The sequence below is a fragment of the Vibrio splendidus 12E03 genome (genome assembly GCF_000272105.2).
In the GTDB taxonomy this organism is placed as follows: domain Bacteria; phylum Pseudomonadota; class Gammaproteobacteria; order Enterobacterales; family Vibrionaceae; genus Vibrio; species Vibrio splendidus_I.
Window position 1 is genome coordinate 1 of record NZ_AJZD02000062.1, and the last position, 92,655, is coordinate 92,655.

Sequence of the window (92,655 nt, forward strand, 5' to 3'; positions counted from 1 at the left end):
CGGTTGATTCAACCGCCGAAACGACTTCGAGCGTCCAAACCATTTTAACCGTGGAAACGATGGCCTTGGCGCAATCTTCCTCTTATGCGGTACAGCGTGAATATGTTGGTGTGGTAAAAGCAGGGCAACAGGCGAATCTTGGTTTTGAATTGGCGGGTAAAGTAAACGAGATTCTAGTGGATGTCGGTGACACAGTAACCGAAGGTCAGCCGTTGATCCGATTGGATACTCAGTTATTGGAAACAGAGTCTAGCCAACTGAAAGCACAGGCTGAAGAAGTCAAAGCACAACTGAGCCTTGTGGCGGCAAACTTGAAGCGTCAACGTTCACTGAAAGCAAAGGGCTTCAGTGCCGAGGCTGAGATTGATTCGTTAACCAGTGAACAGCGCGTGTTGCAGGCGAACTTACTGCGTATTGATGCCTCGGTAAAAGGCAATCAATTGAAGTTGGTTAAGTCGACGGTTCGTGCGCCTTATTCGGGAACGATCGCAACGCGTTTTGTATCGCTAGGTGATGTGGTGAATGTCGGCAATCCGACTCTGACGCTGCTTGCTTCAGAAGGCAAAGAAGCCTTTATCGGCATTCCTGCTCATCAAATGCAAAAAGTGACCTCACTTTCTACACCAAGTATTCGTGTCGGGCGAGACGATTTCGCTGTGAGCCTGCTTAACCCGGGGGCGATGGTGGATACTCAATCTCGCAGTGTTGGCCTACGTTACCTGTTTCCGGAGCAAGCTTCTGTTTTAGAAGGGCAACTTGCGTATCTTAAGTTTGATGAGCAAATTGATGACCAAGGTTACTGGGTTCCACTCACGGGTTTGATCGATGGTTTACGTGGTGTGTGGAATATCTTCGTTATTGGTGAAGACAATAAGGTTGAACGTCGAAGCGTACAGGTGTTGTTTGCCAACAACCAACAAGCCTACGTGAGCGGTGCAATCAGCGAGGGCGAGCAGGTGATATCCAGTGGTTTACATCGTTTGGTTCCCGGCCAAACCGTGAAGCCAGCCAGCGTTACTGTTGAATAGGAAATAGTATGAAAATCATAGAGACTATTTCTAACACTCGATTGCTTATCTTAATGACCGCACTGCTCATGGTGAGTGGCATTTCGGCGTTTATGACTCTGCCTCGTGCAGAAGACCCGGTCATCATCAACCGCTACGCGAACATCACAACCAGCTTCCCCGGCGCCAGTGCCGAGCGTGTTGAAACCTTGGTTACTGAGGTTATTGAGAATAAGCTGCGTGAACTGAGTGAAGTTAAACTCGTCAGCTCGACGTCAAGACCGGGTGTGTCGATTGTTACTTTGGAACTCAATGATGTGATTACCGAGCCTGAGCCGGTTTGGTCTCAAGCTCGTGACAAGCTGTCTGACATCGAATCCATTTTGCCTGCGGGCTCTCATTCTCCCGATTTCGATAGCGACCATACCTATGCTTTCACAACTATCGCATCTCTAACTTGGGCTGGTGCAGGTGAGCCTGACCGATTAACGCTGGGTCGTTATGCCAAAGAACTCGCTAAGCGATTGCGAACCTTGTCGGGCACCGAATTCGTTGATGAATACGGGATGCCACAAGAAGAGATTCAAATCAGTTTACGCACTGCCGATGCTGCCGCGCTTGGTCGTTCAAGTGCCAATATCGCAGAATCTTTGGAAGGGGCGGATGCGAAAAACTCTGCCGGAGAATTAGTCAGTGTTTATTCTCGCTTTGGCTTAGAGATTAAGTCTGAGCTTGATTCCATTGAACGTATTAAACAAGTGCCGATAGCCACCGACAGCAATGGTCACATCATCCGTATGGAAGACATTGCTTCTGTGAAACGTGGTGAGAAAACCCCACAAGACCAGATTGCCATTATTGATGGTGAGCCGGGTGTGATTGTCGCAGCGAGAATGCACCCTGATCTCCGAGTCGATAACTGGACGTCGCGAGCCAACGCGCTCATCAGTCGATTTGAGCAAGAGTTGCCGAGCAATATTCAGGTCAACGTGCTTTTCAATCAACAAGGGTATACCGAAACTCGCTTAGACGATTTAGGCAAAAGCTTGATGATCGGTTTCGGCTTGATCTTAATTGTGCTGTTTGTCACCTTGGGCGTTCGCGCCGCGATCTTAGTGGCAATTTCTCTGCCGTTAACCTCATTATTGACCCTGTCGATCATGAAAATGACCGGTGTGCCGATTAACCAAATGTCGGTGACGGGCCTAATTGTGGCGCTCGGAATCATGGTAGATAACGCGGTGGTGATGGTCGATACCATTCAAGCTTACCGCCTGAAAGGACAACATCGAGCCGAAGCAACCATGAATGCGTTGAAACATTTATGGGTGCCGCTACTGGGGTCAACATTAACCACGGTATTGGCGTTTGCCCCGATCATTCTGATGCCGGGCGCATCGGGTGAGTTTGTGGGAGGAATTGCGATTACCGTTTCTTTCTCGTTGATCGGTTCTTACATTATTTCGCACACCTTGATTGCGGGCTTGGCGACCAAGTTATTGCCGAAACAACTCAGTGATGTCGACAAGAAAGGGCAGCACCATTGGTATATGACGGGTTTGAGAATTCCTGCTTTGACGCGCTGGTTCTCGTCTTCTGTCCGTTTTGGTGTCACGCATCCAATTATCACGATTGCTTTGGTGTTGTTGGTTCCGTTTACTGGTTACTGGAGTATGTCTCAGCTGACTGAGCAATTCTTCCCGCCATCAGACCGAGACATGTTTGAGATTCAGGTTTATATGCCACCTCAAGCGAGCATTTATGCGACCAAGAATACCTCTGAGAAAATCGACGACATTATTCATCGTTACCCCGAAGTCGAGCGTATTGACTGGCTAGTAGGAGCGAACTTCCCATCGTTCTATTACAACCTGCAAGCAAGGCAAAATAACGCGCCGTACTTCTCGCAAGCAATGGTGAAAACAGAAAATTTTGATCAAGCCAATGCGCTAATTCCTGAACTTCAAAAGGTGCTAGATAAAGAAGTACCACAGGCGCAGATCTTGGTGAGAAAGCTTAACCAAGGGCCTCCATTTACCGCGCCAGTAGAACTGCGTGTGTATGGTGAAAACCTCGATACCTTAAAAGCGATTGGTGAGGATGTGCGCTTGATTCTGGCAGGAGTTCCTCATGTGACTCACACAAGGGAAACACTGCAACCGGGTACACCTAAGGTGTGGTTGAAGGTCGATGAAGACACCGCGAAACTTAACGGTATTTCATTGAACCAGTTTGCTGGCATGCTGCAAACCACGCTGACAGGTCGCGAAAGTGGCTCGGTAATTGAGGGCAGTGAATCGGTGCCAATTCGTGTTCGTGTTGCGGATGACGCACGTGAAAACTTAGCGCACTTAAGTAATATTCGCTTGCCAATCAGTTCTGAGGTGTATTCAACTGGCATCAATGTGTCGACTCTGGCTGAGCTTGAATTGACGACCAGTCGTGGTGCGATTACTCGTCGTAACGGGCAGCGTGTGAATACCATCGAGGGTTACATTGAAGCGGGTGTCTTACCTCAAACCGTACTTAATGAATTCCAAAAACGCCTAGCAGACTATGAGATGCCATCGGGCTACACGATTGGCTTTGGTGGCGAATCCGCTGAACGAGACAATTCAGTCAATAGCCTGATCTCGAATGTCGCCGTTGTGGTGGTATTGATGGTGTTGGTGGTGGTGATGTCGTTCAACTCGTTCCGAATGAGTAGCATCATCTTCATGGTCGCAGGATTGGCAGGTGGGCTAGGGCTGTTGTCGGTATGGATCTTCGGTTATCCGTTTGGCTTTACCGTGATCATCGCCATGCTCGGGATTGCGGGCTTAGCGATTAACGCCGCCATCGTGATTCTGACGGAATTGAAACTCGATAAGCAAGCTTCATCAGGCAATGTGGATGCGGTAGTTGAGGCAGTGATGTCGTGTACTCGTCATATCAGCTCGACCACGATTACAACCGTTGGCGGCTTTATGCCGTTGATTATTGCTGGTGGCGGTTTCTGGCCTCCTTTTGCGGTCGCGATTGTCGGCGGTACAGTATTAACCACTCTTATCTCGTTCTACTTTGTGCCTGTGGTTTATCATTTGATGACTAAAAATCAGCGCAAAACCGTCGTCGAACCAACAGCATAATCTCTTCTTTGGTAACCCTTACTCCTCTCTATTGAGGGGAGTAACACCCACTTAAAACCCATCAAAATACTCATGAAATCGGCTTTTTATCCCCATTTCTGTCCGTTTTCTGCTGCGTATAACTGACATGATTATCATAAAAAGCAGGGTGTTATTTGAATACCTGATGGGTTGCTGTCTGAAGTGATGTCTTTTCTAAATACCTTTAAAATCTTATGTGAATTCATAAATTTGACAGTAATCACACTTTGCTTAATTCGCTCTTTCTAATGTAATCAATCATTATTGTTTTTACTGCGTGTTTACTTTTCTCTCTCCCGTTTCGCTTTAATCCTTTTCCGCACATGGCTCGACTCGTGTGGCACGTTCATGTTGTGCGTCTGAATTGCATCAATTTCCTACATCTTACTTTCATAACTGGAAGGTTAGTTTCCAAGTTTGTTTGGTGAGCTTTCAATTTCAACTCCTCATAATGTGCCAAATGTAACAATGTATTTCAAAGTGTAACAATTAAGTCATATTTTTTGTGTGGTTTTAACCGTGCGGCAATGTTTCGGCTACGCAGCACTGTCGTTTTAACTTGGCAGTTCAACTGTTCAACTGTCGACTGTTCAAGATAGTGGCTAATTCCGTTTCGCTTTGAGATGCGTCGTTTCACATGCTCAACACATAAATATTCTAATGACCATGACAACCAGTACTCGGGCGTTCGTTCTGAGGCTGGATAACCATCGAGAAAGTTAATGGAAGCTTCAAGATATAAACACATTTTATCGAGAGCAAATCTGTCGAGGATTGGTTTGGTGGGAACCGTCCTGATGCTCGAAGGATGTAACTCCGCATTGCTCGACCCAAAAGGTAGCGTTGGCGTTCAGGAAAAGGAGCTGATTATTACGGCTCTGTTACTGATGCTGATTGTCGTCATCCCCGTGATTCTGATGACCATCTACTTTGCCTATAGATACCGCGAAAGTAATACCACAGAAGAGTATGCACCTGACTGGGCGCACTCAACCAAGATCGAAGTGGTGGTATGGACGATTCCAATAATCATTATTGCGATTCTGGCCACCATCACTTGGCGAACAACACACGAACTAGAGCCTTCCAAGCCTCTGGAGAGTGACGTTAAGCCTATGGTGATCGAAGTAGTCTCTCTGGACTGGAAGTGGCTGTTCATCTATCCGGAGCAAAACATTGCGACGGTTAACTATGTTGCGTTCCCGAAAGATGTACCGGTGACGTTTAAGCTGACTTCAGACAACATCATGAACGCGTTCTTTATCCCACGTCTTGGTTCGCAGATCTACGCGATGCCGGGAATGGTGACCAAGCTGAACTTGATTGCTAACCATGAAGGTGACTTCAAAGGTTTTGCGTCTAACTACAGTGGTAAAGGGTTCTCTCAAATGAAATTCACCGCATCAGCCATGCCTGATCAAGTGGCGTTTCTAAACTGGGTGGAAAAAGTGAAAGCAAGCCCGGACCGTATTGAAGATTGGGAGCAATTCCGTTCTTTGGCTGCGCCGAGTGTGGCTGAACCTGTGACCCTGTTCTCCAGTATCCCACCATTTTTATTCACTGATGTTGTGACCCAGCACCCTGGTTCAATGAACTGTTTGCCGGAAACCCAAGGATAATCGTCATGTTTGGAAGATTAACTCTAGACTCAATTCCCTACCACGAACCCATTATTTTGTTCACGTTAACCATGATCGCTTTAGTGGGTGGTTTAGTGGTGTATGCGGTAACCAAAGCCGGTAAGTGGCAATACCTTTGGAATGAATGGTTTACTTCTGTAGACCACAAAAAATTGGGCTTCATGTACATTGCGGTCGCGATGGTGATGTTAGTTCGTGGCTTTGCCGATGCCGTCATGATGCGTAGTCAGCAATTGCTATCCGCAGCGGGTGAGACAGGCTATTTACCGCCACATCACTATGACCAGATCTTCACGGCTCACGGCGTGATCATGATTTTCTTCGTCGCGATGCCTTTGGTTATCGGTTTGATGAACATCATTGTGCCGCTGCAAATTGGTGCTCGTGATGTTGCGTTCCCTTATCTGAATAACTTGAGCTTCTGGCTGTTTGTAGTGGGTATCATCCTAACCAACATGTCACTGGGCTTAGGTGAATTTGGCCGTACGGGTTGGTTGGCGTATCCGCCGTTGTCTGGCATTGAGGCAAGTCCGGGAGTCGGGGTCGATTATTGGATATGGGCGCTGCAAATATCCGGTGTGGGTACCACGTTAACGGGTGTGAACTTCTTCGCGACTATTTTGCGCATGCGTACTCCGTCTATGCCAATGATGAAGATGCCTGTATTCACGTGGGCATCTTTGTGTGCCAACATCCTGATCATCATCTCTTTCCCAATCCTAACGGTAACCATCGCGTTACTGACTTTGGATAGATACATCGGCACGCACTTTTTCACCAACGACCTTGGTGGCAACGTGATGATGTATGTGAACCTGATTTGGGCATGGGGACACCCTGAGGTGTACATCCTAATTTTGCCTATCTTCGGCGTGTTCTCTGAAGTGACTGCAACCTTCTCTCGCAAAAAACTGTTTGGTTATACCTCACTGGTATGGGCAACGGTGGCGATCACTATTTTAGCGTTTGTGGTTTGGCTGCATCACTTCTTCACTATGGGTTCTGGCGCTAACGTGAATGCCTTCTTCGGCATCGCGACCATGATTATCTCTATCCCAACCGGGGTTAAGATCTTCAACTGGCTATTCACCATGTACAAAGGTCGTATCCGCTTCACCACGCCAATGATGTGGACAGTGGGCTTCCTAATCACCTTTACCGTGGGTGGTATGACGGGCGTATTGATGGCAGTACCGGGCGCAGATTTCATTCTGCATAACTCAGTATTCCTGATTGCTCACTTCCACAACGTAATCATCGGTGGTGTTGTCTTCGGTTGTTTTGCTGCGATTGGTTACTGGTTCCCGAAAGCGACTGGTTTCACTCTGAACGAGCTGTGGGGCAAACGCGCATTCTACTGCTGGATCATCGGTTTCTTGATGGCGTTCTTGCCACTTTACGCTCTGGGCTTTATGGGCATGACGCGTCGTTTGAGCCAAGACATTAACCCTGAGTTCTTCCCTCTACTGGCGGTTGCGGCTGCTGGTACGGGCGTGATTGCGATGGGTGTGGTGTGTCAGTTCGTTCAGATTTACGTGAGTGTTCGTGACCGCGACCAAAACCGAGATCTAACCGGTGACCCATGGGGTGGACGTACCTTTGAATGGGCAACGTCTTCACCACCGCCGTTCTACAACTTTGCAAAACTGCCCAAGGGCGATGAGATCGATTCGTTCTGGTATCAAAAGCAAAGTGGTGAGTTTGACCCGACTCAGGAAGAAGAATACGAACGTATTCACATGCCGAAGAATACACCGACAGGTATCTATGTGTCTGCATGGGCATTGGCATTTGGCTTCGCGATGATCTGGTACATCTGGTGGCTAGCGGCTGCAAGCTTAGTGGGCATCGTGGTGACGTGTATTCAACACAGCTACAACGACGATGTGGACTACTACGTGGAAGTTGAAGAGATCAAAGCGATTGAAGCGGCTCGACGTGCACAGCTTGAAGAAGCAAAGAAACAGTCAGTGAAAGGCGACAACTCTGGTCGTGGTAACAGCGCTGACAGTGATGCTGATAGTGGTAATAACGACAATAAAGATGATTTGGAGACGACGTATGCAAGCTAATACTCCGTCACACACTTATGATCTTGCACACTCGCATGATCATCACCACGAAGCTGCGGGCAATAAGTTGTTTGGCTTCTGGGTTTACCTGATGAGTGACTGTGTCCTGTTTGCCACGCTTTTCGCGACTTATGCCGTGCTTGAGAGTGGATCAATAGCAGGGCCGACAGGTAAAGACATCTTTGAACTGCCGTTCGTGTTTGTCGAAACCATGATGCTGCTGTTCAGTAGTATCACCTTCGGTTTTGGCATGATTGCGATGAAGCGCAAAGATGTGACCGGATTGAAGCGATGGATAAAAGTCACTTTTGTATTGGGTTTAGCCTTTATCTGTATGGAAGTGTATGAATTTCATCACTTGATTGCAGAAGGCTATGGTCCTCAAGAGAGTGCATTTCTTTCTGCGTTCTTTACCTTGGTTGGCACACACGGTTTGCACGTAACGTTCGGTCTGATTTGGATGGCGGTGGCGTATCACCAGCTTTCAAGCAAAGGCTTGAACGACAACATGTCGGTGCGTTTCCAGTGCTTAAGCCTGTTCTGGCATTTCCTTGATATCGTTTGGATTTGCGTATTTACCATCGTGTACTTAATGGGGGTGATGTAATGGAACAGCATCTAGACAGCGGTGCAACGGATTATGTGAAAGGCTTTATTGCGTCACTAATTCTGACCATTATTCCGTTCTACATTGTGTGGGCACATGCGCTACCAAGCACGGAAACTTACGTGATCTTGTTCGGTTGTGCGCTGGTGCAAATCTTTGTCCACTTTAAGTACTTCTTGCATATGGAAGCGAAATCTTCCGATGGGCGTTGGAACTTAGTGTCACTGATGTTTACTGCCATTGTTGTATTGATTCTTATCGCAGGCTCGGTATGGATCATCTACAACATGAACGTCAACATGAAGTTGTAGGCCAAGGTATGCTGAAAAAATATTTGTCTATTACCAAACCGGGCATCATTTTCGGCAACCTGATTTCTGTTGCGGCGGGGTTCTTTCTCGCCGCAAAAACAGAACCAGCCAGTGCGATGTTGTTACTGACGACATTAGCGGGTGTAGGGCTTGTGATTGCATCAGGTTGTGTGGTGAATAACATCTTTGACCGCGATATCGACCAGAAAATGAAACGTACCCAGAACCGTGAGTTGGTTCAGGGTAATATCAATACAGATGTCGCATTTATCTATGCGTTAGTCATGTTGTTGGCAGGCACGGCGTTGCTGTTTCAATTCGTTAATCCGATGTCTGCGGTGGTGGTGTTGCTTGGTTATGTGTTCTACGTCTTTTTCTACACCATGTGGTACAAGCGTAATTCCGTTTACGGCACCTTAGTGGGCAGTATTTCTGGCGCGGTTCCGCCATTAGTTGGTTACCTTGGTGTGACGAATTACTTGAGCTTAGAAGCGGTTTTGCTGTTCATCATGTTCTGCTTATGGCAAATGCCACACTCGTATGCGATTGCGATGTTCCGCATTCAAGATTACCGCGATGCAGGCATTCCAGTACTACCGGTAAAAGAGGGGGTCGATAAGGCCCACAAACATATGAAAGCGTACGTGGTTGCTTTTGGCGCGGTTGCTCTTGGGCTGTTCTTGCTCGGAGAAGCGGGCTACGAATACTTAGCGGTGTCGGCGGCCGTTTGCTTTATGTGGACCAAAGTGACATTCCGCAAAGTCGATTGCCTCAACTACATTCAGTGGTCAAAGACCGTCTTCAAGGTCTCTCTGCTGGTGGTAATGAGCATCAGTGGCGTACTCGGGCTAGAACTGATTCCGTTGCCTTTTTCATAAGGTAAATCGCGAGTATGACAAAAGCCGAGCTATATTGAATAGCTCGGTTTTTCTTTATCAGCTTATTGCTTGTTGATCAGCGCTAATCGCTTGGTGTGTACTTAATATCTGCGCTTTCTAACATGTTCTTTGGAAAGGCGAGTAGCTCTCGACCATGGTTAAGGAGCAGTTGAACTTGCGATTTCCATTGGCAACATTGAGTAGAACTTTGTTATAGACACCATTAACGCTATTTATATCGACATAACCAAAGCTCTCATTGGTTGAGTCGTATGAGTAGTCTCGATTGTCGCCAAGAACAAATAGCTTTCCTTCTGGTACATGCCAAGAAATATTGTCTTCAAGTATGTTTGAATCTTCTTTTAGATACCTGACATTATATTTGCTATTACCTATTTTTTCTTTTATATAGACAAATCCATCTTCTTTTTTGGTCACTCCATGTGACATCTTATTATCATTGATATAAAGGTAGCCATTCTTTAACGTGACTGTATCGCCTGGAATACCAATTACCCGCTTTCTAAAGGTTATATTTTCACTTCGGTGCTTAGGTGGGTGTCGGAATCTAATGACATCACCATGTTCTGGAGTATATCGCCCGGGTCGAACTCCATTTACTGTTGTCCAGTACTTACCTTCAAAAGTAGGAGCCATACTTAGCCCCGTATTGGTATTAATCGAGCTTGAGAAGAAATAAAATAGCGCAAATATCCAAAATGCAAGCGAAGTGGATACCGAGAGAAGGAACTTAAAGCTCTTCATAGCGGTTTCTCCGACTACAGTATTTTTCAGCAAGCATGGTTATACTGTAGTTTGCGGCAATGAATGAGCAGTAAAAAAGCCCCAAAACTACAATGATCTCAATGATGTCATTGAATCCTCCAGAGAATAGATTTTTACAGAGTGAGTAGTAGAGGAATAAGCTTAAACCTAAGAATGTTGCAGCTATGGCCAGCAGAATCCATTCTACCTTTGATAAATTACGGTTCATTACTTTTACACCATGAAAAATAAGATAACAGGCAATGCGAGTAGTCGACTGAATACCTTTAAAGGTCTATACCAATAAAAAGGAAGACGATGTACTAAACTGTTTGATTTATAATTAAGGTGATAAAGTTCATCAATAAATGATTTTTTTATTTTGTATATCACAGCTAAGCCTAATTTTATTGTTGTGAGAATAGTATTGTGACAATAAAATCTGACATTTTCTGTCTAAAATAGGAAATAACTAAAAATAATACCGTTAATTTTATTTTAGTTGAATGCTACTTTATTAATTACTTTTGTTTATTGTTTAACTTATTACAATGTTGAATGGTTATTGATATTGGAGGATCCAATGTTGAACTTCATATATGATGATTTTTAAATTTAATGTGCATATACGCTCATAGCGTGTTTAATGTCTTGTATTACATCAGTACGTAGTTGTAGTGGTTTTAAAATTTCAACGCAATCGGCGTTGTTAATGAGCCAGCTTTTGAAAACCACGCTATCACGAGCTTGAGCTCTTACAATGTAATGGCTGTCAGCGACCTCTTCTATTTTTTGACATTCACTTAGTTTGTATTCATCTACAAACTTGTTGTAGCCATCAGTGTCTCTTTTCATCTTTAAGACTACTTCACAGGTTTCGCCACCATTAACCATTTTACCATTGCTTGATGAGAGGAAATCATGGAGGCAAAAGTCTTTTTGATTACCCATTGAAAAACTCTGAGTAGAGTGAATCTCAAGATTGTTAATATTATGGACCTTGTAAGCACGATAGTCGCCGAGCATCAAACTACTTTCAGTGCTTTTTCTATAGCGCTCTAGACCGACAAGGTAGAAAGCCTTTTGGTAAACAAATGAAGCATATGGATCGACTTCGCAACGACTTCCTTCGTAATCAAATGAAACCACAAGACGGTTTTCTAGTGCGTTCTCGAGTTTACTCAGCACTGTGTAATCTGCTTTAGGGGCTATGAGGTCATAATTGCCAATGTGTATCTTGAAGGGCGCAGCATTTGACACATTCTTGGACCTAGAAAGCAGTGTTAATGCTTTGCTGAGTTTAGACCCTGCCGCGGGTAGAACTCGTTCAAGTAATTGGCTACCGATGGTGTTGAGTATTGCTATTGATTCATGTAATCCCGGGTTAACATCGAATTCAGCGCCTTCTCTTATTTTGTAGCGGGCTTTTGATGCGATACCTTCTCGTATCAAGAGATCATTATGTCCGTTTGGACCGTCGCCTTGAATACCGTGATATTTGTAGATCGACTCCAAGATTCGCTCCGCCCACTTTTGTTGCGCTTCTTTGGAGGTGCCTCCACGATAATAAAAAGGCTCTTTGCGCACATCATCCAGGTACTCTTTTGGTGTTATCCCTTGTTCTTTGATTGAAAGTAAATTGAGGCAATGTAAGTAACAGTAAAAGTCGCCGAATGCTTTTGCAGACATGTTATCCCTTCACCTTTAATTGAAATTTGTCGTATTTAAGCATAAAAATATTTCAAATAATGGTAGAGAATCACATTTTTGTTTGGGATTGGATTAAACAGGTGGTTTTAACATCACTTTTATAACGTATTTTGTAACTGATTGTAACGAGAGTGTTTTCTGAGCGGAAATTACAATCTTATAGTTAAAATTAATGCATTGCTCCCATAAATAAGTGCCTAGTTTGATTGCTACTTTTATCTGGTTGTGGTTGGTTTTTTGAGTTGTTGAGGTTGGGCGTGAAAACCACTTGATTGAGAGTACATTTTTAGGGCAAAGAGCCGATTAACTGTGTATTTTTGAGGGAGAGGTATGCTGTTTCTCAGTTTGTTTAATTTTGAGAGCCATGCACCGCTGTAATAAAAATACCCCGACGAGCGGGGTATTTTTGTTTATCTTCTATCCAACTCTTACGCGTAACTTGTTTACCAAGCACCTAAGTATGACTTGTAAGATTGTAGGCGAACGGTGGCTGCGCCAATCACGTCAATGAAGCCCCAGAATGGGTGTGGCTTCTCAGCCGAGATCCAAGCCGCGCCAGTTGAACCAATCGGGATGTTGTAACCTTCTGGTTCAATGATCTCAAGCACGATAGTACGACCTAAACCATTGCCGTTTCTTACCACGTGTTGACCGACGCTTTGTGGTCCCTGAAGTGGAGAAATACTCGACTCACCGGTACCTGCATTAAAGCTGTGTACTTTTGCTCGGAACACGTGACCTGGGTATGCATCAACGAAGAACTCAGCGAAGTCTCCTACTTGAACATAGCCATAAGTTTGGTCTGAAATACGCATCTCAAGGAATTTTTTGCTGGTGTTGTAGAGGTGCATGTTACCCATGACAGAACCTTCAGCAATATTCACTATCGAAACCTGACCGTCAAACTCAGCTCTAATGGTCTTCTTCTCTTGCGCCCAATTTACTTTTTGTAGATCGGCTTTTAACGACACAAGTTCAGCGTGCAGCACTCGAAGATCGGATTCGTACTTTTCTACGTCACGCATATTGAAGATTTCAGGTGACGTTTCAGCGCGCTCTAAGTCGCGATTCATTTGCTTGATCTCTTCTTCTTTCTGAACAATTGAAGATTCGATCTTTGCTTTGTCTGCGGCTGAGTCAATGTCGACGAGTGTGTAAATTACGTCGCCTTCTTTAACCATTTGGTTGTGCTCAACAAGCACTTGATCGATCTGCTGGCCAAAGATAGGTGACATTACCGCGTGTGGTGCTTTCACTGTGGTTGAGTTGGTTAAATCAACGGGTGCCCACAAGCGAGAGATTACCGCTAATACCGCAAGAATCATTACGCCACCAATGGCTGCCCATGTGTAGTTCTTGAAGTTCTTCTTAAGTGCGCCTGTCGCAAACAGTGACCATACAATTAGGATGTATGGAATCATCATCTCTTTCATTATGCGACCTCTTTTTCTGTAGCGGATGGTGTTGTTGGAGTCTTTTCTTCTGAAGCCTGCTCTTTTGAAGATTGCTCTACTGAAGACGGCTCTGTTACCGGTTGTTCAGGTGATACGTGGACTGCGGCAGTCTCTGTATTGGTCGCGTCTTGTTTAGGCTGTACACCACGGCGAATCACATCACTCAGTGATTGACCAATATGTTTCCAGTTCGCTAATGCGATAACCAAAGCGATAACCCAGAATGTTTTGCTGATGAATAGTCCGCAAAGTGACAGTGCAAACACGATCTGAACGTGAGCGCTTTTGTGCTCTTTTGCTTTATGCACACCCAGTTCATGCAACTGCCACATGCCGTAAACACCGGCTAAAACCACAGCAATGGTCACTGAGAACAAGTAACCAGAGAAGGACTCCATCTGGAAGAAGTTCATCATCATTTCATTGGGATGATTGTTGAATTGAGACATGTCGATGTCTTTCGAATGGATTGTGCCTAATGGTGCAAGAGCCCATGCACCAGCAAACATCACCGCCATAAACAGGCAGAATTTAATCAAGACCATCACAACGGCCCAGATTTTCTGGAAAACGATTTTAATAAAGTTCATATCTCAACCTAAATAAGGAGAGAGAAAGTGCAGCCTTGGTACAAGACTTTTAGAAGACATCTGAAAGAGGTGTTGAACTCACGTAACCGTATAGACCTACTGAGTCAAAAGTACTAGATGACAATTAAAAATCGCTTTGACCACGTAGACAACGCATTCTCGCGAATAGAGTGTTAAAAACACCTGGCGAAATCATTCTTAAGTAACGTCTACCATTGATAGGTTCGTTTGCTGCATTGGGTTTTAAGGCCGTCGTCCGTGATGTGTGCAACACCATCATCTACACATTTTTAGGTTTTCTGTTTAGGTTAAGAATTGATTTGTTGGCGAAATAATAGGAAGTGTAACTGGTGCTATCTACGCATTATTGCGATATTAAATTATCGTAATTACGATGAATTGAGTGGTTGTGTAAACTGGAGGTGGGTTTATTTGAACAGGCTCAAACTCGGCTTATAAAATATGTCTATTTAATTAGCCTGGATCATAGAAGTGGCTATAAAAGTATCAATAAGGCAGGGCGGAAATATTGAATACTCCGACCAGTCTAGGGAGGATTAAGCGTTACTGGCACAGCGAAGAGATTTAGATTCCAATCTGGCGAATGTGGCAGCTATTCGAAAGAGTGAGTTGTTCTGACATTTTTGCTCTTTACCATATGATGCTTCCTTCTCAGTTTTGTTTTCTCAATGAGCATCCGTTGTTTCATTCTATCGCTTTTACGATAAGATAATTAAATCTATCGCCAAATGAGCACTGAATCATGAGTAATGACATTCCGAATTTTAACTTATTGGCTGTGTTTTCAGCGGTGATGGAGCAGGGCAGTTTGAGTAAGGCTGCCGATCATTTGAATACCAATCAATCGACGATCAGCACTGCGCTCGGCCGACTGAAAAATGAAATTGGCCAAGAGTTGTTTGTGCGCAGTGGGCGAGGGGTTGTGCCTACGGCTTACTCGCAAAGCTTGTATGAGCAAATCAAAGCGCCAATACACGAGCTCAACGGCGTGTTTCAAGGTATGGCTGGGTTTGATGAAGCGAGTACGGAGCGCAGGTTTGTGGCTTCGGTTCCCGAACATTTAAAGTGGATGTTGCTCGATCGATTTTCTCAGTTACCCAATCAAGGCTTATCTCTTGAGGTGTATGACCAACCAGATAGTGATGATCAAGTCCATGAGGATCTATTAACTCAGAAGTTTGATTTGATGATCGACATTGTGTTGCCTGAGCATTCAAGCATGATGAGCGAAAAGCTCTACGACAGTGAGTTTGTGATTGTTTGCCGAAATGGGCACCCTAGGATCAAAGGTGAGATCACCGAGGCGCAATATCTCAGTGAGCAACATGCGGTTTTAGCCAGAACACGTCGCCAAGTAAGAAGTTTGACTCACTACACTTCGTTAGACTTATCCTCGCGTAAAATTGTAATTCACGGCAGCTCTATGGCCAGTAACCTAATGCTGTGTAGCCAGACTGATTACATCACTGTTGTGCCGCTTTCTATGGCGATCCAGTTTCAGGAACGTCTTGGGTTACAGTTGTTCAAACCGCCTTTCGATTATCAGCCTATCTCTCATTACCTCATTTGGTTGAAAAAACAGAACACCGATCCGGCACATAAGTGGTTCAGAGAGCAGATCATCAATACGACTAATGACATGTCTAAATCGCTAAACAGTTGGCGCTCCGCTTTCTGATTGTCGCCCTATCTTTTGTTTGCCGAATATCTCCATAACAAATCGTCTGTATTAAGCGCTTCATAACAAAAAATTATCATAATGAGAATTTTTGATAATTTCATTTATTTGCTGTTAGCTCGTATATTAACCCTAACAAAGAAGTGGGTAACCTCCACTCACGATTATATTGGCTCAGGTTGCTGGGCTAAAAAGGGCGAAATATGAAATTCCTACACACTATGATCCGAGTTACTGATTTAGACAAGTCTATCGAGTTCTACACCAAGGTATTGGGAATGAAGGAACTTGAACGCCACGAAAACAAAGACTATCGCTATACATTGGTTTTTGTTGGCTACGAGCAAGGCGGCACGACTATCGAGCTAACGTACAACTGGGATACTAACGAGTACGAGATGGGCAGCGCGTTTGGTCATCTGGCATTGGGTGTAGAAGATATTTACGCAGCATGTGACAAAATCAAATCGCTAGGTGGCAACGTCACTCGCGAGGCGGGTCCAGTGAAAGGCGGCTCAACTCATATCGCTTTTATTACTGACCCAGACGGCTACCAAATCGAACTGATTCAACTAGGTTAATCGAGGATATAACAATGACAAACGCACTATTTCAACCAATTCAACTTGGTAATATCGAGCTTAAAAACCGTATTGTTATGCCACCGATGACGCGTTCTCGTGCAACGCAACCTGGTAATTCAGCAAACGACATGATGGCGGCTTACTACGCTCAACGCGCTTCTGCGGGTTTGATTATCGCTGAAGGCACACAAATTTCACCTATGGGTCAAGGCTATGCTTGGACTCCGGGTATCTATTCTGATGAGCAGATTGCGGGTTGGAAAAAAGTGACTGATGCCGTACATGAAAAAGAGGGCGTTATCTTCGCTCAACTTTGGCATGTAGGCCGTGTAACACACCCAGACAACATTGGTGGTGAACAACCAATTTCGTCTTCTGCACTTAAAGCAGAAAACGTAAAAGTATTCATCGATAACGGCACTGATGAACCGGGCTTTGTTGACGTGGTTGAACCTCGTGAGATGACGAAACAAGACATTAAAGAAGTGGTTGAACAGTATCGCCAAGCGGCTTTGAATGCGGTTGAAGCAGGCTTTGATGGTATCGAACTTCACGCAGCGAATGGTTACTTAATCAACCAATTCATCGATTCTGAAGCAAACAACCGTACTGACGAATACGGTGGTTCAATTGAAAACCGTTTACGTTTCCTAGGCGAAGTGGTTGAAGCTATGGTTGAAGCGATCGGTGCTGACCGTGTTGGTGTACGCCTTGCTCCGTTCACATCGTTGAATGGTACGGTTGACGCTACACCAGTAGAGACTTACACAGCTGCGGCAGCACTACTTAACCTATACAAAATTGTTTACCTACACATTGCAGAAGTTGATTGGGACGATGCACCTGAAACGCCAAAAGCATTTAAAGCGGCAGTTCGTGAAGCCTACGAGGGTGTCCTTATTTATGCGGGTAAATACGATAGCGAGCGTGGCGAAAAAGCCGTTGCTGAAGGCGTAACTGACATGGTTGGTTTTGGTCGTCCATTCGTTGCGAACCCAGATTTACCAGCTCGTATTCAAAATGGTTACCCACTTGCAGCGCACGATCCAAACACATTGTTCGGTGGTGCTGAAAAAGGTTTAACGGATTACCCAGAATACGCAGGCTAAAAACAGCTGCCTGAAGCAGAGTATTGAGATAGTATCTCGATACTGTTGAATGTTTATAAAAAGCAACCTTGCAGAGTCGGGTTGCTTTTTTTGTTATTGGACTAAGTAAAATGATGAACGTGAAAGCGATGCGCGGAGAGCTTTACCTTCTATTTGCCACCCTGCTAGCTGGGGTGGGGTGGATTGCATCTAAGCTGGTGGTATTAGAAATGCCTGGGCCAGTGTTCATTGGTGTGCGATTCCTCGTCGCGAGTCTTATTCTTCTGCCATTTTGTATTCACCATATTCGTAAGCTTTCGCTTAAGCAGATTCTGTCTCTTTGCGGCGTGGGTTTGTTGTTGTCTGCCTCATTACAGGTATGGGTGTTTGCGGTTTCAGTGACGGAAAGCCTGTCGGAAGGGGCATTCATCATGAGCTTAGCTATGATCATTGCCCCCTTTGTGTCTTGGATTTTGTTCCGAGTTAAGCCTAATCGTGCGTTTTGGATGTCTTTCCCTATCGCGATTATCGGCATGCTATTGCTGACTCTGGGCAACGGCTGGCATGTTGAGCAGAGTCAGATTTACTTCTTACTAGCATCGATGTTGTTGTCCGTTCACTTTGTGATGAACAAGCGTGTGATTACCAATATCAAGCCTATCGCATCAATCTGTGTGCAACTGTTTGTGGTGGGTGTGAGTGGTTTAGCCTTTGCTTCTATGACTGCTCAGCCGGAGTTCGAAATCACCAAAACCTTAGTCTTCTGGTTTATTGTCTCTGCGGTGATCGCAACGTCTATTCGTTACTTGCTGCAAACGGTCGGTCAGCACTCCGTGAACATGGAAGTGGCGGCATTGATCATGATTCTTGAGCCAGTGTGGACGCTGCTGTTAAGTGTGAGTGTGCTTGGCGAAAGTGTAGAGATGCAGAAGCTGCTCGGTGGGGCGGTGATCATTGCTTCACTGTTTTGCTATATCAAATGGTCGAGACGAAAATAAAACACTCGGCGCAAGGCCGAGTGTGGGTTGTTTTTCAATACACGTTCAGAGTGTAATAATTTCTAAGCACTAAGCTTGGTAAGCAGTGAACGCGGTAAGATCAGATTGCCGCGACTACTTTCTGAAGTAGCTTGAGCATTTCTTGCTGTTCTTCAGCATCTAACTCGTTCATCAACTCTTTGTTTAAACGAACGGGGATAGGAACGAGTTGTTCTTCAAGTGCTTGTCTGAGCTTTATCAGGCGAGTGTTGAACAAGACTTGTCGAGTGCAGAGCAAGGGTTAAATTCTGCGAATAAGACGTGCAAAGGGTGTCACCGTACTTATCGTTCTCGTTGGTAACGATTTTAACAACGAGCTTTGAATATAGGTGGTAAAGTCGAACCCTTACCACCATAGTCCTATCGCACAGCCTTCTTTTCTTTGTGCTATCAATTCGAATGCACTAGGGGCGGGAAAGGACGTGAATGAATTACTCGTTGATGGTGACTTTAGTAATCACAATATCTTCGCAAGGCACATCTTCGTGTCCCCAACGAATGGTTGTTGGTGCGACAGCGATTTTGTTTACCACATCCATACCCGCTGAAACCTTACCGAATACCGCGTAACCCCAGCCAGCGTTGGTTGTTGAGGTGTGATCGAGGAAATCGTTGTCATCTAGGTTGATGAAGAACTGCGCCGTTGCAGAATGTGGTGCATCAGTACGAGCCATTGCCAGAGAACCAATCACATTCTTCAATCCACGGTTTGCTTCGTTGACGATTGGGGCACGAGTTGGTTTTTCTGTCATGTCGATAGTGTGACCACCACCTTGAATCATGAAACCTTCAATAACACGGTGAAATGTCGTGCCTTCGTAGAAACCGTCTTGGCAGTATTTAAGGAAGTTTTTCGACGTTACTGGCGCTTTTTCAAGGTTCAGTTCAATCTCGATATCGCCAAAGTTGGTGGTGAAAGTAATCATAGGGTTACCTAAAGTTGAAGTTTTACTGAGTCGTAATGACGAAAGTGGATTGCAGTATAGGGAAAATAACAGCAGATACTAGTGATGGTTTTATTGTGGTTGAATTCTCATCAACCACCAAAATCACGCCTGATATTGTTTAAGGAACATCTCGACACTTGAAGTAATGATCACTTGTTTGTGCGCAGCATCTGGTGACGGCACATGACCAATGATTTGCGGCCAAAACGCAAAAGACTTAAGCAGACCAATGAACTGCGTGGAGGCGAATTGTGGGTCTAGTTCTACTAAACGACCGTCTGCCAACGCGGCTTTAATCCAGGTTGTAAGTCCACTTTCTGCTTGGGAATATTTTTCCATCGCTTGATGCGCCAGTTCGGCGTTATGGAAATACTCTGAGAACAACACGCGTGACAGGTCGATGAAGCCTTCAGACTCAAGTAACTCAAGTTCTTGATTGGCTATCGACGAAAGCTGTTCTTCAAGTGGCAGTTCTGCTTGATAAGGGAAATGCGTCGCGGCCAGAGTTTTGCTCCAAATGCTGTCCAGAATCTCATCTAAAAGCAGCTCTTTGCTGGCAAAGTGATTGTATACGGTTCGCTTTGATACTTCTGCGCGGCTCGATATTTTATCCATGCTGGTGGCCTTGTAGCCATGCTCAGTAAACTCTGCGATAGCAGCGGCAACGATCGATTCACGTTTTCTTTGGCTCAGCGTTTTTTTTACAGTCATCGGGATACTACTCAATATGTCGCGGTTAGCATTACATCCGCTAATTTTACACCAGTAAGTTTACTTTTAGAACACCAATCCGCGTATTGGTAATTCGGTCGAGAGCAACTGAATCGCTTTGCAATGCACGGTGGGTATCATAGAATCGAAAGTGTATTCGAATTTTATTGATATCAACGGAAGAGAATAAACAATCAATGAGTAGTATTTTAGAGTGTATTCGTACAGTTGGACGAGGAGAAAGAGGGCGTAAGCCTTTATCGTTCGAACAAGCCTACCGCATCATGGATGAGTATTTAAGCGGAGAAGTCGGTGACGACCAAATGGCTATGCTACTGATGTTGATTCGTGTGCAGAATGAAACCAATGAAGAGATCGCTGGCTTTGTAAAAGCGTTTCAATCTCGAGTGCCAGATTTAGGCGCTGATATTGATTGGCCGTGTTATGCAGGTAAGCGTAACGATAACGCCAGTGGCAAGCCTTGGAACTTGTTGGCGGCAAAAATCTTAGCTGACAATGGCTATAAAGTGTTAATGCATGGCTATATGGATAAGCCGAGCGGTAGGACGCACGTTGAAAGCCATTTGCAAGATGTCGGTGTGCAAAGTGCTGAGAGCCCTGAACATGCTAAGTCGATTCTTGAACAAGACGGCATTGCTTATTTACCGCTAGCTAACTTTGCGCCCGAAGCGCAAACCATGATTGGTTGGAAACACCGTTACGGTTTGAGAACACCAATTAACACGGTAGTTCGAGCATTGAATCCGGGTGGTGGCCGTTTAGGTCTGCGTGGCAGTTTCCATCCTGGCTTCCCACAACTTCATGCGGAAGTTGAGCATGTTATTGGCAATAAATCCCACTCGGTGATTTCATTCAAAGGGATGAACGGTGAGTCTGAATATAATCCTAAAGTTAGCCAAACGGTGTGGATGAGCTCTCCTGACAAAGTCGAATCGTTCTACTGGGAAGAGATGATGAACCTAGAGTTGCCATTTCCTAGTCAATGTGTACTTGGCACTTCGGCTGAAGAGATGGCGCTAATGGCGAATACCGTTGTCGACAGCATGACAGCCATTCTGTTTGCGGAAACGCACGATAAAACTGAGGCATACCAGAAAGCGGTGCGTTTGTGGCATGGGTATTGTGCGCGTTAGATGATGGTTTGTAGCCAATGAGAGAAGGTCAGCGAGCGCTGGCCTTTTTTATGCTTAATTTCTAGTAATGGCTTTTCGTGCGTGCCCAAACAATAGAGCTACTTCACTCGCATCAAGCGATGCATTTTGTCTTCGAACTGAATCTCAATCACCTGTGAGATTTTCATCTTATCAACACGATCAAGCATTCTCACTTGGTAATCACGTTTTTTCATCCACTCTAGCGGTTCTTTAAATCCATCTTCATTAATCACAAACGACTGATCGGTAATAGAGTCTTCAAAGATATGAACCACCCAAATGCGTGATTGGAAATCCAATAACTCACTAAAGTAGCTTTTTAACTTAGGTAAGGAATTAGTTAGATACGTTTTAGGTGAGGTTTGAGAAGACATAGTAAACCATATTTGGACAATGAAAATCGGCAAGGACGCCGTCTGATCATTATAGCCTTTACCCGTTAGGCTTGTCAGGTCGAATTCGGCAGCCATTCACGGCGATTACGCTTGCTAATGCTTTGCTATTGCTACTGTGGCTGCCAGTTCGTGATTAACCAAACCGGTGTCGGATTCACTATTTTACGAATAGGCCGAAGTCGATCTCTTGTTCTCTTTGATACTTCACCAGCTTCACTTTTAGGTCGTGTTTTACTGCTAAATCAATGGCTAAGCATGACATGCGTTTTATCTCATCAACGCAGCTTGATATCAGCGGTTTTTCTTGATTATCGATAGTGGCGATGAGTGTGTTTTCTGTGCCGTCGTTACCTGCATAAACATACGCGTACATGTTGTTGTCGTGTTGCATAAACTTCCTAAATCGGGGTTTCTAATTATTAGTGCGGTGAAGATTACAGGGTTTATTTACGCAGGCTAGTTTGGCTAAGTAAGGTTAAGCAAGGGAAAGTAAGGCTTTGTAAGAGCTCTTTTTTTCTTTTTTCTGGCGTTCGAAAACGTGCTCAACCCTTTGTTTGTCTCACTTTTTTGTCTTGTTAGGTTTTGCCTATCAATAAAATTGTTGAAATCCATTTAGTAAAATCAAGATTTTAGACAACAATTAACTTAACAAGATAGAAAAATATATGACGCAAAGTATTTAGGGAGAACGCAATGCATTCAATTAAAGTGAAAGATTACATGACGCAGCAGGTTGTGACATTTACTCCTGATATGCCGTTAAGTCTAGCGTTAGACAAAGTGATGCGTAGCCACCACATGGGTGGACCCGTAATCGATGATAATGAACAAGTGATTGGCTTCCTTTCAGAGCAGGATTTACTCGAGAAACTTGTGAAGGTCAGTTACTTCTGCCAAGACACACACCTTGTAGGTGACTGTATGTACCAAGAAGTACTGTCGGTGTCTCCTGACTTATCCATTATTGAATTGGCGGACATGATGCAGGTTGGAAAACCTAAAGCATACCCTGTGATCGATAATCGAAAACTGGTGGGTATTATCACCAGAACCGATGTTTTGAGAGCAATCGGCAAGAATTTGGAAGAATGCTTCAAACATCAGGTATAGTAGCGTGTTAAGAACGATTATTTTTCTCAATACCCTCAATTGAAAAAAGGCGCACTAGCGCCTTTTTTTTGTATAGCGCTTTTTTTGGTCGATCCTTTCTTTGTGGATCCCTAGTCTGTTGATTGGGCTTTAGCTCTTGGGTATTCCAACTTTTGGAGGTTTCATGTCAAATCAAACGGCAAAGTTTGTTGAAGGTTCAACGATGCGCCACATATTGGTGATGTCGGGGGCTGGCTCTGTCGGTTTGATGGCGTTATTTGTGGTCGACTTACTCGACATGCTGTTTATCAGTATGCTCGGACAGGTCGAATTGGCTGCTGCGGTAGGCTTTGCAGGTACGCTGACTTTCTTTTCTACCTCCGTTTCTATCGGTACTTCCATTGCCATGGGCGCATTAGTGTCCAAAGCCATCGGCTCAAAGAATCAAGAGCACGCTCGAAACCTAAGCACCAGTATCATGATGACTGCGTTTGTTATCAGTTCAACCATAACTGCAATCATGTTCGCTTATATTCCAGAGCTGCTAGCCGCGATAGGCGCTAAAGAGATTGCGGCCGAGCGCGCTCAAGCTTACCTACAGATTTTGCTACCAAGTGGTCCATTTTTGGCGTTAGCGATGGCAGCGGGTGCGGGCTTAAGAGCGGCAGGTGATGCCAAACGTTCGATGTGGGCAACTTTGTCGGGCGGCATTGTTAACGCGATTCTCGATCCTCTGTTTATTTTTGGTTTTGGTTGGAACATCGAAGGGGCGGCTATCGCTTCGGTTGTCGCTCGTTTCTCGGTGCTATTCTTTTCGCTTTATCCTCTTATTCGCAGCCATCAGCTGGTGGCTCCGCCTTCTTTTGTGCAATGGCGTCTTAATATTCGACCAATATTGGCGATTGCGCTGCCTGCGATTATCACTAATACCGCAACGCCTATCGGTAATGCGATTGTGACAACGGGTATCGCACAATATGGTGAGGACTTTGTCGCGGGCTTTGCCGTGATAGGTCGTCTGACGCCAGTTTGTTTTGCGGTTATCTTTGCCTTGTCTGGCGCTGTGGGGCCAATCATTGGTCAGAACTTTGGTGCTGAACGCATGGACAGAGTAAAAGAAACACTCAACAACTCATTATTGGTTACTACGGCATACACCATTGCCGTTTGTATCTTGTTGTACTTCGTTCAAGGTTATGTCATTCAAGGCTTTAGTCTACAAGGTGATGCAGCAATTATTGTGGCAGCTTTCTGTACCTATGTGGCTTTAACCTTCACCTTTAACGGTGCGCTATTTGTTGCCAACACCTCTTTTAATAACTTAGGCAAACCGCTTTACTCGACAGCATTGAATTTGGGCAAAGCGACGTTAGGTACTCTGCCGTTCGTCTATCTAGGTTCGCAGTGGTATGGCGCTTTGGGTGTTCTCTATGGTCAAGCCTTGGGTAATGTTTTGTTCGGGATTTTAGGTATCTTGGTACTTCGACATCATATCGCTGAGCTGATGCAAGGTTCTCAAGTTGATCCAGTGGAAGATGATGTGTCGATTGTCAGTTTGAACACTCAGCCGTTTTGTTCACACGATGCGGTGCTTATCGATGATGTATCGGCAAACCGTGAAGAGTGTGCGGAGCTTAAATCTCAGTAAGCCATCGGCGCTGGCATAATATTTTTGTTTTCTTGAAAACTTCTTCTTGACCTTGGAGTAGCCTCCAAGGTTTATACTTTTGATGAACTTAAGGTTCTGTTGCTCGTGAGTTAGCAACAACCTCAAGGCTTTTGAGTATTAAGGAGATACATTATGTGCGCAAAACATGCAGCGTGCCGCTCAGCAAAAGTGGACGTTCAACCTCAAGCGGCAGGAGCAAGTTGCTCTAGCCCTAAAATTTCAAGCATCACAGCAGCAGGTACTTCATCTGGTTGTTGTAGCTCTTCTGCTGCACCTTCATCGTCTGGAGATGATTGTTGTAGTTCGTCGGACAGTGGAGAAGAAGACAGTCAGTCCTCAACTTTATCTCTCAATGCCAAATTTTCGAAAAGTTGGCTGGTTGCCGGAATGGACTGCCCAGCTTGTGCAAGAAAAATAGAAAACGCGATCAGCAATATTGACGGTGTTATTCAAGCGAAGGTTCTCTTTGCTACCGAAAAGCTGGTTGTGAAATTCGATAATGAAAGCCTTGCTGACACCATTGAACAGGTCTCTATCAAAACGGGTTTCCCTCTTACGGAAGTCGGTTCAAAGAAAGAAAAACAACAACCTGAGACTTTTTGGCAAGCTTATATCCAACCTAATTTACAGATTATCGCGATTGCAGCGGCAATGCTGTTTGCGGCGCTTGTAAAAATCACCTCACCTCAATTAAGTGAAGGCTTGTTTACGGTAACTTGTCTGCTTGGTTTATATCCGGTGGCGAAAAAAGCGGTTCTGTTGGCACGTTCAGGAACACCATTTGCTATTGAAACCTTAATGAGCGTTGCCGCGCTGGGTGCTTTGTACCTTGGTGAAACTGCGGAAGCGGCGATGGTTCTATTGTTGTTCTTGATTGGTGAGCGCTTAGAAGCGTTTGCTTCATCTAGAGCAAGAAGTGGCGTTCAAGCACTAATGGCATTGGTACCAGAAAACGCGACTAAGATCATCAACGGCGAACGTGTAGAAGTTGCCGTCAGTGAACTGGTTCCCGGTGATGTGATTGAAGTGGCTGCGGGCTCTCGTTTACCTGCTGACGGACAATTGATTACAGACGCGGCAAGCTTTGATGAAAGTGCGTTAACCGGTGAATCTGTTCCTGTTGAACATATCGAAGGTAACAGCATCATGGCTGGCGCTGTGGTGGTCGATAAAGTGGTTCGTATCACCATCACGTCAAAACAGGGTGAGAATGCGATCGATCGTATTCTTCATCTGATTGAAGAAGCAGAATCACGTAAAGCACCACTAGAGCGATTCCTCGATAAGTTCAGCCGTTGGTACACACCGTTAATGATGGTAGTGGCTTTGTTGGTCATCATCACGCCACCATTGTTGTTTGCACAGCCATGGGAAACATGGGTATACCGTGGCCTAGCGCTGTTATTGATTGCTTGTCCGTGTGCCTTGGTTATCTCGACTCCTGCAGCGATTACTTCTGGTTTGGCTGCAGCAGCGAAACGTGGCGCGCTCATTAAAGGCGGCGCAGCGCTAGAGCAGCTTGGTAAAATCCAAACCATCGCCTTCGATAAGACAGGCACACTGACCGAAGGTAAGCCTCAGGTTACGGACATTCAACCTCTATCGGGTTGGCAACAAGATGCGATGCTGCGTGTAGTTGGGGCAATTGAAGTTGGCTCTACTCACCCGTTGGCGCAGTCACTGGTCGTTAAAGTAAAAGACCTGAATGTTGAGATCCCAGAATCGCATAATAAGAAAGCATTGATCGGCAGTGGCGTCGAAGGTGATGTCGATGGAATTAAGTATCAGGTTTTATCGCCTTCTAAGGTGACGTTTGATCTTGGTGCTGATGTTGTTTCTCAGATTGAAACATTAGAGGGCGAGGGTAAGACGGTTGTGGTTGCTCTTGAGCTTAAAGATCAAGAAGAATCAACAGAGCAAAATACGACAGTGATTGGTCTGATTGCTTGGCAAGATACGTTACGCAGTGACGCTAAGCTTGCGATTGAACGACTCAATGATTTGGGTATTCAATCTATCATGCTGACTGGCGATAACCCGCGCAGTGCGGCTGCGATCAGCAGTAAGATTGGTATGCAATACAAGGCGAGCCTACTTCCAAGCGACAAGGTATCTTACGTTGAGGAGTTATCTCAACAGTCGCACGTTGCAATGGTTGGTGATGGCATCAATGATGCGCCAGCAATGAAAACGGCGAATGTCGGCATCGCAATGGGCGGAGGGACTGATGTTGCCTTGGAAACGGCGGATTCAGCACTAACTCATAACCGCTTAACAGAATTGCCAGCGATGATTGAGCTATCGCAAGCAACTATGAACAACATCCGTCAAAATGTTGCGCTAGCGCTCGGTTTGAAAGGTGTATTCTTGGTGACGAGCTTATTAGGTATTACTGGCTTATGGGTTGCAGTGTTAGCGGATAGTGGTGCGACAGCTTTGGTGACATTAAATGCTCTACGTCTGCTTCGATTCAAGTCTAAGGCGGATTAAGTTCAGACCTCTGACATAGATTATGTCTTATTCAAAGCGACGAATATAGAAAGCGTCTAATCTAAAAAGCGCCTTTAGCGGTAATACGTTAAAGGCGCTTTTTGTCTCATTAGTATGCAACATAGGTATACGGATTGCTTATTTTTGTGATGCCAATCGGTTTTTTGTGAAACTTGAATTCTTGTTGCGATCATTCGTGTGACATGTATCACTTCATTTTGTAATAAGCTTGGTTAGAGTGTGTTCGTACCCCACGAATTTACTATGAGCTTAAATAAGGGTAAAAAGCCCAATAAGCCAAAAGGAGCGAACTATGTCTCAAGCTGTTTTCCATTTAGGTGTTACTGAAGCAGATCTTAACGGTGCTACTCTTGCGATCATCCCAGGTGATCCTGCTCGTGTACAAAAAATTGCAGAAGAGATGGAGAATCCAGTATTTCTTGCTAGCCATCGTGAATACACACTTTACCGCGCAGAACTAGACGGCAAGCCAGTTGTTGTATGTTCTACAGGTATCGGTGGCCCATCTACTTCTATCGCTGTAGAAGAGCTAGCTCAACTGGGTGTTCGCACTTTCCTTCGTGTTGGTACTACTGGTGCTATCCAACCTCACGTAAACGTGGGTGATATGATTGTTTCTACTGGTTCTGTTCGTCTAGACGGCGCTAGCCTGCACTTTGCTCCAATGGAGTTCCCTGCAGTAGCTGACTTCGAAGTGGCAACAGCAATGAAAGCAGCAGTTGAAGAGTCTGGCGCTGCAGTTCACATGGGCGTAACAGCTTCAAGTGACACTTTCTACCCAGGTCAAGAGCGTTACGACACGTTCTCTGGTCGTGTTGTTAAGCGTTTCCAAGGTTCTATGCAAGAATGGCAAGACATGGGCGTTCTAAACTTCGAGATGGAATCTGCAACGCTGCTAACTATGTGTGCAAGTTCTGGTCTGAAAGCGGGTTGTGTTGCGGGTGTAATCATCAACCGTACTCAAAAAGAGACGCCTGATCACGATACACTAAAAGTAACTGAAGCACGTTCAATCAAAGTGGTTGTAGAAGCTGCTCGTAAAATGCTTTAAGTTGCAAAAAAGATTTAGGTCTTAAACTGACTTCAAATTTTGAAAATGGCCGCATCGAATGATGCGGCCATTTTTTATGTGCTCTTTGAGTGATAGAGAGAAAGTAGACAAGAAAAAGGATCAGATACAAAAAAGGCGAGTGACTTAATGGTCATTCGCCTTTTTTAGATTTGCTTAAGAGCGTTGCGCTCCAAGAGTCTATTGGTTGTTAGTACTCTAGATCTTCATTACCGCCAGCCGCTGTAAACCATGCTGTTAGGTGTGTTTTAAGATCTTTCAGTTCGTCAGGGCCAATCAATGCAAGGCCAAGGTCTTCTGCTCGTGTGATGTCGTTATGGCGAAGCGGGCGGAAGCTCACCAACATTGCACGCGCTTGTAGGCCACCTAGCAGGTCTCTCAGCGATTCCAGTTTGTACAAGGTGTCATCACCATCGTCACGCATACCTTTGGTCTTACATTCGATAATGTGCAGCTTATTGTTCACCACTGATGCTACGTCAAGCTCGTTTCGAACCTCACGCTCACCAAGTTGACGGTATACCTGAACATTCAACGAACGGTCTTGGATAGTCGGCATGTCATCTTGGATTTGCTTCACTGTGCTGTGAACCAGAGTTTCTAACCATTCCCCGTTTGAGAAGCGGCGTGCGTCTTCGTTGGCAAAGGTCAAAATACCGTTGTCGTAAGTCGCGATCTTAGCTTCAACCAAATCACTCAATAGCATGTTCAGTTCACGATAGCCTTGTTGCTTCTCAGATAGGCCTACATCAAGTTTTTGTTCTTTACGGCAGGTCGTTGCTAGGTAGTTCAATGTCGCAAGGCCAGGGCCTAATTCGAGTGCGTTACTCGCCCAACGTTCACCCAGTTCATAAAGTTTCTGATCCAGTTGCGGAGACAGCTGAACATCGCTGAATTCACCGCGAGCACCAAATACCGTTAGGTAGTCGTCGATAGTGATGCGGTCTTGAACTTGTGCGTCTTCTTTGCCATTTGGGTAAAGCCAGCAAAGCTTGTCGCTGTTTGGTTCAACCACGAAGATTGGCCAGTGGTAAGTACGGAATACTTCGTACACAGAAAGTAGGCGGTGACGAAGGCCACAACTTGCGTTGAGCTTCACTTCTTGGCCGCGTGCTTTGAGGTCTTCGGCAAGAGTTTGGATAGATTCTTTAATAACGGACGTGTTTACGATGGTCGGAATTTCGAAAAACTCACTGGTAATGTCGCGCTTGTGCAAAACGCTGTCTAAACGTTTGTACATACTGACTTGATTTTTGTCGCCGATAAACACGATGTGAGTGCTGACCGTTCGGTTATCAAGTAAAGGGGTGAGCAAGCGAATGGGGTCTTGATCGATAATGCCAACATGAACAGCCATATAAATTCCTTAATAGCGGCTCGCTCATAAAGGTGAAAGAAAAAACGGGAAGCAGCAAGCCTTAATAATCATATAATGACAAAGCTCATAAAAAACAAGGGCAACCCTTGATAAAAGTTGCCCTAGCTCAATTAGTTACCACTATTGGGTAAGAAGTCTCAAGAATCTCACTAAATATCTATCGATTCTTCATTTATCTATAGTTTGAATTGATGTACTAAATCACCTTGCTGATTTGCTAGAATCGTTAGGTTTTGGCTTGCCTCCGCAATTGAAGACATCGCTTGGTAACTCTTATCTGCGATGTGGTTGATGTCTTCGATGTTGCGTGCAATATCGCCAGACGTTTCACTCTGCTCAGCGGCTGCTTGAGAGATGTGTGTACTCATGTGGCTAATCTCTAGAATCAAGGCTTGGATCTCTTCCATCGCGCTGTTTGCACTTGAAGCTTGTTGAACCGACATGTCCATATCGCTCATACAGCTTTCAATTACGTTACTTGCAGTTTTCGAGCTTGATTGCAGATTGCTGATCATGGTCTCGATTTCAGAGGTCGATTGAGTGGTCTTTTGCGCTAGCACTCGTACTTCATCGGCAACGACTGCAAAACCACGACCTTGTTCACCTGCACGCGCTGCTTCGATTGCCGCATTAAGTGCAAGTAGGTTGGTCTGTTCAGCAATACCACGAATAACGTCAAGGATTGAACCAATCTGGCTACTCATCTGTTGTAGCTCGCCTACAGCGCCCACTGATTCAGTAAGGCGAACTTCAAGCTGATTAATGGTGCTGATGTTGGTGTTCATGATCTGACGACCAGACTCAGAAGCCGATTCTACTTGTTGAACCATGGTGAGTGAGCTTTGCGCGCTGTTCGCCACTTCTTGTACAGAATGAGACATCTCTGTCATTGCGGTCGCAACAGTCGCGGTTTGCTCACGTTGGCTGTTCAATTGAGCCTGCGTTTCAGATGACGTCTTCTGGTTGACGCTTGCAGTCTTAGTTAAGTCATCTGAAGCATCATTCAACTTCACAAGGATGTTGTGTAGGTTGTCAGCCAAGGTGTTGATGTGACGGCTCACACGGCTGAATTCGTTGTCGTAACGAATGTCGATACGCTGAGTCATATCGCCTTCGGTTAGACCTTCTAACGTACCTAGGATGCGAGTTAATGGCTCTCGTACGCTATGTGCAATGTGGTAACCAATTGCAGCTGCGAACACGGTTACAACAATGCCAATTGCAATCGCGTTGAATAGGCCTTTGTCGTAGATGCTGCTTGCGTCAGCGAGTGATGAGTTGAGTTGCTCTTCAGCGGTCACGTTGAATGAGTCCAAAACAGCCATCGCTTGGTCAACTTCTACGGCTAGGTTGGCGATGTTCACGTACAGCGCTTGCTTGGCTTGCAGGTAGTTGTTGTGTTTGTCTAGTACGCCACCTTTCTGACCAACGTCTTTGGTGAACTTCTGAACTGACTCATCGAAGACATTCTTAAGTGCTGGTAGTTGTGTTGATAGGCCGCGATAAGCGTAGTTAAGATGAGTAACGGCCTTTTTGTTTTGGTTAACGGCTTTCTGAACGAAGGCAACATCAGAGCTAGCAAGTGCATCAGAGGTAATAACTTCTGCATCTTGCAGTTTAATAAAGTAGCTCTTTGCCATCACTTTTACAGAGATGCTTTTTTGATCGGCAACGTATTCTTTCATGCCAACGGTTAATTCTGAATGTAAGCGTTGGAAGTCACGAGAGGCTTTTTGCACTTGTTCTTGTGCTTCGAACATCGCGACGTAGTTGTTCATCGCTTCGTCTGCTTCTGCGAAGTAGCGCTCTTCCATCGCTCTTAACTGCGCGATACGTTCGGTGAGCGAAACATTGTCTTGGCTTGCTGCTTCTAAGTTACCTAGTACTTCAGAAAACGAGTTTTGTGATGCAGCAAACTCTGTACGCATTGCAGACATGCGTTCAGCGTTTTGGGTGGTTAAGAAATCTTTGAATGACTTATCAGCAGAAAGCAATTGAACACTTGTTTGATTTGAAAGCGCGACAAGTGGTAATGAGGTTTCTGAGACACTCTCAAAATTGCTGTGTATCTGATTCATGCTGTTCATCATGATGGTTATCGTGACTGCGAACATGATGATGATCAGTGCGAAACCAGCGTACATACGCTTGATCACAGATCCCTTCATGGCTTTCTCCCTAAATAAAAATGCAGACCTAATGTCAGGTCAAAGTAAAACTAACAAAATTATCAGCATTCTATTGAGCTCGGCTTACGCATTTTATGACGCACACGTCAAAAATAACCCTCAGTTATAACCAACATGCCATTCTTGAGAGCTAAGGCTCGTTTTCTTTGATTTGAACGGTGTTTTTTATTATGCTTTAAAGCAGATTTATTGTGGTTTGATGCGGCATAGCGCATACTCAAAGCATTAAAAAATATATGTTTTATCGGAGAGAAACATGGCTGAAGAAACCATTTTTAGTAAGATCATCAATAAAGAAATCCCAGCAGATCTACTATATCAAGACGATTTAGTAACCGCATTTCGTGATATTAACCCTCGCGCGCCAAGCCATATCCTAATAATCCCTAACAAGTTGATTCCAACAACTAACGATGTTGAAGTCGAAGATGAAGCGATGATGGGCCGCATGTTTACCGTTGCTCGGAAGTTAGCAAAAGAAGAAGGCATTGCAGAAGATGGCTATCGTCTTATCGTGAACTGTAACTCTCACGGTGGCCAAGAGGTTTATCATATTCACATGCACTTGGTTGGTGGCCGTCCACTTGGTCCGCTATTAATGAGCTAATAAAAAGTTAATGAGCTGATGAAAAGCTAACGAGTTAATGAAAGCTAATGGGCTAGTTTAAACGAGCTCATTAGCAGGTTAACACTAGTAGTTAGTTGGAAAATTTGTAGTTTGTATGCCAACTTTAAGTTCTATCTGTTGTCTGAATATTGGCATCGCCTAGGCAGAGGCTAAATCAGTAGGGTTTCAACTGGCTTGAGATCCTTTTTACAACACGTTTCGTTTTGATAATGAGACCACGAAAGGTCAGCAGACCCTAATAAAGTTGGCATTTTAAACATGCACGGAGACGATAAGTGAAGCAACAGTTTAGATTCGCTTCCATTGCCCTGTTATCGGCGTTGACCGTAGGTTGTGCGAGTATGTCTGCAGGAAGCCTGTTCAGTCATTACAGCGCACAAAACAAAGCGATCTACCAAGCCGTTAAATCTGGAGATTATTCAGAGGCTCAGCAAGAGCTACCAGATTACGCGGCAGGCGACATCCTTGATAACTTTGAAAGAGGCAGAATTAATCTGCTGGATCAAAAATACCCTGAGAGTAAGGCTTCGTTTGAAGTGGCTGATCAGGCGGTGACTGAGCAGCAACGCAAAGCCGTGATCTCAATTTCAGACAGTGCAACCAGTGTGGGTGCGTTGGCTGTGAATGACAATATTACCGAGTATGTGCCAGCCGATTACGAGTTGGGCTTTCTTCATCTGTATCTTGGTTTAAATTACCTCAAGAAAAACGATTTGGAAGGTGCGGTGATCGAAATGCGTCGCGCCAACCAAGTTCAAGAGCAAGCGAAGAAGCAACGCGAAGCTGAGTTAGACCGGGCAGCTAACGATGCGAAGAAGCAAGGTTTGTCTGCCAATGTCGGTAGCATCCTTGCCAATTACCCTGATGCGGGTAAAAAGCTGCAGTCAGTACAGAATGCGTATCTGATGTTCTTGTCTGGTCTGCTTTATGAAGCGTCAAATGATTTAAACAGCGCCTACGTTGACTACCGTCGTGCTTTAGCTGTGATGCCAGAGAACCAAGAAATCATCGATAGAACCATGGCGACAGCCGCTCGTTTAGGGATGCGACAAGATTTAGCGACACTAGAAAAACGTTATAAGCAGTCTTCTAAAATTAATGCAGGTGAAGGGAGAGTAATTGTTCTTCAAGAACAGAGCGCTGTACAAGCTATGGACAGTTGGCGACTAGATTTACCTGTTTATGACAGTCGCGATCAGGGAGCGATATACTCTCTTGCGCTGCCATATTACCCGAGCCAAAACGTAGAGCGTTTTTCTGCATTACGAATCAGCGGGCAGCCGCTACAAGAGCACTTGATTACCGATGTAAATGCAATGGCTCAAAACGATTTATCTGAGCGTATGACGAGCATTGTTATTCGCCAAGCGCTACGTGTGGTTGCGAAAGATCGCATTCGTAAAGAAGCCACCAAAGGCGATGATGTCGGTAATATTCTGTTCAACGTGTGGAACACACTGACAGAGCAACCAGACACTCGCAGTTGGCAATCTTTACCTGCAGAGATTAAGAGCAGCACGTTTGTAGCAAACAGTGGTCAATATACGTTGGAGGCTGGCGCTAAAACGTATGACTTTGATATTCGAGAGGGGCAGACCACCTTGGTGTGGATTTCTCGACAAGGAAACAACGCAACAATGTGGCATAAACAGCTAGGGAGGCTGTAATGAAAAAGTGGTTAGTGAGCTTAGCAGCGGTTATGGCTCTGGCTGGTTGTGCTGATAATACAGCTGGTGTAAGGGTCGATAGTCTGACTCAGAACGTTTTCTTTGGTGACAATGTATTGGGCAGCCGCTTACAGGTTGAAGATATCCGCACCGATTTAGTCGACGGTCATACGCGAGGAATCGTTCGTTTAAACAGTAACTATAAAGGCGATCAACATATCCTTTATCGTTTTTACTGGTACGACGATGCCGGCCTTGAGGTCAACCTAAAGCAAGGTCCTTGGAAGCAAGCGATTGTTCGTGGTTTTGAAAGTATTTCGTTGTCGGAAGTGTCGGTAAACCCGAAAGCGACTCAGTTTAGAGTTCAGTTCCGAGAGCAGTAAGTTAGACAAAACGGATCGAATGGTTCGTAAATATAAGAATTTAAGAGTGTGGGTAACCCCACTCAGTGATAAGTTGAGGAAACAAAATGAAAAAGAGTGTCATTGCGCTACTAGGTTTAGCGGTTATTTTAGGCGGTTGTTCGAACAAGGTAAGCTACGGTGATGCACAAGCAGTAGAAACCACGACAATCGATTTCGGTTCAACTGACCTTCAAACGATTGCGGGTGAAATGGTCGATAGCATGATGGCGTCTGGTTCAGTGTCTTACATTACTCGTGAACAGCGTCCAATCGTATTTGTAGAGCGAATCAAGAACAAAACAAGTGAGCACATCGATACTGAGTCAATCACTGACACCATCAGTACGAAGATGTTGAACTCTGGTAAGTTCCGTTTCGTTGATATGGACCGTGTAGAGTCTGTTCGTGACCAATTGAACTTCCAAAACAACGATGAGCTTGTAAACCAAAGTTCAGCAATTCAATTCGGTAAAATGGTTGGTGCTCAGTACATGCTGTACGGCAACCTATCAAGCATCGTTAAGAAAGACGGTAGCGACGAAGACGTTTACTACAAAATGACGATGCGTCTAATGGACCTTGAGTCTGGCTTGATTGAATGGGCTGACGAGACTGAAATCCGTAAGCAACAATCTAAGAGCCTACTAGGCCTTTAATTTTGCTTACTTGCCAACTAAACGCAGCCAGTTTTGACAGCGTCTAGTATTGGTAGCACTTAATTTTGACAGCGTATAGCTTGGTCACACGCCAATGCATTGCATGATGTGCTGTTTATGAAGAGACACTGGCTTTTGGTCAGTGTCTTTTTTGTAGGGAATGAAGACGTTTATAGGGAGTAAATATGGCAATTTTTTCTTGGTCTGAAGCTAAGCTTCTTGATACCAGTTTGAGTTCGCTTGATGGTTACTTTTCTGAGTCACCTGTTAGAGCTCAAACGCTGACCGGCGGGTTGACCAATCGATGTTGGAAGTTGGTGTTAGCCGATGGCACAGCGTATGTTTGGCGGCCAACCACTCCTATCACCAAAGCGTTCTTCATCTCTCGTCATGAAGAGTACCAAGTGCTGTCTACGATTGAACGTCTAGGTATTGGACCAAGTCCAATAGTGGTCAATGAGCAAGGCTTATTGGTTGAATGGATTGCGGGTGAGACGCTTTACGAAGGCTTAGAGCTTGATGATTTGTTGAAGACACTGATCTCAGTGCATCTGGTTAATACTGCGCGATTACCACTGCAACCATTCAGTTTCACGGCGCGAGTCGACCATTACTGGCTGCAGCTTGATGCGATTCATAAGACCGAAGCCTGCACTAAGATTTATCAAGAGTGGCGCGTGGCTCCGAGTATTACCAATGTTGACCTGTCTTTGTGCCATTTTGACTTAGGTGGTTATAACCTAGTGAGAAACAGTGACGGCATTAAGATTATTGATTGGGAATACGCTGCGCTCGCAGACCCTAGGCTCGATTTAACATTAACCATTGCGGTTGCTGGCGTGCCAGTCTCAGAAGCGGTTGAGAAGTATTGTCAGCTGCGAGGTATCCATGATGTTCAGCCTTGGCTCGATGGTGTAGAAGCATGGTTACCAAGAAGCCAGATGATGGCGATGCTATGGTATTTACTTGCTCATCAGCTTTGGGGCGATGAAAGTTATCTGCGTGAAGCAGAGGCTCTGAGTCACACTTTATGTAGCTAGGATCACGTTTAGGAAGTGAAAAATATAATTTCTCAGCTGTTACCTTTAAAACCTTGTTTTTCGTGTTAGATTGATCAAAACGTACCAATATTCAACGGGGGAGGTACAATGATTATCTATCTACATGGCTTCGACTCAACAAGCCCGGGCAATCACGAAAAAATACTGCAGTTGCAATTCATTGATGATGACGTTCGTTTCATCAACTACAGTACTTTGCATCCAAAACACGATATGCAGCATCTGCTAAAAGAAGTGCATAAAGTGATAGAGCAATCCGATGATCCGCATCCCATTATTTGTGGTGTAGGTTTAGGTGGTTTTTGGTCTGAGCGTATTGGTTTCTTATGTGGGATTAAGCAGGTGGTGTTCAACCCTAATCTGCACCCTGAGAACAACATGGTAGGTCGAATTGACCGTCCAGAAGAGTACGAAGACATCGCAACTAAATGTGTTGCTCAGTACCGCATGAAAAACAAAGGACGCTGTTTGGTAGTGTTGTCTCGTGAAGATGAAATCCACGACAATACCAAAACCGCTGCCGCGCTAGAAGATTACTACGACGTAATCTGGGATGAGAAAGAGAGTCATAAATTCAAAAAGATCTCTCAACATCTTCAAGCAATGAAAGCGTTCAAAAACGCTTAATCAATCTGGATGCTTTATAAAAGCAGTGCTCAATGAGTGCTGCTTTTTTACATCTGAACTTTTGCGTTCGTGTTTCATAAAGCGGTTATCGCTGTTTTATCTGTGAGTTTGCGCATTTATAGATCAGTTTACGCAAACGTTAACTAATTAGTCGCGAATCCTCATTAAGGGTAAGGATTTTTTTGTTGCGGTCATCTTTTTGCTATATATAATGTTCCAAAGTAAAATATTTTGACAAATATCAAAAAAAATTGAGAGCGAGTGAAAAACTTGCCCATAATTTGTGTTCTGCCTCTCAGGTAGTCACCTTTTTTATCCATGTGAGCAAAGCAACAAACCAACATTTGTTGTTTGTAATCCCTCTAACTACTCGGTGAGCTGTCGTTATTCTTTTTCGCGGTAATCCAATTTGTAACAGCCTTCGCATTCAAGGCCGAGTAGATACATAGAATTTATCGGTTGGAGTAATCGAGCCGAACCCCATTTATTCATTTTGTAGAGGATTGTCATTGTGACAAAAATTATCGTAGTAGGCGGCGGTGCTGGTGGTTTAGAGCTAGCAACTAAGCTAGGCCGCACTTTAGGTCGTAAGAAACGTGCCCAGATTACTCTGGTAGACCGTAAAGCAAGCCACCTATGGAAACCATTACTTCATGAAGTAGCAACTGGTTCACTGGATGAAGGTGTTGATGCACTAAGCTACCGTGCACACGCAAAAAACCATTACTTCGATTTCCAAATGGGCAGCCTGAACGACATCGATCGTGAGCGTAAAGTGATTGCACTAAGCGAGCTTACAGACGAGCACGGTGAACTGCTGATGCCAAGCCGTGAACTTGAATACGATATTCTTGTGATGGCGCTAGGCTCAACGTCAAACGACTTCAACACTCCAGGCGTTCGTGACAACTGTATTTTCCTTGATAGTCCAGAGCAAGCACACCGTTTCCGTACAGAAATGAACAACCAGTTCTTAAAGCTTCACGCTAAGAACGGTCAAGGCACGGTAGACATCGCGATTGTTGGTGCGGGTGCAACAGGTGTAGAGCTTTCTGCAGAGCTACACAACGCAGTTAAAGAGCTTCGTACTTACGGCTTCGGCGACCTAGATTCAAGCAAGCTGAACGTAAACCTAGTTGAAGCGGGTGAGCGTATTCTTCCAGCTCTACCTCCTCGTATTTCAAGTGCAGCACACTCTGAGCTAACCAAGCTTGGTGTGAACGTTCGTACGAATACGATGGTGACTCAGGCGGATTCTGACGGCTTAACAACTAAAGATGGCGACAAGATCCCAGCTCAAATCATGGTATGGGCAGCAGGTATCAAAGCACCGGATTTCATGAAAGATATCGGTGGTCTTGAGACCAACCGTATCAACCAGTTGGTTGTGAAGAACACGCTGCAAACAACTTTGGATGACAACATCTTTGCTATCGGTGACTTGGCGCAATGTACACAAGCAGATGGTTCATTCGTTCCGCCACGTGCACAAGCGGCTCACCAAATGGCAAGCTGTGCATTCAGCAACATCATTGCTAAGTTGAACGGTCGTGACCTGAAAGATTACATCTACAAAGATAAAGGCTCGCTAGTTTCACTAAGCCGTTTCTCTACGGTAGGTAGCTTGATGGGTAACCTGACGAAAGGCTCGATGATGGTTGAAGGTCGTATTGCTCGTGTGGTTTACATCTCTTTGTATCGCATGCACCAGATGGCGCTTCACGGCTTAATCAAAACATCACTGATGATGTTGGTTGGTCGTATTAACCGCGTACTTCGTCCAAACCTAAAGCTTCACTAAAATCAGGTAAGCCTTTAAGGTCATTATGCTGATAATAAAAAAGAGCTCTTCGGAGCTCTTTTTTTGAGCGTGTCGATTACGTACTATCGCATGTGTTGAACTCATTTCTGCTGTTAAGACGTTGGAGGTAGCACAGAATAAACCACGCCATCTTTCGGCTTACCGTTAAACAGAAATCGATTCTTGGCAATGGTTTCTCGCTCAGCGCCACACTTCTCGATCAACTTTTGGCTTGGTAGGTTCTCGGTATCGCAGACAATCTCCAAACGCGTTAACTTGAGTTGCGCGAAACAAAATTCAAATAGGGCGAGCATCGCTTCTTTGGCGATCCCTCTCTTTTGAAAGTCATCACCCACCCAATAACCTAAACTCGCCATATTGAAGGTGTGATAAAGCTCATTGATCGCCACCATTCCGACCAGTTTATCGGTTTTTCGCTCAAAAATGCCAAAACCAAACGCATCGGCTTTCACCCAGTTCAGGCGAGTTGCCAGAATGAACTTTTCGGCTTCGACGATAGAAAACTCATCATGACACCAGTCTACCCAAGGTAATAAACTCGGAGAAGATTTGATCAGATGAGCGAACTCCTGAGCATCTGAGGCTTCAATGATTTTAAGGCTTAGATTCTGTGTATTGATCTGAAAGTCAGGGCTCATAAGACGCACCAAATAACATGTAATGGCTAATAAAACGCCCTCACAATGGAGGGCGTATTCAATGCTTAATACAACTTCAGTTCTTTATATCAAGTTCCACTCTCTATAAGGATAGTGGAACTCTAGCTGAAGACTGATTACGTGGCTTATTGAGCGACGCGACGTACTTGAATCACCATGCCAAGAAGCGGGTGGTCTAGGTAGTGAGTCTCTGTACTGCGCATGCGACGTTTTTGTTCCATGCGGTAGCTTTTAAGGAACTCTTGCACTTCAACGGTCGGAGAGATCTCGGTAAGGTTACCCACCTGAACATTGCTCTCTGCACCACTTACTGGCGAATCTAGTTCGATTTGCTGTTCTTGCAGAGTCACTTCACGAACGCTTGGCGCTTTTAAATCTAGCGTTGTTTCAGCATATAGATAGTGCTGTACGTAGATTTGTAGCTTGCCATCTAACTCGTAAAGCGGCTTATCAATGGTCTCTTCTTGGAAACCATCCGGATTTGATGCAGTCACAGCACCTTTCTCAGAGCCGTCGGCATTGAACTGTTTAGAGAAGTCTTTACCTGCTTGAATATGGAAAACAGGTGCAGAGCTCTTACCTTGGTCACCTTGACGCCAAGCAGTATGCATCAGAACTTCAAAGCCAGCGTGTTTACGTAGCTTGTCTTTCTGAGGTGTTAACTTGTATTCCGAGTAAGGAAGCATCTGCACGCCTTTCTTCGCTCGGTATTGGGTATCTTGAAATGAACCAACGCGCTCAAGTGAAATCTTAGGCTGTGTGTTTGGCCAAGATTCATTTACTTTTTCTGCATCAACAGCGCGCTTAAAAATGATCACTTCTATATCAAATTGTCTCTGCGCCAAACTTGGCAGTGAGACGAACAATAGTAGCAGTGGGATCAGTCTTTTCATTTTTACTCCGTCTTCCAGCCGAACTACCGGCTGGATAATTTATATGTGCAAGTGGTTTGGGACTTATGCTGAAGGCAGCAAGTTCTGTCTGAATTCGCCCAATAAATCACTAACAAATTGAATTCGTTTCCGTCTGTCGACCAATGGTATCGTAAACTTGAACTTAGTTGGTCCTTCCATTGAAAACTTTTGCGGTTGAGATTGCAACAGTTTAACAAGGTAGGCCGGGTTTATGTCAGCATCCGGGTAGAATTCTAAGAATCCGCCTTTATCGTGAGCCTCAATTTTCTTCGCTTTAATAGACGCAGCCGCTAACTTAAGTTCAGAAACAGACAACAAGTTCTTAGTGGCATCAGGAAGGATACCGAAGCGATCGATTAGCTCAACTTTAAGCTCCGCCAACTCATCGGTATCACTTACACTCGCAATACGTTTGTAGGTCGATAGGCGAGTGTTGATATCTGGGATATAGTCGTCTGGCAATAGTGCCGGTAAGCGCATCTCAATCTCAGTTTGCTCACGCAATAGATCATCAAGCGATGGCTCTCGACCTTCTTTCAATGCTTCAACCGCTTGTTCAAGCATCTCCATGTACAAGGTAAAGCCAACCGACTGAATCTGACCACTCTGCTCATCGCCCAACAGTTCACCTGCGCCACGAATCTCTAAATCGTGAGTTGCTAGTGTGAAGCCCGCGCCTAGGTCTTCCAGAGAGGCAATCGCGTCTAATCGCTTAATCGCATCTTTGGTCATTGCTTTAGGGTGTGGCGTTAACAAGTAAGCATAAGCTTGGTGGTGAGAACGACCTACACGACCACGTAATTGGTGCAGCTGTGCCAAACCAAGGTTATCGGCTCTGTCCATTAAGATGGTATTCGCTGTTGGAACATCGATACCGGTCTCAATGATGGTTGTACACACCAGAAGGTTAAAGCGCTGGTGGTAGAAGTCATTCATGATGCGCTCTAGTTCGCGCTCTCGCATTTGACCATGAGCCACCGTCACACGTGCCTCTGGAATCAGTTTCTGTAGTGATTCAGCCGTTTTCTCAATCGTATCGACTTGGTTATGCAAGAAGTAAACCTGACCACCACGCATGATTTCACGAAGTACCGCTTCTCTCACTACGGCATCATCACTTTGACGTACAAAGGTTTTGATTGCTAAGCGTCGTGCAGGTGGCGTTGCGATGATAGACAAGTCACGCATGCCACTCATCGCCATATTTAGCGTTCGTGGAATAGGCGTTGCAGTTAACGTTAAGATGTCGACATCCGCACGCATCGCTTTCACTTTCTCTTTCTGACGCACACCAAAACGGTGCTCTTCATCGACAACCAGTAAGCCAAGGTCTTTGAACTTAATATCGCTCGACAGCAGCTTGTGGGTACCGACCAAGATATCGACCTTACCGTCGGCGACATCTTGCATGATTAATTTCTGTTCTTTGGCTGATTTGAATCGAGACAGAACTTCGACACGAATCGGCAAGTTGGCGAAACGGTCGCGGAAGTTTTCGAAGTGTTGCTGAGCAAGTAGGGTAGTAGGAACTAACACCGCCACTTGTTTGCTGTTATCAGTACATACAAACGCTGCGCGCATCGCGACTTCTGTTTTACCAAAACCAACATCACCACACACTAGGCGGTCCATGGCTTTTGCTTGACACATATCAGACATAACCGCATTGATTGCCATCGCTTGGTCGTCGGTTTCTTCAAACGGGAAGCCAGATTTGAAGGTTGCGTATTGACCGCGATCCAATACAAACTTGTAGCCCGGTTTCAGTTCACGCTTGGCGTAAACATCAAGTAACTCTGCGGCAACGTCACGTACCTTTTCAGCGGCACGCTTACGTGCTTTTTGCCATGCTTCGCCACCAAGTTTGTGTAAAGGTGCAGAATCTTCAGCACCACCAGAGTAGCGTCCGATGAGATTCAAAGAAGCAACAGGCACATACAACTTGGCATCGTTTTGATACTCAAGGGTTACGTATTCGGTTTTCATGCCACCAGCTTCGAGTGTCTGCAGGCCGATGTAACGACCAATACCGTGGTCAATGTGAACAACTGGCTGACCCGGTTTAAGTTCCGCAAGGTGACGAATTACGGTGTCGCTGTTGACGCTTTTCTTATCTTTCTTACGACGCTGAACAACACGATCGCCAAGTAAGTCGCTTTCACAGATAAGCGCGATGTTTTGCTCTTCATGGATAAAACCGTGTTCAGCAGAGCCGAGGATGAGGCTGAACTTGTCCTTTGCTTTGATTGCGGCATCGAGGTTTTCAACTTCGCTTGGTCGTACTTTAATACCACGAAGCAGCTCACTCAGCGCTTCACGACGACCTTCTGATTCAACCGAAAAGACCACTTTGCCCTCGAAGGCTTCTGTGAATTTTCTTAGGTTAGCCAAAGGCTCTTTATTTTGATGCTGAACGCTGAGATCAGGCAATGACACGACAGGTAAGTTAGTGCGGCCTGCTTTCTCTTCAATCGACTCTAGGCTTAGGCTGAACTGTGGCTTCTGTTTGAAGTGTGAGAATAGTTCGTCTTTCTTCAACCAAAGTTGCTCAGGTGTCAGCAGTGGTCGTAATGGATCAACACCGCGCTGTTCGTATCGATGAGCAACGTCCGTTAGGAATGAATCTACTGCAGTCTCGACATCACCTAGAATCAGCAGTTGCGCTTCATCGGCAACGTAATCAAACAAGGTTTCAGTGTGATCAAAGAACAGCGGCTGCCAGTACTCGATACCAGCAGGCCAAGTACCTTTTGAAACCTGCATATAAACCGATTCTGGTTCGCGGCGCGCATCAAACTGTTGGCGCCAACGAATACGGAAATCTTCAATCGCTGTTTCCGAGGTCGGGAATTCGTGAGCAGGCAGCAGGCGGATCTCAGAGATGTCTTCGATAGAACGCTGGTTTTCAGGATCGAAAGTACGAATAGTATCGATCTCGTCATCGAAGAAGTCGATGCGATACGGGTCTTTACTGCCCATTGGGAATAGGTCAAGAATAGAACCTCGACTTGCGTATTCACCGGGGCCAAACACTTGATCAACGTAACGATAGCCTGACTTTTCAAGCTGTAGGCGCAGTTTCTCAAGCGAGTAGAGATCGCCCGTTTTCACCATTAACGTGTGTTGTAGCAAAAAGTCTCGCGGTGACTGGCGTTGCAATAACGTGCTGATCGGAACGATCGTGATACCATCTTTTAGCGTTGGCAGTGCATAAAGGCGAGCGATACGATCTGAAATGATCTCTTGGTGCGGCGAGAAGCTATCGTATGGCAGCGTTTCCCAATCAGGGAATAATGCGACTTCATGTGCCGTAAACTGTTCAATTTCAGATTGAAGCTTAAGCGCCACTTGTGGGTCGGGTACAGCCAAGACGGTATGGCTGTTGTGTTGCTCTGCGAGTTTGGCAATGGCAAGAGCGAGAGACGAACCGACTAGGTTACCGATGTGCTTTTTGTCACCGGCACCTTTAAGTTTAGGTAGTGTAAATATGGATTTTTTGGTCATGTTAATTTACTTGTTATCTCGGTCTAGAGAGCGTTGACGCAAGAGTTTCTGTTGTTGATAAAGTGCCGCTTTAATTAGCAGGTCTTGGTCGGTATCGCGAAGATGAGCGTATTTAAATTTGATTTCGAAACCTGAGTCTTTCGCCTCGCTAGCAAATACTTCTGCGTAGCAATAAATGGCTGCAGCTGGGTGCTCTAGAAAAAGTTTGGCTTTTACTAAGCGACCCGGTTCGATGTCTGCTTTTGAAAAGCAGGAAAACTGACTCGCACCAAATGAATAGGTGTGAGTGCGAAATTTCTCATCATCTTGCTGCGATAACATAAAGCTCAACAACAGGTTTAATTTTGAGTTTTGTGCATCCAATAAACTGGTGACATTCTTCAAGTCGCTGTTTTTCAGTTCAGCACGCGCACTGTCAGCTAACAGATCCAATTGGCTAAATTCACTTGCCACCACAAATGGTGCTGGGATCTCAGATTCGAATTGAATTTGAGAAGGTAAAGTGAAGCCGCTGTCCATTGGTTCAATATTAGCGGTAAGGCTATGGTGAACGGTGAAAAACTCTTGTTCTGTCATGCGTTAGTTCCTTGAAGTGATCTATTGATTATCGCTATGTGGCCGCAGTAATCAAGGTCAGTTAATTGAAAGTCTCAAATAGTTGTTTGAAATTTGGCTATTTGACAAGGTTCTGTTTTTCAAGCCTAACTAATTGAGTTAATTCACTCTATATTTTCAATTAACCCCTACACAGTAACAGCAATACCCGTTACATTAACCCGCATCCCCTTTAGATGGTTCAAAGTATGTTTCATCCTATTTCGTTGTTTGTTGGCCTACGCTATTTGAAAGGCCGTTCAGGTGATCGCTTTAGCCGTTTTGTTTCTTATATGTCGACGGCAGGTATCACAATTGGTGTGCTGTCTTTGGTTACTGTTTTATCGGTAATGAATGGATTCGAAGCGCAGTTAAAAGACCGAATTCTTGGTGTTCTTCCTCAAGCGGTGGTTTATGAGCAAGGTGGCACCACCCCTCTTGCTGCCCAAGCGCCTAATTTTGCAGAGCAAATCTCGCTTAATGGTCACGTTGAACCGATTGTCCGCAGTGAGGCGGTGATTCAGAGTCCGGCTCAGTTATCTGCAGGGTTGTTAATCGGCATTGAACCTAATTCAGACGACCCTCTTCAGAACCACTTAATTGCAGGTCGATTGTCTTCACTTAAAGCGGGTCAATATCAGTTGTTCCTCGGTCATACTTTGGCGAGAAACTTGAAAGTATCTATGGGTGACAAAGTTCGCCTGATGGTGACCAGCGCTAGCCAATACACCCCATTAGGTCGTATTCCAAGCCAACGAAATTTTACCGTAGCTGGCATTTTTAACACGGGCTCGGATATCGATGCTCAATTGATGGTTACCGACATCAAAGACGCAGGACGATTGATGCGTTATAAGTCTGATACAATTTCTGGTTGGAGACTGTTTTTTGAAGACCCGTTTGAAGTCGCAGAGTTATCAACTCAGCCATTGCCAGAAGGTTGGTTGTGGAGTGATTGGCGCGACCAGCGTGGTGAGTTATTCCAAGCCGTTCGAATGGAAAAAAATATGATGGGCTTAATGCTTGGGCTGATTATCGGTGTTGCTGCTTTCAATATTATCTCGGCACTTATCATGGTGGTGATGGAGAAGCAGTCTGAAGTCGCGATTCTTAAGACCCAAGGTATGACTGATGGTCAAGTCATGGGGATCTTCATGGTTCAAGGCGCAAGTAGTGGTGTGATTGGCGCGTTATCTGGTGGTGTGTTAGGCGTTGCCCTAGCGATGAACCTTAATACTATTTTAGAGGCGATGGGCGTTGCTCTATTCTCATTTGGTGGACAGTTGCCAATTCTGGTTAACCCGATTCAAATCGCTGTTGTTGTGGTTTTGGCTATTGCACTGAGCCTGATTGCTACTGTATTTCCTTCTTATCGTGCATCGTCTGTGAAACCTGCTGAGGCCCTTCGTTATGAGTAATTTTCTTCAATGTAATGATATCCGTAAAACGTACCGTGAAGGCTCGTTAGATACTGAGGTGCTCAAGGGAGTCAGCTTTGAAATCGAAAAGGGTGAGCTAGTAGCAATCATCGGTACCTCTGGGTCGGGTAAAAGTACCTTACTGCATATCTTAGGCGCATTAGACGATGCTTCTGCGGGCAGCGTAAGTTTTCTTGGCCAAGATTTAGCATCTCTGAGCTCGAATAAGCAGGCCAAACTTCGTAACCAACATCTTGGCTTTGTCTATCAGTTTCATCATCTTCTATCTGACTTTTCAGCGTTAGAAAACGTAGCAATGCCGTTGCTGATTGGTGGTGAAAAGCCAGCGAAAGCGAAACAAGAAGCACAACGTTTGTTGGATAAAGTCGGATTGAGTCATCGTGTTGATCACCGACCTTCAGAGCTTTCTGGTGGTGAGAGACAACGTGTGGCTATTGCTCGAGCTTTAGTGAATAAACCTGCTTTGGTGTTGGCGGATGAGCCTACCGGCAACCTTGATCACAACACAGCACTTTCTATTTACGACTTAATGCGTGAACTAAACCGTGAGTACGACACGGCCTTTTTGGTAGTAACTCATGATGGTGAACTTGCAGGTAAGATGGATCGCCAGCTTCACATGCAAGATGGTTTATTGGTCAACGTAGAAAAAGAGGATAGCTAAGTGTTTTCTTCTTTATCTCTATTGATAGGTGGCCGATTTAGCCGAGCGAAACAACGAGACAAAATGGTGTCGTTCATCTCTTTGTCTTCGACGATTGGTATTGCCGTTGGTGTGGCCGTGATCATCATTGGTTTGTCTGCGATGAATGGCTTTGAGCGAGAGCTTGAGTCGCGTGTACTTTCCGTTATTCCACATGGTGAATTCGAGGGTGTCAATGAACCAGTGACTCGCTGGGAGCACGTGATTGAGCAGTCGGTGAAAAATGATAAAGTTGTAGCTGCAGCACCCTATGTAAAAATTACCGCTCTTGCTGAAAAGGGCAAAGAACTCAAAGCAATTGAAGTTCGTGGTGTTGATCCACAACTTGAACAACAGGTATCAAGCCTATCGAAATTTATCGATAAACAAGCTTGGAGTGAGTTTAAAGCAGGGCAACAACAAATCATCTTAGGTTCTGGTGTGGCGAATGTGCTTGGCGCGAAAGTCGGTGACTATCTGACTTTGATGATTCCCACTGTTAATGGTTCAGTGAAGGTGCAAGCACCGAAGCGTGTACGCGTTAAAGTGGTCGGTTTGTTGACGCTTAATGGCCAGATAGACCACAGCTTGGCGCTAATCCCGATTGGCGATGCTCAAGCTTATGCAAACCTAGGCGAGGCAGTAACTGGAGTTTCTTTAAAAGTGACCGATGTGCTGAACGCGAACTCTATTGTGCGTGAAGTGGGTAACCAGCTTGATGTGTATGTGTATCTACGAAGCTGGCAACAGAAGTTTGGCTTCTTGTACCGAGATATTCAGTTGGTTCGCACCATTATGTATCTGGTGATGGTACTGGTTATTGGTGTTGCTTGTTTCAATATTGTCTCGACCTTAATAATGGCAGTAAAAGACAGAGCATCGGAGATCGCGATCTTAAGAACCATGGGCGCATCAGATGGTCTTGTGAAGCGCATCTTTGTTTGGCAGGGCGTGTTCTCAGGCGTTTTAGGCAGTTTAGTAGGGAGTGCGATAGGTGTCTTAGTGGCGCTTAATCTTACGACGCTAATCAAAGGGCTTGAAAAGCTGGTCGATCATCAGTTCTTGTCCGGTGATATCTATTTTGTCGACTTCTTGCCATCACAACTTGATATGACGGATGTTGTTGTGGTTTCCGGCACTGCGATTGTGCTGAGTTTACTGGCGACATGGTACCCAGCATCACGAGCAGCGAAGTTGAATCCAGCCTCAGTGCTGAGTTCTAAATAGCATTAGCTTAAATAACAAAGCAGTTCCGCATCGATAAATATAAAAAAGGATCCCAATGGGATCCTTTTTTATTGAATTCAATTCGTGTTCTTTACGACTTTCGTTACATGCCAATCTTGTAGAGGTTAGTGGCTCATCTGATTTTAACTTGTGTGCGTTTTAAGTGAAGCAAATACAAGGTTAAATTGAATAACAAGTGATGGCGTTCAGTGCCTTGCTTGTCGCTTCTTCCAACTTCTTACTACTGAGTAACGCCATAAACCGCGAATACCAAAGTAGCCAATCATTGCTGAAACCACACCACAAATCAGACAACCCAATAAGAACGGAGGCCCTATAGTGCTCATTTGCGCCAAGATGAAGTCCCAAGACAATTCGAAATGGAAGGCTTGAGGTGGCACATGCATAACAAACGCCCCGACTTTATAAGCAAAGTAGAAGAGAACAGGCATGGTAACCGGGTTACTGATCCAAACAAGTGCGACAGCTAAAGGCAGGTTAACGCCACATGCGACAGCAAGGCCTGCAGACATAATCATTTGACTTGGTAGAGGGACAAACGCCATGAATAACCCAACAGCAAACGCGCCAGCCGCAGAGCGACGATTAAGGCACCATAAGTTGGGGTTGTACAAAACATTGCCAAAAACTTTCAATGCTTTCTGACGCTTGATTAGATCATGGTCAGGCATAAATCGTTTGATAAACTTTCTTGGCATAGGAGGAAGCTACTCTCTTGTTTAACACTTGGTTCTTGATTTCATTTGCTGCGACAGTTGTGTCTGCCAGCTTCTGGCCTGTGATGCCACATTGGGTTTGGGCACCATTGATGCTGTTGTTACTGGTAGCATCAACAAAGTATAGCGTTTTCCGGCGTGCAAGAGGTCCAGTAACAGCATTGATACTAGTTATCTGCCTAGGGAATGCGATTGAAATACAAACGAGTCGCTTATTCCAATCAGGGCAGAATACTACCATAAATGCGTCGGTTGTTAGCCTTTTTAGTGAAAATAGCCATGGTTTTGAAAGCGTAATAGTAGCCAGATCAATTGGCGGCGAAAAATTAATCTTTCCCCAATTGATAAAATTGCGTTTGTTTACTCCTTTTAAGTTAACGCTTGGAGATGATGTCTATTTATCGGCCTCAATAAAGCCGATATGGGGCAAACTCAATGAAGCAGGCTTTGACCTCGAAAAGTACTTGTTTAGTGCTGGCGTGGTTGCCAATGCAACTTACAGAGCCGATACCAAGTACCGAATTCATTCTAGCACCAACTTACGCGCCCAATGGTTTGAAGCCAGCCTTGAAAGGTTAAGTCTGCTGGCAAATCAAGATCTCATTATCGCTTTGAGTTTTGGGTATCGAGACCTTATTCCGCCTCAGCGGTGGGATATGCTTAAAAGCAGTGGCCTGATTCACTTGATGGCTATCTCGGGGCTGCATATTGGGATTGCCTTTGGTATCGGCTATCAGATTGGCAATATATTAAGGTTACTTTCCCCTTCATTTCTTTGGTTACCTACAATATTCGGGCTCGGCTTGGCGTATTTCTATAGTTGGTTTGCTGGATTCACGCTGCCAACTTTGAGAGCCTTAGTGATGTGTGTCATCGCGAGTTATTTCTTGTGGCGTGGGCAAAATATCAGTTTGCTCCGGTATGTCGCTTTAAGCTTGTGCGTGGTCCTGCTGATTTGGCCGTTTTCAGCCTTGTCGAGCAGTTTCTGGTTGTCCTTTGGTGCATTGGGCGCTGTTCTCTATATCGCATTAAGTACTCAGCGTTTAGCTTCAACCTCTACATTTATCGATCCCGCACTCCAATTGATTAAGATTCAACTGATGCTGACATTCCTGATAGCGCCTTTCTCGATGTTGTTTTTCAAAGGATTCAGTTTAGTCTCTGTTTGCTACAATTTACTCCTCTTGCCTTGGGTATCGATGGTGACGATCCCGCTGTTGTTTCTGGCAATGTTTGTAAGCTTAATATCGGAGTCAGTGTCTGGCGTGGTTGGTATAACGGCGCTAGACAATGGTTTGGTTAGCCAGGTGTGGAAGTTGGTCGACTTGTCGCTCGAGCCTCTTGTATTTAGTCTTCCTTTCTCTGAGCGATTTTGGATCCAAGTCGATAATCAGACGATTGCATTATCAGTATTCCTTATCTTGTTTTTGAGCTTTGTTAGTCGGTATTTCAAGCGAACATTATCGATATTGGTAACTGCAGTGTTTGTGCTGTGGTGGGAGTTCAGCAAACCCCAGCAAGACAAACTAACTATTGATATCTTGGATGTTGGGCATGGGTTGTCTTTGGTCTTGGAAAAGAACAATCAGATTGTTGTTTATGATCTTGGCAATGCGTGGCCAGGAGGCTCGGTTGTTGAGTCTTTGTTGATTCCTACTTTGAATCAGCGGGGGATTTATGAATTAGAAGGCGTGATTGTGAGTCATTTCGATTCTGACCATGCTGGTGGTTATCCGGCATTACTTAAGAACTATACGCCAAAGTGGATAAGAACCAGTCAGAACATTATTCAAGAACGCCAATCTATCACTCAAGCCCCGTCTAATATTCAAACATGTACTATTGGAGAGGTTTGGAACTGGCAAGATGTTGTTTTTGAGGTGTTGTGGCCGCCTAAGCAAGTAAAGAGGGCGTATAACCCACATTCGTGTGTGGTCAAGATCTCAGATCATAGTGCTGATTTCTCAATGTTGCTCACTGGTGATATTGAACTGGTAAGTGAGTGGTTACTTGCTCGTGAAGGAGAACAGCTAAGGAGTGATGTTATGTTGGTTCCGCATCATGGCAGCGATTCGTCATCGATTAAGTCGTTTATTGAGGCGGTGTCTCCTCAGTTGGCGATAGCTTCTCTTGCCAAAGGCAACCAGTGGGGAATGCCGAGTGAGTCTGTTATTGAACGTTATCAGGAAGCGGGGAGTACTTGGCTAGATACTGGAGAAAGCGGACAAATAACCATCACTCTTAGCAAAGAAGGTTGGCAATATCATGCGATTAGAGAGCAACAAGGCGGGCAGTGGTATAGGCAGATGCTCCGTAAGGGAGTAGAATAGATAGATTATTGTGAGAAAATTAAGCGATTCTATGTCAACACAAACAGATGAAACTACCTGGGTCACATTTAAAAGACTTTGGACTTATATTCGATTATATAAGGCCGGCCTAGGTGTTGCGGTAATTGCGCTTATTATAAATGCCGTTTCTGATACCTATATGATTTCCTTACTAAAGCCGTTACTTGATGAAGGCTTTGGTAATGCTGAATCTGACTTTTTACGCACGCTTCCAATCATTATCTTTGCCATGATGTTCATTCGTGGTGTCAGTGGTTTCGTCTCAACCTATTGCTTGAGCTGGGTTTCTGGCAATGTGGTTATGGAAATTCGTCGCAAAATTTTCAGCCATTTCATGCACATGCCTGTTTCTTTCTTCGATAAAGAACAGACAGGTGCGCTGCTATCTCGAATTACTTACGATTCTGAGCAAGTGTCTGCCGCGACGAGTAAAGCGCTAGTCAGCATTGTGCGTGAAGGTGCAAGCATTATTGGCTTGCTAACATTGATGTTCTGGAACAGCTGGCAGTTGTCTTTGGTTCTATTTGCGGTTGCTCCTCTTGTTGCGTGGGCGATCAGTATCGTATCGAAGCGATTCAGAAAGATCTCTAAGAACATGCAAACCAGCATGGGTCACGTTGCTTCTTCAGCTGAACAAATGCTGAAAGGGCATAAAGTGGTTCTAACTTACGGTGGTCAAGATCTAGAAAAACACCGCTTTGATAAAGTTAGTAACCAAATGCGCCAACAAAGCATGAAGCTAATCACGGCTCAAGCGGCTGCTAACCCAATTATTCAAATGATCGCATCAGTTGCGATTGTTGTTGTTCTATTCCTTGCTAGTGTCGATTCTATTAAAGCCGAGCTTACTCCTGGTACATTCACTGTTGTGTTCTCTGCAATGTTTGGTCTATTACGTCCGCTAAAGGCGTTAACTAACGTAACGTCTGAATTCCAACGTGGTATGGCTGCGAGTACGACTCTATTTGGTTTGATGGATCTAGATACCGAGCAAAACAAAGGAACGTTGAAACCTGAAACTGTAACGGGTGAAGTTGCAGTAAAAGATGTCACGTTTACTTATGACGGTGCAGAGAAACCAGCACTTGATAAGGTCAGCTTTAATATACCGAAAGGTAAAACGGTTGCGCTTGTTGGGCGGTCGGGTTCGGGTAAGAGTACCATTGCCAACCTATTTACTCGTTTTTATGACGTAGACTCTGGTTCAATTGAGCTTGATGGCCACGACATTCGTGATTACGAATTGAGAAACCTGCGTGAGCACTTTGCTCTCGTTTCTCAAAATGTACATCTGTTTAACGATACGGTGGCTAACAACATCGCTTACGCAGCAGAAGAACAGTATTCACGTGAGCAGATCGAACACGCGGCTAAGCTTGCTCATGCAAGTGAGTTTATCGATGGCATGGAAAATGGCATTGATACTGTTGTGGGCGAGAATGGCGCGAGTCTTTCTGGTGGTCAAAGACAGCGTATTGCGATTGCTCGAGCGCTATTGAGAGATGCTCCGGTTTTGATTCTTGATGAGGCAACGTCTGCACTGGATACAGAGTCAGAGAGAGCTATTCAATCCGCACTAGAAGAGCTGCAGAAAGACAAAACAGTATTAGTTATCGCACACCGACTCTCTACCATCGAGCAAGCCGATGAGATTCTAGTGGTTGATGATGGTCATATTGTAGAAAGGGGCGCACATGCTGAGCTAATCGCACATGATGGCGCCTATGCACAATTACACCGAATTCAGTTCAGCGGATAAGATTAGGTCTTGTTGTGATCGAAAAGATTTGGTTTAACAATCACCCGTTGAAATATCTTCTCTGGCCGCTTTTGTGGCCACTGAGTCTGCTGTTCAAAATGATCAGTAGTCAGCGCCGTGACGCTTATCTATCGGGGAAGAAAGAGACCTACCGCCCGCCTTTACCTGTTATTGTTGTGGGCAATATTACTGCTGGTGGAAATGGTAAAACACCGGTTGTGATTTGGTTAGTTGAGATGTTGCAAGCCAACGGCTTTAAACCCGGAGTCGTATCTCGTGGCTACGGTGCAAAAGCACCAAGCTATCCGTTGGTGTTGGATGAAAATACCCCAGCTGAGCATTCGGGTGATGAACCTCGCTTGATTCGTAAGCGAACTGGTGCGCCAGTCGCAGTCGACCCTGTGCGAGCTAACGCAGTGAAAGCATTGCTGAGCAAAGGCGTTGATGTGATTATCACTGACGATGGCCTTCAGCATTACGCGCTTGAACGCGACATTGAATTTGCAGTTATCGACGGCGCAAGACGCTTTGGTAGTGAGAGTTTGATTCCTTTAGGTCCATTACGAGAGCCGGTTTCTCGTTTAGATGAAGTCGACTTTTTGGTAAACAATGGCGGTAAAGCGCACGGTCGAGAGTTCTCGATGTCTTTGCTTCCAAGCCAAGCAGTTAACCTAAAGACTGGTCAGAAAAGGTCTGTGGCAGAATTACAGAAGCTGGTGGCTTTTGCCGGTATTGGCCACCCACCGCGCTTTTTTAAAACATTGGAAGATCTTGATGGTGATGTGGTTTTCACACAGGGCTTCGCCGACCATCAAGATTTTGATCAAGATGAACTTCATGCCTTAGCTAATAAAGGTATGAATCTGATTATGACAGAAAAAGACGCTGTAAAATGCGAAGAATATGCGCAAGATAACTGGTGGTATCTTCCAGTTTCTGCGCAGTTTGATGAAGATTCGCAACAGCAAATTTTAAAAAGAATAAAAGAGGTTATGGAATACTATGGATCACCGTCTACTTGAGATCGTTGCTTGCCCTGTATGTAAAGGTAAACTAACTTTTGACAAGGATAAGCAAGAGCTTGTTTGTAAAATTGATCGCCTTGCTTACCCAATTAAAGAGGGTATTCCTGTTCTTTTAGAACCTGAAGCTCGCACCGTTTCTATGGATGAGGGTAAGTAATGTCTTATACGGTTGTTATACCTGCAAGATATCAATCGAGCCGTTTACCGGGGAAGCCACTTGCTGACATTGGTGGAAAGCCGATGATTCAATGGGTATACGAACAGTCAATGAAAGCGGGTGCCGATAACGTTATTATCGCTACTGACGACGCTCGAGTTGAAAAAGCGGCTAAAGCATTTGGCGCGACCGTTTGTATGACATCACCGAATCATGAGTCAGGCACTGAACGCCTAGCTGAAGTGATTGAAGTTATGAAGATTCCTGATGATCATATTATCGTGAATGTTCAAGGTGATGAGCCACTTATTCCACCTGCGATCATTAATCAGGTTGCCAATAATCTTGCGAACAGTACAGCTCCGATGGCAACGTTAGGTGTGGAAATTACTCATGCTGATGAAGTGTTTAACCCTAATGCCGTTAAAGTTGTAACTGATAAAGACGGTTACGCCTTGTATTTTAGCCGAGCAACCATACCTTGGGATCGCGATGCTTACGCGAACAACGGTACTGCAGCGGAATCTCCTTTGCTTCGTCATATTGGTATCTATGCTTACCGAGCGGGTTTTATCAATACCTACATCAATTGGGAACCAAGTACTCTTGAGCGTATTGAGTGCCTAGAGCAATTACGCGTGCTTTGGTACGGTGAAAAAATCCACGTAGATGTTGCGGCGGAAGCGCCGGCTGCTGGTGTTGATACGCCTGAAGACCTAGAAGCGGTTCGAGCTATTATTGGCTAAGCTTCTTTGAGCGAGTTCTTCTTTGCTCTACAAAATTAGAAATGATGAGCCTTGCCTATTGCGAGGCTTTTTTCTATCTAACGAAAAGTGCGCTATCGAAAAGCGCGTGTGTGTCTTATTGACCTAAGCAAACGGATATTGAGATAGTTGCATTGCTTTATGCATCATCAACACGGAATTATCTGAGATTTACCTCGCTCGAGTTCCAATTTTTCTCTATAATATGCCGCCTATAAAGTAATGGCGAATCGCTAGTACAGAATAAAACTTACGACAAAACGTGGAGTAAAAGATGCCTTCTCAAAGCCCAGTGATTACGGTTGATGGACCAAGTGGTGCAGGTAAAGGTACCCTGTGTATGTTGCTAGCAGATAAGCTAGGCTTTCATCTTCTAGACTCAGGTGCGATCTATCGCGTATTGGCTTTAGCGGCAATTCACCATGGTGTGGATACTGAATCAGAGGATGCTTTAGTACCGCTTGCTACACACTTAGACGTGCAGTTTATTGCTGAAGGCGACTTAGTTAAGGTTATCCTAGAAGGTGAAGATGTGTCTGGTGAACTTCGTAAAGAAGAGACAGGCATGGCGGCTTCAAAAGTTGCTGCTTTACCTCGCGTTCGCGAAGCACTGCTTCGTCGTCAACGCGCATTCAGCGCTGCGCCTGGTTTGGTTGCAGATGGTCGTGACATGGGAACGGTTGTGTTTCCTGAAGCTGAAGCGAAAATATTTTTAGATGCAAGTGCTGAAGAGCGTGCGAGTCGCCGCCTTAAACAGTTGCAACAGAAGGGGTTAGATGTTAAATTTGACGACCTTTTGAGCGAGATCCAAGAGCGAGACGACCGAGATCGTAATCGCCCAGTGGCGCCACTTCGCCCTGCAGAGGATGCTCTAGTGCTTGACTCCACCTCAATGAATATTGAGCAGGTAGTAGAAAAAGCACTACACTATATTGAATCGAAACTGGCTGGGTAATTTCGCCGAGCTAGTACGAACGTTGGTCGCAAGGATGATGACTGGCGAATTTATCAACCCCATGCGGTAGGATACCCATGGACGTTTAATTATTGAAGATTAAATAATGACTGAATCTTTTGCTCAACTCTTTGAAGAGTTTCTATCTGAAACTGAATTCCAACAAGGCAGCATCGTTAAAGGTACTGTAGTAGCTATCGAGAACGGTTTCGTTCTTGTAGACGCTGGTCTTAAGTCTGAATCTGCTATCCCTGCTGAACAATTCAAGAACGCTGCTGGCGAACTTGAAGTTGAAGTTGGTGCTGAAGTAGACGTAGCTCTAGACGCTGTTGAAGATGGTTTCGGTGAAACTCAACTTTCTCGTGAGAAAGCTAAGCGTCACGAAGCTTGGATCGTACTTGAGAAAGCTTGTGAAGAAGCTGAAACTGTTGTTGGTATCATCAACGGTAAAGTTAAAGGCGGTTTCACTGTTGAACTTAACGGTATCCGTGCTTTCCTTCCAGGTTCTCTAGTAGACGTACGTCCTATCCGTGACACTGCTCACCTAGAAAACAAAGAGCTAGAGTTCAAAGTAATCAAGCTAGACCAGAAGCGTAACAACGTTGTTGTTTCTCGTCGTGCTGTTATCGAATCTGAAAACAGTGTTGAGCGTGACGAACTTCTTGAAACTCTACAAGAAGGTACTGAAGTTAAAGGTATCGTTAAGAACCTTACTGACTACGGTGCATTCGTTGACCTTGGCGGTGTTGACGGTCTTCTACATATCACAGATATGGCTTGGAAGCGCGTTAAGCACCCATCAGAGATCGTTAACGTTGGTGACGAAATCCTAGTTAAAGTTCTTAAGTTCGATCGTGAGCGCACTCGTGTTTCACTAGGTCTTAAGCAACTAGGCGAAGATCCATGGGTAGCAATCGCTAAGCGTTACCCAGAAGGTCACAAGCTTTCTGGTCGTGTTACAAACCTAACTGACTACGGCTGCTTCGTTGAAATCGAAGAAGGCGTTGAAGGTCTAGTACACGTTTCTGAAATGGATTGGACTAACAAGAACATCCACCCTTCTAAAGTTGTTAATGTTGGCGACGAAGTTGAGGTTATGGTTCTTGATATCGACGAAGAACGTCGTCGTATCTCTCTAGGTCTGAAACAGTGTAAAGCTAACCCATGGCAGTCATTTGCAGAAATGCAAGCTAAGGGCGACAAAGTTACTGGTAAGATCAAGTCTATCACTGACTTTGGTATCTTCATCGGTCTAGAAGGCGGTATCGACGGTCTTGTACACCTATCTGACATTTCTTGGAACGCTGCCGGCGAAGAAGCTGTACGTGAATACAAGAAAGGCGACGAAATCTCTGCTGTTGTTCTAGCAGTAGATGCAGAGCGTGAGCGTATTTCTCTTGGCGTTAAGCAAATGGAAAACGACCCGTTCAACGCATACGTTGCTGACAACAAGAAAGGTGTTCTTGTAAACGGTACTGTTACTGCAGTTGACGCGAAAGGCGCTACTATCGAGCTAATCGAAGGCGTTGAAGGTTACATCCGCGCTTCTGAAGTTTCTCGCGACCGTATCGAAGATGCATCTCTAATCCTAAGCGTTGGCGACAGCGTTGAAGCGAAGTTCACTGGTGTAGACCGTAAGAACCGCGTAATCAACCTATCTATCAAAGCTAAAGATGAAGCTGATGAGCAAGAAGCAATGGCTTCACTGAACAAGTCTGAAGAAGGCGCGTTCGGTAACGCAATGGCAGACGCATTCAAAGCTGCTAAAGGCGAATAATAGCTTCTCATTAAGAGAATTATAGCTATCTAGCCAAGAAAGGAGCCGTAAGGCTCCTTTTTTTTTGCTTATTTTTCCGATAGGTCTATAATTTCTAAAAAGAAAACCAACGAGGGTAACTATGACTAAGTCTGAATTGATTGAAAGACTGTGCGCTGAGCAAACGCATCTTTCTGCAAAAGAAATTGAAGACGCTGTAAAAGACATTTTAGAGCATATGGCTTCAACACTAGAAAGTGGTGATCGAATCGAAATTCGCGGTTTTGGCAGCTTTTCTCTGCATTATCGTGAGCCTCGTGTTGGACGTAACCCAAAGACTGGTGACAAGGTAGAGTTAGAAGGTAAATACGTTCCTCACTTCAAACCAGGTAAAGAGCTGCGTGAACGAGTAAACTCAGGAATGTAGCCTACTTATCGGAATTAAGAAAAGCGGCATACTATAATGTATGCCGCTTTTTTATGACCATAATATGGTGGTCTGATTAGTAATTTTCCTGCATAATCGTACAGCTAACCAACCAATGAGTGATGAACTATGAAAATTATAAAAATAGTCGCCGTTATCGCACTTTTCCTAATTGCACTGGCTTTAGGCTCTCAAAACCAAACAACTGTAAATTTCAACTATCTGCTAGCGCAAGGTGACTTCCACCTCTCAAGTTTATTAGGTGTTGTATTCGTTTCAGGCTTCGCCCTTGCTTGGTTAGTCTTTGGTAACATGCACATGCGGTCTCAGCTAAAAATTCATCGCTTAAAGAAGCAACTCAATAAGCAATCAAAGCAGGTCGCTGCTGATACTAAAGCTTAAAGGCTATATTTGATGTTAGAGTTACTGTTCTTACTTTTGCCCATCGCAGCCGCATATGGCTGGTATATGGGTAATCGTAATGCTCAGCAAGAAAAACAAAAGCAATCACACCAGATCTCCCGTCAATACGTGACGGGTTTGAACCTATTACTGTCAGATCAATCTGACAAAGCGGTTGATCACTTCATTGAGCTGCTTCAAGTAGACAATGAAACCATCGATACTCACTTAGCTTTGGGCAACTTGTTCCGCTCAAGAGGCGAAGTCGACCGCGCTATTCGCATTCACCAAAATCTCATCTCTCGTTCGGGGCTTACCCTCGATCAGAAAAACCTCGCACTGCAACAATTAGCCAAAGACTATATGGTCTCTGGTTTCCTTGATCGCGCTGAAAAAATCTTTGAACAGCTTGTAGAAGAACCTGACCATAAAGAGGGCGCTTTACAGCAGTTGGTTGCTATTTACCAGCAGACCCGCGAGTGGAACAAGGCTATCCATTACGGAAATATCTTAGTTAAGCTCGGCAAGAAAAAAATGAAGATGCGTGCGACCGTTGCGCATTTCTGGTGTGAGCTTGCAATGCAAGAACAAGCCGATGGTAATCGTTCTAAAGCGCTTCAGCATTTTAAGAAGGCGCTTTCTGAAGACCCTAAATGTGTTCGCGCAAGTATCGCACTAGGGAAGTTCCACTTAGCGAACGAAGATTACCAAAAGACAATTGATTGTCTTGAATCGGTACTTGAACAAGATATCGATTTTATCAGTGAGGTGTTGCCAACCCTTGCTGAGTGTTACCACAAGCTTGGACAAGAAGCTCAATTGGTCGAGTTCCTCAAAGCGTGTATTCAGAAGAAAGCCGGTGTATCTGCCGAACTGATGCTGGCGCAATTGGTTGCTCACCATGAAGATGTAGGCTCAGCTCAAGAGCTACTGACAAAGCAGCTTGTTAAAAACCCAACTATGAAAGGTTTTTATCGATTAATCGATTACCACCTAGCGGAAGCAGAAGAAGGCCGAGCAAAAGACAGCTTAACCACACTTCAATCTATGGTTGGTGAACAGCTTAAGGTTAAGCCTCATTACCGTTGTCGTCAGTGTGGTTTCTCGACACACTCTTTGTATTGGCACTGCCCTTCATGTAAAGGGTGGGGGACGATCAAGCCTATTCGTGGGCTTGATGGTGAATAGATTTGTGGTCACTTTAAGACCAAATTATTAATTGCAGCTTTCGGGCTGCATTTTTATGACTGTTATTTATCACCTGCTTAGGTGATTAGAAATTTTTAGAAAGTTAACTGCGTTAGGAGATGAAATGAACGACCAAAAAATCATTGTAGCCTTGGATTATGATAATCAAGCGGATGCGTTAGCCTTTGTCGATCGAATTGACCCAGCATCTTGCCGCCTAAAAGTGGGCAAAGAGATGTTTACCCTGTTTGGCCCTGAATTTGTTCGTGAATTACATAAGCGTGGTTTCTCAGTATTTTTAGACCTTAAATTCCACGACATCCCGAACACATGTTCAAAAGCAGTCCGTGCTGCCGCTGAACTGGGTGTTTGGATGGTGAACGTACACGCAAGTGGCGGTGAGCGTATGATGACGGCTTCTCGCGAAATCTTAGAACCTTATGGCAAAGATCGTCCACTGTTAATCGGTGTAACGGTACTCACCAGTATGGAGCAATCTGACTTAGCGGGTATCGGTCTGGATCTTGAACCACAACAACAAGTGATGCGCTTGGCTTCTCTAACGAAAAACTCTGGCTTAGACGGTGTTGTATGTTCTGCACAAGAGGCTTCTTTGCTTAAAGGTGCACTTGGTCAAGAGTTCAAGCTAGTTACTCCAGGTATTCGTCCTGTCGGCGCAGATGTGGGTGACCAGAAGCGCATCATGACGCCTTCTAAAGCGATTGAATCAGGTTCAGACTACCTTGTTATTGGTCGTCCGATTACGCAAGCGATAGACCCTGCTGCTGTACTTGCAGAGATCAACGGTACGCTTGCTTAAGTCTATATTTGGATTGAGATATAAATAAAGAAGGCCAGCAAATTGCTGGCCTTAATTTTTTAGTCTGGATTAGTCTAAACTGGACTGAATGTTCTGTGTGGAGCCTAAACCGGAGCACCACTATGGAATTTGAAGTCGCTGTCTTCTGAAGTGATAAGATCAGCTTCTACTTGAGCAAAATGCGAAATACGCTCTGAAATATCTTTCCCTGCGATCTGTTCTGCTAGCTCAAGGTAATCTTGGTAGTGGCGAGCTTCTGAACGAAGTAGAGACACGTAAAACTTCTCCATGTCTTCTTCCAAGAAAGGAGCCAATTTAGCGAAGCGCTCACAAGAGCGAGCTTCAATAAACGCACCGATGATAAGCTTATCAACCAGGGCATCAGGCTCGTAAGTCTTAACTTGTTTGATCAAGCCCTTAGCGTAACGACCCGCCTCGATTGGCTGGTAAGTCACGCCTTTCTTCTCCATCAACTCCATGACTTGGTAGAAGTGATGCAGCTCTTCTTTGATCAGTAAAACCATCTTATCGATTAGGTCAGCACCGTAATTACAGCCTTCTTTCGCTGTGATTTGCTTGGATACGTTGCTTTTACCACGCAGAGACTCTAAGTCTCCGATACGACGGTAAGCAAATTGCTCGTATGGCAAAATCCATTCATTCAGTTGTTTCGCGCTTTCTTTATCAACTGCGTACTTGCGGATAAGGAACAAAGCACTCTGTGCAGCCTTCAGTTCACACAGCATGTGATCGCGTAGAATGATGTGAAGATTTTCAGGCTTTTTGGCTTCATCTATCCATGAATCTGGCGTTTCGGCTTTAAGAAAAGAGTGGATTGGAGCGAGTAATTCTTGATACATGGTCAGGGAAAGTTTGTTGATAATGCGGGGATTTTATCACAGCTCAAGAGATCTCCCTATACAGAGAAAGGAAATTCAACAGCTACAAAAAAGGCCGCCTATTTAATGTAAATAAGGCGGCCTTTAAGTGTTGAGTTAGACTGTTACCATTTCTTCTTCTGACCGAAGAGGGCATCCATATCGTCTTCACGCTCTTTAGATTCCATCTGCTGCAAATCTTGAGCGTTTTTGTCTTGGCGTTTCTGGTCAAGTTCGTTGAGCATCTGCTGAAGCTTTTCTTTGGCTTGATTAGAGTAGGAGTCGTTCTTAGTCGCTAAAGCATCAATGCCTTTGCGTAATAGCTGAATCGCTGTGCCTGGTTGTCCGCGAGAAATCGAATCGTTTGCACGTTTAATAACATTTTCAATGTTAATACGGATTTGAATCGTTTCTAGGCGAGCATTTTCAACCACATAAGCTTGAGTCTCGAAACGGCCTTTATTGTGCTCGTTACGTACCGTATCACGCAGGCGTTTAACTAACTTAAGCATCATGATCGCTTGCTTGTCACTGCTTGGTGAGCGGAAAGCGGTACTCTCGCCACCTTTGTAGTTCTCTTTAAGCTGAGTAATCTGTTGTTTTACGCTTTCAATGCGTTGGGCAAGCTGCTTATTTTTTGGATCGAGTTGATACATGTTTTCTAATGCATCAAGAATTCGATTGTTTAAGCATACAAGAAGATCTTGGCTAAACGGCATGTGATGAGCGTTGCCAATCAGTTCTTCTGTACCATCAATAATGGTTAGATAACGAGAAGCTTCCTGTTTCTTCGCTGTTTCTACCTTAACTTTATATTGAAGCATGATGTTGTAGCCTAAAACTAACACCAAAAGAACGGCTACTAAGGCGATTATTAAACCAATATTCATATATTTGAGTCTGCTTATTATTTTCTATTGCTAACTGGAGAGCATACACGATTCCATTGTGTATCGGCACTCGTAAATTGCAATTTCTGATTATCTCTTGTTGAGCGAAATCGGCAATCAAAACTTACCAACTAATGTATGAGAATGAGGGTTGGGTTGCAAAGCGTTAGTGATGTTTTTGTTTGTTAAGCTAGAAAAACTCAATTTTTCTGTCATTTTTGTGTTCGAAGCGTTATAACTATTAATTATATTACACGCGACTATAACGCTCTCTTTGCAAATAAGTTAGCACAGAAATGAGTAAAGGATTACGAGGTTAGATATGAAGCTACAGCAACTGAAGTACATTGTTGAGGTTGTAAACCATAACCTAAATGTTTCAGCTACAGCAGAGAGTTTGTACACATCTCAGCCTGGCATTAGTAAGCAAGTTAGATTACTTGAAGACGAACTAGGTATTCAGATTTTTGAGCGTAGCGGCAAGCATCTAACGCAGGTTACCCAAGCGGGTGAAGATATTATTCGTATCTCTCAAGAGATTTTGGCACGCGTTGAAAGTATTAAAGCGGTAGCGGGTGAGCACACTCATCCAGAGATGGGTACATTGAATATTTCAACGACTCATACTCAAGCTCGTTATGCACTGCCTGATGTGATTAAAGGTTTCACGGCGCGTTACCCTAAAGTATCGCTTCACATGCACCAAGGCACGCCAAGCCAAATGTCAGAAGCCGTCGCTAAAGGTACAGCGAATTTTGCGATTGCAACGGAAGCGCTACACCTTTACCAAGATGCGATTATGCTGCCTTGTTACCACTGGAACCGTTCGATCGTCGTGACCAAAGATCACCCTCTGGCACAGAAGCGTAATATCACGATCGAAGATCTTGCGGCTTACTCTCTCGTGACTTATGTATTTGGTTTCACTGGCCGTTCTGAGCTTGATACCGCGTTTAACAAAGTAGGGTTAACACCGCGCGTTGTGTTTACCGCGACCGATGCAGACGTAATCAAAACCTACGTTCGTATGGGCATTGGTGTTGGTGTAATTGCAAGTATGGCGATTGACCACGAGCAAGATACTGATTTGGTTGCGATTGATGCGAGCCATCTATTTGGTGCGAGCACAACCAGCATTGGTTTTAGAAAAGGTACCTTCCTGCGTTCTTACATGTTTGATTTCATGGAGCGTTTTGCACCGCACTTAACTCGCCCTGTGGTTGAGCAAGCTATTTCTTTGAAATCCAATGAAGAAATAGAAGAGATGTTTAAAGATATCGAGCTGCCAGTTCGTTAATCTCGTCGTGTAAATCTAGATTCTTATTCGGCCTGTATTTGCAGGCCGTTTTTCTTTTGGGCTTTTAGTTTTCGTTTTCTTTATCGAGTCTTTCCATTTCGACCTCTTACCCCTACAATCCACGCATCATAGGGGGAAGCATGCATTCACGATTTAAAATACTCGATTCATTTTTGCTAGAGCACCAGATTTACTGGCGTTCAGAGCCTTTTCACCTATGTCAAACTCAACAGCAGCCGTGGAAAGAGGTCAATCGTCCACTCGTTGATTGGTTAGAAGACTTAAGCATTGAAAGCATTCAAACTTTAAAAGAAAACCCTGAGCTGTTGGCCGAGGAACTGACTCGTTTCCTACCTGAATTAGAAACTGCTACCCAAAACATCCAGTTCGATAACACTGCTTTGGTTGGTTTAGACCTCCCACGTGGTACTGCTGATGGTATTCCTGGCCGAAAGCTACATCAAATTGTCGCAATGGGCGAGGCTGCATTAGGCCATCACCATGGCAAAGAGTGGCTCGAATGGTGTTCTGGTAAAGGCTTTCTTGGTCGAATCCTATCTCAGCAATCGGATCAAAAAGTCACTAGCTTTGAATGGCAGCAATCGTTATGCGAAAGCGGACAAAAGATTGCGGATGACCAGAAGTTAGCGATGAATTTTGTTCAAGGAGATGCGTTTTCAGACAAGGCCGATGACGTATTTAACTCAAACCAACATGCAGTAGCCCTTCATGCTTGTGGCGATCTTCATGTTGAGTTAGTTAAAAAGTCAGTGTCACATGGGCTACCCGCGGTCACGATTTCCCCTTGTTGTTATCATCTTATTCGAGACGAAAACTACCAAGCGATGTCTTTTGTCTCGAAAAGATCAGCATTAACGTTAAGTAAGAGCGATTTAAGAATCCCGCTTCAAGAAACCGTCACTGGTGGTGAAAGAGTAAAAAGACATCGTCAACTAGAGATGAGCTATCGTCTAGGCTTCAGCCAGTTACTTAAGGCTGAACTTAACATTGACGAATATATTCCTGTACCGAGCATCAAAAAATCAGAGTTAGCTGAGGGTTTTGAATCCTTCTGCCGTTGGGCATCTGAAGTGAAAGAGATGTCGCTGGGTTCCGATATCGATTTTGACTCTTATTTGGTTCAAGGCGAAGTGCTTTTCTGGGAAATGGAAAAGCTGAGTTTGGTTCAACAAGTCTTTAGAAGACCTTTAGAGATATGGCTGGCTTTAGATCGCGCTATCTATCTGCAAGAGCAAGGTTATGAAGCTACGATTGAAGAGTTCTGTGAACGCAGTATTACGCCAAGAAATCTATTGATTCATGGGGTTAAAATCGAGCGCTAGTGGTAAATCGTACTGTTACGTGTTTTTACGAACTAAATCCATTAATGCAAAAAAGCCAGCGCGACATAATGTCGTACTGGCTTTTTGTTTAATGTGTATGAGTTAACGGAACGCTTCAACGAGAAGATTATTGCGTTCAGTTAGTCATTACATCATTAGTTAAACATTACGATTGCTTCTGCTGGGTCTACGTATTCTAGGTCAAAGCTCTCTGCAACTTCTTTACAAGTCACTTTACCGTGGATTACGTTTAGACCTTCTAGGAAGCCTTTATCAGATAGAAGTGCTTCGCGGTAACCTTTGTTCGCTAGCTTAACAATGTAAGGAAGTGTTGCATTGTTTAGTGCGTAAGTTGAAGTACGAGCAACGGCACCTGGCATGTTAGCAACACAGTAGTGAACTACATCGTCAACGATGTAAGTTGGGTCTGCGTGCGTTGTAGCGTGTGAAGTTTCAAAACAACCACCTTGGTCGATTGCAACGTCAACAACTGCTGAACCTGGCTTCATCTTAGCGATGTGCTCTTTTGTAACAAGTTTAGGAGCCGCTGCACCTGGGATTAGTACTGCACCAATCACTAGGTCTGCTTCTAGAACATGCTTCTCGATAGCGTCTTCAGTAGAATAAACTACTTTTGCGCGACCTTGGAATTCTTCATCAAGGCGACGAAGCGTATCTACGTTACGGTCAAGAATTGTAACATCTGCGCGAAGACCAACAGCCATACGTGCTGCGTTAGCGCCTACAACACCGCCGCCAACAACAACAACTTTTGCTGGTTCAACGCCAGGAACGCCACCAAGAAGAAGACCACAACCACCGTTAGATTTCTCTAATGTTTGTGCACCTGCTTGAATAGACATGCGACCAGCGACTTCAGACATTGGTGCTAATAGTGGCAAGCGACCCATATTATCTGTTACAGTCTCATAGGCTACGCAGACAGCTTTGCTCTTGATCAGCTCTTCAGTTTGTGGAAAATCTGGTGCAAGGTGTAAATAGGTAAATAATATTTGCCCTTCGCGAAGCATAGCTCGCTCGACAGCTTGAGGTTCTTTAACCTTTACAATCATCTCTGCTTTCGCGAAAACGTCAGCAGCAGTAGGAAGAATGGATGCGCCTACAGCGATGTAATCATCGTCTGAAAAACCGATACCAGTACCGGCATTGGTTTCTACAAAAACTTGGTGGCCGTGTGAGATTAGTTCTCTCACGCTAGCTGGGGTCATACCAACGCGGTATTCGTGGTTTTTGATTTCCTTAGGTACGCCAATGATCATCCTGACTCCTCATTTTATTTTGGTTGTTTTATCTATGTGTAGGGTAATTCTGTCGAATTAATATCTAGTATAGATAGGTTTAGATAAAATTTGATACTGAATATTAAAAAGTTGTAGTATATTTTTTTGCAAGGAAGTAATAAGGTGGAATAAAAAATGGCAGACAATTATAAGAAGCCGTCCAAGGAACTAGATCGTATTGACCGCAACATTCTTAATGAGTTGCAAAAAGACGGTCGTATCTCAAACGTTGAACTCTCAAAACGAGTAGGACTTTCTCCGACTCCATGTCTTGAGCGTGTTCGTCGTTTAGAACGTCAAGGTTACATTACTGGGTACACAGCGTTGCTGAACCCACAGTACCTTGATGCTTCACTTTTAGTGTTTGTTGAAATTACTTTGAACCGTGGTGCGCCAGATGTGTTCGAACAATTCAACACCGCTGTTCAGAAACTTGATGACATCCAAGAGTGTCATTTAGTGTCGGGTGATTTTGACTATCTTCTAAAAACACGTGTATCGGATATGGGTGCTTACCGTAAGTTACTGGGTGATACGTTACTGCGTCTACCAGGCGTAAACGACACTCGTACCTACGTTGTAATGGAAGAAGTGAAACAAACTAATCAACTTGTGATTAAAACTCGTTAATCACAATTGGTGAAATGAAAGAAAGCGGACTTTTGTTCCGCTTTCTTGCTTTCTGGAATTGGGTTTTTCGGTTTGATATGGTTAAATCAACAGTAGTTTCATTGAAACGAGCGGCGCGTGCCGCTCGCTATGTTTTTATCCCGTTTAATTATTAAGTTGGTTTATGTTCAAGCAGAGCAGTAATAAAGTAGAAACAATCATTAAAACGAGTGAAGAGCCTCAGTCTCCTCGTTTGAATGGTTCTCAACGTCTTAAAGAGTGCAGCCTGATTTTGGGTGTTCTCTTCTCTATTCTACTTGCCGTTGCGTTATTAACTTTTAGTCCTGCAGACCCATCATGGTCGCAAACGGCGTGGGGTGGTGACATTCAGAATGCCGGTGGTTACCTAGGTGCATGGTTAGCGGATACGCTGTTCTTTGTCTTTGGTTCTCTGGCTTACCCTTTGCCTATCTTAGTGACGGTTGCTGCGTGGGTATTATTCCGCAAACGTAATGAAGACGAGCAGATCGACTTCATGCTGTGGGGCACTCGCTTACTCGGCCTGACTATCCTAATCCTTACTAGTTGTGGTCTAGCGGATATCAACTTTGACGACATCTGGTATTTTTCATCAGGTGGCGTAGTGGGTGACGTCTTAACAAGCCTTGCACTTCCGACGTTGAATGTTCTTGGTAGTACGCTGGTTCTTCTTTTCTTGTGGGGTGCTGGTTTTACTCTATTAACTGGTATTTCTTGGTTGAACATTGTGGAATGGTTAGGTGAACGTGCAATCAAGCTGTTCACGTCTGTTGTAAACAAGGCTCGCGGCCAAGACCAAGAGTTGCTTGAGCCTCAACTAAGAGAGTCAGCAGATCGCGATTTAATTGAAGAACGTCACCAAGAGCCAACTTACCGCGACGTTCCTGCTATAGAAGACAATAAACACTCAACAGAGCAAGATCCGCTTGATCCTGCATTGAGCTTCTCTGCAACTAATGATTCTTCAGATGCGGCTGCAAGTGCGCAAGAGAGTGCTGCGACACCGAAGCGTCATTACAATATTCACATGCCCGTTGAGGCACCGGCGAAGCAAGAAGCTTCAGCTCAAGAAGAGCCTCAGATTCAGCGTCAAGCTCAAGTTGAACCTGAGCCGATCCCTGTAGCGCCGGTTTACCAAGCACCAGAAGAGCCTTTAGAAGAAGGTGTTGAGCGTTCTAAGCAGCTTAATGCCACTATCGAGCAGTTAGAAAACGCCGCTATGTATGAAGATGACCTTGCAGAGCAAGAACAGGTTGACGCGCATGAATCTCAGGTCGCGTATCAGCAATACATGCAGAATGAGCAACAAGACGTCACTCCTACAGATACAGTTCTTGAAAGTGCAGAACTAGAAATCAATAGCTCGCCAGAAGTAACGAGTGAATTTGATGCTGAAGAGGTTCAGCCTGAATCTCTGTACGCTTCACCAATGGGGGAGCCAGAAGAGACGCTACAAGAAGATTTCTCTGCACAAGCTTCACCGTTTGATGCAACGGAAGAGCAGAGTGACGAACAGGTTTTCGCTCCAGCAGTTCAACAGACTGACACCGAGCAAGCTGATGAGCCATTTGAACCTTTCTCTTACCAAGAAGAAGATTCAGAGCCATCACAGCCAACAGAACAAAGCCTAGAGCCAGCGATTGATCTTCCTTGGGAAGAGGTGACAGAAGATGAGCCTCTGAACCAAGATAAGGACGTAGAAGCATTCCAAAGTATTGTCTCTGAAGCGCAAGCGAATATGGCGGCGGCACAGAACCCGTTCTTGGTTCAGCAAGATGTTAACTTGCCAAAGCCTGCAGAGCCTCTACCAACGCTTGAGCTGTTGTTCCACCCTGAAAAGCGTGAAACCTTCATCGACCGTGACGCACTAGAAGCGATTGCTCGCCTTGTTGAATCTAAGCTAGCGGACTATAAGATCAAAGCTGATGTGGTTGATATTTTCCCAGGTCCAGTAATCACTCGATTCGAACTTGATCTGGCTCCAGGCGTGAAAGTGAGCCGTATTTCGGGCCTTTCTATGGACTTGGCTCGTTCGCTCTCTGCATTAGCAGTACGTGTGGTTGAAGTTATTCCAGGTAAACCTTATGTGGGCTTAGAACTGCCTAACATGAGTCGTCAAACGGTATTCTTCTCTGATGTGGTAGGTAGCACTCAGTTCCAAGAAGCGAAATCACCAACGACAGTGGTTCTAGGACAAGACATCGCAGGTGAAGCCGTGATTGCTGACCTATCGAAAATGCCTCACGTTCTCGTTGCAGGTACGACTGGTTCAGGTAAGTCTGTAGGTGTGAACGTGATGATCTTGAGTATGCTATATAAAGCATCTCCAGAAGATGTTCGCTTCATCATGATTGACCCGAAAATGCTTGAGCTATCAGTTTATGAGGGTATTCCTCACCTGCTATCTGAAGTCGTTACTGACATGAAAGATGCGTCGAATGCCCTTCGTTGGTGTGTAGGCGAAATGGAACGTCGTTATAAGCTCATGTCGGCGTTAGGTGTTCGTAATATTAAAGGCTACAACGATAAGCTTAAGATGGCTGCTGATGCGGGTCACCCAATCCATGATCCATTATGGAAGCCGGGTGATAGCATGGACCCAGAAGCGCCATTGCTAGAGAAACTGCCTTACATCGTAGTTATCGTCGATGAATTTGCCGACCTAATCATGGTGGTAGGTAAGAAGGTTGAAGAGCTGATTGCACGTTTGGCACAAAAAGCACGTGCAGCGGGTGTTCACTTGATTCTTGCGACTCAACGTCCGTCGGTGGATGTTATCACTGGTTTGATTAAAGCTAACATCCCAACGCGTGTTGCCTTTACCGTATCAACTAAAACCGACTCACGAACCATTCTTGACCAAGGTGGCGCTGAATCGCTACTTGGTATGGGTGATATGCTTTACTTACCGCCGGGTTCTAGCCATACCATTCGTGTTCACGGTGCATTTGCATCGGATGATGATGTACACGCGGTGGTGAACAACTGGAAGGCGCGTGGTAAGCCAAACTATATTGATGAAATCACCAACGGTGAACAAACCCCTGAAACCTTACTTCCGGGTGAGAAGATGGAAGGCGATGAAGAGGTTGATCCTCTGTTTGATCAAGTAGTAGAACACGTTGTTCATTCACGTCGTGGTTCGGTTTCTGGTGTACAGCGTCGATTCAAGATCGGCTACAACCGTGCAGCGCGTATTGTAGAGCAGCTTGAAGCGCAAGGTATCGTAAGTGCTCCGGGCCATAACGGTAACCGAGAAGTCTTAGCGCCAGCGCCACCAAAAGATTAGGTCTACACGCCCTATGAACTTATGCCCATTAAGTCGGTCAAATCGAGAATATGACCGACTTATGTTTTAACAGGATTATTGATGAAAAAAGTATTCGCACTTTTATTTATGAGCTTCTCAGTGTTTGCTTCTCCGAAAGAAGAGCTGAGTAGCCGCTTGGCATTGAACGCAGGTTTTAGTGCTGACTTTAAACAAGTCGTGACCAGCCCTGATGGTGATGTGGTGATGGAAGGTGAGGGCACAGTTGAGATTGCACGTCCTAGCTTATTCCGTTGGGAAACCACTTTCCCTGATGAAAATCTATTGGTATCTGATGGTCAGAGTTTGTGGTACTACAGCCCGTTCATTGAGCAAGTGAGCATTTACTGGCAAGAACAAGCGACATCGCAAACGCCTTTCGTTCTACTGACTCGCAACCAAGAAAGCGATTGGGATAACTACAACGTCGCGCAAACGGGTAACCAATTTACGCTAACGCCAACGGCAGTGGACTCTAACCAAGGTGATTTCCAGATTAACATCACCGAAAAGGGCATTGTTCAGGGCTTTAACGTGATTGAACAAGATGGCCAGAAAGGTGAGTTTACTTTCAGTAACGTTGATTTAGGTAAGCCATCAGCAGACCGCTTTACTTTTGTGGCACCGGAAGGTGTCGAGGTCGACGACCAAAGAAACTGATCTAAAGAAGCAGATCGTTTGGTAGTACGTCGATAGGCATTAATGCCATCAACGAATCAAGAGATTGCAATTGAGTAATTACAGCTTAGATTTTGCGGGGGACGAAGATTTTCGTCCCCTTGCTGCTCGTATGAGACCGGAAACTGTCGAACAGTATATCGGTCAGCAGCATATATTAGGCCCAGGTAAACCACTTCGCAGAGCATTGGAAGCGGGTCATATCCACTCGATGATTTTGTGGGGGCCTCCGGGCACCGGTAAAACGACGTTAGCCGAAGTAGCAGCAAACTATGCGAATGCAGAAGTTGAACGCGTATCGGCGGTAACTTCGGGCGTAAAAGACATTCGTATTGCGATTGAAAAAGCGCGTGAGAACAAGCGAGCAGGGCGCAGAACCATCCTGTTTGTGGACGAAGTCCATCGCTTTAACAAAAGTCAGCAGGATGCTTTTCTGCCTCATATCGAAGATGGTACCGTGACCTTTATTGGTGCGACGACAGAAAACCCTTCTTTTGAATTGAACAACGCTTTGTTGTCACGTGCGCGTGTCTACAAACTGACTTCTCTCAATACTGACGATATCTCCCTTGTTATTCGCCAAGCGATAGAAGATAAACGGCGTGGATTGGGTGATGTGTCTGCTGACTTCGCTGATAACGTCTTAGACCGTCTGGCTGAGTTGGTGAACGGTGATGCGCGTATGTCGCTCAACTATCTTGAACTGCTGTACGACATGGCAGAAGACAACGATAAGGGTGAGAAATCGATAACCTTGCAGCTGTTGGCTGAAGTGGCCGGTGAGAAAGTCGCTCGTTTTGATAATAAAGGCGATATTTGGTATGACCTAATATCTGCAGTTCATAAGTCAATTCGTGGTTCAAACCCTGATGCGGCTTTATATTGGTCGGCACGCATGATTGCGGCAGGTTGCGATCCTCTGTATATCGTTAGACGCTTGCTGGCGATTGCTTCTGAAGATATTGGCAATGCTGACCCTCGCGCAATGCAAGTCGCGATGTCGGCTTGGGATTGTTTTACACGTATTGGCCCTGCTGAAGGGGAGCGTGCGATTGCACAGGCGGTTGTTTATCTCGCGTGTGCACCAAAGAGTAACGCCGTTTATACAGCTTGGAAGCAAGCGTTAACAGACGCGCACAATCTGCCTGAATATGAAGTCCCTCATCATTTACGGAATGCACCCACAACTTTGATGAAGGACATGGGCTACGGGCAAGAATACCGTTATGCTCATGACGAACCTGGAGCCTACGCGGCTGGGGAAAAGTATCTGCCTCCTGAAATGGGAGAGAAGCAATACTATTTCCCAACAAAACGAGGCTTAGAGACCAAAATTGGCGAGAAGCTAGATTATCTGGCGGATTTGGACGCAAAAAGCCCACAAAAACGCTATGAAAAGTAGTCTTTTTTGGATATCGTTACCTAGTCATAAAAATTCAATTAAATCGTTAGAAATTGGTCGAAATAGCACCAGTTTTAGGGGTTTAGCAGTGATTCAGTAGCAAACTACTGAATATTCAAATAACTAAAGCATAGGATTAGCAATGCTGGATTCTAAATTACTTCGAGCTGAGCTGGATGAAACAGCGGCAAAATTAGCACGTCGAGGCTTCGCCCTTGATGTAGAGACAATTCGTGAACTTGAAGAAAAACGTAAGTCCCTTCAGATGAAAACTGAAGAGCTGCAAGCGTTACGTAACTCTCGATCGAAGTCCATTGGTCAAGCGAAAGCAAAAGGCGACCATGAAGAAGCTGAGCGTATCCTTGCAGAAGTAGGCAACTTAGGCGCAGAGCTAGACCAAGCTAAAGTAGCATTGGCTGACCTTCAATCTGAGCTAGAAACGATCACAATGTCTATTCCTAACCTTCCTGACGCAGAAGTGCCAGATGGTAAAGACGAAGACGATAACGTAGAAGTTTCTCGTTGGGGCCAACCTAAGACTTACGACTTCGAAGTTAAAGATCACGTTGATCTAGGCGAAATGTCTGGCGGTCTTGATTTTGCTAGCGCAGTTAAAATCTCTGGCTCTCGTTTCATCGTGATGAAAGGCAAATTTGCACGTCTACACCGTGCTATTGCTCAGTTCATGCTGGATCTTCACACTGATGAGCACGGCTACACAGAAATGTACGTACCGTACCTAGTGAACCACGATAGCCTATACGGTACTGGTCAACTTCCTAAGTTCGGCGAAGACTTGTTCCACACAAGCCCGCTAACTGAGCAAGTAAGTGACGTACCTCTTAAGACTCTATCGCTTATCCCTACTGCAGAAGTACCGGTAACGAACATGGTTCGTGACACGATTACTGATGAAGCTGAACTGCCACTTAAGATGACAGCTCACACACCATGTTTCCGTTCTGAAGCAGGTTCTTACGGTCGTGACACTCGTGGTCTTATCCGTATGCACCAATTCGACAAAGTTGAACTAGTACAAATCACTAAACCAGAAGACTCTATGGCAGCTCTTGAAGAGCTAACAGGTCACGCTGAGAAAGTACTTCAACTTCTAGAGCTTCCTTACCGTAAAGTGATTCTATGTACGGGCGACATGGGCTTCGGCTCTGCGAAAACTTACGACTTAGAAGTATGGGTTCCAGCACAAGAGACTTACCGTGAAATCTCTTCTTGTTCAAACATGTGGGATTTCCAAGCGCGTCGTATGCAAGCTCGTTTCCGTCGTAAAGGCGAGAAGAAACCTGAACTTGTACACACACTAAACGGTTCTGGTCTTGCTGTAGGTCGTACTATGGTTGCTATTCTTGAGAACAACCAAGAAGCTGACGGCCGTATTGCTATCCCAGCAGTACTTCAGCCATACATGGGCGGCGTAACGCACATCGGTTAATCTAATTATTTAGCGTCTCGCGCGAAATAGATGATTTAAAAGGCTTTGCTGTAATGGCAAAGCCTTTTTTTATGTGCGTTATTTTTTGTATGCGACAGTTATTTAGAGAAGCCAATTCAAAGAACCGTTACATAAAAGAGAAGCTGGCGTTAGCAGCAGTATCTGCTTGCTTACACGCTAGAAGCGCCTTTCGGTAGTAGTTTTGATAGTTGTTTTTTGTCAGCTCATCAATGGTATAAAGCTGGGTGATCACTTCATCACATTGCTTGATGATAGTAAGCACTTGCTTAGCTCCCATTGAATCTGGCCAAATTACAGAAAGCAGTTTAACGATGTTCATACAAACGTTTTTGATCATCGGGCAACGCTTGTGAATATCTAAGTAAGCCACGAGCACCAATTTATAATCTGATTGGCCTTGCTTAATACTGACGTTTTTTTCTTTAAGCCATGTCATTTTTTCTGTGTTGCGATTTTTCATCTCAGCACACATCGTCATCTGGCTCGACACAACGGTTTCGTTTGCTGTCTTGATGATCAACATGCCGCAGCGATTCTCAGCGACTTTAAATTCGTTCTCACAACTCATTCTGTCCAACAACCATGCATGGTGGTAAATCACAGGAAATGCGTTGAAGTCATTCTTGTCGTGAAGTGCGGTCAAAATTGTCACTGCCTTTTGATACTGCTTGGATTCCATCGCGATGTGAGCTGCTATCAATGCCAAGTCGGTTTGAAGTCCAGATCTTGCCTCGGTAGGGATCTTAGAAATCAGGTAATTGACCTGATCCAAATTCGTTTGCTTATCAATGCCATCCGACGCGCAATAGAGCAAGAATCGAATATGATTCAACTTCATGTACAAGTTGTCACGGAAGGTGTCTCTGTTGATCTGCACGTAGTTTTGATAGTGAAGTAGCGCAGTTCTCGAGTCATTCACCGACAAGCATAGATTCGCGATTGCTAACTCTCTCTCTGAATTTCCAGGGGTGAGTTCACTTGCTAATTTAAAGTGTGCAATCGCCGCAGGAATCTTGTTGCTGATCAGATTGACCTGAGCGGCTTGGTCTCGATACAAAGTGCTGGTGGGCGCTGAATCAATCAAGCTTTCGATCATACGTTGTGCTTCATTAAGCTGACCTAAGTTCGCAAGGCTGTTCGCTAGCCCAGCTTGAGCCCAATCGAAACTGCCTTCATCAAGCGCTTTTTCATAAACACGCTTAGCTTCGTCGTAGAGTTCAAGCTTTGATAGAAAGCTTCCACGGAACTGCTGAATCGTCGCAAAATATTCTGGATGGAATGCGACTAACTCTTCGCAGAACTCTAAACCCGCTTGGTAGTTGTTCTCTCTTTCAGCCTTGTAGATATTCTGCAAAACCAGCTTCTTTTTCAGAGAGCTGGTAATACGTTGCTTCAACGTTTCGCGGTTGAACGGCTTTAATAGGTAGTTATCTGGCCGAAGCTCTAAGATAGGGCGGATCGACAAAGCCGAATTCTCGCCTGTTACTAGGATAAATATCCCGTCGTCTTTTAATCTTTTGGATTGCTTCAACTCTTCAAATAGCTGTTTGCCGTTGATGGTGTTGCCAAAGTTATAATCGCAAATGATCACATCAAAGGTGGTGTCGCTGGTGAGAGCCATTGCGATACGAGGTGACTTAGCAATTGAAATCAAACGCTCTGAAAAGCCAATATGAACCAGCATATTGCGAATAGTTGATAACACTATCGCTGAGTCATCAACGATAAGTGCATTTAATTGAGTTAATTTCATGTTTATTTTAAATTATTTACTGACGTTAATTCCGAAAAGCTTGCAGGCTTTGAAGTAATAAAACCTTGATATTTGGTCATGCCAATTGTTTTTAAGTATTCAAGGTCTTGCTGCTGTTCTACACCTTCGACAATACAAGAAAGGCCAAGGTTTTCTGCCAAATTGATGCAAGCTTTCGTTAGAATCTGATTCTTTTTGTTTTCGCTAATGTTGTTTACAAAACTGCGGTCTACTTTTAGCTCAGTAAATGGCAAGCTCGACAACTGAGACAAAGACGCATAACCCGTCCCGAAATCATCAACCGATAATCCAACGCCCAACATGCTGAGTTTTGCGATGTTCTTATAGCAATGCGCATCCAGTAGGATCGTTTCGTGCTCCGTAATTTCTAGTGTCAGCAGTGACGGATCAATTTTATACTTGTCACATAAACTTGCGACTTGGTCGGCAATCTCAAGCTTTAATGTTGACTGCTCAATATTGATCGCAAAATGGATCGGCTTACGCATCGACGAGATGTCTTTCAGAGCCAGTTCAAGCACAGTGAAGAAAAGTCGATCCATCAGCCCAAGTTGACGCAATGTATCCATGAAATGGAAAGGTGTGAGCAACCCTAATTCTGGATGCATGATCCGAGCAAGTACCTCAACACCTACCAATGTCGATTGTTCAACGTCATGTTGCGTCTGATAAGCATTGGTGAACCATTCATTTTCAAAGGCTTCAATGGTCTGCTGTTCATCCAACTTAACTTCGGTCGGCAGAATAGACTTAGCGGTTTGTATGCGTTTATACGACGACAGCAAACGCTGGATATGCGTTTCATCGACCGGCTTCGGTATCGCTTCGACTTCGTTATAGCCAATGAGTTTGCACATGCTTTTGGTTGAATCCAACGCAGCATCAGCCATCGCACTCAAGATGACGACAGTTTGTATTGATCCTTGAGCTTCCGAAGAAGCCAGTAACGACACACCATCAATCTGTGGCAATTGAAGGTCACAGAACGCAATATCAAAGCGATGTTGTTTGCATAGCTCTATCGCATCTTCGCCGTTGTAAGCGGTATAAACCTCATCCACGCTGTAGCGTTTAAGTAGGATCTGAATTTGTGTTGCTTGTAACAATGAATCCTCAACGATGAGAATTTTCATAGTGAATCTAACCTGTTTATAACCGCTTGAGCTGAGGCTATCGCCAAGTCCAGCTCTTCAATTAACTTGTGACAATACATAAAGTCTTCTGCATTTTTCTCACAATCCTTTGCTGCATGATTGAGAGAATCTAAGCCGAGTAGGCTTGCCGATCCTTTGATTCTGTGTGCTATCGCTTTGATGTTTGGATCAGGCTCTAGCAACATCGCTTTGTCTGAGCTGAACGAATCCAAAATAACAGTCGCCATTTGAAGCTGTTCTTCTGGGCTGTAATTCTGTGCCCATGATTGGTCTGCTTGGATCGTTTCTACCGCTTGTTGGGGCAGTAATTCCTCAATCGCACATGCGAGCTCTTCAAACGAATAAGGCTTGTAGATCACTTGATCCATACCCACGTGTTCAGCTTTTTCAATAACCAGCTTCGAGTCTTCGGCTGTGCAGCCAATAATTGGCAAGTGTTTCAGCTTGTCGAGTGAACGAATTTTCTCAGTCAATTGATAGCCATCCATGTTCGGCATATGGCAATCGGTGATGATGATATCCACCAGTGTTTCGCTATTTTCTAATTCTTCCATCGCTTCTTGGCCGTCTTTAACGATGACCGTCTTTAACCCAAAGCGCTTAAGCTGTTTTGCAAACAACAAGCGGTTGATTGGGTCGTCATCGGCGATAAGCACGGTTCCGGTAAAGTGGTACTCAGACGCCGGAGCATGAGTCACGCTTTTGCCTTGAGCCGTAATATCGCTGAGCAGTAGGTCTGGATACAGGTTCTGCCACTGTGTCGAGCGCTCAATAGCCTGACTGTAATCATTCATTTGATTCTCAACTTTCCAAGCTTTAAACCACGCTAAGATCTCTCTGTCTTCAGAGTGCATCGGTGTAACCACTTTAACTGGGCTCGCTGTTCCTTTAATTGGTAAGCTCACCGAAACCTTAGTGCCTAGCCCCAACTTGCTTTCAATTTTTAGGTCACCGTCCATCATGTTGACTAGGCGTTGGACCACCGTAATCCCAAGACCTGTGCCGCCGTAGCGTCGACTAATACTGCGATCACCTTGTGCGAAAGGTTGAAACGCACGCGCTATTTGTTGGTCAGACATACCGCAGCCTGTATCCGTAATCGAAAGCTGTAGCTGTTCGCTCGATGTTTTTACCGTAACTAACACAAAGCCGTTCTCGGTGAACTTAATCGCATTGTTCAAGAGGTTATTAAGGATCTGAGTGACTCTCAGCCAATCCAAGCTTGCTCTGGATATTGAGTCGACTTTCCAATCTAATTTAAAGTTAAGATTGTTGAGTCGAGCATTGCTCTCAAATGTCCTAAATATCGGGCACAACTCGTCATAGATATTGCTTATCTTCGACTCTAAATGAAGTTGATTAGCCTCCATTTTGGATATGTCGAGAATGTCACTGACCAGCAGTTTCAAACGTTCAGCTGACAACTGAGCATTGCTAATAAGCTCCATGTCATCTTTGTTTTCTATCTTGGTACTGAGCAGCTCCATCAGACCAATCATGGCCGCGATAGGTGTACGTAATTCATGACTGACGATGGCTAAGAATAGATCTCGAGCTTTGATCGCTTCTTGCGCTTTCTTGTTAGATACCTCAAGTTCACGCTGTTGTTTTTCCCACCTTGTCAGGTCATCAAGTACCGTGATTACGTAAGGGTCTTTCTCTGGTGCGTTGGCCAAACACTGACGAATCACACGAAAGTGCTGTTCGCCGCCACTGCAGTCACACTTGATGGTGCTCCAAACGCCTAATTTGTTCCCTGTTTTTTCATCGTTATCTCTAAGCCAACAAAATTCTGGGTTTTCATCGTGTTGCTGTGTAAAACAGTGGGCCATTTGCTTATCAAAAGCACTGTTGGAAAGAACTAACTGGCCGCTTTTATCGTGAATCGCAATCAGGCTAGGTAAGTTATCTAGTAAGGTGGTTAGCCATTGGATCTGATCATAACTACGCTGTTCAGACTGTTGAGCACGCGACAGCGATAGAGAAAGTCGACGAGTCTTCATTAAACCAAACGTGATCAAAGCGAATATCACCCCGGATATTGCTAAGGTATACGCCACGATTCGCTCTTCACTGAATCCGTATTGAGCAACGATGTTGTGATGCTTCATTGTCAGAAGATCAATTTCATTTTGCGTTGTGACTGAAATAGCTGAGTCGATCATGCTTTGTAAGAACGACGAACTCGGATTTAAAATGACGCCCATTTTTCGTTGCAGTGAAACTTCGGCTGTTTGCGGAACTATGTTAAACAGCGCATCGTAACCATTAAAAATGTATAGGTTAGCGATACTCTTTGGGATATAGGCATGCGTAATCTGACCGTTGCTCATCGCAGTAATGATTGAGTCCATGTCTTTGTAAATTACAGCGTCAGCTAAATGATCTTCTAAACTCGACTTTGGAATGAAGTAGCCCGTTCTATCCAAAATCGCGGTCTTTTTATTTACAGACTCGCGGTTAGTTTCAATCAACGCCCATTCGAATGTCATGAAGGGTTTACTGGCAATAAACTGAGTAGAATCTACGTTCTCCACATCGAAGCCTGGTAAAAACTCAACCTCACCATTCTCGAGCATATCGATGATGTTTTTGCCTTCTGGTGGCACATATTCAAATTTCAATCCGAGTTTTCTCGAAATCAGCTTTATTGCATCATGAATAAACCCCACAGCCTCTTGAGTAGTAGGATCAAAATATGAATATGGGTAGATTCCTTCCGTCACAGTAAAGCGAATAGGGCGTTTGCCATATTGGCTTTGGATTATCTGGTTCACGAGATCATCGTAAAAATGATAGAACTGTTCTGAAGACAAATTGGCAATGTCATTTTCTTTGTCGAGAATGAATTTTTCGATGATGCTGTGCATCACGCTGTCATTCTGGTTCATCATGATCTGAACGGGAAACTTTGGCAGATCTTGGCTGAACGAGAGTGCACCTTGCCATTCGCCCGGGGTCATGACTGAGTAGTAACTTTGTACTGATGTCAGATCTAAAATCGTCGCATCGGCAAAACCATTCGCTATCGCAGGTAACAGTTCATAAGTGCTGTTCACAACCATAGGGTCAGACACCCCCTGTTGATTGAGCAGTTGGCAGAACAGTGAACTTTTAATGCATACCCATTTTAGTTGGTCGTGCGGCGTATTCTTGGCGACATCATCTCTGTACCAATACACATTTTGAATGTCATATAAGCTGTCTGAAAACTCAAATTGTTCAGCTCTTCTGCGTGTTTCCGCAAAGCCAATGGTTAAGTCAGCTTCACCGCTAGCAATCGCAGATAATAAGGCTCTGGAAGAGAAGTACTCTTTTACTTCCACTTCTATATTCAAGTAATCCCTAAGCATACCTTGGACGCTATCGCACTTGTCTTGATTGCGATTGACGACAAGGTCTTCCCAAACTTGATTAAACAGGTACATAGGTTTCGCAATGACTAGCTTCTGTTTGTTTTGGATATAGCTATGCTGGGCTGCACTTAATGTGGTTTCTTCAGCTGTGCTGGAAAAAGAGAGTGAAGTTAGAGCGATTAATAAGAGAAACAGGGTCTTCATAAAGTTAGCGAGCGATGAAAAGTCCCGCATTCTATGACGACATTTTATTCAGCCGCTAATACAATTTTTGAATTTATTTTTGTCGAGAGGGTAAATAATAATTGTGATTATCTTTTTAATAAATCCCTTCTTAAACAGAGACTTAATTTTAATAATTCAGCCTGTTTTTCGCAGGCTGAATCGGTAATTTTTCTATTGAACACATTAAGATCTATTTAAAAAAATTAGGTCTCTTTGAAACAATCAGGACGATTAAGTGCCTTATCAATGGCTGCAACAAGCTGCTCAATATGTTCAGGTTTGTTAATGAAAGGAGGCATCATATAGATCAACTTGCCAAATGGGCGTATCCAAACACCTTGTTCAACAAAGTGAGCTTGAATGGTTTCCATATCGACGGGTGTGTGAGTTTCAACGACGCCAATAGCGCCCAACCAACGAACGTCTTTAACAAGATCATGCTCTCGCAACGGTGGTAACAACTCAGAAAAGAGCTGTTCAATCTGTTGAGTCTGATTTTTCCAATGGCCTTGCTCGATGATGGATAAACTTGCCGCACCGACTGCGCAAGCCAATGGGTTGCCCATAAAGGTTGGCCCATGCATAAAGCAGCCTGCTTCACCGCCACATACCGTGTCGGCGACTTCCTTACTCGCAAGCGTCGCTGACAATGTCATATAGCCACCAGTTAAAGCTTTGCCTACGCATAATATGTCCGGTTGAACATCGGCATGCTCACAAGCGAACAGTTTCCCTGTGCGGCCAAATCCGGTCGCAATCTCATCCAAGATCAGCAATACGTTGAATTCATCACACAGCAAGCGAACTTGTTTTAGGAACTCAGGGTGGTAGATGCGCATGCCGCCAGCCCCTTGAACGATAGGCTCTAAGATCACCGCTGCGACTTCTTGATGGTGTGCTGCCAGCTTTTCTCGAAAACTATCGATGTCACTTGAGTTCCACTCATCCCAAAAGCCTGTTTTTGGCGAATCAGCGAAAATATGTTCCGGTAAAAAGCCTTTGTAGAGGCTGTGCATCGAGTTGTCAGGGTCGGTCACTGACATCGCCGCAAAGGTATCCCCGTGGTAACCATCTCTTAGTGTGAGGAACTTTGAACGAGGTTGTCCTTTCGCGTGCCAGTATTGCAGCGCCATCTTGAGACTAACCTCTACGGCTACTGAACCTGAGTCAGCCAAAAAAACATGCTCAAGATTACTGGGCGCGAGATTCAAAAGCTTCTTACATAGATCGATAGCGGGCTGGTGGGTGATACCACCAAACATAACGTGTGAAACCTTATCGATTTGACTGTGAGCGGCGGCATTTAACTCAGGGTGATTGTAACCGTGGATGGTTGACCACCAAGATGACATACCATCAATAATTCGTTTTCCGCCTTCTAATTCTAGGTAAACACCGTCTGCGTTGGTGACTGGATAGCAGGTCAGAGGTGTTAACGTTGATGTGTAGGGATGCCAGATATGCTGGCGATCAAAGGCGAGATCCATAGTAACTTCCATTCTTGGCATGATTAAAAAGTAATCATATGTAAACTTTTGATATTATCAATGTGTTGACAGTCTAAAGCTTGTCGGTAGACTAGCCAAGCATAAATGCAATCTCTATTGATAGAGATGAAACATCAAATAATAAAAAAGGATCGACACGTGGAAGTTCGTCATGACTGGACAGTCGCTGAAGTAACAGCGCTGCTTGAAAAACCGTTTATGGATTTAATGTTTGAAGCTCAAGTGGTTCATAGACAGTACCAAGAGCACAACCACGTGCAGGTGAGTACGCTTCTATCGATTAAGACCGGTGCTTGTCCTGAAGACTGTAAGTACTGCCCTCAAAGTGCTCACTACCGAACGGATGTCGACAAAGAACGCCTAATGGAAGTAGAGCGTGTTTTGGATGCGGCGCAAAAAGCCAAGAACGCAGGCTCGACTCGTTTCTGTATGGGCGCGGCATGGAAAAACCCGAAAGAACGCGATATGCCTCACCTGACTGATATGATCAAAGGTGTGAAAGGCATGGGCCTAGAAACTTGTATGACACTAGGCATGTTAACCCCCGATCAAGCTGGCGAGTTAGCGGATGCAGGTTTGGATTACTACAACCACAACCTTGATACGTCTCCTGAGTTCTACGGCAGCATCATCACCACTCGTACTTACCAAGATCGTTTAGATACGCTATCTCACGTGCGTGATGCCGGTATGAAGATCTGTTCTGGTGGCATTATTGGTATGGGCGAAAGTACCAATGACCGTGCAGGCCTGCTGGTAGAGCTAGCGAACCTTCCGGTACACCCTGAGAGTGTGCCAATCAACATGCTCGTGAAAGTGAAAGGCACACCGATGGAAAACGTCGATGATGTTGAATCTTTTGACTTCATTAAGTTGATTGCGATTGCTCGTATCATGATGCCAATGTCTGCGGTTCGTCTGTCTGCAGGTCGCGAGAATATGAATGAACAGATGCAGGCGATGTGCTTCATGGCTGGTGCAAACTCTATCTTCTACGGCTGTAAGCTACTGACTACGCCAAACCCAGATGAAGATACGGACATGCAGCTGTTTAAGAAGTTAGGCATCAACAGCCAACAAGTGGCCCAGAAGCCAGATGAAATTCAAGAAAACGAACTGTTAGATCAAGTGGTGGAGCGCGTTGCTGCTCGTCCAACGAAAGATGACATGTTCTACGATGCCACTGTTTAAATCTCGTATCAAAAGTGCCCTTGCTCATCGCCGTGAGCAAGGTTTAACTCGTCAACTCAAGGTACTCGAAAACAGCAATAGCCCTTTGCTTAATAGTGAAGGTTCTGACTTCATTAACTTTTCGAGTAATGACTATTTAGGCTTTGCAAACGATCCTGAGTTGGTGGAGGCGTGGCAAGCTGGGCTTTCCCTTTATGGTGCTGGCAGTGCTGCATCGCCATTGGTCACGGGTTTTAGTCCTGCTCATCGAAATTTAGAAGCTCAGCTGTGTGAATGGTTGGGCTTTGAACGTGCCATTCTGTTTAGTTCTGGTTTCAGTGCGAACCAAGCCTTGTTATTTTCTCTGCTCGAAAAAGACGACACTCTGCTGCAAGACAAGCTTAATCACGCCTCTTTGATGGAAGCGGGGATGCTTTCTCCTGCAACCATGAAACGCTTTAAGCATAACGACACGCAGCATCTAGAGTCGCTATTAAGCCGATCACCACAATCCTTGGTTGTGACTGAAGGTGTGTTCAGCATGGACGGCGACCAAGCGCCTCTCAGTCAGATATCTAACCTGACTCATCAATTCGACAGTTGGTTGGCGGTTGATGATGCTCATGGTATCGGAGTGCTAGGTGAGCAAGGGGCAGGGAGCTGCAACGTGGCGCAAATAACGCCCGATATTCTAGTCGTCACTTTTGGTAAAGCATTTGGCCTGTCTGGCGCTGCGATTCTTTGTTCGTCAGAAGTGGGTGATTACTTAACTCAGTTTGCTCGTCATCATGTGTACTCGACGGCGATGCCACCTTCACAAGCGGTGGCTTTGTCTCATGCATGCAAGATGATTCAAACGCAAGAGTGGCGTCGTGAGAAACTCACGGAGTTAGGCGCTCTCTATGCAGAGCAGATGAATGGTGTGAAAGGTTTTATTGATACTCAGACGCCGATCAAGCCATTTGTAATCGGCGAAGCCCAAGCTGCACTATCTATTGCTGAAGAGTTAAAGCGCAACCAAGTTTGGGTAACGGCAATAAGGCCACCAACGGTGCCAATTGGGACTGCTCGTTTGCGTATTACCTTAACGGCGAACCACAGTCAGAAACAGGTTTTTCAGTTAACTAATTCGCTGCTTCAAGCAATGGAGCGAAACATCGACTCAGGCATTAAATTGGGTATCCATCCAAGCTTTGAACCAAATAAAGAGGCTCAGTAAATGTCACAAGAAGCAGTAGTGCATAATTACGTTGGCCAAGATAAGAGTGCGATTGCCGAGGCCTTTGGTAAAGCAGCAACAACCTATGACAAACACGCTGAATTTCAAAGAGATGTTGGCCACCGACTGCTGGATAAATTACCCAGCGATCTGTCAGGCTTTAAGGTGTTGGATCTAGGTTGTGGTACTGGCTATTTCTCAGAACAACTTGTAAAACGAGGCGCCGAAGTGGTTTGCGCTGATCTTTCTGTTGGAATGTTAGCAACAGCAGAGAAGCGTTGTGGTGCATCTGTCTCTTTATATCAACAAGCCGATGCTGAACAATTACCGTTTGAAGATGGGTGTTTTGACATCGTTTTCTCTAGCCTTGCGTTACAATGGTGTGACGACTTATCGTCACCTTTGAGAGAGATGAAGCGTGTTACAGCTGCTGGTGGGCGTGTTCTTTTCTCAACTTTGCTTGATGGGTCACTGTTTGAACTGAAAAAGTCGTGGTCCAAAATTGACGCACATCAACACGTTAACCATTTTATTACAATCAATCAGGTAAAAATTGCGTTAGCGCAATCTAGCTGTACCGTTCATCAACTAGACTTGCCCACCATCACCGTTTGGTACGACACTGCGTTTGAACTGATGCGCGACCTTAAAGGTATCGGCGCTAATCACGTAAGTGGTCGCTCACAAGGTTTAACAAGTCGTCGCATGTTGCAGCTTGTTGAACGGGAATATCGAGAGTTTAAGAACCATCAAGGTTTCTTACCAGCAACATATCAAGTTTGTTTAGGGGTTATTCAATTATGATTGATGCATTATTCATTGCAGGTACGGATACCGAAGTGGGAAAAACTGTGGTTTCAAAAGCGATTCTTCAAGCTTTGGCCGCACAAGATTTATCAACAATTGGTTACAAGCCAGTTGCTGCAGGGAGTGAAAAATCCCCTGAAGGACTACGTAATAGTGATGCACTGCATCTTCAAGAAGCGGCGACGCAAGATATTGCTTACGAAGACGTCAATCCATACGCGTTGTTGCTACCATCATCGCCTCACATCGCTGCTAAGCATGATGGTGTGGTGATTGATGAAGCCGTATTATCTGCAAAGCTGGAAGAACATAAGCAAAACTCTGACATCGTATTAGTTGAAGGTGCTGGTGGTTGGCGAGTCCCGGTTTCAGACGATGAATATCTTTCTAGCTGGGTTAAAAAAGAGCAGCTGCCAGTGGTACTGACTGTGGGTATTAAACTTGGTTGTTTGAGCCACGCTCTATTAACGGCAGAAGCGATTCGTGCTGATGGCCTAAACCTAGTAGGTTGGGTCGCAAACCGTATCAATCCAGGTACTGAGCACTACGCAGATATTATTGCGATGCTTGAAGATAAGCTAGGTGCGCCAAAGTTAGGTGAAATCCCTTACGTACCAAAAGCGAAGTCTAAGAATATTGGTAAGTACATTGATGTGCAGCCTTTGCTTGCGCTTTAATTACCACGTTATGTACTAAATAAGAAAAGGGCTGCGATTGCAGCCCTTTTGCTATTTTAAGCCTTTAGACCTTGAGTTGATAAACAATCGGTCTTTTAATAAACAAGCTTAGAATTAATGTTCTTTAGTCAGTCCCATTAAAGCTTGCTGAGTTTCTGTGATTTTTGTCTGTGCCGTTTGCGGTGTTAGGATTCCAACCTGCTTTTTCGCTTCTTCTTCAGTAATCCCTAGGTGACAGCACAGTAAATCGATAGCCATTTGAGTGTTAGTACCTTCAACCATGATCCTTTCCTTTTTGTACACGGACTAGCCAATAAATCATCTGAAGTTACTGTAAACGGATTGTTATATCGACACCATACGACTTAGGTCTAATAGAGTGGATTTAATTCGGATATGGTCTCGTAATCAAATGTTGCAATTTAATGCTTAACCTTGTTTTCTTAATCTAAGACTATATGTATAAGTAAGTATAAGTCTTCAAGGTTGGAATCTATTGCTGTCTGCCTTGTCTATAACAATAAGTTTTATAAAAACAGCTTTCATGCGGAGATAAGTAATGAAGCGAGTAATGTTGTTCCTTGCAACTAACCTAGCGGTTGTATTGGTACTAAGTGTTGTTCTTAATATTGTATACGCAGTTACAGGTATGCAACCCGGTAGCCTCTCAGGCTTATTGGTGATGGCTGCGGTATTTGGTTTTGGCGGCTCATTCATTTCATTAATGATGTCGAAGAAAATGGCACTACGCTCGGTAGGCGGCATGGTCATTGAAAGCCCACGTAACGAGACAGAACATTGGTTGATGGAGACGGTAAGCCGTCAATCTCAACAAGTTGGTATTGGTATGCCAACAGTAGCGATCTACGACTCGCCAGACATCAACGCATTCGCGACGGGTGCTAAGCGTGATGATTCATTGGTCGCAGTATCAACGGGTCTTCTGCACAGTATGACGCGTGACGAAGCTGAAGCGGTATTAGCTCACGAAGTTAGCCACATCGCGAATGGTGACATGGTGACCATGACCCTAATGCAAGGTGTTGTGAACACGTTCGTTATCTTCCTATCTCGTTTCATCGCCAACATTGTTGCGTCGAATGACAACGAAGAAGAGGGTGGCAGCAACATGATGGTGTACTTCGGTGTGTCTATGGTGCTGGAACTGGTATTTGGTTTCCTAGCGAGCTTCATTACTATGTGGTACAGCCGTCATCGTGAGTTCCATGCTGATGCAGGTGCCGCGCACTTGGTAGGTAAAGATAAGATGATTGCAGCGCTAGAGCGTCTAAAGGTGAGCCACGAGCCACAACTAGAAGGTTCTATGATGGCGTTTGGTATCAACGGTAAGAAGTCTCTAACTGAGCTTCTAATGAGCCACCCGCCGCTAGATAAGCGTATTGCTTCTCTACGTAACATGTAATTTCTAATACAAGCTGCTGTCGTTAAGCGGCAGTATCTATGCTAAAGGCTTCCTTCGGGAGGCCTTTTTTGATCTTAGCATTTAAGGATGTTTGTCTTATGTGGTTTGGAGTTTTTGAATGGGGGAGACTAGTTGGAGAACTCAGGTTTGATTAACGACTGTTGTTTTACTTAGGGACTACTGTTCGAAACATTTGTTCTACGCAACAAAAAGGCTTCCACGTGGGAAGCCTTTGTTTATTCGTTTGTTCGAATCTTACAGCTTGTCAGTCAGCTCGATTGCTTGGCCGATGTAGTTCGCTGGTGTCATCTCTTTCAGGCGAACTTTCTCGTCTGCAGGGATTTCAAGACCGTCGATGAATGCACGCATGCCTTCGCCATCTACACGCTTACCACGAGTTAGCTCTTTTAGCTTCTCGTATGGCTTCTCGATACCGTAACGACGCATTACTGTTTGTACTGGTTCAGCCAGTACTTCCCAGTTCTTGTCCAGTTCAGCAAGTAGCGCTTCACGGTTAACTTCTAGCTTGCTAATACCTTTCAGAGTTGAAGTGTATGCAATGATAGCGTAGCCAACACCAACACCTAGGTTACGAAGAACCGTAGAGTCAGTTAGGTCACGTTGCCAGCGAGAAACTGGAAGTTTTTGTGCAAGGTGGCTAAATACTGCGTTAGCTAGACCAAGGTTGCCTTCAGAGTTTTCGAAGTCAATTGGGTTAACTTTATGCGGCATTGTAGAAGAACCGATTTCGCCAGCAATAGTCTTCTGCTTGAAGTGACCAAGAGCGATGTAGCCCCAAACGTCACGGTCGAAGTCTAGAAGGATCGTGTTGAAACGAGCAACAGCGTCGAATAGCTCAGCGATGTAATCGTGAGGTTCGATTTGAGTTGTGTACGGGTTCCAAGTTACGCCAAGAGATTCAGTGATGAACTCTTCGCTGAATTGGTGCCATTCAACTTCAGGGTATGCAGAAAGGTGAGCGTTGTAGTTACCTACAGCACCGTTGATTTTCGCTAGGATCTCAACGCTTTCGATTTGCTTGAATTGACGTTCCATACGGTACGCAACGTTAGCCATCTCTTTACCCATAGTAGAAGGAGAAGCTGGCTGACCGTGTGTACGAGAAAGAAGAGGAATATCACGGTACTCGTTCGCAAGCGCTTTGATAGCATCGATTACGTTACGAATTTCTGGAAGAATCACTGTGTCACGAGCTTCTTTAAGCATAAGCGCGTGAGATGTGTTGTTGATGTCTTCAGAAGTACATGCAAAGTGAATGAATTCGTTAACTGCGTGAAGCTCAGGAACGCCAGCAACTTTCTCTTTCAAGAAGTATTCAACCGCTTTAACGTCGTGGTTTGTCGTGCGCTCAATCTCTTTGATACGCAGAGCATCTTCTTCGCTGAAGTTAGCGGCTAGTTCATCAAGAAACTGGTTAGCTTCTGCACTGAACGCTGGTACTTCTTTGATTGCATCAGTTGCTGCAAGCTTTTGTAACCAACGAATTTCAACGATAGAGCGGTACTTTAGTAGTCCAAACTCACTAAAGATGCTGCGTAATGCAATAGTCTTACTTCCGTAACGGCCGTCTACTGGTGAAACAGCAGTCAATGCTGACAGTTCCATGGTGTTCTCCTGAATTGAGTTTTCTAAATTTTGAGAGGTTTATACCAGTAACAATCTCAATTGTCACGCACATTGCGCAATCGTTTGCGTGAGAGTTGTGTTGATACAAAAAACAAGCTCGCGACGAGGCGCGAGCTAATAAATTACATTCGAGCTAGTAGGATTTGAGCCTGCTCGATCATCTTCTTGCGACCGAAGATAAGATGGCGGCGTTTACCACCAACCTGGCGCCAAAGAACAGCGCTTCGAATCCCTGACAGAAGGAGTGCACGAACTTTGTGCTGGCTCGATGTCTGTTGAAGTACCGCTGGCGTACCAGAAACCTGAATACGTGGGCCAATAGGGCTCACAACATCAAGGTAGATGCTCGCTAGGTTGCTGATCATTTGCTCGTCAAACAGATCAAAATGTTCAGTTTGGCGTTCTGCAGTTTGAATGCGATCGCCAAGCTGAGACATAGAGTCGTTACGAGAAGATAGCTTACGCTCAAGCGCCATCAAGCTGATAATGTAGCGCGTAATATCGCTACCAGCTGGAGTACTATCGATACCTTTTACTAAGCACTCAAGGCCAAGCTTTAGGTTCGCTTCACGTCCAAATACGCCCACGGTGTTCGCCGGGTTGGTATTTAAAATAGCATTGAGTGAAGCTTCGAAGGCATCTTTATCACAATGGCCGTCTTTCGCTACTTGTTGAACCAAAGCCACAGCTTGGCAAATTCCGGCGAAAGCAATAGTACGGTCATAAAGTGTATTAGCCACGTAGTAACTCCTAGTTGTCTTCTATCGTTTGTCGTTTGATTGATTAGATGCGCTTTTCGATGATACCGCCACCAAGACAAACTTCGTCTAGGTAGAACACTGCCGATTGACCTGGGGTCACAGCAATCTGTGGTTCATCAAAAATAACCTTAATGTTCTCATCATCAATTGGGATGATTGTACAAGGAATATCGGTTTGACGGTAACGTGTTTTTACCGTGCATGTCATAACTTCAGTAATTGGTGTGCGATTTACCCAGTGAAGCTGAGAAGCGATCAAACCTTCTGATTTTAGAAGAGGGTGATCTTTACCTTGTACTGCGATCAGAACATTACGCTTCAGATCTTTTTCACCAACAAACCATGGTTCTTCGTTACCGCCACCACCTTTAGTGCCGCCAATATGAAGACCTTTACGCTGACCTAGCGTGTGGTACATCAAACCTTGGTGTTGACCAATCACTTGGCCTTCTGGTGTTTCGATGTTACCCGGTTGTGCTGGTAGGTACTTGCCTAGGAACTCAGTGAATTTGCGCTCACCGATAAAGCAGATGCCTGTTGAATCTTTCTTCTTTGCTGTGATCAAGTCTTGCTCTTCAGCAATACGTCGCACTTCTGGCTTCTCTAATTCACCGACAGGGAATAGGCTGCGTGCCACTTGATCTGAGCTTAGCGTGTATAGGAAATAGCTTTGGTCTTTGTTGCTGTCTAGACCGCGTAGCATTTCTGGTTTTACGCCAGCATCAAGCTCTTCTTGAGTTGGGAAAGTACGACGAACGTAGTGACCCATCGCAATGTAGTCTGCGTCTAGCACTTCATCCGCAAACTCTAAGAATGCTTTGAATTTGATTTCTTTGTTACAAAGAATATCTGGGTTAGGTGTACGACCTGCTTTGTACTCTTCAAGGAAGTATTCGAATACGTTGTCCCAGTATTCTGCAGCAAAGTTGATAGTGTGAAGGTGGATACCTAGTTTGTCACATACCGCTTGAGCATCAGCAAGATCTTCAGCTGCCGTGCAGTATTCTTCGTTATCGTCTTCTTCCCAGTTTTTCATGAAAAGGCCTTCTACCTGATAGCCTTGTTGCTGAAGAAGATACGCCGATACTGACGAATCTACACCGCCGGACATACCGACAATTACTTTCTTTTCGCTGTTTCCAGAGCTGATATCTGACATGTCTAAACACCGTTACTATTACTTGGTCGCAGATTCTAACAGAAAGAGAAACGCCGTGACAGATCCGAGACCGGAATCACAGTTTCATTTGCACAAATAGTGCGCTGACTTTGTTAGAGAATCGCATGAGAGCGAGGTGAGTCGCTAGGATGTCAGAAGTATATGTGGCATAGTCGCTCGAAATCCAAGACCTGAGATAAAAAAATGTCTGAACAAAACGAATTTATGCAAGAAGAAGAGCTGATTGAGATTATTGAGAACCAGCTTGAAGATGGCGAACCAGTGAAAGTGAAAGAGACGTTGATGCGTTTAATGATGACTGGTACTCCACGTGAAGAAGCAATTGCGGCTATGGCATGTGCACTGGCAATTGAAGTATTTGACGTTATGAAAAACGGCGCGGAGTTTAATCAAAAACGTTACGCAGAGCATTTGGGCATGCTGCCTGATTTAAGCTTTATGGAAGGCGAATAAAAAAAACCTTCAGCAAACGTTTGCTATAGTTTGAAAGATTGCCGCGTTAAATATAGCGCGGTAGAATCCGCCACCTATTTCCCCTTGACTTAGACTAGCCCTATGAAATTCCCTGGACAACGTAAATCAAAGCACTACTTTCCGGTTCACGCTCGTGATCCTCTAGTGAGCCAAGCTCAAAGCAGTAAAAGAATGTCACGCACTCATATTATCGGTATTGACCAAACATTGGTGGATATTGAAGCAAAGGTGAGTTCTGAACTTATTGAGAAGTATGGTTTGAGCAAGGGACATTCACTGGTTATTGGTGACGCAGCCGCTGAATCTTTATATCAAGAATTAAAAGAGCAGTGCCTGATTACCAATGAATACGCTGGTGGCACAATTGGCAACACATTACACAACTATTCAGTGCTAGCGGATGACCGTTCAACACTGCTAGGTGTAATGAGCCAAGATATTAAGATTGGTAGTTACGGTTATCGCTATTTATGTAATACATCAAGCAGAATGGATCTGAACCATTTACAAGGGGTAGATGGCGCAATTGGTCGCTGCTTTGCATTAATTACAGAAGACGGTGAACGTACTTTCGCAATTAGCGAAGGACAAATGAACCAATTAAAACCAGAAAGCATTCCTGAAAAAATCTTCAAAAGTGCTTCTGCTTTAGTTTTAACGGCTTATTTAGTTCGTTGTAAGCCAGGCGACCCGATGCCTGAAGCAACAATGAAAGCGATCGAATACGCGAAGAAATACGATGTGCCAGTCGTTCTTACACTAGGTACTAAGTTCGTTATTCAAGATGATCCAGAATTCTGGAAAGATTTCCTTGAGCAACACGTAACGGTTGTTGCAATGAATGAAGACGAAGCTGAAGCGTTAACGGGTGAAAGCGATCCATTGGCTGCATCAGATAAAGCGCTAGACTGGGTAGACCTTGTTCTATGTACTGCGGGACCTGTTGGCCTATTTATGGCTGGTTATACAGAAGATGCAGCTAAGCGTGAAACGTCACTGCCTTTACTTCCAGGTTCAATTGCGGAATTCAACCGTTTTGAATTTAGCCGTCCTGCGCATAAAGATTTATGTGAAAACCCAACTAAAGTGTATTCGCACATTGCGCCATACATGGGGGGACCAGAAAAGATCAAAAATACCAATGGTGCAGGTGATGCTGCGTTATCAGCTTTATTACATGATATGGCTGCTAATAAGTACCACAAAGAAAACGTGCCAAACTCAAGTAAACATCAACATTCATTCTTGACTTACTCTTCGTTCTCACAAGTTTGTAAATATTCTAACCGTGCTAGCTATGAAGTGTTGGTTCAACACTCTCCACGTTTATCTCGTGGCCTTCCTGAAAGAGAAGATAGCCTAGAAGAAGCGTACTGGGAAAGATAAGTTACTTTCTTTAATCAGTAGTACTATCAGTTGGTTTCTAATACTGATAGTACAAATATAAAAAAGGCTCCGAAAGGAGCCTTTTTTGTTTCTGAATATATTGAAGTCGTAAATAATACTTTGGTCGACTTAAATATTAATTCTATCGCTTAGCGTGTAATTGATTACTCACTAAGTAAATTAAATGTTTAGATAGCAAACTCTTCTAGAGATTTACCAGCATCTAGCTGTTCTTGGATAGCTGAAGGCGTACGGCCTTGACCTGTCCAAGTCTTCTCGTCGCCGTTTGCGTCTACGTATTTGTATTTCGCTGGGCGAGGAGCGCGTTTAGCTTTTGTTGTTTTAGATTTTGCTTCACCAGAAAGTGCAGCAATAAGATCGGCAACATCAATTCCGTCTTTTGCAATTTGTTCAGCAATAGCAGAAAGCTTAGCTTCTTGCTCTGCTTTAGCAGCACGTTCTTCAGCTTCTGACTCTTGACGCTCTTGTACAACAATAGTCAGCTTGTCTAGCGCTTCTTCAAGTTGCTCAAGAGTTAATTCACGTGAGAACGCACGAAGGCTGCGGATATTTAATAGAGTTTTTGTTAATTCAGACATGATATTTTCCATCAAGGTAAACTAAATAATCTTCCTAATAATAAACAGAGCCTAGGAATAAAACAAATAGTATTTCTTCTATTACATATTTAAATATAAAAGTGAGATGAATAGTTGAAAATTCAGAGCTG

General features: G+C 44.6%; 80 protein-coding genes and 1 pseudogene. 52 read left to right on the forward strand and 29 right to left on the reverse strand.

The features are described from left to right. The 7 genes from A142_RS05475 to cyoE all read left to right on the forward strand — a co-directional run. The coding region (locus A142_RS05475) for an efflux RND transporter periplasmic adaptor subunit (protein WP_019822395.1) at positions 1-1,028 on the forward strand (1,028 nt) is incomplete at its 5' end. Between the two features lie 8 nt (positions 1,029-1,036). Continuing rightward, the gene (locus tag A142_RS05480) at positions 1,037-4,135 is read left to right on the forward strand and encodes an efflux RND transporter permease subunit (RefSeq protein WP_019822397.1); all 3,099 of its coding nucleotides are present in this window, start codon (positions 1,037-1,039) and stop codon (positions 4,133-4,135) included. A gap of 743 nt (positions 4,136-4,878) precedes the next feature. Continuing rightward, complete coding sequence (gene cyoA / locus A142_RS05485; protein WP_080573680.1) at positions 4,879-5,775, forward strand: ubiquinol oxidase subunit II; 897 nt, start codon at positions 4,879-4,881, stop codon at positions 5,773-5,775. Positions 5,776-5,780: 5 nt separating this feature from the next. Continuing rightward, positions 5,781-7,868: a cytochrome o ubiquinol oxidase subunit I gene (gene cyoB, locus A142_RS05490; RefSeq protein WP_019822399.1), complete on the forward strand. Its 2,088-nt coding sequence runs from the start codon at positions 5,781-5,783 to the stop codon at positions 7,866-7,868. Then, positions 7,858-8,475 (forward strand): cytochrome o ubiquinol oxidase subunit III, encoded by a 618-nt coding sequence (cyoC, locus tag A142_RS05495; protein ID WP_019822401.1) that lies wholly within the window; start codon positions 7,858-7,860, stop codon positions 8,473-8,475. Before cyoB ends, cyoC begins: the two co-directional genes overlap by 11 nt. Next, on the forward strand, positions 8,475-8,786 hold the full coding sequence (cyoD, locus tag A142_RS05500; RefSeq protein WP_016786088.1) for a cytochrome o ubiquinol oxidase subunit IV: 312 nt from the start codon (positions 8,475-8,477) through the stop codon (positions 8,784-8,786). The genes cyoC and cyoD overlap by 1 nt, the downstream gene beginning before the upstream one ends. 8 nt (positions 8,787-8,794) lie before the next feature. Beyond that, on the forward strand, positions 8,795-9,664 hold the full coding sequence (cyoE, locus tag A142_RS05505) for a heme o synthase (RefSeq protein ID WP_196374168.1): 870 nt from the start codon (positions 8,795-8,797) through the stop codon (positions 9,662-9,664). Between the two features lie 117 nt (positions 9,665-9,781). On the opposite strand, the gene lepB is transcribed toward cyoE, so the two are convergent. From lepB to A142_RS05530, 5 genes are all read right to left on the reverse strand, one after another. Further along, positions 9,782-10,429: a signal peptidase I gene (gene lepB / locus A142_RS05510; RefSeq protein WP_019822403.1), complete on the reverse strand. Its 648-nt coding sequence runs from the start codon at positions 10,427-10,429 to the stop codon at positions 9,782-9,784. Beyond that, complete coding sequence (locus tag A142_RS05515; protein ID WP_019822405.1) at positions 10,416-10,658, reverse strand: hypothetical protein; 243 nt, start codon at positions 10,656-10,658, stop codon at positions 10,416-10,418. Before A142_RS05515 ends, lepB begins: the two co-directional genes overlap by 14 nt. A 386-nt stretch (positions 10,659-11,044) precedes the next feature. After that, entirely contained in the window at positions 11,045-12,118 is a 1,074-nt protein-coding gene (locus tag A142_RS05520) for a helix-turn-helix transcriptional regulator (protein WP_019822407.1), read from the reverse strand. A 464-nt stretch (positions 12,119-12,582) separates the two neighbouring features. After that, a complete protein-coding gene (locus tag A142_RS05525) occupies positions 12,583-13,572 on the reverse strand; it encodes an efflux RND transporter periplasmic adaptor subunit (protein ID WP_019822409.1) in 990 nt (329 codons plus the stop codon). Continuing rightward, positions 13,572-14,183, reverse strand: coding sequence for a hypothetical protein (locus A142_RS05530; RefSeq protein WP_017065282.1), 612 nt, complete (start codon positions 14,181-14,183; stop codon positions 13,572-13,574). Before A142_RS05530 ends, A142_RS05525 begins: the two co-directional genes overlap by 1 nt. A 763-nt stretch (positions 14,184-14,946) precedes the next feature. On the opposite strand from A142_RS05530, the gene A142_RS05535 reads away from it, so the two are divergent. The 4 genes from A142_RS05535 to A142_RS05550 all read left to right on the forward strand — a co-directional run bounded on the left by A142_RS05535 (position 14,947) and on the right by A142_RS05550 (position 18,552). Beyond that, positions 14,947-15,882, forward strand: a complete 936-nt coding sequence (locus A142_RS05535) for a LysR family transcriptional regulator (protein ID WP_019822416.1) — start codon at positions 14,947-14,949, stop codon at positions 15,880-15,882. 203 nt (positions 15,883-16,085) lie between these two features. Continuing rightward, positions 16,086-16,463: a lactoylglutathione lyase gene (gene gloA, locus A142_RS05540; protein WP_017084654.1), complete on the forward strand. Its 378-nt coding sequence runs from the start codon at positions 16,086-16,088 to the stop codon at positions 16,461-16,463. A 14-nt stretch (positions 16,464-16,477) separates the two neighbouring features. After that, positions 16,478-17,575 (forward strand): alkene reductase, encoded by a 1,098-nt coding sequence (locus A142_RS05545; RefSeq protein WP_019822425.1) that lies wholly within the window; start codon positions 16,478-16,480, stop codon positions 17,573-17,575. A 110-nt stretch (positions 17,576-17,685) separates the two neighbouring features. Beyond that, the gene (locus tag A142_RS05550; protein WP_017070442.1) at positions 17,686-18,552 is read left to right on the forward strand and encodes a DMT family transporter; all 867 of its coding nucleotides are present in this window, start codon (positions 17,686-17,688) and stop codon (positions 18,550-18,552) included. Positions 18,553-18,652: 100 nt separating this feature from the next. Here the strand turns inward: A142_RS05550 and A142_RS25060 are convergent, their stop codons facing one another. Then, complete coding sequence (locus A142_RS25060; RefSeq protein WP_019822429.1) at positions 18,653-18,808, reverse strand: hypothetical protein; 156 nt, start codon at positions 18,806-18,808, stop codon at positions 18,653-18,655. On the opposite strand from A142_RS25060, the pseudogene A142_RS24200 reads away from it, so the two are divergent. Next, positions 18,779-18,892, forward strand: a pseudogene (locus A142_RS24200) (cytochrome c); the annotation flags it as partial. The gene A142_RS25060 and the pseudogene A142_RS24200 overlap by 30 nt on opposite strands. 130 nt (positions 18,893-19,022) lie before the next feature. Here A142_RS24200 and A142_RS05555 read toward each other — a convergent pair. Together A142_RS05555 and A142_RS05560 are read right to left on the reverse strand one after the other, a co-directional pair. Next, positions 19,023-19,517 (reverse strand): peptidylprolyl isomerase, encoded by a 495-nt coding sequence (locus A142_RS05555; RefSeq protein ID WP_019822431.1) that lies wholly within the window; start codon positions 19,515-19,517, stop codon positions 19,023-19,025. A 123-nt stretch (positions 19,518-19,640) separates the two neighbouring features. Next, positions 19,641-20,249: a TetR/AcrR family transcriptional regulator gene (locus A142_RS05560; protein WP_017065287.1), complete on the reverse strand. Its 609-nt coding sequence runs from the start codon at positions 20,247-20,249 to the stop codon at positions 19,641-19,643. 167 nt (positions 20,250-20,416) lie between these two features. Between A142_RS05560 and A142_RS05565 the strand changes: the two genes are divergently transcribed. After that, positions 20,417-21,403: a glycosyl transferase family protein gene (locus A142_RS05565; protein WP_019822434.1), complete on the forward strand. Its 987-nt coding sequence runs from the start codon at positions 20,417-20,419 to the stop codon at positions 21,401-21,403. Positions 21,404-21,501: 98 nt separating this feature from the next. On the opposite strand, the gene A142_RS05570 is transcribed toward A142_RS05565, so the two are convergent. Together A142_RS05570 and A142_RS05575 are read right to left on the reverse strand one after the other, a co-directional pair. Then, entirely contained in the window at positions 21,502-21,798 is a 297-nt protein-coding gene (locus A142_RS05570; RefSeq protein WP_029405457.1) for a hypothetical protein, read from the reverse strand. 178 nt (positions 21,799-21,976) lie between these two features. Beyond that, a complete protein-coding gene (locus A142_RS05575; RefSeq protein WP_019822437.1) occupies positions 21,977-22,210 on the reverse strand; it encodes a hypothetical protein in 234 nt (77 codons plus the stop codon). Between the two features lie 302 nt (positions 22,211-22,512). On the opposite strand from A142_RS05575, the gene A142_RS05580 reads away from it, so the two are divergent. The 4 genes from A142_RS05580 to udp all read left to right on the forward strand — a co-directional run bounded on the left by A142_RS05580 (position 22,513) and on the right by udp (position 28,139). Beyond that, positions 22,513-22,929 (forward strand): CBS domain-containing protein, encoded by a 417-nt coding sequence (locus A142_RS05580; protein ID WP_017060213.1) that lies wholly within the window; start codon positions 22,513-22,515, stop codon positions 22,927-22,929. A 163-nt stretch (positions 22,930-23,092) separates the two neighbouring features. Further along, on the forward strand, positions 23,093-24,556 hold the full coding sequence (locus A142_RS05585; RefSeq protein WP_019822438.1) for an MATE family efflux transporter: 1,464 nt from the start codon (positions 23,093-23,095) through the stop codon (positions 24,554-24,556). A 153-nt stretch (positions 24,557-24,709) separates the two neighbouring features. Continuing rightward, positions 24,710-27,067, forward strand: coding sequence for a zinc/cadmium/mercury/lead-transporting ATPase (locus A142_RS05590; protein WP_019822440.1), 2,358 nt, complete (start codon positions 24,710-24,712; stop codon positions 27,065-27,067). 313 nt (positions 27,068-27,380) lie between these two features. Further along, the gene (gene udp, locus A142_RS05595) at positions 27,381-28,139 is read left to right on the forward strand and encodes a uridine phosphorylase (RefSeq protein WP_017632176.1); all 759 of its coding nucleotides are present in this window, start codon (positions 27,381-27,383) and stop codon (positions 28,137-28,139) included. 208 nt (positions 28,140-28,347) lie between these two features. On the opposite strand, the gene A142_RS05600 is transcribed toward udp, so the two are convergent. Together A142_RS05600 and A142_RS05605 are read right to left on the reverse strand one after the other, a co-directional pair. Then, positions 28,348-29,514: a DUF1887 family protein gene (locus A142_RS05600; protein WP_019822442.1), complete on the reverse strand. Its 1,167-nt coding sequence runs from the start codon at positions 29,512-29,514 to the stop codon at positions 28,348-28,350. A gap of 197 nt (positions 29,515-29,711) precedes the next feature. After that, positions 29,712-31,703, reverse strand: a complete 1,992-nt coding sequence (locus A142_RS05605; protein ID WP_019822444.1) for a methyl-accepting chemotaxis protein — start codon at positions 31,701-31,703, stop codon at positions 29,712-29,714. Positions 31,704-31,980: 277 nt separating this feature from the next. On the opposite strand from A142_RS05605, the gene hinT reads away from it, so the two are divergent. The 7 genes from hinT (at position 31,981) to A142_RS05640 (ending at position 38,568) form a co-directional block, all read left to right on the forward strand. Beyond that, complete coding sequence (gene hinT, locus A142_RS05610) at positions 31,981-32,331, forward strand: purine nucleoside phosphoramidase (RefSeq protein WP_004736268.1); 351 nt, start codon at positions 31,981-31,983, stop codon at positions 32,329-32,331. 296 nt (positions 32,332-32,627) lie between these two features. Then, on the forward strand, positions 32,628-34,019 hold the full coding sequence (locus tag A142_RS05615; RefSeq protein ID WP_019822449.1) for a COG3014 family protein: 1,392 nt from the start codon (positions 32,628-32,630) through the stop codon (positions 34,017-34,019). Beyond that, positions 34,019-34,402: a YcfL family protein gene (locus A142_RS05620; RefSeq protein WP_019822451.1), complete on the forward strand. Its 384-nt coding sequence runs from the start codon at positions 34,019-34,021 to the stop codon at positions 34,400-34,402. Before A142_RS05615 ends, A142_RS05620 begins: the two co-directional genes overlap by 1 nt. 86 nt (positions 34,403-34,488) lie before the next feature. After that, the gene (lpoB, locus tag A142_RS05625) at positions 34,489-35,079 is read left to right on the forward strand and encodes a penicillin-binding protein activator LpoB (RefSeq protein WP_017107631.1); all 591 of its coding nucleotides are present in this window, start codon (positions 34,489-34,491) and stop codon (positions 35,077-35,079) included. 185 nt (positions 35,080-35,264) lie between these two features. Continuing rightward, positions 35,265-36,119, forward strand: a complete 855-nt coding sequence (locus A142_RS05630) for a phosphotransferase (protein WP_029405459.1) — start codon at positions 35,265-35,267, stop codon at positions 36,117-36,119. Positions 36,120-36,227: 108 nt separating this feature from the next. Then, complete coding sequence (ycfP, locus tag A142_RS05635) at positions 36,228-36,767, forward strand: alpha/beta hydrolase YcfP (RefSeq protein WP_009847155.1); 540 nt, start codon at positions 36,228-36,230, stop codon at positions 36,765-36,767. A 511-nt stretch (positions 36,768-37,278) separates the two neighbouring features. Further along, positions 37,279-38,568 (forward strand): NAD(P)/FAD-dependent oxidoreductase, encoded by a 1,290-nt coding sequence (locus tag A142_RS05640; protein ID WP_009847154.1) that lies wholly within the window; start codon positions 37,279-37,281, stop codon positions 38,566-38,568. A 113-nt stretch (positions 38,569-38,681) separates the two neighbouring features. Here A142_RS05640 and A142_RS05645 read toward each other — a convergent pair whose 3' ends face one another. The 4 genes from A142_RS05645 to A142_RS05660 form a co-directional block, all read right to left on the reverse strand. Then, positions 38,682-39,227: a GNAT family N-acetyltransferase gene (locus A142_RS05645; RefSeq protein WP_019822452.1), complete on the reverse strand. Its 546-nt coding sequence runs from the start codon at positions 39,225-39,227 to the stop codon at positions 38,682-38,684. 146 nt (positions 39,228-39,373) lie between these two features. Further along, complete coding sequence (locus A142_RS05650) at positions 39,374-40,141, reverse strand: peptidoglycan binding protein CsiV (RefSeq protein ID WP_019822453.1); 768 nt, start codon at positions 40,139-40,141, stop codon at positions 39,374-39,376. Positions 40,142-40,204: 63 nt separating this feature from the next. Then, positions 40,205-43,666 (reverse strand): transcription-repair coupling factor, encoded by a 3,462-nt coding sequence (mfd, locus tag A142_RS05655; protein ID WP_019822454.1) that lies wholly within the window; start codon positions 43,664-43,666, stop codon positions 40,205-40,207. A gap of 6 nt (positions 43,667-43,672) precedes the next feature. Further along, entirely contained in the window at positions 43,673-44,242 is a 570-nt protein-coding gene (locus A142_RS05660; protein ID WP_017065300.1) for a hypothetical protein, read from the reverse strand. Between the two features lie 227 nt (positions 44,243-44,469). Between A142_RS05660 and lolC the strand changes: the two genes are divergently transcribed. The 3 genes from lolC to lolE are packed head-to-tail and all read left to right on the forward strand — an operon-like array spanning position 44,470 to position 47,608. After that, positions 44,470-45,678, forward strand: coding sequence for a lipoprotein-releasing ABC transporter permease subunit LolC (lolC, locus tag A142_RS05665; protein WP_029405460.1), 1,209 nt, complete (start codon positions 44,470-44,472; stop codon positions 45,676-45,678). Beyond that, positions 45,671-46,363 (forward strand): lipoprotein-releasing ABC transporter ATP-binding protein LolD, encoded by a 693-nt coding sequence (gene lolD, locus A142_RS05670; protein WP_019822458.1) that lies wholly within the window; start codon positions 45,671-45,673, stop codon positions 46,361-46,363. The genes lolC and lolD overlap by 8 nt, the downstream gene beginning before the upstream one ends. Then, complete coding sequence (gene lolE / locus A142_RS05675) at positions 46,364-47,608, forward strand: lipoprotein-releasing ABC transporter permease subunit LolE (RefSeq protein WP_019822460.1); 1,245 nt, start codon at positions 46,364-46,366, stop codon at positions 47,606-47,608. 206 nt (positions 47,609-47,814) lie between these two features. Here the strand turns inward: lolE and A142_RS05680 are convergent, their stop codons facing one another. Continuing rightward, positions 47,815-48,327, reverse strand: coding sequence for a DUF2062 domain-containing protein (locus A142_RS05680; RefSeq protein ID WP_017060232.1), 513 nt, complete (start codon positions 48,325-48,327; stop codon positions 47,815-47,817). Positions 48,328-48,344: 17 nt separating this feature from the next. On the opposite strand from A142_RS05680, the gene A142_RS05685 reads away from it, so the two are divergent. The 11 genes from A142_RS05685 (at position 48,345) to pyrF (ending at position 59,949) form a co-directional block, all read left to right on the forward strand. Further along, positions 48,345-50,675, forward strand: coding sequence for a DNA internalization-related competence protein ComEC/Rec2 (locus tag A142_RS05685; RefSeq protein ID WP_019822464.1), 2,331 nt, complete (start codon positions 48,345-48,347; stop codon positions 50,673-50,675). A gap of 31 nt (positions 50,676-50,706) precedes the next feature. Beyond that, on the forward strand, positions 50,707-52,455 hold the full coding sequence (msbA, locus tag A142_RS05690) for a lipid A ABC transporter ATP-binding protein/permease MsbA (RefSeq protein WP_029405461.1): 1,749 nt from the start codon (positions 50,707-50,709) through the stop codon (positions 52,453-52,455). A gap of 14 nt (positions 52,456-52,469) precedes the next feature. Continuing rightward, a complete protein-coding gene (gene lpxK / locus A142_RS05695) occupies positions 52,470-53,477 on the forward strand; it encodes a tetraacyldisaccharide 4'-kinase (RefSeq protein WP_019822468.1) in 1,008 nt (335 codons plus the stop codon). Then, a complete protein-coding gene (locus A142_RS05700; protein WP_004736429.1) occupies positions 53,458-53,637 on the forward strand; it encodes a Trm112 family protein in 180 nt (59 codons plus the stop codon). The genes lpxK and A142_RS05700 overlap by 20 nt, the downstream gene beginning before the upstream one ends. Then, positions 53,637-54,383, forward strand: coding sequence for a 3-deoxy-manno-octulosonate cytidylyltransferase (kdsB, locus tag A142_RS05705; RefSeq protein ID WP_009847141.1), 747 nt, complete (start codon positions 53,637-53,639; stop codon positions 54,381-54,383). Before A142_RS05700 ends, kdsB begins: the two co-directional genes overlap by 1 nt. 292 nt (positions 54,384-54,675) lie before the next feature. Continuing rightward, complete coding sequence (gene cmk, locus A142_RS05710) at positions 54,676-55,356, forward strand: (d)CMP kinase (protein WP_017060237.1); 681 nt, start codon at positions 54,676-54,678, stop codon at positions 55,354-55,356. A 106-nt stretch (positions 55,357-55,462) separates the two neighbouring features. Then, a complete protein-coding gene (gene rpsA / locus A142_RS05715) occupies positions 55,463-57,133 on the forward strand; it encodes a 30S ribosomal protein S1 (protein ID WP_010439921.1) in 1,671 nt (556 codons plus the stop codon). 121 nt (positions 57,134-57,254) lie between these two features. Further along, positions 57,255-57,539, forward strand: a complete 285-nt coding sequence (gene ihfB, locus A142_RS05720) for an integration host factor subunit beta (protein ID WP_017060238.1) — start codon at positions 57,255-57,257, stop codon at positions 57,537-57,539. 129 nt (positions 57,540-57,668) lie between these two features. Continuing rightward, positions 57,669-57,941: a LapA family protein gene (locus A142_RS05725; RefSeq protein ID WP_017066774.1), complete on the forward strand. Its 273-nt coding sequence runs from the start codon at positions 57,669-57,671 to the stop codon at positions 57,939-57,941. Positions 57,942-57,953: 12 nt separating this feature from the next. Beyond that, the gene (gene lapB / locus A142_RS05730; protein WP_017060240.1) at positions 57,954-59,129 is read left to right on the forward strand and encodes a lipopolysaccharide assembly protein LapB; all 1,176 of its coding nucleotides are present in this window, start codon (positions 57,954-57,956) and stop codon (positions 59,127-59,129) included. Between the two features lie 124 nt (positions 59,130-59,253). Beyond that, the gene (gene pyrF / locus A142_RS05735; protein ID WP_017078954.1) at positions 59,254-59,949 is read left to right on the forward strand and encodes an orotidine-5'-phosphate decarboxylase; all 696 of its coding nucleotides are present in this window, start codon (positions 59,254-59,256) and stop codon (positions 59,947-59,949) included. A 104-nt stretch (positions 59,950-60,053) separates the two neighbouring features. Here the strand turns inward: pyrF and miaE are convergent, their stop codons facing one another. Together miaE and A142_RS05745 are read right to left on the reverse strand one after the other, a co-directional pair. Continuing rightward, entirely contained in the window at positions 60,054-60,809 is a 756-nt protein-coding gene (miaE, locus tag A142_RS05740; protein WP_017060242.1) for a tRNA isopentenyl-2-thiomethyl-A-37 hydroxylase MiaE, read from the reverse strand. Between the two features lie 143 nt (positions 60,810-60,952). Then, positions 60,953-61,717, reverse strand: coding sequence for a hypothetical protein (locus tag A142_RS05745; protein WP_019822470.1), 765 nt, complete (start codon positions 61,715-61,717; stop codon positions 60,953-60,955). A gap of 322 nt (positions 61,718-62,039) precedes the next feature. On the opposite strand from A142_RS05745, the gene cysB reads away from it, so the two are divergent. Continuing rightward, positions 62,040-63,014 (forward strand): HTH-type transcriptional regulator CysB, encoded by a 975-nt coding sequence (gene cysB, locus A142_RS05750; protein ID WP_017060244.1) that lies wholly within the window; start codon positions 62,040-62,042, stop codon positions 63,012-63,014. Positions 63,015-63,154: 140 nt separating this feature from the next. Next, positions 63,155-64,357: a methyltransferase gene (locus A142_RS05755; protein WP_019822471.1), complete on the forward strand. Its 1,203-nt coding sequence runs from the start codon at positions 63,155-63,157 to the stop codon at positions 64,355-64,357. 155 nt (positions 64,358-64,512) lie between these two features. On the opposite strand, the gene ald is transcribed toward A142_RS05755, so the two are convergent. After that, positions 64,513-65,637, reverse strand: a complete 1,125-nt coding sequence (gene ald / locus A142_RS05760) for an alanine dehydrogenase (protein ID WP_019822472.1) — start codon at positions 65,635-65,637, stop codon at positions 64,513-64,515. 156 nt (positions 65,638-65,793) lie between these two features. Here ald and lrp point away from each other — a divergent pair, with 156 nt between their 5' ends. The 5 genes from lrp (at position 65,794) to serS (ending at position 73,143) form a co-directional block, all read left to right on the forward strand. Next, complete coding sequence (gene lrp / locus A142_RS05765) at positions 65,794-66,288, forward strand: leucine-responsive transcriptional regulator Lrp (RefSeq protein WP_004734558.1); 495 nt, start codon at positions 65,794-65,796, stop codon at positions 66,286-66,288. A 163-nt stretch (positions 66,289-66,451) separates the two neighbouring features. Beyond that, positions 66,452-69,595, forward strand: a complete 3,144-nt coding sequence (locus A142_RS05770; RefSeq protein ID WP_019822473.1) for a DNA translocase FtsK — start codon at positions 66,452-66,454, stop codon at positions 69,593-69,595. An 81-nt stretch (positions 69,596-69,676) separates the two neighbouring features. Beyond that, positions 69,677-70,273, forward strand: a complete 597-nt coding sequence (lolA, locus tag A142_RS05775) for an outer membrane lipoprotein chaperone LolA (protein ID WP_017630264.1) — start codon at positions 69,677-69,679, stop codon at positions 70,271-70,273. A 64-nt stretch (positions 70,274-70,337) separates the two neighbouring features. Continuing rightward, entirely contained in the window at positions 70,338-71,693 is a 1,356-nt protein-coding gene (locus tag A142_RS05780) for a replication-associated recombination protein A (protein WP_019822475.1), read from the forward strand. Positions 71,694-71,835: 142 nt separating this feature from the next. Further along, complete coding sequence (serS, locus tag A142_RS05785) at positions 71,836-73,143, forward strand: serine--tRNA ligase (protein WP_019822476.1); 1,308 nt, start codon at positions 71,836-71,838, stop codon at positions 73,141-73,143. Positions 73,144-73,270: 127 nt separating this feature from the next. Here the strand turns inward: serS and A142_RS05790 are convergent, their stop codons facing one another. The 4 genes from A142_RS05790 to bioA all read right to left on the reverse strand — a co-directional run bounded on the left by A142_RS05790 (position 73,271) and on the right by bioA (position 81,160). Then, the gene (locus tag A142_RS05790) at positions 73,271-74,917 is read right to left on the reverse strand and encodes a response regulator (RefSeq protein WP_019822477.1); all 1,647 of its coding nucleotides are present in this window, start codon (positions 74,915-74,917) and stop codon (positions 73,271-73,273) included. Positions 74,918-74,919: 2 nt separating this feature from the next. Beyond that, positions 74,920-76,071 (reverse strand): EAL domain-containing response regulator, encoded by a 1,152-nt coding sequence (locus tag A142_RS05795; RefSeq protein WP_019822478.1) that lies wholly within the window; start codon positions 76,069-76,071, stop codon positions 74,920-74,922. Then, a complete protein-coding gene (locus A142_RS05800; RefSeq protein WP_019822480.1) occupies positions 76,068-79,652 on the reverse strand; it encodes an ATP-binding protein in 3,585 nt (1,194 codons plus the stop codon). Before A142_RS05800 ends, A142_RS05795 begins: the two co-directional genes overlap by 4 nt. A 224-nt stretch (positions 79,653-79,876) precedes the next feature. Further along, positions 79,877-81,160 carry an adenosylmethionine--8-amino-7-oxononanoate transaminase gene (gene bioA / locus A142_RS05805; protein ID WP_019822481.1) on the reverse strand — a complete coding sequence of 428 codons (1,284 nt, stop codon included), beginning with the start codon at positions 81,158-81,160 and terminating at the stop codon, positions 79,877-79,879. Between the two features lie 159 nt (positions 81,161-81,319). Between bioA and bioB the strand changes: the two genes are divergently transcribed. From bioB to bioD, 4 genes are read left to right on the forward strand one after another with little or no spacing between them, the layout of a single operon-like run. Beyond that, positions 81,320-82,372, forward strand: coding sequence for a biotin synthase BioB (gene bioB / locus A142_RS05810; RefSeq protein ID WP_016792500.1), 1,053 nt, complete (start codon positions 81,320-81,322; stop codon positions 82,370-82,372). Then, positions 82,359-83,570, forward strand: a complete 1,212-nt coding sequence (gene bioF / locus A142_RS05815) for an 8-amino-7-oxononanoate synthase (protein ID WP_029405463.1) — start codon at positions 82,359-82,361, stop codon at positions 83,568-83,570. The genes bioB and bioF overlap by 14 nt, the downstream gene beginning before the upstream one ends. Further along, positions 83,571-84,374 carry a malonyl-ACP O-methyltransferase BioC gene (bioC, locus tag A142_RS05820; protein WP_019822483.1) on the forward strand — a complete coding sequence of 268 codons (804 nt, stop codon included), beginning with the start codon at positions 83,571-83,573 and terminating at the stop codon, positions 84,372-84,374. Beyond that, entirely contained in the window at positions 84,371-85,054 is a 684-nt protein-coding gene (gene bioD / locus A142_RS05825) for a dethiobiotin synthase (protein ID WP_029405464.1), read from the forward strand. The genes bioC and bioD overlap by 4 nt, the downstream gene beginning before the upstream one ends. A 114-nt stretch (positions 85,055-85,168) precedes the next feature. Here the strand turns inward: bioD and A142_RS25065 are convergent, their stop codons facing one another. Then, positions 85,169-85,336 (reverse strand): hypothetical protein, encoded by a 168-nt coding sequence (locus tag A142_RS25065; protein ID WP_017060256.1) that lies wholly within the window; start codon positions 85,334-85,336, stop codon positions 85,169-85,171. 277 nt (positions 85,337-85,613) lie between these two features. Here A142_RS25065 and htpX point away from each other — a divergent pair, with 277 nt between their 5' ends. Further along, the gene (gene htpX / locus A142_RS05830) at positions 85,614-86,477 is read left to right on the forward strand and encodes a protease HtpX (RefSeq protein ID WP_019822489.1); all 864 of its coding nucleotides are present in this window, start codon (positions 85,614-85,616) and stop codon (positions 86,475-86,477) included. 255 nt (positions 86,478-86,732) lie between these two features. Here the strand turns inward: htpX and purB are convergent, their stop codons facing one another. From purB to mnmA, 3 genes are all read right to left on the reverse strand, one after another. Next, positions 86,733-88,103: an adenylosuccinate lyase gene (gene purB / locus A142_RS05835; RefSeq protein WP_019822492.1), complete on the reverse strand. Its 1,371-nt coding sequence runs from the start codon at positions 88,101-88,103 to the stop codon at positions 86,733-86,735. A 143-nt stretch (positions 88,104-88,246) separates the two neighbouring features. After that, positions 88,247-88,864, reverse strand: a complete 618-nt coding sequence (gene hflD / locus A142_RS05840; protein ID WP_019822494.1) for a high frequency lysogenization protein HflD — start codon at positions 88,862-88,864, stop codon at positions 88,247-88,249. Positions 88,865-88,907: 43 nt separating this feature from the next. After that, positions 88,908-90,044 carry a tRNA 2-thiouridine(34) synthase MnmA gene (gene mnmA / locus A142_RS05845; protein WP_017068076.1) on the reverse strand — a complete coding sequence of 379 codons (1,137 nt, stop codon included), beginning with the start codon at positions 90,042-90,044 and terminating at the stop codon, positions 88,908-88,910. Between the two features lie 204 nt (positions 90,045-90,248). Here mnmA and A142_RS05850 point away from each other — a divergent pair, with 204 nt between their 5' ends. Both A142_RS05850 and A142_RS05855 read left to right on the forward strand, forming a co-directional pair. Continuing rightward, positions 90,249-90,518: a hypothetical protein gene (locus A142_RS05850; RefSeq protein ID WP_010439986.1), complete on the forward strand. Its 270-nt coding sequence runs from the start codon at positions 90,249-90,251 to the stop codon at positions 90,516-90,518. Positions 90,519-90,620: 102 nt separating this feature from the next. Next, positions 90,621-91,925: an inosine/guanosine kinase gene (locus A142_RS05855; protein WP_017060261.1), complete on the forward strand. Its 1,305-nt coding sequence runs from the start codon at positions 90,621-90,623 to the stop codon at positions 91,923-91,925. A 188-nt stretch (positions 91,926-92,113) separates the two neighbouring features. Here A142_RS05855 and A142_RS05860 read toward each other — a convergent pair whose 3' ends face one another. Next, positions 92,114-92,524 carry an H-NS family nucleoid-associated regulatory protein gene (locus A142_RS05860; protein WP_017060262.1) on the reverse strand — a complete coding sequence of 137 codons (411 nt, stop codon included), beginning with the start codon at positions 92,522-92,524 and terminating at the stop codon, positions 92,114-92,116. Positions 92,525-92,655 lie beyond the last annotated feature (131 nt).

Coding starts and splice junctions, on each gene's coding strand:
- A142_RS05480 (WP_019822397.1), top strand. CDS start 1,037: ATGAAAATCATAGAGACTATTTCTAACACTCGATTGCTTATCTTAATG.
- cyoA (WP_080573680.1), top strand. CDS start 4,879: ATGGAAGCTTCAAGATATAAACACATTTTATCGAGAGCAAATCTGTCG.
- cyoB (WP_019822399.1), top strand. CDS start 5,781: ATGTTTGGAAGATTAACTCTAGACTCAATTCCCTACCACGAACCCATT.
- cyoC (WP_019822401.1), top strand. CDS start 7,858: ATGCAAGCTAATACTCCGTCACACACTTATGATCTTGCACACTCGCAT.
- cyoD (WP_016786088.1), top strand. CDS start 8,475: ATGGAACAGCATCTAGACAGCGGTGCAACGGATTATGTGAAAGGCTTT.
- cyoE (WP_196374168.1), top strand. CDS start 8,795: ATGCTGAAAAAATATTTGTCTATTACCAAACCGGGCATCATTTTCGGC.
- lepB (WP_019822403.1), bottom strand. CDS start 10,429: ATGAAGAGCTTTAAGTTCCTTCTCTCGGTATCCACTTCGCTTGCATTT.
- A142_RS05515 (WP_019822405.1), bottom strand. CDS start 10,658: ATGAACCGTAATTTATCAAAGGTAGAATGGATTCTGCTGGCCATAGCT.
- A142_RS05520 (WP_019822407.1), bottom strand. CDS start 12,118: ATGTCTGCAAAAGCATTCGGCGACTTTTACTGTTACTTACATTGCCTC.
- A142_RS05525 (WP_019822409.1), bottom strand. CDS start 13,572: ATGAAAGAGATGATGATTCCATACATCCTAATTGTATGGTCACTGTTT.
- A142_RS05530 (WP_017065282.1), bottom strand. CDS start 14,183: ATGAACTTTATTAAAATCGTTTTCCAGAAAATCTGGGCCGTTGTGATG.
- A142_RS05535 (WP_019822416.1), top strand. CDS start 14,947: ATGAGTAATGACATTCCGAATTTTAACTTATTGGCTGTGTTTTCAGCG.
- gloA (WP_017084654.1), top strand. CDS start 16,086: ATGAAATTCCTACACACTATGATCCGAGTTACTGATTTAGACAAGTCT.
- A142_RS05545 (WP_019822425.1), top strand. CDS start 16,478: ATGACAAACGCACTATTTCAACCAATTCAACTTGGTAATATCGAGCTT.
- A142_RS05550 (WP_017070442.1), top strand. CDS start 17,686: ATGATGAACGTGAAAGCGATGCGCGGAGAGCTTTACCTTCTATTTGCC.
- A142_RS05555 (WP_019822431.1), bottom strand. CDS start 19,517: ATGATTACTTTCACCACCAACTTTGGCGATATCGAGATTGAACTGAAC.
- A142_RS05560 (WP_017065287.1), bottom strand. CDS start 20,249: ATGACTGTAAAAAAAACGCTGAGCCAAAGAAAACGTGAATCGATCGTT.
- A142_RS05570 (WP_029405457.1), bottom strand. CDS start 21,798: ATGTCTTCTCAAACCTCACCTAAAACGTATCTAACTAATTCCTTACCT.
- A142_RS05575 (WP_019822437.1), bottom strand. CDS start 22,210: ATGCAACACGACAACAACATGTACGCGTATGTTTATGCAGGTAACGAC.
- A142_RS05580 (WP_017060213.1), top strand. CDS start 22,513: ATGCATTCAATTAAAGTGAAAGATTACATGACGCAGCAGGTTGTGACA.
- A142_RS05585 (WP_019822438.1), top strand. CDS start 23,093: ATGTCAAATCAAACGGCAAAGTTTGTTGAAGGTTCAACGATGCGCCAC.
- A142_RS05590 (WP_019822440.1), top strand. CDS start 24,710: ATGTGCGCAAAACATGCAGCGTGCCGCTCAGCAAAAGTGGACGTTCAA.
- udp (WP_017632176.1), top strand. CDS start 27,381: ATGTCTCAAGCTGTTTTCCATTTAGGTGTTACTGAAGCAGATCTTAAC.
- A142_RS05600 (WP_019822442.1), bottom strand. CDS start 29,514: ATGGCTGTTCATGTTGGCATTATCGATCAAGACCCCATTCGCTTGCTC.
- A142_RS05605 (WP_019822444.1), bottom strand. CDS start 31,703: ATGAAGGGATCTGTGATCAAGCGTATGTACGCTGGTTTCGCACTGATC.
- hinT (WP_004736268.1), top strand. CDS start 31,981: ATGGCTGAAGAAACCATTTTTAGTAAGATCATCAATAAAGAAATCCCA.
- A142_RS05620 (WP_019822451.1), top strand. CDS start 34,019: ATGAAAAAGTGGTTAGTGAGCTTAGCAGCGGTTATGGCTCTGGCTGGT.
- lpoB (WP_017107631.1), top strand. CDS start 34,489: ATGAAAAAGAGTGTCATTGCGCTACTAGGTTTAGCGGTTATTTTAGGC.
- A142_RS05630 (WP_029405459.1), top strand. CDS start 35,265: ATGGCAATTTTTTCTTGGTCTGAAGCTAAGCTTCTTGATACCAGTTTG.
- ycfP (WP_009847155.1), top strand. CDS start 36,228: ATGATTATCTATCTACATGGCTTCGACTCAACAAGCCCGGGCAATCAC.
- A142_RS05645 (WP_019822452.1), bottom strand. CDS start 39,227: ATGAGCCCTGACTTTCAGATCAATACACAGAATCTAAGCCTTAAAATC.
- A142_RS05650 (WP_019822453.1), bottom strand. CDS start 40,141: ATGAAAAGACTGATCCCACTGCTACTATTGTTCGTCTCACTGCCAAGT.
- mfd (WP_019822454.1), bottom strand. CDS start 43,666: ATGACCAAAAAATCCATATTTACACTACCTAAACTTAAAGGTGCCGGT.
- A142_RS05660 (WP_017065300.1), bottom strand. CDS start 44,242: ATGACAGAACAAGAGTTTTTCACCGTTCACCATAGCCTTACCGCTAAT.
- lolC (WP_029405460.1), top strand. CDS start 44,470: ATGTTTCATCCTATTTCGTTGTTTGTTGGCCTACGCTATTTGAAAGGC.
- lolD (WP_019822458.1), top strand. CDS start 45,671: ATGAGTAATTTTCTTCAATGTAATGATATCCGTAAAACGTACCGTGAA.
- A142_RS05680 (WP_017060232.1), bottom strand. CDS start 48,327: ATGCCAAGAAAGTTTATCAAACGATTTATGCCTGACCATGATCTAATC.
- msbA (WP_029405461.1), top strand. CDS start 50,707: ATGTCAACACAAACAGATGAAACTACCTGGGTCACATTTAAAAGACTT.
- A142_RS05700 (WP_004736429.1), top strand. CDS start 53,458: ATGGATCACCGTCTACTTGAGATCGTTGCTTGCCCTGTATGTAAAGGT.
- kdsB (WP_009847141.1), top strand. CDS start 53,637: ATGTCTTATACGGTTGTTATACCTGCAAGATATCAATCGAGCCGTTTA.
- cmk (WP_017060237.1), top strand. CDS start 54,676: ATGCCTTCTCAAAGCCCAGTGATTACGGTTGATGGACCAAGTGGTGCA.
- rpsA (WP_010439921.1), top strand. CDS start 55,463: ATGACTGAATCTTTTGCTCAACTCTTTGAAGAGTTTCTATCTGAAACT.
- ihfB (WP_017060238.1), top strand. CDS start 57,255: ATGACTAAGTCTGAATTGATTGAAAGACTGTGCGCTGAGCAAACGCAT.
- A142_RS05725 (WP_017066774.1), top strand. CDS start 57,669: ATGAAAATTATAAAAATAGTCGCCGTTATCGCACTTTTCCTAATTGCA.
- lapB (WP_017060240.1), top strand. CDS start 57,954: ATGTTAGAGTTACTGTTCTTACTTTTGCCCATCGCAGCCGCATATGGC.
- pyrF (WP_017078954.1), top strand. CDS start 59,254: ATGAACGACCAAAAAATCATTGTAGCCTTGGATTATGATAATCAAGCG.
- miaE (WP_017060242.1), bottom strand. CDS start 60,809: ATGTATCAAGAATTACTCGCTCCAATCCACTCTTTTCTTAAAGCCGAA.
- A142_RS05745 (WP_019822470.1), bottom strand. CDS start 61,717: ATGAATATTGGTTTAATAATCGCCTTAGTAGCCGTTCTTTTGGTGTTA.
- cysB (WP_017060244.1), top strand. CDS start 62,040: ATGAAGCTACAGCAACTGAAGTACATTGTTGAGGTTGTAAACCATAAC.
- A142_RS05755 (WP_019822471.1), top strand. CDS start 63,155: ATGCATTCACGATTTAAAATACTCGATTCATTTTTGCTAGAGCACCAG.
- ald (WP_019822472.1), bottom strand. CDS start 65,637: ATGATCATTGGCGTACCTAAGGAAATCAAAAACCACGAATACCGCGTT.
- lrp (WP_004734558.1), top strand. CDS start 65,794: ATGGCAGACAATTATAAGAAGCCGTCCAAGGAACTAGATCGTATTGAC.
- A142_RS05770 (WP_019822473.1), top strand. CDS start 66,452: ATGTTCAAGCAGAGCAGTAATAAAGTAGAAACAATCATTAAAACGAGT.
- lolA (WP_017630264.1), top strand. CDS start 69,677: ATGAAAAAAGTATTCGCACTTTTATTTATGAGCTTCTCAGTGTTTGCT.
- serS (WP_019822476.1), top strand. CDS start 71,836: ATGCTGGATTCTAAATTACTTCGAGCTGAGCTGGATGAAACAGCGGCA.
- A142_RS05790 (WP_019822477.1), bottom strand. CDS start 74,917: ATGAAATTAACTCAATTAAATGCACTTATCGTTGATGACTCAGCGATA.
- A142_RS05795 (WP_019822478.1), bottom strand. CDS start 76,071: ATGAAAATTCTCATCGTTGAGGATTCATTGTTACAAGCAACACAAATT.
- A142_RS05800 (WP_019822480.1), bottom strand. CDS start 79,652: ATGAAGACCCTGTTTCTCTTATTAATCGCTCTAACTTCACTCTCTTTT.
- bioA (WP_019822481.1), bottom strand. CDS start 81,160: ATGGATCTCGCCTTTGATCGCCAGCATATCTGGCATCCCTACACATCA.
- bioF (WP_029405463.1), top strand. CDS start 82,359: ATGCCACTGTTTAAATCTCGTATCAAAAGTGCCCTTGCTCATCGCCGT.
- bioC (WP_019822483.1), top strand. CDS start 83,571: ATGTCACAAGAAGCAGTAGTGCATAATTACGTTGGCCAAGATAAGAGT.
- bioD (WP_029405464.1), top strand. CDS start 84,371: ATGATTGATGCATTATTCATTGCAGGTACGGATACCGAAGTGGGAAAA.
- A142_RS25065 (WP_017060256.1), bottom strand. CDS start 85,336: ATGGTTGAAGGTACTAACACTCAAATGGCTATCGATTTACTGTGCTGT.
- htpX (WP_019822489.1), top strand. CDS start 85,614: ATGAAGCGAGTAATGTTGTTCCTTGCAACTAACCTAGCGGTTGTATTG.
- purB (WP_019822492.1), bottom strand. CDS start 88,103: ATGGAACTGTCAGCATTGACTGCTGTTTCACCAGTAGACGGCCGTTAC.
- mnmA (WP_017068076.1), bottom strand. CDS start 90,044: ATGTCAGATATCAGCTCTGGAAACAGCGAAAAGAAAGTAATTGTCGGT.
- A142_RS05850 (WP_010439986.1), top strand. CDS start 90,249: ATGTCTGAACAAAACGAATTTATGCAAGAAGAAGAGCTGATTGAGATT.
- A142_RS05855 (WP_017060261.1), top strand. CDS start 90,621: ATGAAATTCCCTGGACAACGTAAATCAAAGCACTACTTTCCGGTTCAC.
- A142_RS05860 (WP_017060262.1), bottom strand. CDS start 92,524: ATGTCTGAATTAACAAAAACTCTATTAAATATCCGCAGCCTTCGTGCG.